This window comes from Streptomyces sp. NPDC007901 (genome assembly GCF_042959465.1).
Lineage (GTDB): Bacteria > Actinomycetota > Actinomycetes > Streptomycetales > Streptomycetaceae > Streptomyces.
The window spans coordinates 223,090-336,341 of record NZ_JBIBKW010000007.1; the positions used below are offsets into that span (position 1 = coordinate 223,090).

General features: G+C 71.5%; 101 protein-coding genes, 5 pseudogenes and 1 riboswitch (1 of these 107 running past the window's edge). Of the genes and pseudogenes, 47 read left to right on the forward strand and 59 right to left on the reverse strand.

Translation table 11 applies throughout. From position 1 onward, the window contains the following. From ACFZDK_RS23900 to pdxH, 4 genes are all read right to left on the reverse strand, one after another. Positions 1-1,009, reverse strand: the 5' portion of a protein-coding gene (locus ACFZDK_RS23900; protein WP_390975377.1) for a PAS domain-containing protein. It extends 407 nt beyond the left edge of the window; only the first 1,009 of its 1,416 coding nucleotides appear in the window; it begins with the start codon at positions 1,007-1,009; its stop codon lies off the left edge, out of view. A 139-nt stretch (positions 1,010-1,148) separates the two neighbouring features. Then, the gene (locus tag ACFZDK_RS23905) at positions 1,149-1,607 is read right to left on the reverse strand and encodes a GNAT family N-acetyltransferase (protein ID WP_390975379.1); all 459 of its coding nucleotides are present in this window, start codon (positions 1,605-1,607) and stop codon (positions 1,149-1,151) included. Further along, positions 1,600-2,001, reverse strand: coding sequence for a Rid family hydrolase (locus ACFZDK_RS23910; RefSeq protein ID WP_390975381.1), 402 nt, complete (start codon positions 1,999-2,001; stop codon positions 1,600-1,602). Before ACFZDK_RS23910 ends, ACFZDK_RS23905 begins: the two co-directional genes overlap by 8 nt. A gap of 306 nt (positions 2,002-2,307) precedes the next feature. Then, the gene (gene pdxH, locus ACFZDK_RS23915) at positions 2,308-3,024 is read right to left on the reverse strand and encodes a pyridoxamine 5'-phosphate oxidase (protein ID WP_390975383.1); all 717 of its coding nucleotides are present in this window, start codon (positions 3,022-3,024) and stop codon (positions 2,308-2,310) included. A 122-nt stretch (positions 3,025-3,146) separates the two neighbouring features. Here pdxH and ACFZDK_RS23920 point away from each other — a divergent pair, with 122 nt between their 5' ends. Then, the gene (locus tag ACFZDK_RS23920; protein ID WP_390975385.1) at positions 3,147-4,247 is read left to right on the forward strand and encodes a citrate synthase; all 1,101 of its coding nucleotides are present in this window, start codon (positions 3,147-3,149) and stop codon (positions 4,245-4,247) included. Positions 4,248-4,371: 124 nt separating this feature from the next. Here the strand turns inward: ACFZDK_RS23920 and ACFZDK_RS23925 are convergent, their stop codons facing one another. The 8 genes from ACFZDK_RS23925 to ACFZDK_RS23960 all read right to left on the reverse strand — a co-directional run bounded on the left by ACFZDK_RS23925 (position 4,372) and on the right by ACFZDK_RS23960 (position 14,551). Then, positions 4,372-4,971 carry a TetR family transcriptional regulator gene (locus ACFZDK_RS23925; RefSeq protein WP_390975386.1) on the reverse strand — a complete coding sequence of 200 codons (600 nt, stop codon included), beginning with the start codon at positions 4,969-4,971 and terminating at the stop codon, positions 4,372-4,374. Then, positions 4,959-5,729 carry an enoyl-CoA hydratase family protein gene (locus tag ACFZDK_RS23930; protein ID WP_390975388.1) on the reverse strand — a complete coding sequence of 257 codons (771 nt, stop codon included), beginning with the start codon at positions 5,727-5,729 and terminating at the stop codon, positions 4,959-4,961. Before ACFZDK_RS23930 ends, ACFZDK_RS23925 begins: the two co-directional genes overlap by 13 nt. After that, on the reverse strand, positions 5,726-7,330 hold the full coding sequence (locus ACFZDK_RS23935) for an AMP-binding protein (protein WP_390975390.1): 1,605 nt from the start codon (positions 7,328-7,330) through the stop codon (positions 5,726-5,728). Before ACFZDK_RS23935 ends, ACFZDK_RS23930 begins: the two co-directional genes overlap by 4 nt. A gap of 26 nt (positions 7,331-7,356) precedes the next feature. Beyond that, on the reverse strand, positions 7,357-8,517 hold the full coding sequence (locus ACFZDK_RS23940) for an acyl-CoA dehydrogenase family protein (protein WP_390975392.1): 1,161 nt from the start codon (positions 8,515-8,517) through the stop codon (positions 7,357-7,359). Positions 8,518-8,599: 82 nt separating this feature from the next. Then, positions 8,600-10,462: a biotin carboxylase N-terminal domain-containing protein gene (locus tag ACFZDK_RS23945; RefSeq protein ID WP_390975394.1), complete on the reverse strand. Its 1,863-nt coding sequence runs from the start codon at positions 10,460-10,462 to the stop codon at positions 8,600-8,602. 8 nt (positions 10,463-10,470) lie between these two features. Further along, the gene (locus ACFZDK_RS23950; RefSeq protein ID WP_390975396.1) at positions 10,471-12,069 is read right to left on the reverse strand and encodes a carboxyl transferase domain-containing protein; all 1,599 of its coding nucleotides are present in this window, start codon (positions 12,067-12,069) and stop codon (positions 10,471-10,473) included. Next, positions 12,066-13,760: an acyclic terpene utilization AtuA family protein gene (locus ACFZDK_RS23955; RefSeq protein ID WP_390975398.1), complete on the reverse strand. Its 1,695-nt coding sequence runs from the start codon at positions 13,758-13,760 to the stop codon at positions 12,066-12,068. Before ACFZDK_RS23955 ends, ACFZDK_RS23950 begins: the two co-directional genes overlap by 4 nt. Continuing rightward, the gene (locus tag ACFZDK_RS23960) at positions 13,757-14,551 is read right to left on the reverse strand and encodes a TIGR03084 family metal-binding protein (RefSeq protein ID WP_390975400.1); all 795 of its coding nucleotides are present in this window, start codon (positions 14,549-14,551) and stop codon (positions 13,757-13,759) included. The genes ACFZDK_RS23955 and ACFZDK_RS23960 overlap by 4 nt, the downstream gene beginning before the upstream one ends. Before the next feature lie 264 nt (positions 14,552-14,815). Here ACFZDK_RS23960 and ACFZDK_RS23965 point away from each other — a divergent pair, with 264 nt between their 5' ends. Further along, positions 14,816-15,796, forward strand: coding sequence for a permease (locus ACFZDK_RS23965; RefSeq protein WP_390975900.1), 981 nt, complete (start codon positions 14,816-14,818; stop codon positions 15,794-15,796). Next, positions 15,793-16,599 (forward strand): TIGR03943 family putative permease subunit, encoded by an 807-nt coding sequence (locus tag ACFZDK_RS23970; protein WP_390975402.1) that lies wholly within the window; start codon positions 15,793-15,795, stop codon positions 16,597-16,599. Before ACFZDK_RS23965 ends, ACFZDK_RS23970 begins: the two co-directional genes overlap by 4 nt. Here the strand turns inward: ACFZDK_RS23970 and ACFZDK_RS23975 are convergent. The 8 genes and pseudogenes from ACFZDK_RS23975 to ACFZDK_RS24010 form a co-directional block, all read right to left on the reverse strand. Beyond that, positions 16,569-17,621 carry an EamA family transporter gene (locus ACFZDK_RS23975; protein WP_390975404.1) on the reverse strand — a complete coding sequence of 351 codons (1,053 nt, stop codon included), beginning with the start codon at positions 17,619-17,621 and terminating at the stop codon, positions 16,569-16,571. The genes ACFZDK_RS23970 and ACFZDK_RS23975 overlap by 31 nt on opposite strands. A 213-nt stretch (positions 17,622-17,834) precedes the next feature. After that, positions 17,835-18,728 (reverse strand): hypothetical protein, encoded by an 894-nt coding sequence (locus tag ACFZDK_RS23980; protein ID WP_390975406.1) that lies wholly within the window; start codon positions 18,726-18,728, stop codon positions 17,835-17,837. A 191-nt stretch (positions 18,729-18,919) separates the two neighbouring features. Then, complete coding sequence (locus tag ACFZDK_RS23985) at positions 18,920-21,037, reverse strand: ABC transporter transmembrane domain-containing protein (protein ID WP_390975408.1); 2,118 nt, start codon at positions 21,035-21,037, stop codon at positions 18,920-18,922. A gap of 94 nt (positions 21,038-21,131) precedes the next feature. Next, the gene (locus ACFZDK_RS23990) at positions 21,132-21,257 is read right to left on the reverse strand and encodes a hypothetical protein (protein WP_355708931.1); all 126 of its coding nucleotides are present in this window, start codon (positions 21,255-21,257) and stop codon (positions 21,132-21,134) included. A gap of 285 nt (positions 21,258-21,542) precedes the next feature. Further along, positions 21,543-22,670: a peptidoglycan bridge formation glycyltransferase FemA/FemB family protein gene (locus tag ACFZDK_RS23995; RefSeq protein WP_390975409.1), complete on the reverse strand. Its 1,128-nt coding sequence runs from the start codon at positions 22,668-22,670 to the stop codon at positions 21,543-21,545. A 125-nt stretch (positions 22,671-22,795) separates the two neighbouring features. Further along, positions 22,796-23,404: a nucleotidyltransferase family protein gene (locus ACFZDK_RS24000; RefSeq protein WP_390975411.1), complete on the reverse strand. Its 609-nt coding sequence runs from the start codon at positions 23,402-23,404 to the stop codon at positions 22,796-22,798. Between the two features lie 75 nt (positions 23,405-23,479). Next, positions 23,480-24,214: pseudogene (locus ACFZDK_RS24005) on the reverse strand (metallophosphoesterase family protein); the annotation flags it as partial. Positions 24,215-24,467: 253 nt separating this feature from the next. Continuing rightward, positions 24,468-27,440, reverse strand: coding sequence for an FAD-linked oxidase C-terminal domain-containing protein (locus tag ACFZDK_RS24010; protein ID WP_390975413.1), 2,973 nt, complete (start codon positions 27,438-27,440; stop codon positions 24,468-24,470). Positions 27,441-27,811: 371 nt separating this feature from the next. On the opposite strand from ACFZDK_RS24010, the gene serC reads away from it, so the two are divergent. Both serC and ACFZDK_RS24020 read left to right on the forward strand, forming a co-directional pair. Continuing rightward, positions 27,812-28,930, forward strand: coding sequence for a phosphoserine transaminase (gene serC / locus ACFZDK_RS24015; RefSeq protein WP_390975414.1), 1,119 nt, complete (start codon positions 27,812-27,814; stop codon positions 28,928-28,930). A 273-nt stretch (positions 28,931-29,203) separates the two neighbouring features. Next, the gene (locus ACFZDK_RS24020) at positions 29,204-30,505 is read left to right on the forward strand and encodes an RNA-guided endonuclease TnpB family protein (protein ID WP_390975416.1); all 1,302 of its coding nucleotides are present in this window, start codon (positions 29,204-29,206) and stop codon (positions 30,503-30,505) included. A 62-nt stretch (positions 30,506-30,567) separates the two neighbouring features. On the opposite strand, the gene ACFZDK_RS24025 is transcribed toward ACFZDK_RS24020, so the two are convergent. Continuing rightward, entirely contained in the window at positions 30,568-31,080 is a 513-nt protein-coding gene (locus tag ACFZDK_RS24025; RefSeq protein WP_390975418.1) for a hypothetical protein, read from the reverse strand. 141 nt (positions 31,081-31,221) lie between these two features. Then, positions 31,222-32,229: a WD40 repeat domain-containing protein gene (locus ACFZDK_RS24030; protein ID WP_390975420.1), complete on the reverse strand. Its 1,008-nt coding sequence runs from the start codon at positions 32,227-32,229 to the stop codon at positions 31,222-31,224. A gap of 111 nt (positions 32,230-32,340) precedes the next feature. Between ACFZDK_RS24030 and ACFZDK_RS24035 the strand changes: the two genes are divergently transcribed. Both ACFZDK_RS24035 and ACFZDK_RS24040 read left to right on the forward strand, forming a co-directional pair. Next, the gene (locus ACFZDK_RS24035; protein WP_390975422.1) at positions 32,341-33,024 is read left to right on the forward strand and encodes a GDSL-type esterase/lipase family protein; all 684 of its coding nucleotides are present in this window, start codon (positions 32,341-32,343) and stop codon (positions 33,022-33,024) included. Between the two features lie 88 nt (positions 33,025-33,112). After that, positions 33,113-33,700 carry a Uma2 family endonuclease gene (locus ACFZDK_RS24040; protein WP_390975424.1) on the forward strand — a complete coding sequence of 196 codons (588 nt, stop codon included), beginning with the start codon at positions 33,113-33,115 and terminating at the stop codon, positions 33,698-33,700. Here ACFZDK_RS24040 and ACFZDK_RS24045 read toward each other — a convergent pair whose 3' ends face one another. Further along, positions 33,701-34,099, reverse strand: coding sequence for a winged helix-turn-helix transcriptional regulator (locus ACFZDK_RS24045; RefSeq protein WP_390975426.1), 399 nt, complete (start codon positions 34,097-34,099; stop codon positions 33,701-33,703). 125 nt (positions 34,100-34,224) lie between these two features. Between ACFZDK_RS24045 and ACFZDK_RS24050 the strand changes: the two genes are divergently transcribed. Both ACFZDK_RS24050 and ACFZDK_RS24055 read left to right on the forward strand, forming a co-directional pair. Beyond that, positions 34,225-35,115, forward strand: coding sequence for a zinc-binding dehydrogenase (locus ACFZDK_RS24050; protein WP_390975429.1), 891 nt, complete (start codon positions 34,225-34,227; stop codon positions 35,113-35,115). A gap of 71 nt (positions 35,116-35,186) precedes the next feature. Continuing rightward, positions 35,187-36,179, forward strand: a complete 993-nt coding sequence (locus ACFZDK_RS24055) for an aldo/keto reductase (RefSeq protein ID WP_390975431.1) — start codon at positions 35,187-35,189, stop codon at positions 36,177-36,179. 220 nt (positions 36,180-36,399) lie between these two features. Here the strand turns inward: ACFZDK_RS24055 and thpR are convergent, their stop codons facing one another. Next, entirely contained in the window at positions 36,400-36,972 is a 573-nt protein-coding gene (gene thpR, locus ACFZDK_RS24060; RefSeq protein ID WP_390975433.1) for an RNA 2',3'-cyclic phosphodiesterase, read from the reverse strand. Between the two features lie 26 nt (positions 36,973-36,998). Between thpR and ACFZDK_RS24065 the strand changes: the two genes are divergently transcribed. Then, the gene (locus ACFZDK_RS24065) at positions 36,999-37,517 is read left to right on the forward strand and encodes a GNAT family N-acetyltransferase (RefSeq protein WP_390975436.1); all 519 of its coding nucleotides are present in this window, start codon (positions 36,999-37,001) and stop codon (positions 37,515-37,517) included. A gap of 20 nt (positions 37,518-37,537) precedes the next feature. Here ACFZDK_RS24065 and ACFZDK_RS24070 read toward each other — a convergent pair whose 3' ends face one another. Both ACFZDK_RS24070 and ACFZDK_RS24075 read right to left on the reverse strand, forming a co-directional pair. Continuing rightward, complete coding sequence (locus ACFZDK_RS24070) at positions 37,538-38,884, reverse strand: MFS transporter (RefSeq protein ID WP_390975438.1); 1,347 nt, start codon at positions 38,882-38,884, stop codon at positions 37,538-37,540. A 28-nt stretch (positions 38,885-38,912) separates the two neighbouring features. Continuing rightward, positions 38,913-39,350 carry a MarR family transcriptional regulator gene (locus ACFZDK_RS24075; RefSeq protein WP_390975439.1) on the reverse strand — a complete coding sequence of 146 codons (438 nt, stop codon included), beginning with the start codon at positions 39,348-39,350 and terminating at the stop codon, positions 38,913-38,915. Between the two features lie 153 nt (positions 39,351-39,503). Between ACFZDK_RS24075 and ACFZDK_RS24080 the strand changes: the two genes are divergently transcribed. Together ACFZDK_RS24080 and ACFZDK_RS24085 are read left to right on the forward strand one after the other, a co-directional pair. Next, positions 39,504-39,686: a ribbon-helix-helix protein, CopG family gene (locus tag ACFZDK_RS24080; RefSeq protein ID WP_355708964.1), complete on the forward strand. Its 183-nt coding sequence runs from the start codon at positions 39,504-39,506 to the stop codon at positions 39,684-39,686. Positions 39,687-39,787: 101 nt separating this feature from the next. After that, positions 39,788-40,846 (forward strand): hypothetical protein, encoded by a 1,059-nt coding sequence (locus tag ACFZDK_RS24085; protein WP_390975441.1) that lies wholly within the window; start codon positions 39,788-39,790, stop codon positions 40,844-40,846. A 51-nt stretch (positions 40,847-40,897) separates the two neighbouring features. Here the strand turns inward: ACFZDK_RS24085 and ACFZDK_RS24090 are convergent, their stop codons facing one another. Then, positions 40,898-42,349 (reverse strand): solute carrier family 23 protein, encoded by a 1,452-nt coding sequence (locus tag ACFZDK_RS24090; RefSeq protein WP_390975443.1) that lies wholly within the window; start codon positions 42,347-42,349, stop codon positions 40,898-40,900. Between the two features lie 111 nt (positions 42,350-42,460). Here ACFZDK_RS24090 and ACFZDK_RS24095 point away from each other — a divergent pair, with 111 nt between their 5' ends. Together ACFZDK_RS24095 and ACFZDK_RS24100 are read left to right on the forward strand one after the other, a co-directional pair. Then, positions 42,461-42,718: a DUF2530 domain-containing protein gene (locus ACFZDK_RS24095; RefSeq protein WP_390975445.1), complete on the forward strand. Its 258-nt coding sequence runs from the start codon at positions 42,461-42,463 to the stop codon at positions 42,716-42,718. Between the two features lie 110 nt (positions 42,719-42,828). Next, complete coding sequence (locus tag ACFZDK_RS24100; RefSeq protein ID WP_390975447.1) at positions 42,829-45,228, forward strand: HAD-IC family P-type ATPase; 2,400 nt, start codon at positions 42,829-42,831, stop codon at positions 45,226-45,228. Between the two features lie 92 nt (positions 45,229-45,320). Here the strand turns inward: ACFZDK_RS24100 and ACFZDK_RS24105 are convergent, their stop codons facing one another. The 5 genes and pseudogenes from ACFZDK_RS24105 to ACFZDK_RS24125 all read right to left on the reverse strand — a co-directional run. Then, on the reverse strand, positions 45,321-46,154 hold the full coding sequence (locus ACFZDK_RS24105) for a hypothetical protein (RefSeq protein WP_390975450.1): 834 nt from the start codon (positions 46,152-46,154) through the stop codon (positions 45,321-45,323). Positions 46,155-46,329: 175 nt separating this feature from the next. Beyond that, on the reverse strand, positions 46,330-47,253 hold the full coding sequence (locus tag ACFZDK_RS24110) for a hypothetical protein (protein WP_390975451.1): 924 nt from the start codon (positions 47,251-47,253) through the stop codon (positions 46,330-46,332). A gap of 108 nt (positions 47,254-47,361) precedes the next feature. Further along, positions 47,362-50,484: a sacsin N-terminal ATP-binding-like domain-containing protein gene (locus tag ACFZDK_RS24115; protein WP_390975453.1), complete on the reverse strand. Its 3,123-nt coding sequence runs from the start codon at positions 50,482-50,484 to the stop codon at positions 47,362-47,364. Between the two features lie 174 nt (positions 50,485-50,658). After that, on the reverse strand, positions 50,659-50,868 hold the full coding sequence (locus tag ACFZDK_RS24120) for a DUF397 domain-containing protein (protein ID WP_390975454.1): 210 nt from the start codon (positions 50,866-50,868) through the stop codon (positions 50,659-50,661). Further along, positions 50,865-51,406, reverse strand: a pseudogene (locus ACFZDK_RS24125) (DUF5753 domain-containing protein); the annotation flags it as partial. The pseudogene ACFZDK_RS24125 and the gene ACFZDK_RS24120, both read right to left, overlap by 4 nt. A 3-nt stretch (positions 51,407-51,409) precedes the next feature. Between ACFZDK_RS24125 and ACFZDK_RS24130 the strand changes: the two are divergent. Together ACFZDK_RS24130 and ACFZDK_RS24135 are read left to right on the forward strand one after the other, a co-directional pair. Beyond that, positions 51,410-51,757: pseudogene (locus ACFZDK_RS24130) on the forward strand (helix-turn-helix domain-containing protein); the annotation flags it as partial. Between the two features lie 49 nt (positions 51,758-51,806). Then, a pseudogene (locus tag ACFZDK_RS24135) lies at positions 51,807-52,316 on the forward strand (Uma2 family endonuclease). Positions 52,317-52,322: 6 nt separating this feature from the next. Here ACFZDK_RS24135 and ACFZDK_RS24140 read toward each other — a convergent pair. Further along, on the reverse strand, positions 52,323-53,249 hold the full coding sequence (locus tag ACFZDK_RS24140; protein WP_390975456.1) for a DUF3027 domain-containing protein: 927 nt from the start codon (positions 53,247-53,249) through the stop codon (positions 52,323-52,325). Positions 53,250-53,562: 313 nt separating this feature from the next. Here ACFZDK_RS24140 and ACFZDK_RS24145 point away from each other — a divergent pair, with 313 nt between their 5' ends. The 4 genes from ACFZDK_RS24145 to ACFZDK_RS24160 all read left to right on the forward strand — a co-directional run bounded on the left by ACFZDK_RS24145 (position 53,563) and on the right by ACFZDK_RS24160 (position 57,089). Further along, on the forward strand, positions 53,563-54,999 hold the full coding sequence (locus ACFZDK_RS24145) for an MFS transporter (RefSeq protein ID WP_390975458.1): 1,437 nt from the start codon (positions 53,563-53,565) through the stop codon (positions 54,997-54,999). A 62-nt stretch (positions 55,000-55,061) separates the two neighbouring features. Next, on the forward strand, positions 55,062-55,535 hold the full coding sequence (locus ACFZDK_RS24150; protein ID WP_355708990.1) for a DUF2771 domain-containing protein: 474 nt from the start codon (positions 55,062-55,064) through the stop codon (positions 55,533-55,535). Beyond that, entirely contained in the window at positions 55,505-56,251 is a 747-nt protein-coding gene (locus ACFZDK_RS24155) for a futalosine hydrolase (RefSeq protein WP_390975460.1), read from the forward strand. The genes ACFZDK_RS24150 and ACFZDK_RS24155 overlap by 31 nt, the downstream gene beginning before the upstream one ends. Next, on the forward strand, positions 56,241-57,089 hold the full coding sequence (locus ACFZDK_RS24160) for an MqnA/MqnD/SBP family protein (protein WP_390975462.1): 849 nt from the start codon (positions 56,241-56,243) through the stop codon (positions 57,087-57,089). The genes ACFZDK_RS24155 and ACFZDK_RS24160 overlap by 11 nt, the downstream gene beginning before the upstream one ends. Before the next feature lie 51 nt (positions 57,090-57,140). On the opposite strand, the gene ACFZDK_RS24165 is transcribed toward ACFZDK_RS24160, so the two are convergent. Continuing rightward, positions 57,141-57,524, reverse strand: a complete 384-nt coding sequence (locus tag ACFZDK_RS24165) for a cold-shock protein (protein ID WP_093501504.1) — start codon at positions 57,522-57,524, stop codon at positions 57,141-57,143. Between the two features lie 188 nt (positions 57,525-57,712). Between ACFZDK_RS24165 and ACFZDK_RS24170 the strand changes: the two genes are divergently transcribed. Beyond that, positions 57,713-57,967, forward strand: a complete 255-nt coding sequence (locus ACFZDK_RS24170) for a hypothetical protein (protein WP_390975465.1) — start codon at positions 57,713-57,715, stop codon at positions 57,965-57,967. Here the strand turns inward: ACFZDK_RS24170 and ACFZDK_RS24175 are convergent. Further along, a complete protein-coding gene (locus ACFZDK_RS24175) occupies positions 57,940-58,569 on the reverse strand; it encodes an HAD family hydrolase (RefSeq protein ID WP_365688403.1) in 630 nt (209 codons plus the stop codon). The two genes, ACFZDK_RS24170 and ACFZDK_RS24175, sit on opposite strands and share 28 nt — an antisense overlap. A 357-nt stretch (positions 58,570-58,926) precedes the next feature. Beyond that, positions 58,927-59,874 (reverse strand): hypothetical protein, encoded by a 948-nt coding sequence (locus ACFZDK_RS24180; RefSeq protein WP_390975467.1) that lies wholly within the window; start codon positions 59,872-59,874, stop codon positions 58,927-58,929. Positions 59,875-60,185: 311 nt separating this feature from the next. Here ACFZDK_RS24180 and ACFZDK_RS24185 point away from each other — a divergent pair, with 311 nt between their 5' ends. The 3 genes from ACFZDK_RS24185 to ACFZDK_RS24195 all read left to right on the forward strand — a co-directional run bounded on the left by ACFZDK_RS24185 (position 60,186) and on the right by ACFZDK_RS24195 (position 64,862). Continuing rightward, entirely contained in the window at positions 60,186-62,774 is a 2,589-nt protein-coding gene (locus ACFZDK_RS24185) for a helicase-associated domain-containing protein (RefSeq protein WP_390975469.1), read from the forward strand. Between the two features lie 117 nt (positions 62,775-62,891). After that, a complete protein-coding gene (locus ACFZDK_RS24190) occupies positions 62,892-64,544 on the forward strand; it encodes a M6 family metalloprotease domain-containing protein (RefSeq protein ID WP_390975471.1) in 1,653 nt (550 codons plus the stop codon). Between the two features lie 9 nt (positions 64,545-64,553). After that, positions 64,554-64,862 (forward strand): hypothetical protein, encoded by a 309-nt coding sequence (locus ACFZDK_RS24195; protein ID WP_390975473.1) that lies wholly within the window; start codon positions 64,554-64,556, stop codon positions 64,860-64,862. Positions 64,863-64,924: 62 nt separating this feature from the next. Here ACFZDK_RS24195 and ACFZDK_RS24200 read toward each other — a convergent pair whose 3' ends face one another. After that, a complete protein-coding gene (locus ACFZDK_RS24200; RefSeq protein ID WP_390975474.1) occupies positions 64,925-65,470 on the reverse strand; it encodes a hypothetical protein in 546 nt (181 codons plus the stop codon). Positions 65,471-65,705: 235 nt separating this feature from the next. On the opposite strand from ACFZDK_RS24200, the gene ACFZDK_RS24205 reads away from it, so the two are divergent. After that, the gene (locus ACFZDK_RS24205) at positions 65,706-67,349 is read left to right on the forward strand and encodes a DNA repair helicase XPB (protein WP_390975476.1); all 1,644 of its coding nucleotides are present in this window, start codon (positions 65,706-65,708) and stop codon (positions 67,347-67,349) included. On the opposite strand, the gene ACFZDK_RS24210 is transcribed toward ACFZDK_RS24205, so the two are convergent. Next, entirely contained in the window at positions 67,307-68,545 is a 1,239-nt protein-coding gene (locus ACFZDK_RS24210; protein ID WP_390975478.1) for a glycosyltransferase 87 family protein, read from the reverse strand. The two genes, ACFZDK_RS24205 and ACFZDK_RS24210, sit on opposite strands and share 43 nt — an antisense overlap. An 18-nt stretch (positions 68,546-68,563) precedes the next feature. Further along, positions 68,564-68,743: a hypothetical protein gene (locus ACFZDK_RS24215; protein ID WP_390975479.1), complete on the reverse strand. Its 180-nt coding sequence runs from the start codon at positions 68,741-68,743 to the stop codon at positions 68,564-68,566. A 410-nt stretch (positions 68,744-69,153) separates the two neighbouring features. Between ACFZDK_RS24215 and ACFZDK_RS24220 the strand changes: the two genes are divergently transcribed. From ACFZDK_RS24220 to ACFZDK_RS24230, 3 genes are all read left to right on the forward strand, one after another. Beyond that, on the forward strand, positions 69,154-71,226 hold the full coding sequence (locus ACFZDK_RS24220; protein ID WP_390975481.1) for a UvrD-helicase domain-containing protein: 2,073 nt from the start codon (positions 69,154-69,156) through the stop codon (positions 71,224-71,226). Positions 71,227-71,386: 160 nt separating this feature from the next. Beyond that, on the forward strand, positions 71,387-71,755 hold the full coding sequence (locus ACFZDK_RS24225; protein ID WP_390975482.1) for a hypothetical protein: 369 nt from the start codon (positions 71,387-71,389) through the stop codon (positions 71,753-71,755). Then, positions 71,752-75,576 (forward strand): hypothetical protein, encoded by a 3,825-nt coding sequence (locus tag ACFZDK_RS24230; protein WP_390975484.1) that lies wholly within the window; start codon positions 71,752-71,754, stop codon positions 75,574-75,576. Before ACFZDK_RS24225 ends, ACFZDK_RS24230 begins: the two co-directional genes overlap by 4 nt. 4 nt (positions 75,577-75,580) lie before the next feature. Here the strand turns inward: ACFZDK_RS24230 and ACFZDK_RS24235 are convergent, their stop codons facing one another. Beyond that, entirely contained in the window at positions 75,581-75,904 is a 324-nt protein-coding gene (locus ACFZDK_RS24235) for an ArsR/SmtB family transcription factor (RefSeq protein ID WP_390975486.1), read from the reverse strand. A 105-nt stretch (positions 75,905-76,009) separates the two neighbouring features. Here ACFZDK_RS24235 and ACFZDK_RS24240 point away from each other — a divergent pair, with 105 nt between their 5' ends. After that, positions 76,010-77,209 carry an MFS transporter gene (locus ACFZDK_RS24240; protein WP_390975489.1) on the forward strand — a complete coding sequence of 400 codons (1,200 nt, stop codon included), beginning with the start codon at positions 76,010-76,012 and terminating at the stop codon, positions 77,207-77,209. Positions 77,210-77,218: 9 nt separating this feature from the next. On the opposite strand, the gene ACFZDK_RS24245 is transcribed toward ACFZDK_RS24240, so the two are convergent. Further along, positions 77,219-77,911 carry a copper homeostasis protein CutC gene (locus ACFZDK_RS24245; protein WP_390975491.1) on the reverse strand — a complete coding sequence of 231 codons (693 nt, stop codon included), beginning with the start codon at positions 77,909-77,911 and terminating at the stop codon, positions 77,219-77,221. Between the two features lie 219 nt (positions 77,912-78,130). On the opposite strand from ACFZDK_RS24245, the gene ACFZDK_RS24250 reads away from it, so the two are divergent. After that, a complete protein-coding gene (locus ACFZDK_RS24250) occupies positions 78,131-78,796 on the forward strand; it encodes a hypothetical protein (protein ID WP_390975493.1) in 666 nt (221 codons plus the stop codon). 10 nt (positions 78,797-78,806) lie between these two features. Beyond that, on the forward strand, positions 78,807-79,877 hold the full coding sequence (locus tag ACFZDK_RS24255) for a GNAT family N-acetyltransferase (protein ID WP_390975495.1): 1,071 nt from the start codon (positions 78,807-78,809) through the stop codon (positions 79,875-79,877). A gap of 33 nt (positions 79,878-79,910) precedes the next feature. On the opposite strand, the gene ACFZDK_RS24260 is transcribed toward ACFZDK_RS24255, so the two are convergent. Next, positions 79,911-80,180, reverse strand: a complete 270-nt coding sequence (locus ACFZDK_RS24260; RefSeq protein ID WP_390975497.1) for a DUF4031 domain-containing protein — start codon at positions 80,178-80,180, stop codon at positions 79,911-79,913. Then, positions 80,177-80,560, reverse strand: a complete 384-nt coding sequence (locus ACFZDK_RS24265) for a hypothetical protein (RefSeq protein WP_390975499.1) — start codon at positions 80,558-80,560, stop codon at positions 80,177-80,179. The genes ACFZDK_RS24260 and ACFZDK_RS24265 overlap by 4 nt, the downstream gene beginning before the upstream one ends. Positions 80,561-80,615: 55 nt before the next feature. Between ACFZDK_RS24265 and ACFZDK_RS24270 the strand changes: the two genes are divergently transcribed. From ACFZDK_RS24270 to ACFZDK_RS24280, 3 genes are all read left to right on the forward strand, one after another. Then, positions 80,616-81,557, forward strand: coding sequence for an SIS domain-containing protein (locus ACFZDK_RS24270; RefSeq protein ID WP_390975501.1), 942 nt, complete (start codon positions 80,616-80,618; stop codon positions 81,555-81,557). 111 nt (positions 81,558-81,668) lie between these two features. Continuing rightward, positions 81,669-82,598: an N-acetylmuramic acid 6-phosphate etherase gene (murQ, locus tag ACFZDK_RS24275; protein WP_390975503.1), complete on the forward strand. Its 930-nt coding sequence runs from the start codon at positions 81,669-81,671 to the stop codon at positions 82,596-82,598. Between the two features lie 16 nt (positions 82,599-82,614). Further along, a complete protein-coding gene (locus ACFZDK_RS24280) occupies positions 82,615-84,129 on the forward strand; it encodes a PTS transporter subunit EIIC (RefSeq protein ID WP_390975505.1) in 1,515 nt (504 codons plus the stop codon). Positions 84,130-84,147: 18 nt separating this feature from the next. Here the strand turns inward: ACFZDK_RS24280 and ACFZDK_RS24285 are convergent, their stop codons facing one another. After that, positions 84,148-84,534: a hypothetical protein gene (locus ACFZDK_RS24285; RefSeq protein WP_390975507.1), complete on the reverse strand. Its 387-nt coding sequence runs from the start codon at positions 84,532-84,534 to the stop codon at positions 84,148-84,150. A 114-nt stretch (positions 84,535-84,648) separates the two neighbouring features. Here ACFZDK_RS24285 and ACFZDK_RS24290 point away from each other — a divergent pair, with 114 nt between their 5' ends. The 6 genes and pseudogenes from ACFZDK_RS24290 (at position 84,649) to ACFZDK_RS24315 (ending at position 89,050) form a co-directional block, all read left to right on the forward strand. After that, a complete protein-coding gene (locus tag ACFZDK_RS24290; RefSeq protein WP_390975508.1) occupies positions 84,649-85,488 on the forward strand; it encodes a Scr1 family TA system antitoxin-like transcriptional regulator in 840 nt (279 codons plus the stop codon). Then, on the forward strand, positions 85,472-85,666 hold the full coding sequence (locus tag ACFZDK_RS24295) for a DUF397 domain-containing protein (RefSeq protein WP_390975510.1): 195 nt from the start codon (positions 85,472-85,474) through the stop codon (positions 85,664-85,666). Before ACFZDK_RS24290 ends, ACFZDK_RS24295 begins: the two co-directional genes overlap by 17 nt. A gap of 274 nt (positions 85,667-85,940) precedes the next feature. Continuing rightward, positions 85,941-86,757: pseudogene (locus tag ACFZDK_RS24300) on the forward strand (hypothetical protein). A 59-nt stretch (positions 86,758-86,816) separates the two neighbouring features. After that, positions 86,817-87,497, forward strand: coding sequence for a Uma2 family endonuclease (locus ACFZDK_RS24305; protein WP_390975512.1), 681 nt, complete (start codon positions 86,817-86,819; stop codon positions 87,495-87,497). Positions 87,498-87,540: 43 nt separating this feature from the next. Beyond that, positions 87,541-88,116, forward strand: a complete 576-nt coding sequence (locus ACFZDK_RS24310; RefSeq protein WP_390975513.1) for a hypothetical protein — start codon at positions 87,541-87,543, stop codon at positions 88,114-88,116. Between the two features lie 49 nt (positions 88,117-88,165). Continuing rightward, on the forward strand, positions 88,166-89,050 hold the full coding sequence (locus tag ACFZDK_RS24315) for a GNAT family N-acetyltransferase (protein ID WP_390975515.1): 885 nt from the start codon (positions 88,166-88,168) through the stop codon (positions 89,048-89,050). Between the two features lie 133 nt (positions 89,051-89,183). Here ACFZDK_RS24315 and ACFZDK_RS24320 read toward each other — a convergent pair whose 3' ends face one another. The 4 genes from ACFZDK_RS24320 to ACFZDK_RS24335 form a co-directional block, all read right to left on the reverse strand. Further along, the gene (locus ACFZDK_RS24320; protein WP_390975517.1) at positions 89,184-90,734 is read right to left on the reverse strand and encodes a carboxylesterase family protein; all 1,551 of its coding nucleotides are present in this window, start codon (positions 90,732-90,734) and stop codon (positions 89,184-89,186) included. A 397-nt stretch (positions 90,735-91,131) separates the two neighbouring features. Beyond that, positions 91,132-92,607, reverse strand: coding sequence for an MFS transporter (locus ACFZDK_RS24325; RefSeq protein WP_390975519.1), 1,476 nt, complete (start codon positions 92,605-92,607; stop codon positions 91,132-91,134). 162 nt (positions 92,608-92,769) lie between these two features. Next, positions 92,770-93,642, reverse strand: coding sequence for a metallophosphoesterase (locus ACFZDK_RS24330; protein WP_390975521.1), 873 nt, complete (start codon positions 93,640-93,642; stop codon positions 92,770-92,772). Between the two features lie 33 nt (positions 93,643-93,675). After that, positions 93,676-94,269, reverse strand: coding sequence for a GNAT family N-acetyltransferase (locus ACFZDK_RS24335; RefSeq protein WP_390975522.1), 594 nt, complete (start codon positions 94,267-94,269; stop codon positions 93,676-93,678). A 263-nt stretch (positions 94,270-94,532) separates the two neighbouring features. Between ACFZDK_RS24335 and ACFZDK_RS24340 the strand changes: the two genes are divergently transcribed. Further along, positions 94,533-94,688: a hypothetical protein gene (locus ACFZDK_RS24340; protein WP_390975524.1), complete on the forward strand. Its 156-nt coding sequence runs from the start codon at positions 94,533-94,535 to the stop codon at positions 94,686-94,688. A gap of 148 nt (positions 94,689-94,836) precedes the next feature. Here the strand turns inward: ACFZDK_RS24340 and ACFZDK_RS24345 are convergent, their stop codons facing one another. The 6 genes from ACFZDK_RS24345 to thrC form a co-directional block, all read right to left on the reverse strand. Next, entirely contained in the window at positions 94,837-95,964 is a 1,128-nt protein-coding gene (locus ACFZDK_RS24345) for an NADH:flavin oxidoreductase (protein ID WP_390975526.1), read from the reverse strand. Positions 95,965-96,144: 180 nt separating this feature from the next. Next, positions 96,145-96,528: a hypothetical protein gene (locus ACFZDK_RS24350; protein WP_390975902.1), complete on the reverse strand. Its 384-nt coding sequence runs from the start codon at positions 96,526-96,528 to the stop codon at positions 96,145-96,147. A gap of 116 nt (positions 96,529-96,644) precedes the next feature. Further along, the gene (gene groL / locus ACFZDK_RS24355; protein ID WP_390975529.1) at positions 96,645-98,267 is read right to left on the reverse strand and encodes a chaperonin GroEL; all 1,623 of its coding nucleotides are present in this window, start codon (positions 98,265-98,267) and stop codon (positions 96,645-96,647) included. A gap of 335 nt (positions 98,268-98,602) precedes the next feature. Next, on the reverse strand, positions 98,603-98,809 hold the full coding sequence (locus ACFZDK_RS24360) for a cold-shock protein (protein ID WP_007493268.1): 207 nt from the start codon (positions 98,807-98,809) through the stop codon (positions 98,603-98,605). Positions 98,810-99,289: 480 nt separating this feature from the next. After that, complete coding sequence (locus ACFZDK_RS24365; RefSeq protein ID WP_390975532.1) at positions 99,290-99,565, reverse strand: MoaD/ThiS family protein; 276 nt, start codon at positions 99,563-99,565, stop codon at positions 99,290-99,292. Positions 99,566-99,609: 44 nt separating this feature from the next. Beyond that, the gene (thrC, locus tag ACFZDK_RS24370) at positions 99,610-100,893 is read right to left on the reverse strand and encodes a threonine synthase (protein WP_390975534.1); all 1,284 of its coding nucleotides are present in this window, start codon (positions 100,891-100,893) and stop codon (positions 99,610-99,612) included. A gap of 18 nt (positions 100,894-100,911) precedes the next feature. Then, positions 100,912-101,055: riboswitch (SAM riboswitch) on the reverse strand. 157 nt (positions 101,056-101,212) lie between these two features. Between thrC and ACFZDK_RS24375 the strand changes: the two genes are divergently transcribed. Further along, positions 101,213-102,157 carry a glucosyl-3-phosphoglycerate synthase gene (locus tag ACFZDK_RS24375; RefSeq protein WP_390975536.1) on the forward strand — a complete coding sequence of 315 codons (945 nt, stop codon included), beginning with the start codon at positions 101,213-101,215 and terminating at the stop codon, positions 102,155-102,157. A gap of 92 nt (positions 102,158-102,249) precedes the next feature. After that, positions 102,250-103,686, forward strand: coding sequence for a trehalose-6-phosphate synthase (locus tag ACFZDK_RS24380; RefSeq protein WP_390975538.1), 1,437 nt, complete (start codon positions 102,250-102,252; stop codon positions 103,684-103,686). Between the two features lie 92 nt (positions 103,687-103,778). Here the strand turns inward: ACFZDK_RS24380 and otsB are convergent, their stop codons facing one another. From otsB to ACFZDK_RS24395, 3 genes are all read right to left on the reverse strand, one after another. Continuing rightward, positions 103,779-104,630: a trehalose-phosphatase gene (otsB, locus tag ACFZDK_RS24385; RefSeq protein ID WP_390975540.1), complete on the reverse strand. Its 852-nt coding sequence runs from the start codon at positions 104,628-104,630 to the stop codon at positions 103,779-103,781. Positions 104,631-104,731: 101 nt separating this feature from the next. Next, the gene (locus tag ACFZDK_RS24390) at positions 104,732-104,965 is read right to left on the reverse strand and encodes a DUF3263 domain-containing protein (protein ID WP_390975541.1); all 234 of its coding nucleotides are present in this window, start codon (positions 104,963-104,965) and stop codon (positions 104,732-104,734) included. Between the two features lie 17 nt (positions 104,966-104,982). Further along, positions 104,983-106,248 (reverse strand): extracellular solute-binding protein, encoded by a 1,266-nt coding sequence (locus tag ACFZDK_RS24395; RefSeq protein ID WP_390975904.1) that lies wholly within the window; start codon positions 106,246-106,248, stop codon positions 104,983-104,985. Between the two features lie 129 nt (positions 106,249-106,377). On the opposite strand from ACFZDK_RS24395, the gene ACFZDK_RS24400 reads away from it, so the two are divergent. The 3 genes from ACFZDK_RS24400 (at position 106,378) to ACFZDK_RS24410 (ending at position 109,607) form a co-directional block, all read left to right on the forward strand. After that, entirely contained in the window at positions 106,378-107,319 is a 942-nt protein-coding gene (locus ACFZDK_RS24400; protein WP_390975542.1) for an ROK family protein, read from the forward strand. After that, positions 107,319-108,572, forward strand: coding sequence for an N-acetylglucosamine-6-phosphate deacetylase (nagA, locus tag ACFZDK_RS24405; protein ID WP_390975543.1), 1,254 nt, complete (start codon positions 107,319-107,321; stop codon positions 108,570-108,572). The genes ACFZDK_RS24400 and nagA overlap by 1 nt, the downstream gene beginning before the upstream one ends. 105 nt (positions 108,573-108,677) lie before the next feature. Then, positions 108,678-109,607, forward strand: coding sequence for a hexose kinase (locus ACFZDK_RS24410; protein ID WP_390975545.1), 930 nt, complete (start codon positions 108,678-108,680; stop codon positions 109,605-109,607). On the opposite strand, the gene ACFZDK_RS24415 is transcribed toward ACFZDK_RS24410, so the two are convergent. After that, a complete protein-coding gene (locus ACFZDK_RS24415; protein WP_390975547.1) occupies positions 109,604-110,560 on the reverse strand; it encodes a carbohydrate-binding protein in 957 nt (318 codons plus the stop codon). The genes ACFZDK_RS24410 and ACFZDK_RS24415 overlap by 4 nt on opposite strands. 118 nt (positions 110,561-110,678) lie before the next feature. Continuing rightward, complete coding sequence (cdgB, locus tag ACFZDK_RS24420) at positions 110,679-112,340, reverse strand: diguanylate cyclase CdgB (protein WP_390975549.1); 1,662 nt, start codon at positions 112,338-112,340, stop codon at positions 110,679-110,681. A gap of 369 nt (positions 112,341-112,709) precedes the next feature. Here cdgB and ACFZDK_RS24425 point away from each other — a divergent pair, with 369 nt between their 5' ends. Next, complete coding sequence (locus ACFZDK_RS24425) at positions 112,710-113,228, forward strand: flavin reductase (RefSeq protein WP_390975906.1); 519 nt, start codon at positions 112,710-112,712, stop codon at positions 113,226-113,228. Positions 113,229-113,252: the final 24 nt, after the last annotated feature.

A 113,252-nucleotide genomic window follows, 5' to 3' on the forward strand; every position in this document is an offset into this window, starting at 1 on the left:
GCGCACCGCCCACCACCCGGTCCACCACCGCATGATCGGCGAACCCGGCCAGCGCGAAGTCCAGGTGGACGGTGGCCGCCTCCGTGGGGTCCTCGCACTCGGCGGCCGCGCGCGCCGCGCGGTGCAGCTGGTTGGCACGGAAGCGCAGCATCGCCGCCTCCTGCTCGCTCTGCTTGGCCTCCGTGACGTCCTGGAACAGCCAGCCGACCCCGAGCGGCACCGGCTCCTCCGCGAGCGGCGACGCCAGCCGCAGGAACCCGGACCGCCAGCAGCGCCGCTGCTCGCCCTCCGCCGTCCGCACACTCACCCACATCTCCGCAGGCGCGGGCGGCGCACCCTCGGCCAGCACATGCGTGAGCGCGCTCTCCAGATCCTCCACACCCAGCGCGAGCAGCTCACCCAGCGGCCGCCCCAGCGCCGACGTACGCCCGATCCCGAGCGCCCGCGCCGCATGGGCGTTCACCACGGCGGGCCGCAGATCGGCATCCACCAGGACGACACCCCACGCCGCGTCCTCGAACAACGCCTCGCTCAGTGCGATCGACCGCTCCAGGTCTATCTGCGCGTGCACCTCGCTGAACGCGCAGTACACACCCGCCGGCTTCCCGTCCGGGCCGCGCACCGCCGCCGACTGCGTCCGTACGAGGACCCGCCCGCCGTCCTTCGTGAGCAGCGCGAACTCGTGCACCTGACGGCCCGGGGCATGCATGGCCGACAGCAGCCGGCCCTCCACCTCGTCGGCGTCCGCCTCACGCACCGCCCACCCGGCGAACCCGTGCCGGCCCACCGCCTCGGCCGCCGTCCAGCCCAGGATCCGCTCGGCCTCACGGTTCCAGTGGGTGACGACACCGTCCGCGTCGAAGGCGCACAGGGCCGCGTCCATGCCGTCGAGGAGCGCGGCGAGCAGGTCGGACCCACCCGAGTCGTCCGGAACGTCCCGCTCCGGTTCCGGCTCGGGCTCGCCGGGCCCCAGCTCGTCCGTGGTCCCACTACGCCGGGAAGCACTCACCTGGACCCCCATCAGGCTGCGTCCGCACGCACGGCGCGTCGGTTCACTCACTGCCCTTCATTCAACTCGAACGTGACGCAGCCCACACTGTGTTCCCGCAAGATTGAAGGAATCGTTGCAAGCCGAGCTCCGCCGACGCTCACAGCACGAGCCGCAGATCCACCCACTCGTCGCTCTCCCCGTCGAGCACATACCGCTCCACCTCGGCGAACCCGTACCGCCGCGCGAACCGCAGCCCGTCCTCGTTGACCCCCAGCACACACGTCTCGACGGCCTCGACACCCGGCACGCACGCGTACCCGACCACATGCTCGTACAAGGCCGCACCGAACCCCCGACCCCGATACCGCGGCAGCACCCGCACGATCACGGTCACCACCCCGTCGACCGCAGGCCGCACCGTGGAACACCCCACCAGCACGTCCCCGTCGTACGCGTTCTCCAGCCGATACCCCCGCGCAAGCCGCTCCCGGGCCTCCTCGAAGGTCATCGCCGCAGGCGGCACGACGACGTTGTGCACATACCGCCACTGCTCCAGCGCCCCGTCCCCGTCCCCATCCCCATCCCCGTCCACGAGGACCACCCGGAGATCACTCACGCCCGTCCCCTCCCGACCGCCGCGCGTACACCTCGATCTCGATCTTCATCCGAGGATCGGACAGCCCGCACACCATCATCGTCGCCGCCGGCCGCACATCCCCGAACACCCGCCGCAGCACCGGCCAGCACGGCTCGAAGTCCTCCCGCACCGGCAGCAGGTACCGCACCCGCACCACATCCTTGAACCCACACCTCGCCTCCGCCAGCGCCGCCCCGATGTTCCGCAGACACTGCTCCGCCTGCTCCACCACGTCCTCGGAGATGGTCATCTCCGCATAGTCGAACCCCGTCGTCCCCGACACATGCACCCACTCCCCGTCCACCACCGCCCGCGCATACCCGATCTCCTCCTCGAACACCGACCCACTGAGAATCACCTGCCGTTTTGTCATGCGCCGAACGCTAACGAAAAAAGAGTTGAGACTGTCCCGGCGGCTTCTTAGTGTGTGGGGCACACGAGAAGGGAGGTGGTTCGGCAGATGTATGAATACCGGACGCGTGAGGTGGCTGCGGGCTAGCGGCCCGTCACCACACCGAGTGCGGTGCCGGACCAGCACGTGACAGACGCGTGCAGCCGGCCCAATCCCAAGCAGTCACCCGACCCGCGAGCTCGCCGGTACGTCCGGCCGGCTTCTCCGTCGTAAGGCGGAGGGACCTGAGCTCGCGGGTCGTCTGCGTCGGCGGGAGCTTTGGGCGGCTCAGGGGCTGAGGCGTTCCACGTGCCAGGTGCCGTCGGGGTCGGCGACGTAGCGGAGGCGGTCGTGGAGGCGGTTCTGGCGGCCCTGCCAGAACTCGACGGTCTGGGGGGCGATGCGGAAGCCGCCCCAGTGCGGGGGGACCGGGACCTGTTCGCCCTCGGGGTAGCGGGCGGTCAGCTCGGCATAGGAGGCGTCGAGTTCGGCGCGGGAGTAGATGACCGAGGACTGGGCGCTGGCCCAGGCGCCGAGCTGGGAGCCGTGCGGGCGGGTGCGGAAGTAGGCGGCGGTCTCGTCGCGGCCGGTGCGGCGGGCGGTGCCGGTGACGACGACCTGGCGGGCGATGGCGTGCCACGGGAAGAGCAGCGAGACGTACGGGTTCGCGGCGAGGTCCTGGGCCTTGCGGGAGTCGTAGTTGGTGTAGAAGACGAAGCCCTGGGTGTCGTACTGCTTCATCAGGACCGTGCGGGAGCTGGGACGGCCCTCGGCGTCGGCGGTGGAGACGACCATCGCGTTGGGTTCGTAGATCATGCCGTCGGCGGCGGCCCGTGCGGCCTGGTGGAACCAGCGGGTGAACTGGTCCATGGGGTGGGCTGCCAGGTCGTGCTCTTCGAAGCCCTCGGCCCGGTAGTGCTTGCGCATCGCGGCGGGGTCGAGGACGGGGTCGTCGGAGGCGGCGGCGTCGCGGTCGGTCACGCGGTCATCTTGCCGTATGCACATATGGGTCCGGGGGACATGTGACGCAGACCTGTGGTGGCACTGAGTGCCGCTGGGCTCCCCAACTCTGGCACTCGGAGTTATGGTGCATGTGCCTCCGCCTACACCTCATGAGGAGCCGCCCCATGTCCGACTTCGTACCCGGGCTCGAAGGAGTCATCGCGTTCGAGACGGAGATCGCCGAACCGGACAAGGAGGGGGGCGCCCTGCGGTACCGGGGCGTCGACATCGAGGATCTGGTCGGGCACGTGTCGTTCGGGAACGTGTGGGGGCTGCTCGTCGACGGGGCCTTCAATCCCGGTCTGCCGCCGGCCGAGCCGTTCCCGATCCCCGTCCATTCGGGTGACATCCGGGTGGATGTGCAGTCGGCGCTCGCCATGCTGGCGCCGGTGTGGGGGCTGAAGCCGCTGCTGGACATCGATGCGGACCAGGCCCGGGAGGACCTGGCGCGGGCCGCGGTCATGGCGCTGTCGTACGTCGCCCAGTCGGCGCGCGGGCAGGGGCTGGCGATGGTGCCGCAGCGGGAGATCGACAAGGCGCACTCGGTGGTCGAGCGGTTCATGATCCGGTGGCGGGGGGAGCCGGATCCGAAGCATGTGGCGGCCGTGGACGCGTACTGGACGTCTGCCGCCGAGCACGGCATGAACGCGTCCACGTTCACCGCGCGTGTCATCGCCTCCACCGGTGCGGATGTCGCCGCCGCGCTGTCCGGTGCCGTGGGTGCCATGTCGGGGCCGCTGCACGGTGGTGCGCCCTCCCGGGTGCTCGGGATGATCGAGGAGATCGAGCGGACCGGGGACGCGGCCGGGTATGTCAGGAAGGCGCTGGACCGGGGTGAGCGGCTGATGGGGTTCGGGCACCGGGTGTACCGGGCCGAGGATCCGCGGGCGCGGGTGCTGCGGCGGACGGCGCGGGAACTGGGGGCGCCGCGGTTCGAGATCGCGGAGGCGTTGGAGAAGGCGGCGCTGGAGGAGCTGCACAACCGGCGGCCGGATCGGGTGCTGGCCACGAACGTGGAGTTCTGGGCCGCGATCATGCTGGACTTCGCGGAGGTGCCGGCGCACATGTTCACGTCGATGTTCACGTGTGCGAGGACCGCGGGGTGGTCGGCGCACATTCTTGAGCAGAAGCGGACGGGAAGGCTGGTGCGTCCTTCTGCGCGGTATGTGGGGCCTGGGGTGCGGAAGCCCCAGGACATCGAGGGGTTTGTGGATATCGCCCACTGAGTTGCCTGGTGAGGTGTGGGGGCGAGTGCGGGTGGGTGGGGGGCTGGTCGCGCCCACGCGGCGGTAGCCGCATGTCGACTCCAGCCCCGCGCCCCTGAGAATCGGGCACTTCGTGCCCTGATTCTCATAGAGCCTCGTCCAGCAACGCCGCCCATTGGGCCACCACCCGCTCGCGTCTCGCCCTGTCGTCCGTGAGCAGGTTGGCCAGGCCCAGGCCCCGGGCCATGTCCAGGAGGCCCTGGACGGTCTCGCGGGTGCCGGGGCGGGTTTCGTCGGCGCCGAGGAGGTCGACGGCGATGCGGTGGGTTTCGCGGCCGACGCGGGCTTCGAGTTCGGTGACGCGGGAGCGGAGCTGGTCCTCGTCGGAGGCGGCCACCCAGAGGTGGAGGGCGGCGCGGAAGAGGGGGCCGGTGAAGAGGTCGACGAGGGCGGAGACGACGGCTCTGCGGTCGCCGGTGGCGCCTTGGGGGAAGAGGGCCCGGATCGCGGTGGAGCGTTCCTCGGCGACGTATTCGACGGCTGCCGTGAAGAGGTCCTCGCGGGTCGGGAAGTGGTGCTGGGCGGCGCCGCGGGAGACGCCGGCGCGTTCGGCGACGACGGCGACCGTGGAGCCGGCCCAGCCGTGTTCGGCGAGGCAGGCCACGGCGGCTTCCAGGAGCCGTTGCCGGGTGGCCCGGCTGCGGTCCTGCTTCGGGGCACGTTCCGTCGTACTCACACCACCCACGCCGCATCCCGTCGTTCGAGGAAGGCCGTCATCCCCTCGCGGGCGTGCTCGGAGGAGAACAGCCGGGCCGAGAGCGCGGTGAGGTGGGCCGCGTCCCGGTCGAATGTCTCCAGCACCCTAGCCGTGAGCAGCTGTTTCGTCTCGGCCAGGGCCTGGGGCGAGGAGCGGCGGAGGCCGTCGAGGACAGGGGCGAGGGCGGTGTCGACGTCGTCGGCGGTGGTGGTGAGCAGGCCCAGGTGGACGGCTTCGGCGGGGGTGAAGCGTTCGCCGGTGAGGTAGTAGCGGGCGAGGGCGCGGGGGTCGGTGCGGGGGACGAGGGGCAGGGAGATGACCGCGGGGGCGACGCCGATTCTGACCTCCGTGAAGGCGAAGGTGGAGTCGGTGGAGGCGACGGCGATGTCGCAGGCGGCGAGCAGGCCGAGGCCGCCCGCGCGGACGTGGCCGGTGACGCGGGCGAGGACCGGCTTGGGCAGTTCGACGATCTGGCGGAGGAGTGCGACGAGGGCGTCGGGGTGATGGGGGTCCCCCCGCTCGAGCGAAGCCGAGAGTGGGGGAGGGTCGCGCAGGTCGGCTCCGGCGCAGAACGTGGTGCCGGTGTGGGTGAGGACGATCGCGCGGACGTCGGGGTCCTTGGCGCAGTCGGTGAGGGCCTCGGCGAGTTCGGTGACGAGGGCGGCGGACAGGGCGTTGCGGGTGGCGGTGGAGTCGAGGCTGAGGGTGGTGACGGCACGCGTGTGCGTCTGTCCGATCAACGTCATGGGCCCTCCTCGGGTTCCCCGGCCTTGGCGAGGGCCCGCAGTTCGCGGCGGAGTATCTTTCCGGAGGCCGCGCGGGGTACCCCGGCGATGAAGGTGACCTTGCGGACGCGCTTGTAGGGCGCGACGCGTTCGGCGACGTAGAGCATGGTCTCGTTCTCGGTGAGCTCGGGGGTGTCGTCGGCGCCGGGCCGGCGGACGACGAAGGCGTGCGGGATCTCGTTGCCGTCCTCGTTGTAGGCGCCGATGACGGCGGCGTCGGCGATTCCCGGGTGGGTGAGCAGGAGGGCCTCGAGTTCGGCGGGGGCCACCTGGAAGCCCTTGTACTTGATGAGTTCCTTGACACGGTCGACGACGTAGAGCCAGCCGTCGGCGTCGACGTGGCCGACGTCGCCGGTGTGCAGCCAGCCGTCGGGGTCGATCATCTCGGCGGTGGCGTCGGGTTTGCCGAGGTAGCCCTTCATGACCTGGGGGCCGCGGATGGCGATCTCGCCGGGTTCGCCGATGCCGACGTCCTTGTGCGGGTCGTCGAGCGACACGATCCGCATCTCGGTGCCGGCGATGAGCTTGCCGACGGTGCCGGGCGGTGCCGTGCCGAGGGCGTCGAGGGGGACGATGTGGGTGCCGGGAGAGAGTTCGGTCATGCCGTATCCCTGGGCGACGGGCGGCAGGCCCAGGCGCTGTCCGCCGGCCGTGGCGAGCTGGGCGTCCAGGGGGGCGGCGGCGCTCATGACGTACTTGAGGGAGGACAGGTCGTACTGCTCGACGAGCGGGTGCTTGGCGAGGGCGAGGACGATCGGCGGGGCGACCCACAGGCCGGTGATGCGGTGGGTCTGGATGGCCTTGAGGAAGGTCTCCAGCTCGAAGCGGGGCAGGACGACGACGGTGGCGCCCTTGCGCAGGGGCGCGTTCATGAGGGCGGTGAGGCCGTAGATGTGGAAGAACGGCAGGACGGCGAGGATGCGGTCGCCGGGGCCGGAGGGGACGCAGACGTCCAGCTGGGCGAGGTTGGTGGCGATCTGCCGGTGGGTGAGCATCACGCCCTTGGGGACGCCGGTGGTGCCGGAGGAGTACGGCAGTGCGGCGACGTCCTCGACGGGGTCGATGTCGACCTGCGGTTCCGGGGCGTCACCGGCCAGCATGTCGATGAGTGAGCGGTGTCCGGGTGCGCTGTCGCAGACGAATATCTCCGCTATGCCGCCGGCGAGTTCGGCGGCCCGGCGGGCGGACTCCAGGAGGGGTGAGACGGTGATGATCCAGCGGGCCGCGGAGTCCCCCAGCTGTTTGGCGAACTCCTCGGGCGTGGCGAGCGGGTGCACGGTGGTGACGGAGGCCCCCGCGCGCGTGGCCGCGTAGAACGCCGTCGGGAAGGCGACCGTGTTCGGGCTGTGCAGGGCGAGGACGTCGCCCTTGCGGACGCCCGCGTCGGCGAGCGCGGCGGCGATCCGCCGGTGGAACCGGTCCAGTTGCGCGTAGGTGAGGGTGGTGCCGTCGGTGCCGTCGATCAGGGCGGGCGTGTCACCGAACTCGGCGGCCCGGCCCAGTACGGCCTCGTGGATGGGGAGTTCTATGGGCGGAACGTCTGCGTACTCGCTGCGGAACACGGTTCCTCCAAGGCGGGCGCGGCTGCCTAGTACGACTTGGGCAGGCCCAGGGTCTGGTGGGAGACGTAGTTGAGAATCATCTCCCTGCTCACCGGAGCAATACGAGCCACGCGCGCGGCCGTTATCAACGAGGCGAGGCCGAATTCCCGGGTGAGGCCGTTGCCGCCGAGGGTGTGCACGGCCTGGTCGACGGCCCTGACGCACGCCTCCCCCGCCGCGTACTTGGCCATGTTGGCGGCCTCACCTGCGCCGACGTCGTCTCCGGCGTCGTACAGGTGTGCTGCCTTCTGCATCATCAGGCGGGCGAGTTCGAGGTCGATGTGCGCCTGGGCGAGGGGGTGTGCGATGGCCTGGTGGGCGCCGATGGGGGTCTTCCAGACGGTGCGGTCGCGTGCGTACTCGATCGCTTTGGACAGGGCGTAGCGGCCCATGCCGATCGCGAACGCGGCCGTCATGATGCGTTCCGGGTTGAGTCCGGCGAACAGTTGCAGCAGGCCGGCGTCCTCGTCGCCGACGAGGGCGTCCGCGGGGAGCCGTACGTCGTCGAGGACCAGCTCGAACTGCTTCTCGGCGGCGTTGAGTTCCATGTCGATCGGGTGCTTGTGGAAGCCCTCCGCGTCCGTGGGGACGATGAACAGGCAGGGCTTGAGGCGTCCGGTGCGGGCGTCCGAGGTGCGGCCGACGATCAGGACGGCGTCGGCCATGTCGACGCCGGAGATGAAGACCTTGCGGCCGGTGAGCAGCCAGTCGGCGCCGTCCTTGCGGGCCGTGGTGGTGATGCGGTGGGAGTTGGAGCCGGCATCGGGTTCGGTGATGCCGAAGGCCATGAGGAGGGAGCCGTCGGCGAGGCCGGGGAGCCAGGTCCGCTTCTGGTCCTCGGTGCCGAAGCGGGAGATCACGGTGCCGCAGATGGCGGGTGAGACGACGAGCATGAGGAGCGGGGAGCCTGCCGCGCCGAGTTCTTCGAGGACGATGGAGAGTTCGGTGATGCCGCCGCCTCCGCCGCCGTGTTCCTCCGGGAGGTTGACGCCGAGGTAGCCGAGTTTTCCGGCCTCTTGCCAGAGTTCGGTCGGGGGGCGGCCTTCGGCGATGGTACGGGTGATGTAGTCGCGGCCGTACTTGGCGCCGAGGGTGGCTACCGCTGCGCGGAGTGCCTTGTGTTCGTCGGTTTCGATTTGGGGGGTCACTGTGGCTCCTTCGGGTGCGGGTTGTGTGTGGCTGGTCGCGCTCACGCGGCGGTAGCCGCACATTCGATGCGGCCCCGCGCCCCTAGAGGGGCGCTTGTACTACCGCCAATAGGGAGCCGGGCGTGACCTGTTGTCCGAGTACCACTCGCAGCTCGCTCAGCGTTCCCGTCACCGGTGCCGTGATCTGGTGCTGCATCTTCATCGCCTCCAGCCAGAGGAGGGGCTGGCCTGCCTCCACGGCCGACCCCACCTCCAGCCCCTCCGCCACCCGTACGACCGTCCCCGGCATCGGTGCGAGCAGCGAACCCGGTGCCAACTGAGCCTTGGCATCGGGGAAGCGGGGCAGGACGGTGAGGGTCGTGTTGTTGACGTGGACCTGGTCGCCGTATCTCGACACCTCGAACTTTCGGCGTACGCCGCCCACTTCGAGTACGACCAGACGCGGGCCCGCGTGCACGACCCGTACGCCGTCTGCCGTGAGGCCTTCGCGGGTGTGGCGGTAGTGGACCTCGTGTTCCTCGCCGGCCATCAGGTAGCGCTTGGTCTGGGGCTGGGAGGGGAGGTTGCGCCAGCCGCCGAAGCGCGAGCGGCCGTGGGCGTCAGCCAGGGCCGCGGCGAGGGGGGCGTGCGGGTCGGGGGCGGGTGCCGTCAACTCGGTGAGGTGGCGGTCGTAGAAGCCCGTGTCCATGCGGGCCGCGGTGAACTCCTCGTGGCGCAGGGAGCGGACGAGGAGGTCGCGGTTGGTGGTGGGGCCGTGCAGGGTGGTGTTCTCGAGCGCGTGCGCCAGCTTGCGCAGCGCTTCGGCGCGGGTGGGGGCGTGCGCGACGACTTTGGCGAGCATCGCGTCGTAGTGGACGCCGATCTCGTCGCCGTCGGTGTAGCCGGTGTCGAGGCGGACGCTCTCCGGTACGGCGAGGCGGTGCAGGGTGCCGGTCTGGGGCGCCCAGTCGCGGGCCGGGTCCTCGGCGTAGAGGCGGGCCTCTATCGCGTGGCCGCGTGCGGGGGGCGGGTCGAGGGGGAGGGCGTGACCCTCGGCGACGCGGATCTGCTCCGCGACCAGGTCGACGCCGGACACGGCCTCGGTGACGGGGTGTTCCACCTGGAGGCGGGTGTTCATCTCCAGGAAGTGGGCCCTGCCGTCGGCGACGAGGAACTCGACGGTGCCCGCGCCGACGTACGCGACGGAGCGCGCGGCGCGCACGGCCAGCGCGTACAGCTCCTTCACCAGGCCTTCGGGGAGTGCGGGTGCCGGTGCTTCCTCGATCACCTTCTGGTGCCTGCGCTGGAGTGAGCAGTCGCGGGTGCCGAGCGGCCAGACCGTGCCGTGGGTGTCGGCGAGGATCTGCACCTCCACATGGCGGCCCTGTTCGATGTAGGGCTCGACGAAGACCTCGCCGTCGCCGAAGGCGCTGGCAGCCTCGGCGCGCGCGCCCTCCAGGGCGGCGCCCAGTTCGTCGAGGCGGCGCACGACGCGCATGCCGCGCCCGCCGCCGCCGGCGGCGGCCTTCACCAGGACCGGCAGGTCGGATTCGGTGACGTCGCCGAGGGGTGCGATGCCCATCAGTTCCTTGGCGCGCGTCTTGGACGCCATCGCCTCGATCGCCTCCGGGGGCGGTCCGATCCAGACCAGGCCGGCGTCGAGGACGGCGCGGGCGAAGTCGGCGTTCTCGGAGAGGAAGCCGTACCCGGGGTGCACGGCATCCGCGCCGGCGCTCACGGCGGCCTTCACCACCAGGTCGCCGCGCAGGTAGGTGTCGGCGGGCGTGGCGCCCGGCAGCCGTACGGCGGTGTCGGCCACGCGCGCGTGGAGGGCGTTCGCGTCGGCGTCGGAGTGCACGGCGACGGTCCTGATGCCGAGGTCGGCGCAGGTGCGGAAGATCCGGCAGGCGATCTCGCCGCGGTTGGCGACGAGCAGGGTCGAAATCGACGTGGTCGACGTGGTCACGTGGTCCCTCACATCCGGAAGACGCCGAAGCCGCCCCGCGCGCCCTCGTAGGGGGCGGTGTGGAGGGCGGACAGGGCAAGGCCGAGGACGGTGCGGGTGTCGCGCGGGTCGATGACGCCGTCGTCGTACAGCCGCCCGGACAGGAACATCGGCAGCGACTCGGACTCGATCTGCTGCTCGACCATGGCGCGCAGGGCCGCGTCGGCGTCGTCGTCGTAGGGCTGGCCCTTGGCGGCGGCCGACTGGCGGGCGACGATCGAGAGGACGCCGGCGAGCTGCTGCGGGCCCATGACGGCCGACTTGGCGCTGGGCCAGGCGAACAGGAAGCGCGGGTCGTAGGCGCGGCCGCACATGCCGTAGTGGCCGGCGCCGTAGGAGGCGCCCATGAGCAGGGAGATGTGCGGGACGCGGCTGTTGCTGACCGCGTTGATCATCATCGCGCCGTGCTTGATGATGCCGCCCTGCTCGTACTCCTTGCCGACCATGTAGCCGGTGGTGTTGTGGAGGAAGAGGAGGGGGATGTCGCGCTGGTTGGCGAGCTGGATGAACTGGGCGGCCTTCTGGGACTCCGCGGAGAACAGGACGCCCTGGGCGTTGGCGAGGATGCCGACCGGGTAGCCGTGCAGGGAGGCCCAGCCGGTGGCGAGACTCGTCCCGTACAACGGCTTGAACTCGTCGAAGTCGGAGGCGTCGACGAGCCGGGCGATCACCTCGCGCGGGTCGAAGGGGATCTTGAGGTCGCCGGGGACGATGCCCAGCAGTTCCTCCGGGTCGTACTTGGGTGGTTCGGCCGGGGCCGGGTCCGCGTACGCCTTGCGGTGGTTGAGGCGGGCGACCACCCGGCGGGCCTGGCGGAGCGCGTCCGGTTCGTCGACGGCGAAGTAGTCGGCGAGACCCGACACACGCGCGTGCATCTCGGCGCCGCCCAGTGACTCGTCGTCGCTCTCCTCGCCGGTGGCCATCTTCACGAGGGGCGGTCCGCCGAGGAAGACCTTGGCGCGTTCCTTGACCATGATCACGTGGTCGGACATGCCGGGGATGTAGGCGCCGCCGGCGGTCGAGTTGCCGAAGACGACGGCGACGGTGGGGATGCCGGCGGCCGACAGGCGGGTGAGGTCGCGGAAGATGGCGCCGCCCGGGATGAAGATCTCCTTCTGGGAGGGCAGGTCGGCGCCGCCGGACTCGACCAGGCTGATGCAGGGCAGCCGGTTGGCGAGGGCGATGTCGTTGGCGCGCAGGGCCTTCTTCAGCGACCAGGGGTTGCTGGCGCCGCCGCGCACGGTCGGGTCGTTGGCGGTGATCAGGCACTCGACGCCCGCGACGGTCCCGATGCCGGTGACGAGCGAGGCGCCGACGGCGTAGTCGCTGCCCCAGGCGGCCAGCGGGGACAGCTCCAGGAAGGGGGTGTCGGGGTCGAGGAGGAGTTCGATGCGCTCGCGGGCGAGGAGCTTGCCGCGCTTGCGGTGCCGTGCCACGTACTTCTCGCCGCCGCCCGCGAGGGCCTTGGCGTGCTCGGCCTCCAGCTCGGTGAGCTTGGCGAGCATGGCGTCGCGGTTCGCCCGGTAGTCGGGGGTGTGGGTGTCGAGCGTGGTCTCGATGACCGTCACAGCAGGGCCTCCGGGATGTCCAGGTGGCGGGAGCGGAGCCATTCGCCGAGGGCCTTGGCCTGGGGGTCGAAGCGGTGTTGGGCGGCCACCCCCTGGCCGAGGATGCCTTCGACGGTGAAGTTGAGGGCGCGCAGGCCGGGGAGGAGGTGGCGGGTGACGGTCAGCTCCCGGCTCTCCGGGAGGAGGGCGCGGAAGGTGTCGACGGTCAGGGTGTGCGCCAGCCAGCGCCAGGCCTCGTCCGAGCGCACCCAGACGCCGACGTTGGCGTTCCCGCCCTTGTCGCCGCTGCGAGCCCCGGCGACGAGCCCCAGGGGTGCCCGTCGTGTGGGGCTCGCGGGGAGCGGCTCGGGCAGGGGTGGTGCGGGCAGGTCCTGGAGTACGAGGGTGTCCTGGGCCGGCGGCACAGGGATCCGTCGCCCGTCATGGAGGACGGCCATATGGGGCACCACCTCCTGGGGGACGTACACATCCTCGAAGACCCCATAGGGCGCGCCCTTTCCCGGTGGGGCGAGCACATGGAAGCCGGGGTAGCTGGCGAGTGCCAGTTCCACGGCGGCTCCGCTGAGCGCCCGGCCGACGGCCTCCTGGTCGCGGTCCCGTACGACGAGCCGGAGCAGCGCGCTGGCCGTCTCCTCGGTGTCGGCGTCGGGGCGGTCGGTGCGGGCGAGGTGCCAGCGGATCTCCGACGGCGCCTGCTTGGCGTGCGCGAGCGCGTCGCCCATCTGTTCCTGTACGAGGGCCGCCTTCGCCTCGATGTCGAGGCCGGTGAGGACGAAGACGACCTCGTTGCGGAAGCCGCCCAGCCGGTTGCGGCCGACCTTGAGGGTCGGGGGCGGGGCCTCGCCCCGCACGCCCTCGATCCGCACCCGGTCGGGGCCGTCCTGGCTCAGCCGCACGGTGTCGAGGCGGGCGGTGACGTCAGGTCCGGCGTAGCGGGCGCCGCCGGTCTCGTAGAGGAGCTGGGCGGTCACCGTGCCGACGTCGACGAGGCCGCCGGTGCCGGGGTGTTTGGTGAGGACGCAGCTGCCGTCCTCATGGAGTTCGGCGAGCGGGAAGCCGGGGCGGCCGAGGTCCCGGCCGGCGGCCCGCGCAGCGGCGAAGAACGCGTAGTTGCCGCCGGTGGCCTGGGTACCGCATTCCAGGACGTGGCCCGCGACGACGGCGCCCGCGAGCCGGTCGTACTCCCCCGGGTGCCAGCCGAAGTGGGCGGCGGCGGGACCGGTGACCAGGGCCGCGTCGGTGACCCGGCCGGTGACCACGATGTCGGCGCCGGCCCGCAGGCACTCGGCGATCCCGAAGCCGCCGAGGTAGGCGTGGGCGGCGAGGCTGCCGGGGTGGGCGGCGGTGAGGTCGTCGCCCTCCACATGGGCGACGCGCACCGGGATGCCCAGCCGGTCGGCCAGCTTCCGTACGGCGTCGGCGAGGCCGGCCGGGTTGAGGCCGCCGGCGTTGGTGACGATCCGCACGCCCCGCTCGTGGGCGAGGCCCAGGCAGTCCTCCAGCTGGCGGAGGAAGGTGCGGGCGTATCCGGCACCGGGGTCCTTGAGGCGGTCCCGGCCCAGGATGAGCATGGTCAGCTCGGCGAGGTAGTCGCCGGTGAGGACGTCGAGTTCGCCGCCGGCGAGCATCTCGCGCAGCGCGTCGAAGCGGTCGCCGTAGAAGCCGGAGGCGTTGCCTATGCGCAGGGTCACGGGGTGCCGCCCTTCGGGGTGCGGCCGGGTCCCGGCGGGCCCGCGAAGGCCTGGGCGATGTCCAGCCAGCGGTCGGCGTCCTGGCCCTGCGCGCGCAGGGCGAGGTCGGCGCGGTGGGCGCGCTGGGTGACCAGGAGGCAGAAGTCCAGGGCGGGGCCGGTGACCCGGTCGTCGGCGTCCTCGGGGCCGTACGTCCACAGCCCGCCGGACGGGGCGGCCAGTTCGACGCGGAACTCCTCGAACGGCACGGGCAGTCCGTGCACGCCGAAGGCGAAGTCGCGGGTGCGGACACCGAGGCGGGCGATGTGCCGGAGCCGGTCGGTGGGGGTGCGGGTCACCCCCAGCGCGTCCGCGATGTCCAGGCCGTGCGCCCACGTCTCCATCAACCGGGCGGTGGCCATGGAGGCGACCGACATAGGGGGGCCGTACCAGGGGAAACGCGCCCGCGCGGGCGCCGCGCGCAGCGCCTCGGCCAGGGCTTCGCGCCCGGCCCGCCAGTCCGCCAGCAGCCGGGCGGGGGGCTTGGCGGCCCCGTCCTCCGCCCCGTTGTCCACGAAGTCCCCGGGAGCGGTCAGCGCCTTCTCGACCTCGCGGGCGAAGGCGTCCTGGTCGGTGACGGCGAGCAGCGAGGAGTGGTCGGTCCAGGCGAGGTGGGCGATCTGGTGAGCGACGGTCCAGCGGGGCGCGGGGGTGTCGAGAGCCCACTGCTCGGCTCCCAACTCGGCCACCAGCCGGTCGAGTTCCGCGCTCTCCTCACGCAGGTCGTCGATGACGGGCGTCGGATCGGACATGGGGAGGAGCATGGCAGCGGCACCAGAAACAATCAAGCACGCTTGCATGAATTTGCCGTACGCAGCCCGAAGCAGGGACTTCCCCTGGGACTACCCGGCGCCCCGCAGGTGTGCGGATGCCCTATGTTCGATGCGAACATTCGGCGACGGAGTGATGTGTGAGGCGTGCGGGACGTGCGGAGCGCAGATGAACTCGCCGCGGGGGCGGAGGCGACGCTCGTCGTAGACCCCGCGTCGGCCGGTCACCCGGCGGCCGGTCATCCGGTGGCCGAGGACGCGCCGGTGCGTGAACTCCCCCGCTTCTGGCCGCTGCTCCTCGTGGCCGCCGCCGTCGTCCCGGGCACCGCGCTCTTCCTGCTCGGCCAGGGCGTGAGCAAGGCCGCGCTGCAGGCCTGGCAGACGGTGTGTCTCGCCGTGATCGTGCAGGCGACGCCGTTCCTGCTGCTGGGTACGGCACTGTCCGGGGCGATCAACGCGTTCGTGCCGGAGCGGGTGTTCACGCGGATGCTGCCCAGGCGGCCCGCGCTGGCGGTGCCGGTCGCGGGGATGGCCGGGGTGGTGCTGCCGGGCTGCGAGTGCGCGTCGGTGCCGGTGGCGAACAGCCTGATCGGGCGTGGGGTCACCCCGGCCGCCGCGTTCGCGTTCCTGCTCTCGGCGCCCGCCATCAACCCCGTCGTGCTGACCGCCACCGCCATCGCCTTCCCCGGCACGCCCCTCATGGTGCTGGCCCGGCTGCTCGCCTCGCTGGTCACCGCCGCCGTGATGGGCTGGCTGTGGCTCTGGCTGGGCCGGGAGGAGTGGCTGCGGCCGGCGGTGCGGCACACCGGGCACCAGCCCGGGCACGACCGCTGGACGGAGTTCCGGCGCGCCTTCCAGCACGACTTCCTCCAGGCGGGCGGGTTCCTGGTGGTCGGCGCCATGGCCGCGGCCACCTTCAATGTGGCGGTACCGCGTTCGGTGCTGGACACCTTCGCCGGTTCCCCCTGGCTGTCGGTGCTGTTCCTGGCGGCGCTCGCGATCATCCTGGCGGTGTGTTCGGAGGCGGACGCGTTCGTGGCGTCCTCGCTGACCGGTTTCTCGCCCACCGCCCGGCTGGCGTTCATGGTGGTCGGACCCATGGTCGACCTCAAGCTGATCGCGTTGCAGGCGGGCACGTTCGGCCGGGCCTTCGCGGCCCGCTTCTCGGCCGCCACCACGGTCGTCGCGGTCCTGTGCAGTGTGCTGGTCGGAGGAGTGCTGCTGTGAGACGTCCGCTCCAGGTGACCCTGCTGGTCCTCTGCGGTCTGGGCCTGCTGCACGCCTCGCTCTTCACCGACCTGTGCCTGCGCTACGTCAAGCCCGGGATGCGCCCGCTGCTGATCGTGTCCGGGCTGGTGCTGCTGGTGCTGGGCATCGCGGAGGCGGCGACACGGGAGGGGAGTAAGGGGCACGGGAGGCATGGGGGCCAGGCACATGGTGGCCACGCACATGGTGCCGGACCACACACCGAAACCGGGCAGCACCATGGGCCGGACGCACATGCCGGCCATGACCACTCCGCCGTCCCCCGCGTCGCCTGGCTGCTGCTGCTCCCGGCGCTGAGCCTGCTCTTCTACGCCCCGCCGGCGCTCGGCGCGTACACCGCCTCCCGGCAGCCCGCCAAGGTGGTGGCGGAGCAGGACGACTTCGATCCGCTGCCGAAGACCTCGCCGCTGCCCATCACGCTCACGGACTTCACCACCCGGGTGCAGCAGGACCGCACGCTCGCCATCAAGGGGCGCACGGTGCAGATGAGCGGTCTGGTCACGCCGGTCGCCGGGGGCGGCAGCTGGGACCTGACGCGGATCATCATCTCCTGCTGCGCGGCCGACGCGCAGTCCGTGAAGGTCCGGATCTACAGCGACAGCATCCCGCCCGCCAACACCTGGGTGTCCGTCACCGGGAACTGGCATCCGGGCGGGAAGCTGGGCACGAAGTCCGCGCCAATCGCCCTGGACGCCCGGACCACGAAGAAGATCCAGCGGCCGTCCAACGGCTATCAGGACGCGCTGCCGTTCCCCTCCGGCTGAGCGCTCGCCATCGGCTCCGGCCGCGCCCCGGCCACCTGCTCCGGCTGGGCGCCCCTCACCGGTACCGGCTCCGCCTGCGGGCCGCCCGCAGGCGTCCGTCCGCGGCCCACCTGGGTGCGGACCGCGCCGATGCTCGCCGCGATGACGAGGGCGATGGCGGCCGCCTCGGTGGCGGTCAGGGCCTGGTCGAGGATGAGGAAGCCGGCGGTGGCGGCGATGGCCGGTTCCAGGCTCATCAGGACGGCGAAGGTGTGGGCGGGCAGCCGCCGCAGGGCGAGCAGTTCGAGGGTGTAGGGCAGCACGGAGGAGAGGACCGCGACCGAGGAGCCGAGGGCGAGGGTGGTCGGGTCCAGCAACTTGGTGCCGGCCTCGGCGATACCCAGCGGCAGGAAGAGCAGTGCCGCGACCGCCATGGCCAGTGCGAGACCGTCGGCCTGCGGGAAGCGGCGGCCCGTACGGGCGCTGAAGATGATGTAGGTGGCCCACATGGCGCCGGCCCCCAGGGCGAGGACGACACCTATGGGGTCGAGGTCGCCGAACCCTCCGCCGCCGAGGAGGAAGACACCGGCCAGTGCCAGTCCCGCCCAGAGCAGGTTGATGACGCGCCGGGAGGCCACCACGGAGAGGGCCAGCGGGCCGAGGACCTCGAGGGTGACGGCGGTGCCCAGCGGGATGCGGTCGACGGCCTCGTAGAAGAGGCCGTTCATCGCGCCCATGGTGATGCCGAAGACGACGACCGTGCCCCAGTCGGTGCGGGAGTGGGCGCGCAGCCGGGGCCGGCAGACGACGAGCAGCACCGCGGCGGCGGCGAACAGCCGCAGGGTCACCACGCCGAGGGCACCGGCCCTGGGCATCAGGGTCACCGCGAGGGCGGCACCGAACTGCACGGAGATCCCGCCGGCCAGCACCAGGCCGACGGGACCGAACGAGCCGAACCGTCCCGGGGCGCCCGCGGCGGCGGGCCCGGACACGGCGGCGGGCGTGGACGTGGGCGTCGGCTGTGAGGTGCTGGGGGCGGTCACGGGCGGTCCAGGGATTCGTCGTTCATTGCGGTGCACTGTTCAGTCCAGGGTAATGGACTTCGTCAGGCGCGTGAACCCCTTATGGAACTGTCCTGCAATCGCCCCGGAACCACGTTGGCCGCCACCCGCCCCTGCCGCCTTGTTTCCGCAGGTCACGGTGGCGTGGAGCCCGGCGATGAACCGTTTCGCCGCCGGGCCCGGCGCCGCGGAGGGCTACTTGACGTCGACGTAGTCGCCGGTCGCCGTGGCGGCGCCGGTGGTCGCGTTGGTCGCGAAGGAGAAGCGGTAGTAGCCGTCGGCCGTGGCCTTGGTGGTGGTCTTGAGGGCGCCACCGGTGCCCGTGGTGATGGTCTTGAGGGTGGTGTAGGTGCTGCTGCCCTTCTTGCGGTACTGCAGCTGCACCTTCTGGCCCGAGTAGCCGGCGTACGTGCCGGTGTTCCAGTTGGCGCGCGTCAGCTTGCCGGTGACGGTGATGGTCTTGCCCTTCTTCACCGGCTCCGGGGTGGCGTTGACCGTCAGCTTGGACGCCTTCTTGATCTTGCCGGTGCTGACGTTGTCGTCGAAGCTGGCGTTCGCGGAGAGGTCGTAGCCGCCGAGGGCGAGCTTCCAGGTGCCGGCGGCGCCGTTGTTCGGCATGTCGACGGCCGCGTCGATGTTGAAGACGGCCTTGCAGCTGTAGACGCCGGTCTGGGTGGTGGACTCGGTGCAGACCGGGTCGTCGTCGGTACCCAGGGCTCCGGTGATGGTGTCCGTGCTGGAGGGGTCGGTGCCCTGCCAGAGGAAGGCCTCCGTGACCACGACGCCGTTGTCGCTGGTGGCGGTGTAGGTGGCGGTGACGGACTTCTTGGTGGTGGTGCCGAGGACGATGTCCTTGCCGCCGTTGACGACACCCTTGGAGAAGCTGATGTTCCCCAGCGCGTCCTTCGGGCGGACGGTCTTCGCGGAGACGGAGCCGGAGTGGGCGCCGGTGGCGGAGGCGGAACGGGCGAAGGCGCCGAGCTCCGTCGCCGCACCCGGACGCTCCGCCGCCTGAGCGGCCACCGGAACGGCGAGCGCGGCCAGCACGACGGCGCCGGAAAGAACGGTGGTCGCAACGCGTATACGCATGTGAGTCCCCCCAGGGATCGCGAGAGGCCCGCCGGGATCACTACTCTCGGCCGGGCCTGTTGACCTACGCAGCCTACGAACCAAGTGGAGAATCCTTGAAGATTCATTGTGCAATAGGTGTGTAACAAGGTTCATGTGACGGGCACTCACCACAGTGGCGGCCCGTCCGCGTGGGACGTCCGGGCCCGCGCTCAGATGCCGGGCCAGGACTCCTCGTCGCGGAACAGGGGGCGGCCGTCGGGGAGTGTGGTGGGCACATCGGCCCCGTAAGCGGCCTGTATGTGGGCCTCGTACACGGGCTGCGGCCATAGCCCCGCGGCCGCGTACACGTTGTAGTCGTACATGTTCCCGTACGGCTGCTGGTAGGCGTACCCGTCGCCCTGGGGCGCCCCCACTCCCACCCCCACGGCCTCTGCCGCAGGTGCCGGTGCCGGGCCGCCCTGTTGCACGAACAGCGGCAGCCGCAGTTCGCCGGTGTCCATGATCGCGCTGTTCTGGGAGCGGTGCAGCCGGGAGTAGGCGCCGCCAAGGGCGAGGAGTTCGTCGTGGCGGCCGTTCTCGACGATACGGCCGCCGTCGACGACGAGGATGCGGTCGGCGTCCGGGGCGAGGTTGAGGTCGTGGGTGATCATGATGGTCGTCCGGCCGGTCATCAGGCGGCGCAGCGGTTTGACGACCCTGCGTGCGGCCATCGCGTCCAGGCCGGTGGTCGGTTCGTCGAGGACGAGGACGGGGGCGTCCCGCAGGATCGCGCGGGCGATGGCCAGGCGCTGGAGCTGACCGCCGGACAGCCGGGCCGAGTTGGGGTCGACCTTGGTGTCGTAGCCGCCGGGGAGCTTCATGATGAAGTCGTGCGCGTCGGCGGCCTTGGCCGCGTCCTCGATGGCCTGGTCGCTGGCGCCGGGGCGGCCGCAGGCGATGTTGGCGCGGACGGTGTCGTACAGGACGAGCGTCTCCTGGGGCAGCAGGGTGATGTACTCGCGCAGGCGGGCCAGCGGGAAGTCGCGGAGGGGGACGCCGTCGAGGAGGACCTCGCCGCTGTCGGGGTCGTAGAAGCGGAGCAGCATCTTGGAGACGGTGGACTTGCCGGCGCCGCTGGGGCCGGTGATGATCACGAGTTCGCCGGGGCTGACGGCGAAGGAGAGGCCCTCCAGGGCGGTCTTGTCGGCGCCGGGGTAGCGGAAGCCGACCTCGCGGACCTCGATGGCGCCGTCGGGGCGGCCGGAGTCGGTGCCGCGACGGGGGTCGGTGACCGAGGGCCGCACGTCGAGGATCTCGATCAGCCGCTCCGCGCCCGCCGTGGCGGCGGTGATGGTGAGGCCGAGCTGGGCGAGGCCGCGCACCGGCGGGTAGAGGTAGCCGAGGAAGGCGGAGAAGGCGAGGAGCTGGCCGAGGGTCATGCGGCCGGTGGAGATCTCCCAGGCGCCGATGCCGATCACCGCGAGGACGCAGACGGTCTCGATGACCGCGACGAGCTGTTCGTAGGCCTCGTTGAGGCGGGTGGAGCGGACGGAGGCGCGGAACCAGGCGCTCGCCTCCTCGTTCAGCCGGCGGCGTTCGGCGTCGCGGCGGTCGTACGCCTGGGTGAGCACGATGTTGCCGAGGGACTCCTCGACGACGGAGGTGATCGCGCCGTCGGCGACCCGGCCCTCCCTGGACACGTCCTTGATGGAGCCGGAGAAGCGGCGGGCGGCCAGCCAGAACAGGGGGGCGAGGACGAAGGTGGCGGCGGCCAGGTCCCAGCGCAGCCAGAAGGCGGCGGCCGCGTAGAAGATCGCGCTGAACAGGGCGGACGCGGCCCCGACGAGTCCGGAGACGACCATGGTCTCGATGGCGTCGACATCGCTGGTGAGGCGGGAGAGCAGGTCGCCCTGGCGGTGGCGCTGGAAGAAGTGCGGGGGCAGCTGCTGGACGTGGTCGAAGACGTGTTCGCGCAGCCGCATGACGAAGCGTTCGGTGGTCCAGGCGGCGAGCGAGTTGCCGGCGTACGCGACGATCGCGCCGACGATCGCGATCGCCAGCCATTTCCCGGCCGGGCTCCAGAAGGCGCTCAGCGAGCCCTTCTGCAGGGCGTGGTCGGTGAGGTCGCTGAAGAGCAGGATGGCCTCGGTCTCGGCGAGCGCGGCGATCACCGTGCACACCCAGACGATCGCCAGCCAGCCGCGCAGGCCCCGGGTCAGCGGCCAGAAACGGCGGAACGCGACACGGGCCGGGATGGTGGGCGTGTACTCGTCGTCGTCCTCGTCCTCGTATTCCGAGTCGTCGACTTCGTACTCGTATTCTGCGCCCTCACTCTCCTTCACGCGCATTTCACACCACCTCCACTGTCCGACGCCGAAATTAATTGAATTCCAGGAGTGAAAAAGGACCGACGGCGAACCGTCGGTCCTTTTTACACCTGACTCAGTTGTCCTGGCCGGGGATCGGCTTCGGAGCCGGCTTCGGAGCCTTCTTCTTGGGCTTCGGCGGCGGCGGGGGCAGCTGCTTCTTGGGCTTGGGGGGCAGCGGGGCGAGCTTCTTGAGGCTCATTCCGACTCCTTGAGAGTTCGAAGTGCAAGTGGTGCGGGATGGTACGAGAATTCTCTTGGGCAACGTACGGGGATTTCGGATCGTCATCCTCGGCAATCCCCGCCGCCCGACACGGATGAACTTACACGGCCCGAATCCCAAGGGACGGCAAAGTCGGCTTGTGAACGGCAAACAGGTGCTGTGAGTACCTAGGTAACAGCTGTATAACGACCCCGAAGCTGAGAGTTCTCTTATGAACCTGAGAGCCAGCTTGTGAAGCGGGGCGGCCGAAGCCCCGGACGGGCGTCAGCGGCGGGCCATGTACACGTCGAACGCCTTGTGGAGCAGCTTGTTGAGCGGGAAGTCCCACTCGCCGAGGTACTCCACGGCCTCCCCGCCGGCGCCCACCTTGAAGCGGAGCAGACCCAGCAGGTGGTTGGACTCCTCCAGGGTGTCGGTGATGCCCCGGAAGTCGTAGACGGCGGCGCCGAGTTCGTGGGCGTCGCACATCATCCGCCACTGCATGGCGTTGTTGGGCTGGACCTCGCGGCTGCGGACGGTGGAGGCGCCGTAGGAGTACCAGACGTGCTCGCCGACGGTGAGCATGGTCGCGGCGGCGAGGACCTCGCCCTCGTGGTGGGCGAGGTAGAGGCGCATCCGGTCGGGGTGTTCGGCGGTCAGCGCGGTCCACATGCGCTGGAAGTAGGAGAGGGGGCGCGCGATGAAGCGGTCGCGCTCGGCGGTCTCGGTGTACAGCGCGTAGAACGCGGGCAGGTCCTCGTACCCGCCCCGCACCACCTTCACCCCCGCCTTCTCGGCCTTCTTCACATTGCGCCGCCACTGCTGATTGAGCCCGCGCTGGATCGCGTCCAGCGACCGCCCGGCGAACGGCACCTGGAACACATAGCGGGGCTGTCCGGCCGCGAACCCCTCCTCCCCGCCCGGCTCCGCCTGCCGCCACCCCATCCGGCGCAGCCGGTCCGCGAGCTCCAGGGCACGGGGCTCCTGCGAGGTGGGCTCGGCGTCCCGCAGCCTCCGGGCGGCGGGATCGGCGATCGCCGCCTTCACCGCCTCCGCGCTCCATCGTCGTACGACGACCGGCGGCCCCATCTTCACGGCGAACGCCCCCCGCCCCTTCAGATACGCCAGCAGCGGATCGAGCCACCGCTCCAGCTCCGCGTCCCCCCAGTCGATGACGGGCCCCTCCGGCAGATACGCCAGATACCGCCGCACCCTGGGCAGCGCCCGCAACAGCACCAGCCCGGCCCCGACCATCCGCCCCTCCCCGTCGAACCACCCCAGGCTCTCCGCCGTCCAGTCGGGCTTCACCTCGCCCCAGGACGGCAGCTGCATATGGCTGGCGGAGGGACGGGACCCGACGAAGGCGAGGTGCTCGGCGCGGGAGACGGGCTGGAGGCGGAGAGTTGCTGTCATCAGAGGGAACTCCTGGACAGGTCGGCGATCGGTCTGTACTCGCATCAAGCACAACAGACGCGAACCCCGTCGGATTCGTTTCCGCGCAGGTGGGCGAGGGCGTGTCGGAACCGGTCCGGGAGGAGCTAGGCGGAGTCGCCGTCGGGCCACGCCAGCACGGTCAGCTCGGGCCACCGCGTGCGCCAGCGGGCCGCCTTGGTCTCGTAGACGGAGCGCGGGGCGAGCACCGGGTTGGGCCGCAGGACGAGGTTGAACACGTCGGACAACCCGTGCGGCGCGTACACCCGCCACCGGCCGCCCTCCTCCAGCCGCACGCCGAGGCAGCAGGTGGTCGCCGCGAAGCTGTCGATCGCGGCCTCGGTCGACGCGTACGGCGGGCAGGGCACCCCGAACTTCTCCTCGTACCAGAGGTGCACCCGGGCCTCGTTCCGCACCTCGACCTCGGCCGCCACCCCGGCGAACGCCTCCCGGGCCCGCCGGATCGCCCGGTCCTCCGCCTCCCACGACAGGTCGTCGCCGTCGAAGTAGAAGAGGTCGTAGTCCTTGATCCCGGCGCCGGCCGGTCTGCCGGTCACCACGTTCCACACCGTCTGGAACAGGCATCCCGCCGTCACGTACCACCCGGGCAGCCCGAGCGCCGCACCCCGCTCCAGCACCTCCACGAGGACGTCGTTACGGCACAACACCTCGCGCAGCACGCCGAGTTGCTCATCGAGTGGCAGCCGACCGGTCATCTTCCCTCCCTACCACGACGACTCGCCGGCCGCGCGGGACTCGTTCGTGGCCGATGCCCGGGAGCCGCTCGGGCGCTACCGCGCGCTGAAGAGGGACAGGGCCTCGGAGTCCGAGGCGCGGGCCCGGAGGAAGTAGTCGGCCCACTCCTCGATGCCGGGGTAGGAGCACGCGGCCACCAGACGGGCGGTGGCCGTGGGGATGTCGTACGGCGTGACGCGCAGGTCGGTGCCGGGGCCGAGCAGGCACCAGTGGGCGCCGGGGCGGCCGTAGGGCATGCCCACGCTGCCGGGGTTGACGACGAGGCGGCCGTGGGCGAGACGGGTGTAGGGCATGTGGGTGTGGCCGCAGACGACCGTGCCGATCCCGGGGTCGACCTCGGCGAAGACCTCGGCCCAGCGGTCCGGGGGCGAGTCGACCAGGACGATCTCCTCGTCGTCACGGGGAGTGGCGTGGCAGAACAGGACCCGGCCGAGGCCCCGGATCGTGAGGGTCGCGGTCTTCGGGAGCCCGGCCAGGAAGTCGACCTGGTCCGCCCTGAGGGCGTTCGCCGCGAACGGGCCGATCGGGTCCGGGATGTCGGTGCGCTCGCCCCTGCGGTACTCGACCAGTTCCCGGTCCGCGTTCCCCGACAGCCACAGCACCCGGTCGCCCAGCGCGCGCAACGCGTCGACCACCTCGGCCGGTTGCGGGCCCGCGGTGATGTCGCCGGTGAGGACGACACGGTCGGCACGGGACACGTCCGGTTCCGCCAACACCGCCTCCAGCGCCGGCAGCACGCCGTGGATGTCGGAGAGGACCGCGACCCGGCCGACTTCGGCTTCGGCTTCGACTTCGACTTCGGCTCCCGCTTCGGCTCCGGCTCTGGCTCCGGCTTCCGCTTCGGCTCCCGCTCCGGCTCCCGCTTCGGCTCCGGCTCCCGCTTCGGCTCCGGCTCCCGCTTCGGCTCCCGCTCCGGCTCCGGCTTCCGCTTCGGCTCCCGCTCCGGCTCCGGCTTCCGCTTCGGCTCCCGCTCCGGCTCCGGCTCCGGCTCCGGCTCCGGCTCCGGCTCCGGCTCGGCCACGCTCACTCGGCTTCCCCTTCCAGCCCCTCTTCCAGTGCCTCCGCCAGCACCTCCGCCAGGTGTCTCGCCCGCACCCCGGCCAGCTGCTCCAGCTGGGTCCGGCAGGAGAAGCCGTCCGCCAGGATCAGCGTGCCCGGCTCCGCGTCCCGCACCGCCGGGAGGAGCTGTTCCTCCGCGCACGCCTTCGACACCCCGAAGTGGCCTTTCTCGAAGCCGAAGTTGCCGGCCAGGCCGCAGCAGCCGCCGGTCAGGTCGCCGGTGAGGCCCGCGGCCTCGCGGAGGCGGCGGTCGGGGGCGTCGCCCAGGACCGCGTGCTGGTGGCAGTGGGTCTGGCCGGTCACCGGGCGGTCCAGACGGGGCGGCCGCCAGTCGGGGGCCAGCCGTTCCAGGGCCTCCGCGAACGTGACCACCAGGCCCGCCAGGCGAGCGGCACGGGGATCGTCCGGGAGGAGCTCCGGCAGGTCCGTACGGAGGGCGGCGGCACAGCTGGGTTCCAGGACCACGAACAGGGGGGCGACGGGGTCGGTGCGGTCATCCGGGTCGTCCAGGTCGTCCGGGCCCGGCTCCAGCAAGAACGGCACCAGCAGGTCGAGCGTGTCGCGCAGCACCGCGCGGGCGCGGTCCAGTTGGCCCGTGGAGAGGTATGTCAGTCCGCAGCAGGCACGGGTCCGGCGGGAGCGCCGGGGGTTCATGCCGACGCCCCGCAGCTCGCCCTCCTCCGAGAGGTGCACCTGCCACCGTCGGTCGGGCAACTCGGCGACGCTCACCCCGGCCGCCTCCAGCACCCGGACCGCCGCCCGGCCCACGGACGGCGACAGGTACTCGGTGAAGGTGTCCGGCCAGAGGAAGACCCGCTGGGCCGGGACGTCCGGCCGGCGTCCGGCCCGCATGTCGGCCATCCACCCCCGCACCCGCTCGTGCTGCCGTCGCCGCTGCCACCGGCCGAACGTCTCCGTCGCCAGCCGGGGGATCGTCCGCTCCGGCGCGATCCCGCCCAGGCGTCGGGCGAGCGCCGCCAACGGCCGTACCGAGGCGAGGGCGTTGACCAGCCGCGCCGTGCGGGTGCGCTCGACCAGGCGCAGCCAGACCGGCAGCCGGCCCATGCTGTAGTGGGCGGCGGGGCGGCGGCGGTCCGCGTAGTGGTGGTGCAGGAACTCCGCCTTGTACGTCGCCATGTCCACCCCGACCGGGCAGTCCGAGCGGCAGCCCTTGCAGGACAGGCAGAGGTCGAGGGCGTCTTTGACCTCCGTCGAGCGCCAGCCGTCCGTCACCAGGTCGCCCGCCAGCATCTCGTGCAGCAGCCGGGCCCGGCCGCGGGTCGAGTGCTCCTCCTCGCCGGTCGCCCGGAACGACGGGCACATGACGGACGGGCCGGAGACCGACGTCGTACGGCATTTGGCGACGCCCACGCAGCGCCGTACGGCCGCGGCGAAGTCGCCGCCGTCGGACGGGTAGCCGAAGGCCACGTCGACCGGTCCGCGGGGAAGGACGGCGAAGCGGAGGTTCGCGTCGAGGGGGGCGGGCCTGACCAGCATCCCCGGGTTGAGGAGGTCGTCGGGGTCCCATACGCCCTTCGCCCGCTCGAACAGCGCCACCGTCTCCGCGCCGTACATCGCCGGGAGCAGTTCCGCCCGCGCCTGGCCGTCGCCGTGCTCCCCGGAGAGCGAACCGCCGTGGGCGACGACCAGGTCGGCCAGTTCCTCCGAGAAGCGGCGGAAGCGGGCCACGCCCGCCTCGGTGAGCAGGTCGAAGTCGATCCGGACGTGGATGCAGCCGTCGCCGAAGTGGCCGTACGGGGTGCCGCGCAGGCCGTGCGCCGACAGCAGGCCTCGGAAGTCCCGCAGATACGCGCCCAGTCGGGCCGGCGGCACCGCGCAGTCCTCCCAGCCGGGCCAGGCCTCGCTGCCGTCCGGCATCCGGGTCGCCGTACCGGAGGCGTCCTCGCGGATGCGCCAGAGCGCGCGCTGCCCGGCCGGGTCGGTCACGACCAGCGCGTCGACGGTGTCGGCCGCCGCGACGATCGCCTCCGCACGCGCGCGTGCCTCCGCCGCCGTCTCCCCGCCCGTCTCGACGAACAGCCACGCGCCGCCCCGCGGCAGCCCGGCCGAGGACGGCACCAGGTCGGCGGCCATGCCCTCCACCGTCAGCGGGCCGAAGGGCAGCAGCCCCGCCGCGGCCTCGGCCGCCGCACCCTCGTCGCCGTATCCCAGCACCGCCAGCGCACGCGCGCGGGGGGACTCGACGAGACGGACCACCGCCTCCGTGAGGATCCCCAGGGTGCCCTCGCTGCCGCAGAAGGAGCGGGCCACGTCGGCGCCCTTCTCGGGCAGCAGGGCGTCCAGCGCGTAGCCGGAGATACGGCGGGGCAGGTCGGGGAAGCCCGTGCGCAGCCGCGCCAAGTCGCCTTCCACCAGGGCCCGCAGGCCCTCCGGGGCCCCCGCCCAGCCCTGCCCGAGCCGCAGCCGCTGCCCGCGCGCGGTGAGCACGGAGAGCTCGCGCACGCTGTCCGCCGTCGTACCCCAGGCCACGCTGTGCGAGCCGCAGGAGTTGTTGCCGATCATCCCGCCGAGCGTGCAGCGGCTGTGGGTGGCGGGGTCGGGGCCGAAGCGCAGACCGTGCGGGGCGGCGGCCTCCTGGAGGCGGTCCAGGACCAGGCCCGGCTGGACGACGGCCGTACGGGTGGCCGCGTCGAGGTCGAGCACACGGTTCATGTGGCGGGTGAAGTCCAGCACCACGCCGGTGCCCGTGGCCTGCCCGGCAATCGACGTGCCGCCACCGCGCGCCACCACCGGCACGCCGTGCGCCCGGCAGACCTCGAGTACGGCCGCCACGTCGTCCGCGTCCCGGGGGGCCACCACCCCGACCGGAACCCGCCGGTAGTTGGACGCGTCCATCGTGACCAGCGCCCGCGACGTGACGTCGAACCCCACCTCGCCCCGGACGGCCCCGCGCAGCTCCGCCTCTACATCCACCATGCCTCCCAGTCTGCCCGCCACCACTGACAGTGACGAGGGGGCGGCCCCGAACCGCCGCCGACGCGGCCCTCCTCCGCATGACGGGCCGCATGGCGACCGCATGACGACCGCATAACGGCGCACGACACCCGACGCGCGCCGGTGACAGCCGGAGACAGCTGGGCGCAGCCGGGGACAGCTCCCTTCGGGGGATTCCCGCTGGTCGCCGTCGGCCACCCACCGGCCCGGCACCGGCGCCCGGGGCAGCCCGGGGCACGGCGGCACCACCCCGTCCCACACGGGCCACCGCCCCGTCTCACACCGGCCCCGCGCCCGTCTCACCCGACGGACTACATTTCGACCACGTTTCCCCCACCGGCTACGCTCCCCCCGTGGCTGACATCGAGATCCCCGCTGACATCAAGCCCGCCGACGGACGCTTCGGCGCTGGCCCCTCCAAGGTGCGTACCGAGGCGCTGGACGCGCTCGCCGCGACCGGAACGTCTCTGATGGGCACCTCCCACCGCCAGGCCCCGGTCAAGAACCTGGTCGGCCAGGTCCGCGAGGGCATCAGCTCCCTGTTCTCCCTCCCGGACGGCTACGAGGTCATCCTCGGCAACGGCGGCTCCACCGCCTTCTGGGACGTCGCCACCCACGGTCTGATCGACGGCAAGTCGCAGCACCTGAACTTCGGTGAGTTCTCGTCCAAGTTCGCCAAGGCCGCCAAGCTCGCCCCCTGGCTGGCCGAGCCCACCGTCATCGCCTCCGACCCGGGCACCCACCCGGAGCCGCAGGCCGAGGCCGGCGTGGACGTCTACGCGTTCACCCACAACGAGACCTCGACCGGTGTCGCCATGCCGATCAAGCGGGTCGCGGGCGCCGACGAGGGCGCGCTCGTCCTCGTGGACGCCACCTCCGGCGCCGGCGGTCTCCCGGTCGACATCGCCGAGACCGACGTCTACTACTTCGCCCCGCAGAAGTCCTTCGCCTCCGACGGCGGCCTGTGGATCGGCGTCTTCTCCCCGGCCGCCATCGAGCGCGCGGAGCGCGTCCACGCGTCCGGCCGCCACATCCCGGAGTTCTTCTCGCTCCCCACGGCGATCGACAACTCCCGCAAGAACCAGACGTACAACACCCCGGCCCTCGCCACCCTCTTCCTGCTCAACCAGCAGCTGGAGTGGCTCAACGGCCAGGGCGGCCTCGCCTTCTCCACCGGCCGCACCAAGGACTCCTCGACCCGCCTGTACACCTGGGCGGAGGAGTCGAAGTACGCCACCCCGTTCGTCTCGGACCCGGCCAAGCGCTCGCAGGTCATCGGCACGATCGACTTCGCCGACGAGATCGACGCGGCCGCCGTCGCCAAGGTGCTGCGCGCCAACGGCATCGTCGACACCGAGCCCTACCGCAAGCTCGGCCGCAACCAGCTCCGGGTCGCCATGTTCCCGGCGATCGACCCGGCGGACGTCGAGGCGCTGACGAAGTGCATCGACTACGTGATCGAGAAGCTGTAACGCATACGACGACACAGGGGCGCCCGGTGCACGAACAGGCACCGGGCGCCCTTCTTTTCGCGTCACCTCACATCGCCGTACAGTTCACGCCCGGCAAACCACCACCCCAGGCGCCGCCGAACTCGGAGCTCGCCCACCCCCACCGGTATCTTCCCGTTGAGCGCAGCGTTCATCCGGGTCACCGTCTGAAGGCGACGGCGGCCAGGTCACCCACTCGGGTGAGTTTGATCGATTGCGTGCGCGGGCGGGGAACGTGGTGGCTAGGTTCGCGGCATGTCACGCTTCCGGATGTACCCGACGCCCGCGCAGGCGGAGCAGATGCTCCTGCACTGTGCGCACGCCCGGTACGTCTGGAATCTGGCTGTCGAGCAGCACGCGTACTGGAAGCCAGGCCGCAAGTCCGCGCCCGGTTTTGCGGAGCAGTGCCGCCAACTCACCGAAGCCCGACAGGAAAACGAGTGGCTGGCCGCCGGGAACGCGGACGTGCAGCAGCAGGCTCTGAAGGACTTCGCCAAGGCCAAGAACGCCCGCTTCACCTCAGGCTTTGGTGAGCCGACCTGGCGCAGAAAGCACGTGCACGAAGGATTTCGGGTCATCGGCACCGACCGCGTACCCGAGTACGAGCCGGACGGCAGCCCGAAGCTGAACCAGAAGACCGGTAAGCAGGTCATGGGCCGCTCGGTGGTCGTGCGGAAGCTCAACCGGCGGTGGGCGCAGGTCAAGGTGCCCGGCTGCGGCTGGGTCCGCTTCCGTCTCAGCGCCAAGGGCAAGGGCGCGCAGCTTCCCGCCGCGAAGACATTCCGGGTCACCTACCGCAACGGTCAGTGGCACGCGGCCTTCGCGGTCATCCCCGAGCCAACGCCCGCGCCCGGCACGGGCGAAGTCATCGGTATCGACCGGGGCGTGACCATCACGGCGGCCCTGTCGGACGGACGAAAGCTGAACTGCCCGCAGCTCACGGTCAAGGAGCGGGCACAGATCCGCAAGCACGAGCGCCGTGCAGCCCGGGCCCCGAAGGACAGCCCACTCAAGGTCGCCGCATACGCCAGGGTCGCCGGACTCAAGGCCCGCGAGGCGAACCGGCGCAAGGACTGGTGCGAGAAGACCAGCACCATGCTCGCCCGGGCCTACGAGGTGATCCGGTTCGAGAAGCTGAACATCAAGAACATGACCCGCTCGGCGAAGGGAACCATCGAGCAGCCGGGCAGGAACGTCCGGCAGAAGGCCGGGCTCAACCGGAGCATCCTCGCTCAGGGCTGGGGCCTGCTGAGGCGGCGCACGGAACAGAAAGCTCCGGGCCGGGTCGAGGACGTTCCCGCGCCGTACACGAGTCTGCGGTGCAGTGCCTGCGGGTGGATCGAGAAGAAGTCGCGCAAGAGCCAAGCCGACTTCGTCTGCGTGTCCTGCGGGTTCACCTGTAACGCGGATGAGAACGCAAGCATCAACGTCGCGGCAGGACAGGGCGGGATCCCCCGCCCCCGGCGGACAGCCGGTGCCGGAGGGGCGACAGCGGTCACCAGCCGCTTGAGCGCCCGTGAACCTCAACCCACCTGGGTTGGAATCCCCCTCTTCTAAAAAGAAAGAGGGGGAGGATGTCAAATGTTCGTGACCTGCTACGTCGTCGTCGCGGCGGCGGGTCAGCCGACCGCGGCGGTGATGCTGTTGATCACGCCGGTGGAGGTGACGACGACGGTGACCGTGATGGGCTGGACCCGGCTGGGCACCCCGGTGGGCGGGACCAGCACGAAGGTCGGCTTGACGTTGAGCGTCGTGGTCGCCGCCGCCGAGAAGGGGACGTTGTTCCGCTGGGCACCGACGAGGTAGTAGGTCGCGTGGCTCGTGACGCCGGTGCCGGTGGTGTCGTCCAGGCTGCTGATGATCTGGGCGGTGCCGCCGCCGGCCGCGTTGGGCAGGGTGATGACGGAGATGTCGAGGGTGCCCTTGACGTGGACCGTCTCGGTCGGGCCGGCGATGTCGCCTTCGAACGGCCGGCGGACCGAGCTGAAGTGCGGGAGGGCGGCGGCCGCGGTCCGGACCGTCCGGGTGGGTTCGGCCGCGGCGGCGGTGCCGGCGGTCGCGGGGACGGTCAGGCCCAGGGCGGCCGTGAGCAGGCCGGCCTTTCTGGCCAGGCGGAGGGCGGTGTGGGGCATGGGCGCTCCCATTCCGTGAGGCGGGACCCGGTTCTGTTGCCGCCCCCGTCCCGCGGGACGCTTCCCAGCCTGCGCGCACCGCCGTGCCACCGCCCCGCCGGTGAGCCGGACGGGTGACGCCCGGCCCCGGCTCGGTACCGCTCAGTGCCGGCGGGCGGACGGGCGGCGCAGCCGCCGCAGCCCGAGGAAGGCGAGCACGACGGCGCCCACGGCGATGGCGCCGCCGACCTTGACCTGACCGGTCGCCGTACCGCCGCCGTCGCCGCCCGCGGCCGAGCTCCCGCTGCCCGACGGCGACTTGGCGGAGCCGCCCCCCGGCACGTCCTCGGCCTGCACCGGGCTGTCGGAGCCCTCGCTGCCGTACATCAACTTGGTCCCGTCGGCGGAGTAGCTGACCGACTCGCCCTGCTTCTGCAGCGGCACGTCGAGCCGCCCCTCACGCTTGATGTCGCCGCCGTTCCAGTCGTAGTAGATCCCGCCGAAGTAGCCGCGTACGGCGAGCTGCTTGCCGTCGGGCGAGAAGGCGGCGTCGGTGGCCCAGAGGTCGACCGTGGCGACCGGCTTGAAGATGTTCGTACCCGACGAGGAGAGCGTGGCCGGGCCCTCGTACAGATGCCCGCCGTCCTCCTTCTTGTCGATGATGTACACGCGCCCGGTCTTGGGGTGCACGATCAGCGACTCGGCGTTGCGGGCGCCGTTGGAGTACTTGACGACGTACTGCGTGGCCCGGACGGTCTGGTCGACGAGTTTCTTCGGCTCGGGCAGCTGGTAGATCCACACGTACGGCCAGCTGCCGTCGAGGTTGTCGCCGATGTCGCCGACGTAGATCTGGTTGTCGGGGCCGATGGAGATGGCCTCGACGTCCCGGGGCTTTCCGATCCCGCTGAGGGTGACGGTGGCCACCGTCTTCCCGGTCGCGCTGTCGATGGCGTAGATGTACGGCCCGTCGTCGCTGTCGTTGTGCGTCCAGTAGATGCCGGGGTGCAGATGGGAGGCGGCGAGACCGCTGGACTCGGTGATGCGCGGGTCCGTGATCGTGAACCCCTGGTCGCCGGTGCCGTCCGCCGCGGAGGCGGAGGCGGCGGGTGCGAGGGCGAGGGCACCCGTGAGCAGGAGCCCGGCGAGAAGGGCGGGCGGTCGTCGGCGCATGGGTCCAAGCCTGCCATCCCGCCCCGTGTTCCACGGCGGGGGCCGCGGCGGACGGGGTACGTGGTGGGCCTCACATCGCACCGCTCCCCTCTGATCGTCCATCATGAGCGGATGCTCAGGTTCATGCCCGTCGGGGACTCGATGACGATCGGCAGCACGGGCGAGCACACATGGCGGTACCGCATGTGGCAGCACCTGTGCGCGACGTACGGCGGCCCGTTCACGCTGGTCGGCCCGCGCGAGACGCTCTACGACAAACTCGCCGAGGCCCCCGTCTCGTACGCCTACGCCGATCCCGACTTCCCCCGCGCCCACCTGGCCGGCTGGGGCGAGGGCTGGCTGCACATGGCACCGCTGATCGCAGAGGCGGTGCGGTCCAGCCGGGCCGACGTGCTGCTGGTCTCGCTCGGCCTGATCGACCTGGGCTTCTACACGAACGCGGAGCAGACGGCGGAGAACGTACGGTCCTTCGTCGCGGCGGCACGGGAGGCCAAGCCCCGCATCCGCATGGTGCTGCTGCCGGTGATCCCGAACGTCCGGGCCCTGACGGACGCGCCGTTCGCGCAGCAGGTGGCCCTCTTCAACCAGTTGCTGGCGAAGGCGGTGGCCGACCTGGACGAGCCCCGCTCACCGCTCCTGCTGGCCTCGCCTCCGGAGTCGTACGACATCGACACGGACACCTACGACGGCACGCACCCCAACGCGAGCGGGGAGCACCGGATCGCGGAGGCGTTCGCGGAGGCGATGTGGCAGGGGTGGGACGTCGGGCAACCGTACGAGACGGGAACGGACTGACCGAAAACCGCCGTTGCCCGGTCACCGTGCGTATCGTTGAACCGCGCGGCCGTACTCGTGCGGAGGGCGGCCGGGGAGGAGCGCCAGGATGACCGCCCTCGAAGACAGGATCGCGATGGCCGAGAGCGACGACGAGATCACGCTCGACGAGATGTTCGAGCGGATCGAGAAGATGCCCGCCCCCGAGGGATACAAGGTCGAGATCGTCGAGGGGACCGTCTTCATGTCGCCACAGCGGGACACCCACTGGGAGATCATCGCGGACATCTACGAGCAGTTGCGGACCAAGTATCCGCGGAAGCGGGTCAAGTCCGACGTCCGTATCGACTACCCGGGACACCTCAACGGGTTCGCGACGGACGTGACGTTGGTGGCCGAAGGCGCCGCCAAGACCGAGAAGGGGCTCTGGCTCCACCAGGACGTCGAGTTCGTCGCCGAGGTCATCTCCAAGGGCACCGCGGCCAACGACTACGGCCCGAAGAAGACCGCGTACGCCAAGGCCGAGGTCCCCGTGTACCTGATCGCCGACCCCTACCAGCGCCGCTGCCACGTCTTCACCCACCCCAAGGGCGACGACTACACGACCGAGACCCGGGTCGGCTTCGGCACCGACGTGGACCTGACCGGCACGGTCGTCGACCTCGTCCTGAAGACCGACGAGTTCCCGACCGACTAGTCAGTCCTGGGCGTCGTAGCGGTCGCGGGCCTCGTGGACCTCTTCGATGTGGGTCTCCGCCCAGTGCTTCACCGAGGCCATCAGCTCGGACAGGCTGCGGCCGAGAGCGGTGAGTTCGTAGTCGACGCGGACCGGCACGGACGGGGTCACCGTGCGGCTGACCAGGCCGTCGCGCTCCAGTGAACGCAGCGTCTGCGTCAGCATCTTGGGGCTCACGCCCGCCATGGTGCGCGAGATGTCGCTGTAGCGGCGAGGTCCCGGCACGAGGGCGGCCAGGGTCAGGCAGGCCCACTTCTCGCTGATACGGCCGACCAGTTGGTGGGTGGGGCAGGCCTTGATGAACGCGTCGTACTCGACACGAGCCTGTTCGCGCCGCTGGGCCGCGGTCGTGGTCGCCATGGCTCACCTCCTGGGTAGGTACGCACCTACGGGTAACTACTTCCCGATGGATAGTAGCTCTTCCTAGGGTTGTCGGCAGCTGAGGAGATACCTGAGCAGAAGCCGATATCCAGGAGTTTTCTGACATGCGTGCTGCAGTGGTGAGGTCGTTCGGCGGGCCCGAGGCCGTGGAGGTCGTGGAGACCGGGGTGCCCGAGCCGGGTGAGCGGCAGGTACGGATCAAGGTGGCGGCGGCCGCGCTGAACCCGGTGGACGCCGGGGTGCGGTCCGGGGTGTTCGGAGCGGAGGGACAGCAGGCCGGGCTCGGCTGGGACGTCGCCGGGACGGTGGACGCGGTGGGCGCCGGCGGCGACTGGGCCGTCGGCGACGAGGTGGTCGCCCTGGCGGCCGGTTTCGGCGGGCCGCTGGGCACGCACGCCGAGTACGTCGTCGTGGACGCGGACGCGGTGGCGGCGGCCCCGAAGTCCGTCGACGCGGTGGCCGCCGCGACCCTCCCCCTCAACGCCCTGACCGCCGCCCAGGCCCTGGACCTGCTGGAGCTGAAGCCCGGCCAGTCACTGCTGGTCACCGGCGCGGCCGGGGCGGTCGGCGGATACGCCGTGCAGCTTGCCGCCCGGCAGGGGATCACCGTGACCGGGCTGGCCCGGGCGGAGGACGAGGACCTCGTACGGTCCCTGGGGGCCGCCTCCTTCAGCAGCGGTGCCGTCGTGGCCGGGAGCGTCGACGGGGTGCTGGACGCGGCGCTGCTGGGCGCGGCGGCCCTGGACTGGCTGCGGGACGGGGGCGCCTTCGTCAGCGCGATCCCGGGCGCGGCACCGGAGCCGGTGCGCGGGGTACGCACGGTGTCCGTGTCGGTGAGCGCCGACGGGGCACGCCTCGCGGAGCTGTCCGGCCTGGTGGACGAGGGTGTCCTGACCCTCCGGGTCGCCGGGACGTTCCCCCTGGCGGAGGCCGCGAAGGCACACGCCCGGCTCGCGGAGGGCGGGGTGCGGGGACGGCTGGTGCTGGTGCCGTAGCGCCCGCCCCTGCCACCCGACCGGCACAGGTCCTTGCCTAGAGCGCACTCCACGCCGTTGGCTGGGTGACCATGAAGTACACGCAGCTCGGACGTACCGGACTCAAGGTCAGCCGACTCGTCCTCGGCACCATGAACTTCGGCCCCCAGACCGACGAGGCCGACAGCCACGCGATCATGGACGCGGCGCTGGACGCCGGCATCAACTTCTTCGACACCGCCAACGTCTACGGCTGGGGCGAGAACAAGGGCCGTACCGAAAGCATCATCGGCACCTGGTTCGCCAAGTCCCCCGCCCACCGCGACAGGGTCGTGCTCGCCACCAAGGTGTACGGCAACATGGCCGGCGACGGCGAGGCCTGGCCCAACCACGACAAGCTGTCGGCCCTCAACATCCGGCGGGCGGTGGACGCCAGCCTGAAGCGGCTGCAGACCGACTACATCGACGTCTACCAGTTCCACCACATCGACCGGCGGACTCCCTTCGAGGAGATCTGGCAGGCGATCGACGTGCTCGTGCAGCAGGGGAAGATCCTCTACGTCGGATCCTCGAACTTCCCCGGTTACAAGATCGCCCAGGCCAACGAGATCGCCGCCCGCCGGGGCGGGACCATCGGCCTGGTCAGCGAGCAGTGCCTCTACAACCTCGCCGAGCGGCGCGCCGAGATGGAGGTCATCCCGGCCGCCCAGGAGTACGGCCTCGGGGTCATCCCCTGGTCGCCTCTGCACGGCGGGCTGCTGGGCGGTGTGATCAAGAAGGAGGTGGACGGCGGGCGCCGGGCCGGTGGCCGGGCCGCCGACGCCCTCGCCAACACCACCATCCGGGCCCAGATCCAGGCCTACGAGGACCTGCTCGACAAGCACGGCGTGGAACCCGGCGAGGCCGCCCTGGCCTGGCTGCTCACCCGCCCCGGCGTCACCGGCCCGATCGTCGGCCCGCGCACCGCCGAACAGCTGGACTCGGCCCTGCGAGCGGTCGAACTCGACCTCGGCGAGGAGCTCCTGGCCGGCCTCGACGAGATCTTCCCCGGCCCGGGCCCCTCCCCGGAGGCCTTCGCCTGGTAGCCGACGTCGGGGGCAGCGCCCCGTAAGGGGCGCGGGGCTGTATCGAGGTGCGGCTCCGCCGCGTGGGCGCGACCAGCCACCCGCGGCGGAGCCGGCACCCGACCGCAGTTTCTCCCCGCCGCCCTCACCTCATCGCGGAGGCCACCGCGACCACCACGAACAACAACACCAGCGCACCGGCCATGATCCGGTTCCGAGTCTTCGGGTCCACGCAACGAGCCTAACCGGCCGCCCCGAGCCCCCAGCGGCCGACCACCTCGTACCGCGGCTGCTCCCCCGGCACCCCCGACGTCGGCAGATTGCTCCGCACCAGCGCCAGCTCCCCCACCGTCCAGGTCCGGCTCGCGAACTCCGCGAGCAGCGCGGTGTACGGCCGTACGTCCACCGCGTCCCGGCTGCGGGCCACCGTCAGGTGGGCCTTGTAGCGGCGGTGCTCCCCCATCGGCAGGCCCGCCTTCCGGGCCGCCGCCTCCGCGCGGTCGGCCAGCAGCCGCAGGGTCTCCAGGTCGCCGTGGGCGCCCGCCCACAGGGCCCCGCCGTGCCCGAACTGTCCGCCGCCCGCGACGGCCAGCGGGAAGGGCGCGGTGCGGTGGGCGGCGCGGGCCAGCCGCTCCGAGAGGTCCGGTACGACGTCGTCCTCGACCTCGCCGTAGAACGCGAGCGTGAAGTGCCAGCCGGGGCGGCCGGTCCAGCGCAGCACGTCCGCGCCCGGCAGCCTCCTCAACTCGGCCACGCGCTCGGCGAGTTCGGCGGCCACATCCGCGGGGGGCAGCACGGCGGCGAAGATTCTCATGCGGGCCACCCTGCCATCATGGGGAGATGCGGATCACCATCAGAGAAGGCGGGCCCGACGACATACCCGTGATGCTCGGCATGCTCGACAGCTGCGTGGAGTGGCTGGTGGGGCAGGGGCGGACCGAGCAGTGGGGGACGACACCCCTGTCGGCGAACGAGAAGACCGCGGAGTCGGTCGCCCGGTACATGGACGAGGGCGTGGCCTACATCGCCGAGGCGGACGGGGTGCCGGCCGCCACGCTGACCCTCACCGACGCCCCCGGCGCCTATCTGGCCCATCTGCCGCCGCCCGGTGAGCCCGAGCGGTACATCCACTGGCTGGCCTCCGACCGCCGCTTCAAGGGCCACGGCGTCGGCAGCGCCCTGCTGGCGCACGCGGCCGAGGAGACCCGGCGGGCCGGGGTGGCGCTGCTGCGGGTGGACTGCTACGCGGGCGCCGACGGAAAGCTCGTCCGCTACTACGAGAGCAACGGCTTCACCCGTACCGACACCTACACCGCCCTCGGCGACTGGCCGGGGCAGGTGCTGGCCCGGAGGCTCTAGGCCTCCGGGCCTGCCCGGTCTCAGGCCGCCGGGGCGAGCTGTTCCTGGGTCTCTCTCGGGACGAAGCGGACCTGCGGGTGGCCGCGGTGCCAGCCGACCGACAGCCGCAGGTTGCCGACGCGGGCCAGGACCAGGCCGATGCCGATCGCGGCGACCGCGGCGATCGCGCCGCCGACGGCGAGGCCCGCCCGGACGCCGTACGCGTCCGTGATCCAGCCGGCGATGGGCGCGCCGATCGGCGAGCCGCCCATGAACACCATCATGTAGAGGGACATCACCCGGCCGCGCATGGCCGGGTCGGTGCCCATCTGGACGGTGGTGTTGCCGGTGACGTTGACGGTCATGCCGAACATGCCGATCGGCACCATGAGCAGGGCGAACAGCCAGAGGGACGGCGCGGTGGCGGCCACCACCTCCAGGGCGCCGAAGGCGACGGCCGCCGCGATCATCACCCGCATCCTCGCCGTGCCGCGTCTGGCCGCGAGCAGGGCGCCGACCAGGGAGCCGACGGCCATCAGCGTGTTGAAGGCGCTGTAGGAGCCGGCGCCCGCGTGGAAGACGTCGTCGGCGAAGGCCGAGAGGTAGACGGGGAAGTTGAAGCCGAAGGTGCCGACGAACCCGATCAGGACGATGGTCCAGATGAGGTCGGGGCGGCCGGAGACATAGCGCAGGCCCTCCCGCAGCTGGCCCTTGCCTCGCGGGGCGCGCTCGACGACGTGCAGGTCGCGCGGGCGCATCAGCAGCAGGCCGACGATGGGGGCGACGAAGGACAGGCCGTTGAAGAGGAACGCCCAGCCGGTGCCGACACCGGTGATCATCAGGCCGGCGACGGCGGGGCCGACCAGGCGGGCGGACTGGAAGTTCGCGGAGTTCAGGCTGACCGCGTTCTGCAGCTGGTCCGGGCCGACCATCTCGGAGACGAAGGACTGCCGGGCCGGGTTGTCGACGACCGTGGCGAGGCCGACGGCGAAGGCGGCCAGGTAGACGTGCCAGACCTGGACGTGACCGGAGACGGTCAGCAGGGCGAGCGCGATGCCGGTGAGGGCCATCGCGGTCTGGGTGACCAGGAGGGCGCGGCGCTTGTTCAGCCGGTCGACGAGGACACCGCCGTAGAGACCGAAGAGCAGCATCGGCAGGAACTGCAGGGCGGTGGTGACACCGACGGCGGTCGCGGAGCCGGTGAGGCTGAGGACGAGCCAGTCCTGGGCGATGCGCTGCATCCAGGTGCCGATGTTCGAGACGACCTGGCCCGCGAAGAACAGGCGGTAGTTCCTGACCTTCAGCGAGCTGAACATCGACGACTTGCGGGCGGGGATAGTAGGGGCGGTCGGTGCGGGGGCGGAAGGTGCTCCGGGTCCCGTACTCAAAGTGGGTTCGCCTCCTCGGTAGAACGGCTTACAGATGTGCGAGCTTCTCCAGCACGGGGGCGGCGGTGCGGAGTTTCGCCCACTCGTCCTCGTCGAGACCGTCGACCAGGCCGGCCAGGAACGCGTTGCGCTTGCGGCGGCTCTCCTCGAGCATCGCCTCGGCCTGCTCGGTCTTGGTGACGACCTTCTGGCGCCGGTCCTCGGGGTGCGGCTCCAGCCGGACCAGTCCCTTGGCCTCCAGCAGCGCCACGATGCGGGTCATGGAGGGCGGCTGGACGTGCTCCTTGCGGGCCAGCTCACCGGGGGTGGCCTGGCCGCAGCGGGAAAGGGTGCCCAGTACCGACATCTCGGTGGGGCTCAGTGACTCGTCGACCCGCTGGTGCTTGAGCCGTCGCGAGAGTCGCATCACGGCGGAGCGGAGGTCGTTCACGGCGGCTGCGTCGTCGCCATGGGTAAGGTCCGGCATGTTCTTTAGAGTAACTCATTACCCTACCTAAAGACCACCCGGAGGGCGCCGTATGCCCGTGACCTCGGCCACTGAACCTCATCCTCACTCGTACGAGTGAGTCAATTCCGGAAAGTGACGCACGGGGCGGGCGGATGTGGCGCCCTCGTATGCATGGGGACCAGTGTGCTCAGCCTGCGGATAGACAAAGAGCTGCTCGACCGGCTCCGGCACCACGCGGCGAAAAGGGGAATGAGCGTCCAGGACTACGTGGTCGGCACGCTCGTCCGCACCGACTTCGACGAGCGGTTCTCGGCCGCCGTCGAGGAGACGGAGAGGTTCTACGGCGTCACCTGACAGGCGTTCGACAAACACAGATACGATGTCAACTCCCGTTCCACTAGCGTCAACCCCTCGTGCCGGGCGCCCGCCCGGCAACAACAGGGGGGCTACCACCCATGGACGACCGAACGTCCGTCGGGCAGCAGGGGAACCCGAGCCGCCGCCGGCTACTCCGCACGGGCGCCGGGCTCGCCGGCGCGGTCGCGCTCGGCACGGCGGCACCGCTGGTGGCGGCGGGCGCCGCCCAGGCCACCGTCGCGACCTCGAAGCACTTCGTCCTGTCCGCTGACGGCGGCAACCCGGTCTGGCGCGCCACTCTCCACCAGCCCTACTGGGCGATGCAGTCCTTCGCCTACGACAACGTCAACGGCCGCATCTACTTCGCCCAGCACCGCATCGGCGACAGCGCCGGGCACAACGGCGACCTGTGGATCTCCCAGACCGATCTCTCGGGCAACGTCCTGGGCACGATGGCCGTCCAGGGGTTCGGCCACGGCTCCTCGATGGGCGTGGAACCGACGGGTTCGGGCTCGACGCCGTACCTGTGGATCGAGGGCAGCGACTCCGACGACAACGGAGCCGGCGAGAAGCTGTCCCGCTTCCGGTTCGTGGACGGTCTGACGCTCGTGTACACCGACCCCGTCATCGAGATCTACGACCGCACCCCGACCATCTCCAGCTTCGTCAAGCTGCCCCGGCCGGCGATCGACCCCTACACCAACCGGCTGCTGATCCGGTACGCGACCAGCGACTCCGCCTCCCGGGTGTGGCGCCTGGCCGTCTTCGACATGGCGGACGCCGTCGCCGGCCGCCTCAGCGACGGTTACCGGCTCGTGGAGCGGGCCATCCCCAACAACGACGAGCTCGGTCTCACCGCGGACGACCAGTTCCAGGGCATCACCCTGTGCGGCCAGTACGCCTATCTCTCGTACGGCGGCCCCGGCGGCCCCTCCTACCTGTTCACGCTGGACCTGAACGACACCGGCGGCTCGTACTACGACAAGTTCCAGACGACCGCCGGAGCCTCCCTGCCGGGGCGTGAGCCCCAGGGCACGGCGATCTGGATGGTGTCCGGGGCGCCGAGACTGGCGTTCGGCTTCTCGTCGAAGACCACGACCACCGATCCCGACACCCTGGACGCGAGCATCTTCTACACGAGCGACTTCGTCTCCTGAGCGGGGGCCGCCGGCCTCACTGACCGTGCACCGGCGCGCACCCCGCGCGGGTCACGTGAGGCCCAGGGCCGGCATCAGGTAGTAGAAGGCGAACACGGCCGAGACGACGTACATCGCGACCGGGATCTCCTTCGCCCGGCCCGCGGCCAGCCTCAGCACCACGAAGGTGAGGAAGCCCATGCCGATGCCGTTCGTGATCGAGTAGGTGAACGGCATCATCACCATGGTCACGAAGGCGGGGATCGCGAGGGTGTAGTCGGCCCAGTCGATCTCCTTGATCGAACCGGCCAGGATCAGGAAGCCGACCGCGAGCAGCGCGGGGGTGGCCGCCTGGGACGGGACCATCGTGGCGACCGGGGTGAGGAACAGCGCGACGGCGAAGAGCGCACCGGTGACGACGTTGGCGAAACCGGTGCGCGCGCCCTCGCCGACACCGGCCGTCGACTCCACGAAGCAGGTGGTGGCCGAGGAGGAGCTGGCACCGCCGGCGGCGACCGCGACACCGTCGATGAACAGGACCTTGTTGATGCCCGGCATGTAGCCCTGGGCGTCGGTCAGCTTGGCCTCGTCGCTGACGCCCATGATCGTGCCCATGGCGTCGAAGAAGCAGGACAGCAGGACGGTGAAGACGAAGAGGATGCCGGTCAGCAGGCCGACCTTGTCGAAGCCGCCGAAGAGGCTGACCTTGCCGAGCAGGCCGAAGTCCGGGGTGGCGACCGGGTTGCCGGGCCACTTCGGGACGGTCAGGCCCCAGGTCGTCACGTGCGCGACGGCGTTGATGATCAGCGCGAGGACGGTCATCGCGACGATCGAGATCAGGATCGCGCCGGAGACCTTGCGGACGATCAGCGCCAGCGTCAGCAGCGAGCCGAGCACGAAGACCAGGACCGGCCAGCCGTTGAGGTGACCGTCGGCGCCCAGCTGGAGCGGGACGGTGGTCTGGGCGGCGTCCGGGATCCGGGTCACGAAGCCCGAGTCCACGAGACCGATCAGCATGATGAACAGGCCGATACCGATCGAGATCGCCTTGCGCAGGCTGTAGGGCACCGCGTTCATCACGCGCTCGCGCAGCCCGCTGGCGACCAGCAGCATCACGATGAAGCCGGCCAGCACCACCATGCCCATGGCGTCCGGCCACGACATCCGGGGCGCCAGCTGGAGCGCGACGACGGAGTTCACGCCGAGACCGGCGGCGAGCGCGATCGGGACGTTGCCGATGACACCCATGAGCAGGGTCGTGAACGCGGCGGTGATGACCGTGGCCGTGACCAGCTGGCCGTGGTCGAGCTGGTGGCCGTACATGTCCTTCGCGCTGCCGAGGATGATCGGGTTCAGCACGATGATGTACGCCATCGCGAAGAAGGTGGCGAAGCCGCCGCGCACCTCGCGGGCCAGGGTGCTGCCCCGCTCGGAGATCTTGAAGTAACGGTCGAGCGCGCCGTACGCGGGGGTCGCACCCGGCTGTTCGGGAGCGGGCGCCTGAGTGGAAGCCGGGGTCGACATTGGAGGTTCCTACGAGCAGAAGTGGCCAGACATAAACGGTTTCAGTATGAACGTATGATGACCGGATCGCTATCTCCGCGCGTAGAACGACCGGGTGCGTAAGCTGAGCCCATGGCGAAGTGGACCCCCAAGCACGAGGCACCGGAACCCCTGGAGGGCCCCGTCGTGCCGACCATCATCGGCGGCACGATCGTCTGGTTCGTCCTCTTCCTGGTCCAGCTGCCCTTCTACGGCTGGTACGCCGACCACGGCCACACCTGGTGGGTATGGACCTGCCTGGCCGGCGGGGGTCTGGGTCTGATCGGGGTCTGGTACGTGAAGAAGCGGGACGCGGCGATCAAAAGGGCGGCCACGGCAAGCGCTCCGTAGGGGCGCGGCGCCGCACCCGTACAACTACCGCACGACTTCGGTCCTCCCCAGGTCGGATCTTTGACGCACTCCGCATGTGAACGCTCAAATCCGCACGTACCGTCGAAGACATGCAGCACATCGACGCGGGTGCCGAGCTCGACCCTGTGCATCCCGTACCCCTGCCGGCGCCGGTCAGGGCGACCGGCCTGACCACGGCCGAGGTCGCGCAGCGGGTCACGCGCGGCCAGGTCAACGACGTACCGGTGCGCAGCAGCCGCTCGTTCGGCGAGATCGTGCGCGCGAACGTCTTCACCCGGTTCAACGCGATCATCGGTGTGCTGTGGCTGATCATGCTGTTCGTGGCGCCGATCCAGGACAGCCTGTTCGGCTTCGTGATCCTCGCCAACACGGGCATCGGCATCGTGCAGGAGTGGCGGGCCAAGAAGACCCTGGACTCGCTCGCGGTGATCGGCGAGGCGCGGCCGACCGTGCGCCGGGACGGGGCCGCCGTCGAAGTGAGCACGAACGAGATCGTGCTCGACGACCTGATAGAGATCGGCCCCGGCGACAAAATCGTCGTGGACGGGGTGTGCGCCGAGGCCGACGGCCTGGAGATCGACGAGTCGCTGCTCACCGGTGAGGCCGACCCGGTCGTCAAACGCCCCGGCGACCAGGTGATGTCCGGCTCCTTCGTGGTGGCCGGCGGCGGCGCGTTCGCGGCGACGAAGGTCGGCCGGGAGGCCTACGCGGCGCAGCTGGCCGAAGAGGCCTCCCGTTTCACGCTCGTCCACTCCGAGCTGCGCACCGGTATCTCGACGATCCTCAAGTACGTGACGTGGATGATGGTCCCGGCCGCGATCGGCCTGGTCGTCACCCAGCTGGTCGTCAAGAACAACGGCATCAAGGACGCCGTCGCCCGCACGGTCGGCGGCATCGTCCCCATGGTCCCCGAGGGCCTGGTCCTCCTCACCTCCGTCGCCTTCGCGATCGGCGTGATCCGGCTCGGCCGCCTACGGGTGCTGGTCCAGGAACTCCCCGCGATCGAGGGCCTCGCCCGCGTCGACACCGTCTGCCTCGACAAGACCGGCACGCTCACCGAGGGCGGCATGGACGTCATGGAGCTGCGGGCGCTGAACGGGGTCGACGAGACCTACCTACGCAAGGTGCTCGGCTCGCTCGGCGAGTCCGACCCGCGCCCCAACGCCTCCCTCCAGGCGATCATCGACGCCTACCCCGACAGCGAGGACTGGCGGTGCGTGGAGTCGCTGCCCTTCTCCTCCGCCCGCAAGTACAGCGGGGCGACCTTCAGCGAGGGCGACGGGGAGCTGAGCACCTGGCTGCTGGGCGCGCCGGACGTGCTCCTCGGCGCCGACGACCCCGCGTTGGCCGAAACCGTACGCCTCAACGAGGAGGGACTGCGGGTGCTGCTGCTCGCCCGCGCCGCCCGCGACCTCGACCACGGGAAGGTGGCCGAGGGCGCCCGCCCCACCGCCCTGGTGGTCCTGGAGCAGCGCCTGCGCCCCGACGCGGCCGACACCCTCGGCTACTTCGCCGACCAGGACGTCCGGGCGAAGGTCATCTCCGGCGACAACGCGGTGTCGGTCGGCGCCGTGGCGGCCAAGCTGGGCCTGAGCGGTACGACGGTGGACGCGCGCCGGCTGCCCGCCGAACCGGACGAGCTGGCCGCGGCCCTCGACGAGGGCACCGTCTTCGGACGGGTCACCCCGCAGCAGAAGCGGGACATGGTGGGCGCTTTGCAGTCGCGCGGGCACACGGTCGCGATGACCGGGGACGGCGTGAACGACGTACTCGCTCTCAAGGACGCCGACATCGGCGTCTCGATGGGCTCGGGCTCGGAGGCGACCCGGGCGGTGGCCCAGATCGTGCTGCTCAACAACAGCTTCGCGACGCTGCCCTCGGTGGTGGCCGAGGGGCGGCGGGTGATCGGGAACATCACCCGGGTGGCGACGCTGTTCCTGGTCAAGACCGTCTACTCGGTGCTGCTGGCGGTGCTGGTGGTCTGCTGGCAGGTGGAGTACCCGTTCCTGCCCCGGCACCTGACCCTGCTGTCCACCCTGACGATCGGCATCCCGGCCTTCTTCCTGGCCCTGGCCCCGAACAAGGAACGGGCCCGACCGCACTTCGTACGGCGGGTGATGCGGTACTCGATCCCGGGCGGGGTGGTGGCGGGGGTCGCGACCTTCGTGATGTACCTGATCGCCCGCCACTACTACACGGGCACCGGTTCCCTGGACGCCGAGACGAGCGCGGCGACGCTGACCCTGTTCCTGATCTCGATGTGGGTACTGGCGATCATCGCGCGACCGTACACGTGGTGGCGGGTGGCCCTCGTGGCCTCGATGGGTGTCGCGTTCGTGTTCGTACTCGTCGTGCCCGCGCTGCAGAGCTTCTTCGCGTTGAAGCTGGTGGGGGTGGTGATGCCGTGGACGGCGGTGGGGGTGGCCGTGGTGGCGTCGGTGGTGCTGGAGCTTTTGTGGAAATGGGTGGCGCGGAGATTTCCGGATTGATGCGGTACTGGGAACTGCGCGGGCCCGGTGGGGGCTGGTCGCGCAGTTCCCCGCGCCCCTTACGGGGCGCTGCCCCTAAGGGCGCTTCCTACCTACTGCACGTCGACGTAGTCGCCCGTGGCGTTGACCGCCGGGGTGGTCGAGGTGCCGGCGAAGGAGTAGCGGTAGTAACCGTCCACGGTCGCCGTGGTCGTCGTCTTCAGGGCGCCCGTGGAGGACGACTTGATGGTCTTCAGCGTGGTGTAGGTGCTGGAGCCCTTCTTGCGGAACTGCAGCTTCACCGACTGGCTGCCGTAGCCCGCGTACTTGTTGGTGTCCCAGTTGGCGCGGGTCAGCGAGCCGGTGACCGTGATGGTCTTGCCCTTCTTGACCGGTTCGGGGGTGGCGTTGGCCGTCAGCTTGGACAGGCGCTGGACCAGGGTGGTGGCGAGACCGCTCTGGTCCTTGTAGCCGACCTTGCTCAGGTCTGGGTCGGACGTGCTCTGGCCGTTGAAGGCGACGGCCTCGGCGGCCACGTTCCAGCTGCCGGCCCAGGCGCTCTTCAGGTCGCCGTCGGCCGGGTAGATGTCGACGTAGCCGGTGCAGTCGGCGGTGGTCGAGGATGTGGCGGTGCAGGTCGCCGAGTCGGCGTCGCCGTACAGCTCGGGGGCCGAGTCGCTGTAGGAGCCCTTGTAGAGGAAGGCGTCCGTGTAGAAGTCCTTCGCGGTGATGTCCACGTCGGCGCTGTGGGTCAGCTTGTAGGTGTACTTGGCGCTGACGTGGGCGGTGGTGCCGACCTTGATCGCCTTGGCGATCGACAGGTTCGAGAAGCTGACGTTCAACGTGTACGGGGTGCCCGAGTCGCCGACGGCCTGTGCGGACGGGACTGCGAGGGCGGAGAGGGCCAGGGCGCCGGAGACGGCGGCCACGGTGGCACGAATACGCATGGATTCCCCAGGTGGAGAACAGTGGGCGCGGGGCCCAAGTGATCTAGGGAGTCTGTTGACTCGCGCGATCAGATCCACGGGTCATAGGAATGGTTGTACGAGGAAGACGCAATCCGGCCAGATTTTACGAGTTTTGCGACCGGATTACGTCTCCTTGGGATTACTCCCGGTGCTGCTACTTCACGTCGACGTAGTCACCCGTCGCGTTGACCGCCGGGGTCGTCGCGGTGCCGACGAAGGAGAAGCGGTAGTAACCGTCCACCGTCGCCTTGGTCGTCGTCTTCAGGGTGCCGGTCGAGGACGTCTTGATGCCCTTGACGTTCGTGTACGTGGTGCTGCCCTTCTTGCGGAACTGCAGCCGCACGGACTGGCCGGTGTAGCCGTGGTACTTGCCGTCCTCCCAGTTGGCGCGGGACAGCTTGCCGGTGACGGTGATGGTCTTGCCCTTCTTCACCGGCTCCGGGGCGGCGTTCACCGTCAGCTTCGACAGGCGCTGGACCTGGGTGCTGCCGAGGGCGCCCTGGTCGGCGTACCCGACCTTGGTGATGTCGAAGTCGGCGCTGGCCGGGTCCTGGCCGTTGTACGCGATGGCCAGGGCACCGGCGTGCCAGAGGCCGGCGTCGGAGTTGTACAGCTCGCCGTCACCGGGGTAGACGTCGATGTCTCCCTTGCAGCTGGCGGTGGTCGCCGAGGTGGCCGTGCACTTCGCCGGGTCGTCGCCGATCAGGAAGTTGGCCGGGTCGTCGTAGGAGCCCTTGTAGATGTAGGCACCCGAGAAGAAGTCCGCGGCGGTGATGTCGACATCGGCGCCGTGGGTCAGCGTGTAGGTCACCGACGTGGCGACGTGCGCGGTCGTACCGACCTTGACCGCCTTGGCGATCTTCACGTCGGAGAAGGTGACGTCCATGGCGTACGGAGCGTCGTCGTCCGCGGTGGTGGCACTGAACGCGGTCTTGCCGGACGTCGAGTGAGCGGCCGCGAAGAGCTTCGCCGCATCCACTCCGAAGGACGAGCCGCCTGCCGCCTGCGCGGCGGGCATGGCGAAAGCGGAGAGAGCGAGGGCGCCGGAGACGGCGGCCACGGTGGCACGAATGCGCATGCATTCCCCCATGGAAATGATCGAGGAGTCAGTTGACTCGCCCGATCAGATCCATGGGCAGGCAGAAAGGTTGTGCAAGATTCGAAAACTGTGTCGACCCTGTGAAGCTCAGTCGAACCAGCGGTCCCGCGCCAGCTCCTCCGTCCGGGACGGGTCCTCCAGGAGGGCCGCCACCTCGAAGCGGCGCGGCCACTGGCCGGCCGCCCAGGCGAGGCCGGCGGCGACGCCCTCCAGGGTCGCGGCGTGCAGGACGCCGTCGCCCGTGAGGCGCCAGTCGATCTCGATCCCGTCGACCACCAGTTCCTCGTGCTCGACGTACGTCTCGGGGGTGCGCGGGCCGAGCAGCACCCGCACCGGCTCGGGGACGTCGTGCTCCGTGCCCTCCGAGTCGACCGAGCCGGTCACCGACTCGCTGAGCCGCCGCACCTGGAACAGCTCGGCCAGCTCGGCCGCGCGGGCCGGCCGTACCGGCAGCAGCGGCACACCGGAGGTGAAGGGCAGCAGGTCGGGCGAGTCGACGACGACCGCGTCCGCCGCGTCCACCACCTCGACCCGGCCGTCGATCACCGCCCGCACCTCGTCCGGCAGGGTCACCTGCTCGGGGTCCAGGTCCGCCAGCGCCCCGTAGAGGGCGTGCAGTTGGGCGCCGGTGACCGGGCGGTCCGGGTCGGCGAGGCGGTCGAGGAGCTCGGCGCCGCCGCCGGGCTCCTCGAGGAGCGCGGCGACCGAGGTCCGTACGCCGAGCGCCCGCAGCACCTGCTCGTCCTCGAAGCCGGTCGCGTCGGCCTCCTCGTAGAGGCCGCGCAGCAGCGGGTCGCCGCCGGAGGCCAGCAGCCCGGCCGGGCGGCGGCCGTCGAGCACGGGGTGGCCGCGCAGCCACCAGGCCGTGTACGGCCGTACGACCTCGTGGGTGCCGTCGGGAAGGAGGATCCGGACCGGCTGGGTGAGGGCGTCGCGGAGCGGGGGCTGGGCGAGCAGGGCGAGGGCCTCGGGCCAGCGGTCCTCGTCGACGAGGTCGAGGTCGCGGACGGCGATCAGCTCGGTGGCGACCGGCGGGACGGGGGTGTCCGGGAAGCGGTCGAGGATGTCCTCGCACCAGACGTCCACGGCGTCAAGCAGACCCGCGTCGTCCGGTTCGGCGAAGTCACCCTCGCGGGGCTCCAGTTCGTCCGGGTCGAGGACGACGTCCGTGGCGCGGACGAGGGCGAAGTTCGCCAGCACCCCGCAGGCGGCCAGGGGCTGTTCGCCCCACTTGCGCGCCAGCTCGGCGTCCACGGCGGCCAGTTCGTCCTCCCGGATCACCCGGGCGAACGCGCTGCCGGGGAAGACGAGTTCACCGGCCGGGGCGGGCTCGCCGTCCTCGTCGGGCAGGGCCAGCGCGCCCAGCCACGGCTCGTCACCGGGCTCCAGAGAGGCGTCCCGGACCAGCGCCAGCACGGTGTCCGCCAGCTCCTCGGCGTCCGGGGCGTCCTCCTCCCAGTTCAGACTGCCCTCGTCGTCGAGCGACGCCGCCACGGCGGCCCGCACCTGCGGGGTGGTCAGGACCGCGCGCGGGCTCGCGGGCAGCGCGCCGAGCTTCTCCAGAAGGGGGTGGGCGGCGTCCTGGTGGGCCACCTTGAGGCCGAGTCGGGCGAGGACCTCGGGGTCGATGGCGGCCGAGTCGGGGGTGGGGAGCAGCACCTGCCGGGGCCCGATGGTGGTCCGGCCGTCGGCGAGCGGCACCGGCAGACCGGACAGCCGCTCCGGGTCGACGCCCGCGAGACTGTCGTAGAGCCGCCACCACCAGTCCGGGTCCTTCTCCAGGCCGGCGAGACGGTCGACGGCGTCGGCGAGCGGGAGCCGGGCGACGCCCAGCGTGCGCAGCTCGACACGGCGCTCCAGACCGGCGGGCAGGAGGGTCGGGAGCACCTCGGCGAGGACGCGGACCGTGTCCGCGCCCGCCCCCTCCACGATCTCGGCATCCCGCGGCCGCAGCGCCTCGGGAAGATCGGAGTCGTCTGATGTGTCTACGGCGGGCGGCAGGAAGGCGGTGCGGGGCAGCCGCTCCAGGATCGCCTGGCGCAGCGCCCCGTCCAGCTCGCCCTTGCCGAGCGGACCGGGCACCAGATGGATGATCCCCTCCCCCACCGGCCGCCAGTCGGCTAGGAGTTCGGCGTACGCGTCGGCCGCGCGCCGCACCAGGAAGTCGGTGAGCGGGCCGGGGGCGGTGTGCCGGCGGGTGGTGTCGAGGGGGAAGGAGGCGATGAGCAGGGCGGGCACGCCGAGGGGCTCGTCGCTGGGCGTGGGGGCGTGCACGACGGCGGCGGTGCGCGGGCGGTCCGGGGCACCCTCGGCGTCCGTGGGCACGGCCCAGGTCAGCGACCAGTGCGGACGCAGCCGCTCCTCGACCGGACGGTCGGCGAGCAGGTCCGCGGTGAGCGGCCCGTGCGCGGAGACGGTACGCCAGCGGGTCGTGCCCTGCTGCGAGTCCTCTACTACGGTGAGGGCGCCGTCGGCGCGGCGGCGCAGGGTGCGGGTGGCGTCGGCCGTCTCGATCACGACCTCCTCCAGCCCCGGCAGGGCGAGCAGGAGCGCGTCGTCGACGGCGCCCAGGAGACGCTCGGCGAGATCGGTGGCGGCGGTGTCCCGCAGCGGCAGGATCACGACCGTGTCGTACGGGTCCGGGGCGGTGCCCTCGGCGGCGAACGGGAGCCGGAGCAGCGGCACATGGCCGTCCCGGCGGCGGATCTCGTCGCCGAGCCCCGAGCTGCTCAGGGCGGTCTCCTCGGCCAGCTCCCGGGCCTCGGCGAGCGACCAGCGGACACCGCCGTGCCGTCCCACGACGGCCGGCTCGTCGGTCACCGCGAGCACGGCGGCGAAGCCGACGCCGAACCGCCCGACGGAGCCGGTGTCGCCCTCCTCCCGCTTCGCTGAGGCGCGCAGGGTGGAGAGGGACTCGACGCCGATCGCGTCCAGCGGGGCACCGGTGTTGGCGGCGAACAGGACGCCGTCGCGGAGAGTGAGCCGGAGCCGTCCGGGCACCCCGGCCCGTGCCGCCGCGTCCGCCGCGTTCTGCGCGAGCTCCACGACGAGCCGGTCCCGGTACCCGCCGAGGACCAGGTCCTCCTCGGCGTTGGCGTCCTCACGGAAACGAGCGGGGCTGGTGGCCCAGGCGTCGAGGACACCGCGCCGCAGACGGGCGGTCCCGAACGGGTCGGCACCCTCGGCGGCGGGCCGCACGAACTTGCTCACGTTGTCTCTCCTCGTCGACGTGAGCACGAAGGTACCGCGCGCCGGGGGTCCACCCGCCCGCCCACCCGGCTCAGCGGCCGGGAAGCGACCGCCCGGCCCCCGGACACCCCACCGACCGGCCCAGCCGCGAGGCCGAGGGCTGCCTGCTGGTGGCCCTCGGGGCGGCGGCCGGCGTCAGTGCCCTGAGGCGAACGTGACGAAGGCGGACCAGGTGGCGGGGCCGAGGGTGAGCAGGGGACCGCCGGTGACCTTGGAGTCGCGGATGTGGACGGTGGCGGGGGTGGTGGCTACCTCCACGCAGGAGTCGCCCTCGCTGCCACTGCTGTAGCCGCTCTTGAACCACGCCAGGTCGGAAGTGCCCCCGGCCGTGGTGGTGCGGATCATGTGTCCCCCAGCAGTTGTTCGAGGAAGGCCATGGACTCACGCGGGGTGAGCGCCTGGGCGCGGATGATGCCATACCGCAGTTCCAGGATACGGAGCTGCCTCGGTTCGGAGACCGGCCGGCCGTTGGCCACCACCGGCGAACGGCCCACCGCCGAGCCGTCCTCGAACTTGAGCACCTCGATTCCGCCGTCCACACCGGCGTGTTCCTCCCGGTCCATCGGCATCACCTGAAGCTCGACGTTCCGCAACTGCGCGGCCTCAAGCAGGTGTTCGAGCTGGCGGCGCAGTACGGGCTTTCCGCCGAGTGGGCGTCGTAGCGTCCACTCCTCCAGGACGAACTGACCTCGGGAGCCGGGTCCCGCTCGAAGACCCCCTTACGGGCCACCCGTGCGGCGATGAACCGCTCGATCTCGTCCTGGGTGTAGGCAGGACGCCTCATCAGCAGCAGTCCGCGTGCGTACTCCGGCGTCTGCAACAGCCCATGGACATTGAGCGAATCGTAGAGCTGGAGCTCCACCGCCCTGGCCTCCATCTTGGCCACCTGCTCGCGGGGCTGCGACTGCACGACTCCCGACTGCTGCTGTCCGCCTGCGACACCGCCCATCTGGCGCCGGGGGTCGCGGCCTGGCTGGAACGGGACGTGAGCCCCACCGCCGTACGGCACGCCCTGACCAGCGACCTGCCGCCGGAGGGACCGCGCCGCCCCGCCGCCCTGCCGGCCCACCGGCTGGCGGCACAGCTGCCGCCACCACCGCCGTTCCGGGCGCCGGCGCAGCCTCACCCCGCCCCGGCCAGACTCCACAACTGCGACGGCTGCGACCGCGGCTTCCGCTCCCCCGCCCCCGGACTCTGCCGCGACTGCCGAACCGATCTCCTGGCGGCCACCTAGCATGAAAGCGACGATCCTTGCCCCTGGGCACAGACGAGGAGCGAGCGCCATGACCACCGCAGCGGACGACGCACGGCAGGGCACTTCTCACCTGTACCGGGCCATGCGCGACTTCGTGGAGTCCACAGACGGCACCCTCCCCGGGAAGTTCGAGATCACCAAGGAAGGGATCGTCCTCGACATGACGTCGCCTGTGCGGCCGCACGAACTCACCGCACTCCGGCTCAGGAAACGTTGGAGCCGGAAGGCATCATGCGCCGCCCCGACATCATGGTCATCGCCGAGGCCGACATGGAGGGAGAGGGGTCCTTCGACCCTCGTACACTCATCGCCGCCGTCGAGATCGTCTCCCGCTCCAACCCGGACAACGACTGGGTCACCAAACTGCACCGGCACCGGCGCCGTCCTCACCGACATCCACCCCACCCCCGACGGCCCGTGCTACGCGACCCGCAAGGACTTCGTCTACGGCGAGGACGTCACCCTCGGCGACTGGACCATCACTACGGACAACCTGCCGCTCTACACGGACCAGAGCGGCACGCCGTCCGAAGCCTGAGGCCCGCTAGGAGTGCCCCAGCTCCGCCGTCTCCTCGTCCGAGACCGCCGGGACCGAGCCGGAGTCCGGGGCCGGGCGGAGGGGGAAGGGGTCGACCCTGGTCTCGTCGACGACCGGCGGGGCCGGCTGCGGGGGCTTCGGCATGACCGCGGCCTCCGAGTGGCCGCCGCAGCCGTAGGAGAGCGAGACGACCCGGCCGTCGGCCGGTGAGAACTCGTTGGCGCAGACGCCGAAGGCCTGGCCGAGGGAGCCGCCGATGGGGCTCAGGAAGCCGCAGCTGACGCAGGTCGCGGGAGCCGCCTGGGCCATCGGGGTCTTGGCGCCGAAGGACTCCTCCCAGCGGTCGGCCGCGGTGTGCAGGCCGTAGCGGGACAGGACCCGGGCCCGGCGCATGCCGAGTTCCTCGGCGACCGAGGCGATCGTGCCCCGGGACGGGACGGTCGGCAGATGCGCGGGCGTGCCCGCGGTGACCTCGGCGTCCTCCGCCTCCGCCAGCTCCTCCATCTCCGCCGAGACCGGGGAGTTCGGCTCCGGCTCGTCCTCACCGCTGTAGCCGGGCTCCAGCCGGAGGTCCTCGGCCTCGGTGGGGAGCAGGTCGCCCGGGCCCATGTCGCCGGGGCGCAGCCGCTCGCTCCACGGCACCCACTCGGGGGCGAGGAGGGCGTCGGGGCCGGGGAGGAGGACCACCTCGTCCAGGGTGACGACCTTGGCGCGGGAGGCGCGGGCCACGGTCACCCCCCAGCGCCAGCCTCGGTAGCCGAGTTCCTTGCACTCGAAGAAGTGCGTGACGACGCGATCGCCCTCCGCGACCGCTCCGGTGTGCTCCCCGACCACGCCGGGCGCGGCTGCCTCCTCGGCGGCGGCACGGGCGAGGTCGACCGCCTCGGCGCACAGACGGTCGGGGGTGCGGCTTCGCGTTGTCGCTGCGCTCACAGGTATCGCTTCTCTCCTACGCCGTCTCACGAGTGCGGCTGCCTCCGGCGGTGGGGCGGACGGAGCGGACCTGTGGGCCGCATCGACGTCCGCGTCCGATCGCACTCGGGCGCACCTCTGCCATCCATTGTGCGTTATGGCTGAGATACGCACGCTACCCCGTCGCCGGTGGTGGGGGACAGTCCGGCGCGGTGCCTGGGCGGCGCCCGGTGCCGAAGACGGTACGGGGGGCCCCGCGCCCCTGCGGGGCGCTTCGGACTCGCTTGGCCACAAAGTGCACTAGGGACTGCCCTCTCAGGGCACTATGAACGACGTGGCAACCGCGAGTTCCCCCCAACGCACCGTCGGGGTCGGTAGCGGTGCGGGCCGGGTGCGCGGTGCCGTCCGCTCGGTCGGGCGTGCCCTGCACTTCCCGGTGACGGGTACCGCCCGGGGTATCAGGAAGGCGACGCACGCGCACGGCGCCGGTGAGTCCGGGCTCGGGAAGCTGATCGAACTGCACGCGGTGAACGGCGCGGGTGATGTCATGATCACCGTCGCGCTCGCCTCCACCGTGTTCTTCTCCGTGCCCACCGACGAGGCCCGTGGCCGGGTCGCGCTCTACCTCGCCATCACCATGGCGCCCTTCACCGTGCTCGCGCCCGTCATCGGCCCCCTCCTCGACCGTCTCCCGCACGGCCGCCGGGCCGCGATGGCGGGTTCGATGCTCGCGCGGGCGCTGCTCGCGCTGGTGATCTCGGGGGCGGTGGCCAGTGGGAGTCTGGAGCTGTATCCGGCCGCCCTCGGGGTGCTGGTCGCGTCGAAGGCGTACGGGGTGGTGCGCAGTGCGGTCGTGCCCCGGCTGCTGCCGCCCCGGTTCTCGCTCGTGAAGGCCAATTCCCGGATCACCCTCGCCGGACTGCTCGCCACCGGCGTGGCCGCCCCGGTGGGGGCCGGGCTGCACGCCATCGGGGGTCCGTGGCCGCTCTACGGCGCCTTCGTGATCTTCGTCGCGGGAACCTTTCTCTCCTTCACGCTCCCCCCGAAGGTCGACTCGGCCAAGGGCGAGGACGTGGCGCTGCTCGCCGCCGACGAGGAGCATCTGCACGGCCCGCTGCGGAAGGACCGGAAAGGGGCGGGAGAGGCGAAAGAGGCGAAGGACGCCAGGCGGCCGGGGCTGCGGACCGTGGGACCCGCCGTCACGCACGCCCTCGGCGCCAACGCGGCCCTGCGCTGCCTCTCCGGGTTCCTGATCTTCTTCCTGGCGTTCCTGCTCCGCGAGCACCCGCTGACCGGCGAGAGCGCGGCGGTGTCGCTGGGGATCGTGGGGGCCGCGGCGGGCGTGGGCAACGCGCTCGGTACGGCGGTGGGGGCCTGGCTGCACTCCCGGGCCCCGGAGATCATCATCGTGGCGGCGGTGGCCCTGGTGCTGGGCACGGCGGTCGTCGCGGCCCTGTTCTTCGGCGCCCTCCTGGTGGCCGTGCTGGCCGCGGTGGCCGGTTTCGGGCAGGCACTGGCCAAGCTGTCCCTGGACGCGCTGATCCAGCGGGACGTGCCGGAGCTGGTGCGCACCTCGGCGTTCGCGCGCTCGGAGACGCTGCTCCAGGTGGCCTGGGTGTTCGGCGGCGCGGTGGGCATCGTCATGCCGCTGAACGGCACCCTGGGCCTGGTGGTGGCCGCCGTGATCGTGGCGGCCGGCTGGCTGAGCACCCTGCGCGGCCTGCTGAACTCGGCCCGGCACGGCACCCACCCCCGACCGCGAGTGGCGTAACGAACCGGGCACGCCGTACCCCACATGGGGAGACGGCCGGGACCTCCCGATAGCCTTCGGCCATGACCACGCTGCACTCCCGCTCGCGACGCCGCCGCGTCGTCGCCGCCGCCGGCGCCGTTTCCGCCGGACTGCTCGTCCTGTCGGCCTGTGACAAGCCCTCCCCGATCGCCACGATCACCGTCGGTACGAACTCGGTCAACTCCGAGGCCACCTGCTACAACGACGGCAAGGCCCTGGACACGGCCTCCCTCACCAAGTGCCTCAAGGACACCGGGATCAAGTCCATCAAGGTGGACCCGGACGACACCGTCCGGTTCGGCGTCGACCCGAAGATCGCGGACAACGGCTGGACGATCCTGATGAACGGTCAGGCGCTCACCGACTCCAGCACCAAGACCTACCGCACCATCCCGGGCAGCGTGTTCTTCAACGCCCAGTACGGCGCCTCCGGCAACTCGACCCTCGTCTCCATCAAGGAGGGCGACAAGTCGGTGCTGGGCCTGTGGTCCTTCAAGCTCAAGAAGGACGCCTGACCACGTCCGCCGTACGCGTCCTCGTAGCCACTGCGGTCCCGGCCGAACGGGACGCGGTGGCGCGGGCGTTCGGCAGCGCGGCGGAGGTGTCCCTGCCGGCGGCGACCCTGCTGCGCACCCCCGGGGGCCACGACGTCCTCGCCGCCGGGGTCGGCCCGGCCCTCGCCGCGGCCGGCACCGCGACCGCGCTCACGGCCGCCGCCCTCGACGGCCGCCCCTACACGCTGGTCGTCTCCGCGGGGATCGCCGGCGGTTTCGCGCCGCAGGCGCCCGTGGGCTCGCTGGTCGTCGCCGACGAGATCACCGCCGCCGATCTGGGCGCCGAGACGGCCGACGGTTTCGTTCCGGTCACCGAGCTCGGCTTCGGGACCGTCAGCCACCGTCCACCGAATTCGCTCGTACGGGCGATCGCCCAAGCCGTCGGTGCTCACCCCGGAGGGGTACTCACCGTCTCCACGGTGACGGGCACCGCCGCCCGCGCGGCCGAACTGCGCGCCCGGCACCCGCATGCCCTCGCCGAGGCCATGGAGGGCTTCGGGGTCGCCGAGGCGGCCGCCGCGCACGGCGTGCCCGCCGTGGAGATCCGCGCGGTCTCCAACCCCGTCGGCCCCCGTGACCGTGCCGCCTGGCGCATCGGCGACGCGCTGACCGCCCTGACCGAGGCCTTCGGGAAGCTCGCGCCCGTCCTGGAGAGTTGGAACCCACATGACCAGTGACCCGCTGCGCATCGCGTACTCGCCCTGCCCCAACGACACCTTCGTCTTCGACGCCCTCGCCCACGGCCGCGTCCCGGGCGGGCCCGTGCTCGACGTGACCTTCGCGGACATCGACATCACCAACGGCATGGCCGAGCGCGGCGAGTCGGACGCGCTGAAGGTGTCGTACGCCGTGCTGCCGTACGTCCTCGACGAGTACGCCCTGCTGCCCTGCGGGGGGGCGCTGGGCCGGGGCTGCGGGCCGCTGGTGCTGACGCGGGAGGCGGGGGCGAACCTGACCGGCCGTACGGTCGCGGTACCGAGCGAGAAGTCCACGGCGTACCTGCTGTTCCGCCTCTGGGCCGCGGACACCCTTCCCGGTGGTGTGGGCGAGATCGTGGTCATGCCCTTCCACGAGATCATGCCCGCCGTGCGGGACGGGAAGGTCGACGCGGGGCTGGTCATCCACGAGGCGCGCTTCACGTACCAGAACTACGGCCTGCACAAGCTCGCCGACATGGGCGAGCACTGGGAGAACACGACGGGCCTGCCCATCCCGCTCGGCGCGATCATCGCGAAGCGCTCGCTCGGGGCCGAGACCCTGACCCGGCTCGCCGACTCGATCCGCGCCTCCGTCCACGCGGCCTGGGACGACCCCGAGGTGTCCCGCCCCTACGTCATGGCGCACGCCCAGGAGATGGATCCGGCCGTCGCCGACCAGCACATCGGGCTCTACGTCAACGAGTTCACCTCGGAACTCGGCGAGGACGGATACGCGGCGGTGCGCGGACTGCTCACGCGCGCGGCGGCCGAGGGACTCGTCCCGCCCCTCGGCCCGCACGCACTCGATTTCCCGTAAAAGGGGTTACGGGACTTACCCGCTTACGAGACGTGTATGTCTCTTACGCGGCTACACGTCCAGCTGGTCCGCGACCGCGCGCAGCAGCCCGGCGATCTTCGCGCCGGCGGCCTTGTCCGGGTAACGGCCGCGCTCCAGCATCGGCGTGATGTTTTCGAGCAGGGTCGTCAGGTCCTGCACGATGGAGGCCAGCTCGTCGGGCTTCTTGCGCTGGGCGGCGGCGACCGACGGAGTGGGGTCGAGAAGGACCACCGACAGGGCCTGGTCACCGCGTTGACCGGCGACGACGCCGAACTCCACGCGCTGGCCCGGCTTGAGTGCGTCGACCCCGTCGGGGAGAACCGAGGAATGGACGAAGACGTCACCGCCGTCGTCGCGGGAGAGAAAGCCGAAGCCCTTCTCACTGTTGAACCACTTGACCTTGCCGGTAGGCACGTCTGTCCTCGTCCTCGTATCTCGTCGGAAACTGCTCGGGAAACTTCTGAATGCAACAGCTCTGGAACGGCCCTTGATAGCACTCGGGCGGGTCGACCATGACCCGCCGGTACCAAGGCTAATGGTCTTCGGGCGCGTGACAAGACGTCGCCCGGTTGTTCCTTCGGGCAGGGAACTACCCTGGTCGAGTGCGTGACAAAACCCAAGCGAATTCCGCCGGGCCCGGTGACCGACTGATCCGCGCCGGTGCCGTGGTCTTCTTCATCGGTACGGTGGCCACACTCGTCACCGTGATACCGCTGTTCCTCGGTGCGAAGCCTTTTCCGACCTACATGTACCTGCTGAGCATGCTCATGGGCGTCGGCTTCCTGATCGCGGCCGCCGGAGTGCTCCAGTCCGTGGCCGCGGGGCGCCGTCAGGCGCGGGAGGTGTCCTCGCGGTAGCGGGTGAGCCAGGCGGGCAGCTCGGTGAGGTCACCGAGCACCACGTCGGCACCGGCGGCGCGCAGCTCCTCCGCGGCACACGGCCCGGTGGCCACGGCCACCGACAGGGCCCCCGCCTTGCGTGCCCCGCGCACGTCGCCGACGTGGTCGCCGACGTACACCCCCGCGCCGTGCTCGCGCAGCGCCTCGGCCTTCTGCTCGGCCCACAGGTTCCCGACCACCGCGTCCGGGACGATGCCGAGGTGGCTGAGGTGCAGCTTCGCGTTGGGCTCGTACTTCGCCGTGACGACCACGGTCTTCCCGCCCGCCTCCCGCACGGCGGCGATCGCCTCCCGCGCCCCCGCCATCGCGGGCGTCGCCGTGATCGCGATCTCCGGATACATGGCCCGATACAGATCGCTCACCTCCGCGATCCGCTCCGCCGGGAACCAGTGCACCAACTCCTCGGCGAGCGGCGGCCCCAGCCGCGTCACCGCCAGATCCGCGTCGATAAACGTCCCGGTCCGCTCGGCGAGCGCCCGGTACGTGGCATGGATACCCGGCCGGGAATCGATGAGCGTCATGTCGAGATCAAAACCGACGGCGAAGGCGCGAGGACTCATATGGCCCATTGTGCCGGTCCCCGCGGGGCCTCGACCGGGGTGGGGGGCGCCTACACCAAGCGCTCACCAACACCACTGGGGTACGCACAGCGCCCCGTCAGGGGCGCGGGGCCTCGTCGATATGCGGCTCCGCCACGTGGACGCGACCAGCCACCGCGCACCCGCGGCCGCCGGACAGCCGAGCGTCCCGCCCCCTACCGCGCCCTCTGCAACTGCCAGACCAAACAAAGCGCCGAGGCGGCCGCCCGGGCAGCGCCCCGTCAGAGGCGCTGGGCCGCGTCGATATGCGGCTCCGCCACGTGGGCGTGCCCAGCCGCGAACCACCCGCGGCCGCCCGCCGACCGACCGCCCCTCCCCCTACCGCGTCCTCTGTGACCGCCACACCAGGAACAGGGCCGAGGCCACCGCAGCCCCGCGCACCACCCACGGCCAGGTCTCCGCCACCGCGCCGCTCATGTGGCCCTCGGCGATCGGGGCGCCCCAGCGCCCGGCGCTGCGGCCCCACAGCCAGACCAGCCCGGCCGTCACGGACAGCCCCGGTACCCACATCACCGCGAGCTTGGTCTCCGCCGGGGTCAGTCGGCGCGAGCCGTAGGCGATCAGCCAGCCGAGGAGCAGAGCGAACCAGTTGCCGAGCACCGCGCCCACGACCAGCGCGGCGGCGGCGAGCAGCAGGAGCGGGTTGCTCCAGCCCGCGGCGGGACGGGGCAGGAAGCGGAGCCGACGGCGCTGCCCCCCGGTGCCGGCCTCGGCCTCCGGCGCCTTCGCGTCCGGTTCCTCCGGCGCCCCGTCGGCGCCCGCCTCCGGCTCCTCCTTGCGCAGCCGCGGCTTCCTGAGCATCTCGGGGATCTCGACACCCCCCACGAACCCCGGCACCCCGTCGCCGTCCCCGAACGGGCTGCTGTCCACCCGCCACCAGTCGGGCTGCCCGGGGCCGTCGTCCGCCCCGGTGGGCCGGGGGCGCGGTACGACGCGGCGCAGATCCTCCGCCGAATCGGCCGACTCGGCCCGCCCGTCCGGTGCCGCTTCCCGCTGGACGGGGACCGCGGCCGCCGGCGGCGAGGCGGCGGCCTCCGCCGTACCCCCCGCGGCCTCCACGACCTCGTCGGGCGTGCCCAGCCGGTCCAGGATGCGCCGTACCGCGGCGGGACTGTCGACGGTCGTCTTCGCCCGGTGCCGGTCGATCTCGTTGCGCAGCCCGGAGACAAGGCGCATCCGGTCGCCGGAGGACAACTGGCGCTGGTGCGCGATGTCCCCGACCCGGCTCAGATACTCGTAGACGACCTGATCGCTCTCGATACCCACGAAGTCCCCTCCGGGGCGGGTGCGTTGCGTTGGCGTTGGATACCCCGTCGTGACGACGGTAGCGCAGGCCACGGCGTTGGAGTCGGCGGGAGGTTCGCCGTAGGTCTTGAGTGAGTGACCACTCCCGCCTACCGGCCGACCGCCAGCCAGCCAGCCACCAGACCTCAACTCCCCGTCACCACCCCCTGTACGCGAAGCAAGGTGAGGACACCTACGAAACGTCCCGTTCGCCCGGTGGCCGTCCTCTCCACAGATCCGGTCCGGGGACCGGTGATCCCGGTCCCCGCCCCGCACCCGCTACCGTGGGTCGGATGAGCAACCCGGCCACCCCGCCGCGTTCCCTCGCGGAGGCGCTTCGCGCCAGGGACGACGCCTCCCTGGCCGTACTGCTGCGCGCCCGCCCCGACCTCATCACCCCCGTCCCCACCGACCTCACCCAGCTGGCCACCCGGGCCGGCACCCGGGCCTCGGTGCTGCGCGCCCTGGAGCGCCTGGACCGGTTCGCCCTGCAGGCGGCGGAGGCGCTGGCGGTGGCCGGCGACCCGGCGTCGTACCAGGAACTGCTGGGGCTGATGGCCGGCGACGACGGGGACCCGGCGGTCGCCGCGGCCCTGCCGCGCGCGCTGGGCGCGCTCCGGAACCAGGCGCTGGTGTGGGGGGACGACGACCGGCTGCGGCTGGTGCGGACCGCGCGGGAGGTGCTCGCGCCGTCCCCGCAGTACCCGTCGCCGACCGGTCTTGGCCCGACCGTGCGGGAGGCGACCTCGGGCATGTCGCCGGGCCGGATCCAGGAGATCGTCGCCGACGCCGGGCTGCCCTCGACGCATGACTCGGTGTCCGCCGTGGACGCGCTCACCAAGCTGTTCGGGCACCGGAAGAAGATGGCCAAACTGCTCGCCGCCGCGCCCGCCGAGTCCCGCGAGGTCCTGGGCCGGCTGGTCTGGGGGCCGCCCTACGGCCAGGTCACCCCGGAACCGGCCGCCCATCTGCGCTGGCTCCTGGACCGCGGCCTGCTGCTGCCCACCGTGCCCGGCACGGTCGTGCTCCCCCGTGAGGTCGCCCTGCATCTGCGCGGGGGCCGCGCCCACCGTGAGCCGGAGCCGGTGCCGCCCGCCGTCGAGCCGACGGCCACCCACCGTCCACAGGTTGTGGACGCGACGGCGGCCGGGCAGGCGTACACCGCGCTGGCGACCGTCGAGGAGCTGCTGAAGGACTGGGACGAAGGCGGTCCGGCCGTGCTCCGGGCCGGCGGGCTCAGCGTCCGGGACCTGAAGCGGACCGCCGTCGCGCTGGACGTGCCCGAGCCGATCGCCGCCTTCTGGGTGGAGCTGGCCTACGCGGCCGGGCTGCTCGCCTCCGACGGCGAGGCCGACGAACGCTACGCGGCCACCCCCGCCTACGACGAGTGGCTGGACCGCCCGCCGGGCGAGCGCTGGGCCCAGCTGGCGGCGGCCTGGCTCACCGCGACCCGCACCTCCGGCCTGGTCGGCGGCCGGGACGCCAAGGACCGCGCCCTGTCGGCACTCGGCCCGGGCCTGGACCGTTCGGCCGCGCCGGAGGTACGACACCGGGTGCTGACCCTCCTCGCCACACTCCCGGAGGGCACCGCCCCGGCCGCCGAGTCGGTGCTGGCCCGGCTGCGCTGGGAACGCCCGCTGCGCGGCCCGCAGGTGGGGGTCCCCCCGCGCGAGCGAAGCCGAGCGTGGGGGAGCCAGGACGACCTGCGCAGCCGACTGGCCCGCTGGACGCTGACGGAGGCCGAGCTGCTGGGCGTGACGGGCCGCGGGTCGCTGTCGGCGCACGGCCGCACCCTGCTCGGCGCACCCCCGGCGGAAAAGGCGCAGGAGAAGGGGAAGGGGCAGGGTCAGGAGCCCTCCGGTCCCGGTCCCGGGGACAAGCTGCCCGTGCACCATCACCATCCGGCCCTCGCCCTCGAACCCCTCTCCCCGCCCGAACAGGCCGTCGCCGCCGCGGCCGCCGGCCGGCTGCTCGCCCCACTCCTCCCCGAGCCCCTCGACCACGTGCTGCTCCAGGCCGACCTGACGGCGGTCGCCCCGGGCCCGCTGCGCCGTCCGCTCGCCGACGCGCTGGGCGTCCTGGCCGACGTCGAGTCGAAGGGCGGCGCCACGGTCTACCGCTTCACGCCCGCCTCGGTCCGCCGCGCCCTGGACGCCGGCCGTACCGCCACCGACCTGCACGCCTTCCTCACCACTCACTCCCGCACGCCGGTCCCGCAGCCGCTCGCCTACCTGATCGACGACGTGGCCCGCAGGCACGGCCATCTGCGGGTGGGCGCGGCCTCGGCGTACGTCCGCTGCGACGACGACACGGTCCTCAACGAGATCATGGCCGACAAGCGCGCCGCCGCCCTCCGCCTGCGCCGTCTGGCCCCGACGGTGCTGGCCACCCAGGCCGACCCGGCCACCCTCCTGGAGGGCCTGCGCGCGATGGGCTACGCCCCCGCCGCCGAGTCCGCCGAGGGCGACGTCCTGATCGCCCGCGCCCACGCCCACCGCACCCCGCCGCGCACCGCACCCGAGCCGGTCCCGGACGGCCCGCCGGCCCCGGACGCCACTCTCCTGGCGGCAGCGATCCGCGCGATCCGCGCCGGCGACCTGGCCGCCACCACCCCGCGCAAGCCGGTCGGCACCGCCGCCCGGGGCGGCGAACTCCCCCGCACCACCGCCGCCGAGACCCTCGCCACCATGCAGGCCGCCGTCCTCACCGGCGACACCCTCTGGATCGGCTACGTCAACGCCGAAGGCACCGCCAGCCAGCGCGTCATCGCCCCCATCCGCGTCGAGGGCGGCTTCGTCACGGCCTACGACCACACCGCGGACGAGGTACGCACCTACCCCCTGCACCGGGTGACAGGGGTGGCGGAGCTCGCGGAGGACTAGAGGCTGTCCGACGGATCCAGCGCCCGGGGCAACCAGTTGATCATGTTGCAGGGCTCGCACACGCGTGCGTCACTGGCCTAGAAACAGCCAATACATCCCTTTTTGGGAGGACTTGGAATGGTTGACCTTTCCACTTCACGGGATTCCACGGTCGCCGTCTGGTCGGAGTTCTGCGCCATCGCACCCAGCCCGGAACTGCGCGGCAGGATGCTCCAGGAACTGGAGCGGCTGCGCGGCGAATCGGACGTGGCGAGCCTGCTCCGGCCCGGCGGGACCCCCCGGAGGTTCGGCTACGGCGACGGCACCATCATCCCGGCCGGCGAATACCCCCCGGGCACACCGCACGAGGTGATCCGCACCGCGGCCGCCCACCGCGCCCCGCTGACCGGCGCGATACGGGTCGTCGTCGTCCTCGCGGACTTCGCGGACAAACCGATGACCGAGAGCAACGAGCACTTCGAGAAGCTGTTCTTCTCCGTCGGCGAACTCCCCAACGGCAGCGTGCGCGACTACTACCGCGAGGTGACGCACGGCCTGGTCGACATCGTCGGCGAGGTCATCGGCCCGGTCCGGATGCCGCAGAAGCTGTCCTGGTACGCCAACAACAACTTCGGCATCGGCAGCCCCTCGGGCGAGGCCCGCGCGCAGATCCTGGCCCGGGACGCCGCCGTCGGCGCCGACCCGCTCGTCAACTACGCGCCATACGACAACGACGGCAACGGCTTCGTCGACGCCTTCATCGTCGTGCACTCCGGCCCGGGCGGCGAGGCCACCGGCCACCGCGGGGACCTCTGGTCCCACAAGTGGGTCCTGCCGAGCGCGTACAACGCCGACGGCGCCCGGATCTACGGCTACCTCACCATCCCCGAGGACGCCAAGATCGGCGTCTGCGCCCACGAGTTGGGCCATCTGCTGTTCGGCTTCCCCGACCTGTACGACGTCGACGGGTCGTCCGAGGGCGTCGGCAACTGGTGCCTGATGGGCGCCGGTTCGTGGGGCGGCGGCGGTGACGTCCCGACGCACCCCTCCGCGTGGTGCAAGGTCCAGCAGGGCTGGGCCAAGGCCGTCAACGTCACCAGCAACGGGATGCTCTCCGTCCCCGACGTCAAGAACGGCTTCGAGGCGTTCCGGATGTGGACCGACGGCCTGCCCGGGAAGGAGTACTTCCTGGTGGAGAACCGCCAGCAGACCGGGTACGACCGCTCGCTGCCCGCCCCCGGCCTGCTGATCTGGCACATCGACGAGGCCCGGCCGGACAACACGGACGAGAACCACTACATGGTGGGCCTGGTCCAGGCGGACGACCAGCGCGACCTGGAGTCGGCGGCCAACCGCGGCGACGGCGGCGACACCTACCCCGGGAGCACGGGCAACAGCTCGTTCACCGCGGCGAGCAAGCCCGCTTCGCACTCGTACGCCGGCGCGCCGACCGGGATCTCCGTCACCGACATCTCGGCGCCCTCCGCCACGATGACCGCCATGGTGTCGGTCTCGACGGCCGGTGCCGTACGCGCGCCCGCCCCCACCATGGCCCGTCGGGACACCGAGGACGTGCCCGGACTGGTCCAGACGATCCACGACCTCCAGGACCGGCTGGCCACCCTGGAACAGGCCGTGGTGCCCTGGGCCGGCGCCGAGGCCTATCTGGAGCAGGCCGCTCTGCGGCCCGAGCTCCGGGGCGCGACGGGCGACCCGGACCCGCTCATCAAGGCCGGCAACGGGCACGGCGGCCACGGCGGGCACCGGCACGAGGGCCCGCACCACCGGTGACCGCCGGCCATGGTGCAGGTCGTCGAGAACCGCACTGACCTGACCGCACGGCTGGTCAGCAGCGCACCCCATCCGCGGCTGGCGGACTGGGACCGCGCGGAGGTGGACGTGCTGGCCGCGGAGCCGGTGGCCGGCTACGCCGACCTGCTGTCGGGCGAGGTCGGGCAGCGGCTGCCGCTCGCCGTGCCCAGCCCGCTCCTGGCGGACGTGGCACCCGGATCCACCCTCCACGTCCGGGCCCGGCTGGCCGCCCCCGGCGAGGCGATGGCCGAGAAGAGCCCCACTCCGGGCACCTTCACCGTCGAACCGCCGGGGTGACCCGCCCCACCTCCGGGGGACCGGCCGACCTCGGCCGGTCCCCTCCAGCCGTCTCGTAACCTCTAGCAGTCGCGTACCGGTGCGTTCGCCGGCAGGCCGAAGTGGGCGCGGGCCGCGGTCCGCAGGTCGGCGGACTCCATCGGCCGGTCGATACGGGACTCGGCGTAGGGACTGAAGTGGGCCTCGTTCCATTCGGCGTAGCCCGCGCCGTCCGGTGCCTCCGCCTCGGAGACGACGCGGAAGCCGCCGTTCGCCGTGTCCCGCCGTAGCTGCACCACCTGGGCTGTCTGCGCGCCGCCGCACTCCACCAGGGCACCGCCCCGCACCCCGTACTCCAGGCACAGGGTGTCGACGCCGGCGTGCACCTGCCCCCCGCTCTCCAGCAGGTCCAGGGCCTCCGCCCGGCAGAACCAGCGCGACCTGAGCGCGGGCATGGTCTCCCCGTACCCGGTCCCGGCGGCCTGGGTCACGAGCCGGGCCTCGATCGCGGGACGCACCTCGGCCCAGAGACCGGCGTCCACGGCACTCGACCCGCGCGCCCAGGCCCCGGCCGCCACCAGCACCGCCAACGCCCCGGCGCCGGTCACCCAGATGCGTACGGACGTCACCGCACCCCTCCTCACCAGACCACGCGCACTGCGCGGCCTCCCCCGGACATGACACCCGAAACGGGCTCAGGGTTGCACCGAACGATCAGGAGGCTGTCGAAGCCGGTCACCGGCGGTGCACGTTCCGTCGAGCACCGCCGGTGATCGCTCGCACATGAGGCACACTGGAACTTTGGCCCGTGACGATGGCCGCCACGGCGATGGCCGCACGGGCCGAAGGGAAAGGGTGCCGCGCGTGAATGGTCCTCTGATCGTCCAGTCCGACAAGACCCTGCTCCTGGAAGTCGACCACGAGCGGGCCGACGAGTGCCGTCGGGCGATCGCGCCCTTCGCCGAGTTGGAGCGGGCGCCGGAGCACATCCACACCTACCGGGTGACCCCACTGGGCCTGTGGAACGCGCGGGCGGCCGGACACGACGCCGAGCAGGTCGTGGACGCGCTGGTGGAGTACAGCCGCTATCCGGTGCCGCACGCGCTGCTGGTCGACATCGCCGAGACGATGGACCGCTACGGCCGACTGACGCTCAGCAAGCACCCGGCGCACGGGCTGGTGCTGACCACCACCGACCGTCCGGTGCTGGAGGAGATCCTGCGCTCCAAGCGGATCATCCCGCTGGTCGGCGCCCGGATCGACCCCGACACCGTCGCCGTGCACCCCTCCGAGCGCGGGCAGATCAAGCAGACGCTGCTGAAGCTGGGCTGGCCCGCCGAGGACCTCGCCGGGTACGTGGACGGCGAGGCGCACCCGATCGAGCTCGCCGAGGACGGCTGGGCGCTGCGGCCGTACCAGAAGCAGGCCGTGGAGAACTTCTGGCACGGCGGGAGCGGTGTCGTGGTCCTGCCCTGCGGGGCCGGGAAGACCCTGGTCGGGGCCGGGTCCATGGCGCAGGCCAAGTCGACCACCCTGATCCTCGTCACCAACACCGTCTCCGCGCGGCAGTGGAAGCACGAGCTGGTGAAGCGGACCAGCCTCACCGAGGACGAGATCGGCGAGTACAGCGGGACCCGGAAGGAGATCCGGCCCGTCACCATCGCCACCTACCAGGTGCTCACCACCAGGCGGAAGGGCGTCTACCCGCATCTCGAACTCTTCGACTCCCGGGACTGGGGTCTGATCGTCTACGACGAGGTGCATCTGCTGCCGGCTCCTGTCTTCAAGTTCACCGCCGATCTGCAGGCGCGCCGGCGGCTGGGGCTGACGGCCACCCTCGTGCGCGAGGACGGCCGGGAATCGGACGTGTTCTCCCTCATCGGGCCCAAGCGCTTCGACGCTCCCTGGAAGGAGATCGAGGCGCAGGGGTACATCGCGCCCGCCGACTGTGTCGAGGTGCGGGTGAACCTCACGGACTCCGAGCGGCTGGCGTACGCCACCGCCGAGACCGAGGAGAAGTACCGCTTCTGCGCGACCACCGCGACCAAGCGGAAGGTCACGGAGGCGCTCGTGAAGCGCTTCGCGGGCCAGCAGATCCTCGTCATCGGCCAGTACATCGACCAGCTCGACGAGTTGGGCGAGCACCTGAACGCCCCCGTCATCAAGGGCGAGACCTCCAACGCCCAGCGCGAGAGGCTCTTCGACGCCTTCCGCGAGGGCGAGATCAGCGTGCTGGTCGTATCGAAGGTCGCCAACTTCTCCATCGACCTGCCGGAGGCGACGGTCGCCATCCAGGTCTCCGGCACCTTCGGCTCCCGCCAGGAGGAGGCACAGCGGCTGGGCCGCGTCCTGCGCCCGAAGGCCGACGGCCACCAGGCCCACTTCTACTCCGTCGTCGCCCGCGACACGATCGACCAGGACTTCGCCGCCCACCGCCAGCGCTTCCTGGCGGAACAGGGCTACGCCTACCGGATCATGGACGCCGACGAGATCCTCGCGGAGGGCTGAGCACCGCCGCCGCGCAGGGTGCGGCCGTGCCGTCGTAGGGCGAGGGCCGCACTCGCCAGCAGCGCCAGCCCGAGGAGCGGGTACGGCGACGCGAGCGGCTGCTGCCACCACGGGAGGTGGAGGTCCCGGTCGCCCGCGTGGGGCAGCAGCCACATCGTGCGGGCGCTGAAGAGGGCCGCGGTGGTGAGGGCGAGGTACGGCCGGCCGGCCGCCAGGAGTACGGCGAGCAGGGGCACGCACCACACCCAGTGGTGGGACCAGCTGATCGGGCAGACCAGCAGGGCCGTGAACGCGGTGAGCGGGATGCCCCAGCGGTCCCCGTACATGCGGTCCCCGTGCGCCCGGCCGGCGCGGGTCGCCAGCCACAGGCCCGCCGCCGCCAGACCGGCCGCCGGGAGCACCCAGGCCGGTCCCGGTGTCTCCGTGCCCGACGCCCTGGCGATCAGGCCCTGGAGCGACTGGTTGTCGACGATCCACGCCTTGCCGACCCGGCCCGTCTCGAACAGGCGCCGGGTCCAGAAGTCCGCGGTGGCCGAGGGGAGGAGAAGGGCACCGAGCAGGACCGTGCCCAGGAAGGACGCCGTCGCAACGCCTGCCTCCTTTCTGCGTGCCGTGAGGAACAGATAGGCGATGAAGATCGCCGGGGTGAGTTTGACGCCCGCCGCGATGCCCAGGGCCAGGCCTTTGGCGCGGGCGCCGGGCGGGCGGGTGAGGTCCCAGAGGACCAGGCAGGCGATCGCCAGGTTGATCTGGCCGAAGAGGAGTGTCTGGAAGACGGGCTCCAGCCAGAGCGCGAGGGCCGTCGCCGCGCACAGCGCCGGGAGGGGCAGCGGGCGCCCGGCCAGGCGGGCGGAGAGGGCGACGAGCCAGGCGAGCAGGAGCGCGTCGCCCGCGAGGAACGCCACCTTCAGGGCCGGGACGGGGATCCAGGTCGTCGGGACGAACAGGACCGCCGCGAAGGGCGGATACGTCGCCGGCAGCCGCCACTCGGTGACCGTGAAGCCGTACAGATCACCGCCGTGCACCACGGCCTCGCCCTCGGCCCGGTAGACCAGCAGGTCGGCCATCGGCGCGTGCAGCAGGAGGCAGAGGGCGGCGAAGGAGCAGAGAGAGACCGCCAGGAGGGAGAGGGACAGCGGGAGGGGGATGGAGGGTAAGAGGTGGGATGGGGATGACGCCACCGTCCGCTTCGGCACGGAGGTGACCCTATGCCGTTACTTGCGGTGTATGCCCGCTTCCTCGCCGTACTCGCCGAGGAGGACGACGCTGACCGCCGCGCCTACGAAGACCTTGACGGCACGCAGGGCGTCGCCCAGGCGGTGGTGGGGGACTCCGTCCACGGCTGTGGCGCCGGGGGGACGACTGGGGGCTGGTGTGATGGTTGCTGCGCTCATGCCTCAATAGTGGAACTTCGGGCATACCGACGGCATCGGTCCACGGGTCCAATTTCCGGCATCCGCCCGTCCACCCTCGGATGGACCCCCGCCCCTACCTCCGACCGGCCTCCAGGGTGACGCTCCCCCTAGGGGACTGCGGACGGACTCCTGGAGCGACGGGGCGCGGCGGACGCGGCGGCCGGACGGAGGAAAATCCATTGGCCTCCCCCACCCCCGCCTCACTAGAATCTCCGCTCTTGCCCGCCTCCGTCCCCGGAGTGCTGCCCACCCGTCTCCCACCACCACCCTCAACCGAGGCCCTTCGGGCCGCCCCTATCTTTCCCGGACGGAAACCGGTCGGCTGATCGCCACCCGTGCGCCATCCACACCAGAGCGCCGTCCACCCGCAGGCCTTCGGAGGCACCCCCTTGTCCACGCCCGCCCACGACCAGCCGACGGACGTACCCGCACCCGCCGACCCCCTCTCCCGCGAGCGCACCCACCTGGCGTCCTCCCGGGCCGCCCTGCGCGCCATGCGCGAGGACGTCGAGTCGCTGGACATCCGCGACGTCACCGCGAACTGGGTCAACGCCGAGGTGCTGGCCCGCCAGATCGACGAGCGCATCAAGGCGCTGGCCGACCTGAGCGACACGCCCCTCTTCTTCGGCCGCCTCGACTACCTGCACGCCCCCGGCGCCGACCAGGCCGAGGGCGCGTACGGCGAGCGTTTCTACATCGGGCGCCGGCACGTCCACGACCACGACGGCGATCCGATGGTCATCGACTGGCGGGCGCCGGTCTCGCAGCCGTTCTACCGGGCGTCCAAGAAGGACCCGATGGACATCGCGCTGCGCCGCCGCTTCGGGTACACCCGCGGCGACATCACGGCGTACGAGGACGAGCACCTGTCCGACCCGGAGGAAGTGGCCCGCACCAGCAAGCTGCTCCAGCAGGAGATCGAGCGGCCGCGCGTCGGCCCGATGCGCGACATCGTCGCGACCATCCAGCCCGAGCAGGACGAGATCGTGCGCAGCGGGCTGGGCGGCACCGTCTGCGTCCAGGGTGGCCCGGGGACCGGGAAGACGGCCGTCGGCCTGCACCGGGTGGCCTACCTCCTCTACGCCCACCGGGAGCGGCTGGCCCGCACCGGCACCCTCGTCATCGGCCCGAACCGGTCCTTCCTGCACTACATCGAGCAGGTGCTCCCGGCCCTGGGCGAGCTGACCGTGCAGCAGGCGACGGTGGACGACCTGGTGTCGCACGGCGTGGACATCCGCGGTACCGACGACGCGCCCGCCGCGGTCATCAAGGGCGACGCGCGGATGGCGGAGGTGCTGCACCGGGCCGTCCACGCGCACGTCACCCTGCCCACCGAGCCGGTCGTGGTGGTCCGCGGCTCCCGGCGCTGGCGGGTCCCGGCGTACGAACTGCAGGACATCGTCCGCGAGTTGCTGGACCGGGGCATCCGGTACGGCGCCGCGCGCGAGGCCCTGCCGCAGCGCATCGCGCACGCCGTGCTGGTCCAGATGGAACGGTCGGGAGAGGCCCCCGACGACCGGGTGCAGGACTCGGTGGCGCGCAACGCGGCGGTGAAGGCGGCCGTGAAGCAGGTCTGGCCGCCGGTCGACCCGGCGAAGCTCGTGCTGCGGCTGCTCACGGACGCGGACTTCCTCGCGGAGCACGCCGCCGGGATCCTCGACGAGGAGGAGCAGAAGACGATCGTCTGGGCGAAGCCGGTGCGGTCGGTGAAGGCGGCCAGGTGGTCGGCGGCGGACGCCGTGCTGATCGACGAGACGACGGACCTCGTCCAGCGCACCCACTCCCTCGGCCATGTGGTCCTGGACGAGGCGCAGGACCTGTCCCCCATGCAGTACCGCGCGGTCGGCCGCCGCTGCACCACCGGCTCGGCGACCGTCCTCGGCGACCTGGCGCAGGGCACCACGCCCTGGGCGACCAGGAGTTGGGACGAGGCCCTGTCCCACCTCGGCAAGTCGGACGGCGTGATCGAGGAACTGACGGCCGGTTTCCGCGTCCCGACCGACGTCATCACCTACGCCTCCCGCCTCCTCCCGCACATCGCGCCCGGCCTCACCCCGGTCGCCTCGGTCCGTGAGAACCCCGGCTTCTTCGAGGTCCGCACCGCCGCGTCCACCGCCGAAGTGGTCGCCGCCTGCGAGGAGTTGCTGCGCAACGAGGGCTCGACGGGCCTGATCGCGGCGGACGCCCGCGTCCCCGCGCTCACCGGGGCACTCACCGCGGCCGGCATCGGTTTCCTCGCCCCCGGCGAGGAGACCACGGCCGACACCCGCCTCACCCTGGTCCCGGCCTCCCTGGCCAAGGGCCTCGAGTACGACTACGTGGTCCTCGACGAACCCCAGGCCGTCGTCGACGGCGAACCGGACGAACGCACCGGCCTGCGCCGCCTGTACGTGGCCCTCACCCGAGCGGTGTCCGGCCTGATCGTCACCCACGCGGCCCCGCTGCCGCCGCAGCTGACGTAGGACCCATCCTTCACCGTTCAACCAAAGCGCCCCGGCCGCCACGGCGTTGACGCGACACCGTACCCCAAAGTGGGTAGATTATCCCTATATAGGGGAATTCATGGGGTTGATGGCGATGGATCCGATCGTAGTATCGGCGGCCACGACTTTGGTGGGGGCGATGACCACCGACGCCTGGGAGCACGTGCACAAGGCCCTCGTCGACTGGTGGCGTCACATCCACCCGCAGCAGGCCGACCGCGTGGACACGGACCTGGAGGAGTCCCGGAACCGCGCCCTGGCGGCGCGGGAACAGGGCCCGGACACGGACGCGACGGCGGAGCTGGTCGCGCTCTGGGAGAACCGGCTGGCCGACCTGCTGGGGGAGAACCATGAGCTGATGGCCGAACTGGACCGGCTGATGGAACAGGACGTGCGCCCCCACGTGCACAACGACTCCGGCGACCGCCACGGGAACCAGGAGGTCCACGCCTCCGACAACGCCCGGGTCTACTTCTCCGGGCACGATCTGCACGTCCACGAGTCATGACCCCCGCCGGCCCGCCCTCCTCCCCCGGTCTCGGCGGACCGCCGGTCCGGAGCGAGGAGGGCGGACAGCAGGCGTACGCCTCCGGATGGTCGCGGATCTACCAGTCCCGCCGGGACATCTACGTCGCCGAACGGGACATGCATCTGCACTTCGAGGACGGGGTGCGCGAGCGGCGCCGGACGGTCGCCGCCTCGGCCTCCGAGGAGTGCCCCTACCCGGGCCTGACGGCGTTCGGGACCGACCAGGCCCGGTGGTTCTTCGGCCGGGACGCGCTGGTGGCCAAGCTGCTCGTCCGGCTCGACACCTGCCTCGCGGTGGGCGGCGCACTGGTGGTCGTCGCGCCCTCCGGCGCCGGGAAGTCCTCGCTGCTCAGGGCAGGTCTCCTGCCCGAGCTGGCCGGGGGCGCCCTGCCGGGTTCGAAGAGCTGGCCGCAGGTGTGGCTGAGCCCGACGTCCCGGCCGATGGACGCCCTCAGCGACCATCTGTGGGAGGTCATGGGCAGCGGTTCGGACGACTCCCCCGTCCTGCGGCCGGAGCGACTGCGCCGAGCGCTCGCGAAGGGCTCCGGGGAGCGCCGGATGATCCTGGTCGTCGACCAGCTGGAGGAACTGTTCACGCTGTGCCCCGACAGACTGGAGCGACGGGAGTTCCTCGACGCGGTCCTGGGCATCGCGGAACTCGGCCCGGGCGGCGAACCCCCACCCGGTCTGGTCGTGTTCGGTCTGCGCTCGGACTTCTACTCCCAGTGCGCGGCGCACCCCGGTCTCCTCGACGCGGTGGAACGCAACCAGGTGATGGTGGGACCGCTGTCGAGAAACGGCGTCCGGGAGGCGATCCTGTATCCCGCCCGCGCGGTCGGGCTGGACGTCGAGCCCGGACTGGTGCAGGTCCTGCTGCGCGACCTGGGCGCGGCGGAGGGCGGCTCGGACGACGCCGGCGCCTACGAGATCGGCCGCCTGCCCCTGCTCGCCCACGCCCTGCGGGCCACCTGGATGCGCCGCGCGGGCCATGTCCTCACCGTGGAGGGTTACGAGGCGACCGGCGGCATCGCCAACAGCGTGACCGCCGAGGCGGACAGCTGGTACGACCGGCTGGAACCCTCCGCCCGGCAGACCGCGCAGTCCGTGTTCCTCCGCCTGGTCAGGTTCGGCGGCAGCGGCACCAAGGACACCCGCCGACCGGTGCCGTACGACGAACTCGTGAGCCACTGCGCACGCCCCGGGGAAGCGGCCCAGGTCATCGAGAAGTTCACCAAGGGCCGCCTGCTGACCCGGGAGCAGGACACGGTCACCATCACCCACGAGGTACTGCTCCGTGCCTGGCCCCGGCTACGCGAGTGGATCCGCGACCACCGCGTCCAGTACCTGGCCCGGCAGCGCCTGGAGGAGGCGGCCACCGCCTGGCAGGAGGCCGGCCGCGATCCCGGGATGCTCTACCGGGGCGGCCGCCTGGAAGAAGCCCGCACTCTGGCCGGCCAGGATGACGAGGGCAGGGAACGACTCGGCCCGGCCGCCTCCGAGTTCCTGACGGCTTCGGTACGGCATCGGCAGCGGGCCCGGCGCGTGTGGCAGGGGGTCATCGCCTGCCTGAGTGTGTTGGGTCTGCTCGTCGCGGTGGCGTGGGTCGTCGCCGTCCAGTCGGCCAGGGAGGCGCGGCAGGAACGGAATACCGCGATCGCCGGGGAGATCAGGGCCGAGGCCGATCAGGTCCGCGCGACGGACGCCTCTCTGGCCGCCCAGCTGGACCTGGTGGCGCAACGGATGAAGCCGACCGAGTCCACCGAGGTCAGCCTGCTCGGTGACGAGGACACCCCGCTGTCCGCCCTGCTGAGCGGACACCGGGGCGAGGTGAACACCGTGGACTTCAGCCCGGACGATCGCGTGCTGGCCAGCGGGGACGACAAGGGCGAGATCCGGCTGTGGAACACCGCCGGCGCGGGTCCCCCGAGCGCGCTCGGCGAACCGCTGCGGGGTTTCCACAAGCCGGTGTGGGGAGTGCACTTCAGCCCGGTCGGGCACTTCCTCGCCGCCGCCGACGAGGACGGCACCTTCCGCCTGTGGGACGTCCGCGACCCCCGGCACCCCACCGGCCTGGGCGACCCGGTCGAGGTGGGTGCCGGATGGCTGGAAGCCCTCGCGATCAGCCCTGACGGACGCTTGCTGACGGCAGCGGGCGAGGACGGACTGGTCCGCCTGTGGGACATCTCCGACCCCCGCTACCCGAAGTCCCTCGGGAATCCGCTCACCGGGGCCGGGGCCGACGGCTCGGTGTACAGCGTCGCCTTCAGTCCGGACGGCACGATGCTGGCGTCCGGCGGAAGTGACGCGACCGTACGGCTGTGGCACGTGACGGACCCGTCGCATCCACAGGCCGCCGGCAAGCTGATCACCCCGGACGCGGCGGCCGACGTCAGCGTCCAGGCGGTCGCTTTCAGCCACGACAACCGGACACTCGCCGCGACGGAAAGCACCGGGACGGTCCAATTGTGGAACATCACAGATCCGGCCAAGCCGGCCGCTATCGAGTCCCCTTCCTCCCAAACCAGCGTCAATGCGGTGGCGTTCTCCCCCCGCGGCAACCTCATGGCCCTCGGAGGCAACGACAACGCCATCGGGCTCTACAACATGGCGTCCCCGAAGACCCTCCGGAGTCTCGCATCGCTGGCGGGCCACACCGGCCATGTCTGGGGACTGGCCTTCGACTCGAAGGGCACCAAACTGGCAAGCGTCGGCAACGACCACAAGATCAGGGTCTGGACGATACCCCGCACGATCCTCACCGGACATACCGACGCGGTACAGGCAACGGCCCTGAGCAGTGAGGGGCATCTGCTGGCCTCGGGGTCGGTGGACGGGACCGTGCGTCTCTGGGATGTCAGCAGCACGGGCGACCCCCACCTGCTCAGCAGGTCGATACGGCTCGACGCACCGTCCTCTCCCTACGCGGTCGCCTTCCGCCCCGGGGGAAAGGTGCTGGCCGTCTCCGCCGGACCGCAGGTGCAGCTGTGGGACGTCACCGATGCTGCCAGGCCAAGGTTCCTGGGGAGCCCGCCCGGGCATGCCGACGACAACTTCCAGAGTGCCGCCTTCACGCCCGACGGGAACACTCTGGCCAGCGGTAATTTCGACGGAACAGTGGCCCTCTGGAACGTCTCCGACCCGTCTCGTCCACGACCTCTGGGCCGGCCGCTGGCCTCGGGATCAGCGGACCGGATCAACAGTGTGGCCATCAGTCCTGACGGACGTACACTCGCCGCCGCGAGCGGCGGCAGACTGCGACTCTGGGACGTCGTCGACCCTGCGCGTCCCAGGCCCTTGCTCCGACACCTGACGGTCAGTGAGGACCCGGTCAACTCGGTTGTCTTCAGCCCGAACAGCCGCGCACTCGCGATCTCCGGCGAGGACGGCGCACTCCGCTTGTGGGACGTTCACGACCCCGCCCACCCCAGGCAGCTGGGTGAGGACCTGACAGGTCACCGCGGCACCGTCATCGCCCTCGCCTTCAGTCCGGACGGCCACGCAGTGGTCAGCGGCGGTTCCGACCAGAAACTCCGACTGTGGGACATCCACGACCCGAAACACGCGCGGCCCTTCGGAATGCCCGTCGACATGCCCAACTACATCAACACGATCACGTTCTCCCACGACGGCCGCAACCTCTTCATCGGCGACGGCTCGTCCGCTGTTCGCATCCTCCCCATGGCCACCCGATCCGCCGTCGCCTACATCTGCCGCTCCACCGGCAACGTCCTCACTCCGGAGCTATGGCGCGAGTACGTCCCTCATCACGCGTACACCCCCCCTTGCCGATCCGGCACCTAGACACCTACAACGCCCCCAGCACCGAATCCAGCAACCCCGGAAACCGGGCGTCCAGGTCGGTGCGGCGGAGGCGGACGTAGCGGTTGCGGCCGACTGCGCGGGTGGAGGTGATCCCGGCCTCGCGCATGATCTTCATGTGGTGCGAGACGGTCGACTTGTGGAGGTGGCCGACGCCCAGCGCGTCGGGCGCGCAGCTGAACTGCTCGCCGCTCGCGTACTTCTTCAGCAGCATCAGCCGCACCGGGTCGCCGAACGCGTGCAGGACCCCGACCAGCTCGATCTCCGCCGTGTCCGGCTGCGGCAGCCACTCGCCGTCCTCGTCGCCCACGACCACACCTCCTCCATACCGTTTGACAATCATCCAACAGTCCCTATTGTTTGACCAACGTCAAACCGTCATGCGCGCTCTCGTACCGACGCACCTGGGGGACTCGTGCGCCTACGCCTGCTCCTGCTCGCTCTCGGAACCTTCGCCGTCGGCACCGACGGCATGGTGACGGCCGGCATCCTGCCGCTCGTCGCCCGCGATCTGAACGTGTCCATCTCGGTCGCCGGACAGATGGTGACCGTCTTCGCCCTCGCCTACGGCGTCCTCGCCCCCGTCCTGGCCACGGCCACCGCCCGCTGGCCCCGCCGGAACGCCCTGCTGGCCGGGCTGGCCGTCTTCACGGTCGCCAACGCCCTCACGGCGCTGGCCCCTTCGTACGGCGTCCTGCTCGGCACGCGCGTGCTGGCCGCCGTGGGGGCCGCCCTCTACACCCCCACCGCCAGCGCGGTCGCGACCTCGCTGGTGCCGCCGGAGCGGCGCGGGCGGGCGATCGCGACGGTGATGGGCGGGCTGACGGTCGCCACGGCGCTCGGGGTGCCGCTGGGCACCTGGATCGGCCGCACCGACTGGCGGCTGACGATGTGGCTGGTGACCGGGCTGGGCGCGGCGGCCTTCGCCGGACTGGCCGCGCTGTTGCGGGAACTCCCGCAGCCCGCCGCCGCGCTGACCCTGCCGGAGCGGCTCGCACCGCTGGCCGACCGCCGGGTGCTGGGCGCGGCGACCACCACTTTCCTGATCTTCGTGGCCTTCCAGACGACGTACATCTACTACACGGTGGCCACCTACCCCGCGACCGGCGGCTCCCAGGACAGGCTGACCCTGCTGCTCCTGGTCAGCGGCATCGCGGCGGTGCTCGGCTCGCAGCTGGGCGGGCGGCTGGTGGACGCGTGGGGGCCGCGCGTGGTGGTGCTGTCGGCGCTCGCGGCCTATGTGACGGTGGCGGCGGCCGCCCCGTGGATGCTGCGCACGATGCCGACGGCGCTCGCGGCCGCCGTGGTGACGCCGGTGATCGGGTGGGCGCTGGCGGTCGCCCAGATCACCCGGATCACGTCGATCGCCCCGGCCGACGCACCCGTCCTCGTCTCGCTCAGCAGCAGTGCCACCTATCTGGGCATGGCGGCGGCCGGGGGTACGGGGAGTCTCGCGCTGGAGTTGTTCGGGGACCGGTGGTTCCTGCTGGCGGGGGCGGGGATCGCGGTGCTGGCGCTGGGGGTGGCGGCGGTGACTACGGCTGGTGGGCCGGTCGACGATCGTCGCCGGGTGGGGGTGAGCGGGGGTCGCGCGCGCAGTTCCCCGCAGACCTAGGGGGCCCGCTCACGGTCGGTCCAGGGCTTGGCGCCACTCCCGTACCGCCGTCTCCGACACCGGCCCGTCCCAGCCGCCCGGCCTCGCCGCGCCGCCAATGTGGAACGCGTCGATCTCCGCCGACAGGAGCTGCGGCACATGATCGAGGCGGAGCCCTCCCCCGACCAGAACCGTCTGCTCGTAACCTGGCTCGCCACCCCGCCGCGCCTCCGAGAGCAGCGTGGGCAGCCCCTCGTCCACGCCCTCCGCGGCGCCCGCCGTGAGGTAGGTGTCCAGGCCCGGCAGGTCGGCGAGCTCCTTGCGCAGCGCGTCCCGGTCGGCGGCCCGGTCGATCGCCCGGTGGAAGGTCCAGCGGCAGCCGTCCAGCGCGGCCACCACGCGCTCCACGGCGTCCAGGTCCACCCCGCCCCCCGCGTCGAGGAACCCGAGCACGAACTGGTCGGCACCCGCGCCCCGGAGCTCCCCGGCCACCCCCACCAGCCGGTCGACGTCGCCCGCCGCGAACCCGTCGGCCAGTCGCAGCATCACGCGCAGGTCGATGTCGACGGCGGCCCGGATCGCGGTGAAGGTCCGGGGCGACGGGGTCAGCCCGTCGGCCGCCATGTCGGTGACCAGTTCGAGGCGGTCCGCGCCTCCGGCCTGGGCGGCGACCGCGTCCCCGGCGTCGAGGGCGATCACCTCCAGGACTGCACGCGTGCTCATAGGGCCCCTTCCATGGTGTTCCCCGTGTACCCCGGGCACGGCAGGCCGATGCCCACCCGACCTCAGGAGGTCTAGTCCAATCCAGGGTACGCGGGAACCACCGACCCCCGCGAGACCGCCCCGGCCCCACGACCGCCCCTACCCGCACGGTTCCAGCCGCCCCGCCCGCACCTTCGCCCGGATCGGCCCCTACCTCACCGCGCGCGGGACAATGACCCCATGGCCGACCTCGACGCCCTGCACTCCCGCTGGCTGACCGCCTTCCTGATGTCCCGGGAGGACGACTCCTGTGCGATCTCCCCGTACCGGTACGCCGACGAGCTGCTCCGCCGCTGGCAGGAGCCCCAGCGCCGGTATCACACGGTGGCCCACCTCACGGCGGTCCTCGACCACATCGACGTACTGGAGGAGTACGCGGACGACCCGGCCCTGGTCCGGCTGGCCGCGTGGTTCCACGACGCGGTGTACCTGCCGGACCGGTCGACGAACGAGGAGCGCTCGGCCCGCCTCGCCGAACGCGCCCTCGCCGACACCGGGATCTCCGCGGCGAACATCGCCGAGGTCGCGCGCCTGGTGCGGCTCACCGTCACCCACGACCCGGCCCCCGGCGACCGCAACGGCGAGGTGCTGTGCGACGCCGACCTCGCGATCCTCGCCGCCCCGCCCTCCGCGTACGCCGCCTACACCGCCGCCGTCCGCGAGGAGTACCACTTCGTCCCGAACGACGCCTTCCGCGAGGGCCGTGCCGCGATCCTGCGCCAACTGCTCGACCTGCCCCGGCTGTTCAGGACGCCCCACGGCCGTACCGAGTGGGAACCGACCGCCCGCTACAACCTCGCGGCGGAGCTGGAAATGCTGTCGACCGCGGAGGATCCGGCGTCCTAGGGTGCCGCCCATGGGTGACATGGGCGGGGACCAGGTGGAAGAGGCCGTCGCGGGCTGCACGGCGGCCCTGCGGACGGCGGTGGACCGGAACTGGGCAGAGGTGCGGGCGGGGCGGCTGGACTGGAACTGCCACGAGACGGCGGTCCACGTCGCCGACGACCTCGTCGCGTACGCCGCCAATCTGGCCGGACGCGCCCAGGACGCGTACGTGCCCTTCGAGCTCAGGCTCGACGACGGCACCGACAACTCCGGCCTGCTGCACGTCATCGAGACCACCGGCGCCCTGCTCGCGGCCACCGTCCGCACCACTCCCCGCCAGGTCCGCGCCTTCCACCCGTACCCCTTCCGCAGCGCCGACCGGGTGGGCTTCGCCGCGATGGGGATCGCCGAAGTGCTGCTCCACACCCACGACATGGCCACCGGCCTGGGCATCCCCTACCGGCCCGCCGAGCAGCTCGCCGAGTCCGTCCTGGGCTGGCTGTTCCCGCACGTCCAGCCGGGCCCCGCCGCCTGGCCGACCCTGCTGTGGGCCACCGGCCGCGGCGAGCTGCCCGGCCGCGCCCCGGTCACCGACTGGCGCTGGTACAACAACCTCGTCCTGCCCGCCGAACGCCTCGACCTCGTCGGCATCCGTCCCGCCGCCGCCCGCGACCTGCGCCTCGGCGGCGACGGCGGCTTCGAGTGGATCGAGGGCGGCCCCTACGAGGGCACCCGGGACGCCGCCGGCTTCCTGCTGAAGGCGTACGAAGGGGGCGTGCACCGGCCGGAGTTCGGCGTCTTCGCCCTGGTCCGCCGGGAGGACGGCCGGGCGATCGGCGGCCTCGGCTTCCACTCCGCCCCGGACGGGGAGGGCCGCGTGGAGATCGGCTACGACCTGACCGAGGCCGCCCGCGGCCACGGCTACGCCACGGAGGCGCTCCGCACCCTCGCCGACTGGGCCCTGGCCCGCGACGACGTCCACTCCCTCTTCGCCACCGTCGACACCACCAACACCCCCTCCCAGGCGGTCGTCACCCGCGCCGGCTTCGCCAAGGTGAGCGAGGACGAGGCAGGGCTGGCCTTCGAACTGCGGGCTGGGTAGCCGCCGTCACCGGGGCACCCGGGGCACCCGCCGTCACCGGGGCGGGTCGCTCTTGCGCCGACGCAGCCCGGCACCGTGCAGCAGCCGCACCACCTCGCGGCTGCTGACCTCCACCGCCCCGGCCGCGACCGCGTCCCCGTAACGGTGGGACGGGATGTCGTAGTGGTCGCGTTCGAAGGCCCGGCGCGGAACGGCCAGTGCCTCGGCGAAGCCGTGCAGTTCGGCGTACGACACGTCGCTGACCAGGTGGGACCACATCCGGCCGTGGCCCGGCCAGTTCGGTGGGTCGATGTACACCGTCACGAGGAGGACATCCCGCCGGTCGCCCCGCTCAGGGAGCCGACGGAGGCGACCTTCACGCCCGCCTTGTGGCACACCCAGTGCGGGTCGGGGCCGAGCTCCGGTTCGACGTCCAGCGCGTGCGGGTCGCCGGAGCCGCACACCGGGCACAGCGGCCAGCGGCCGTACCGCTCCAGCAGCGCGTCCTGCACGTCCTGGGCCACCAGCCCCGCCACGTACTCCGCGCCCTCCGGCCACTGCTCGATCCACCAGCGCCGCTGTACGACGGCGTCCTCGACCAGTGAGACCACGTCCGCCTCGGCGACCTCGCCCGCGACCAGATCGGCGAGCACGAGGGCGCGGGCTGCGTGCAACGCCTGTTCCAAGGGGCTTACGGGGTGCATGCTCCCATTGTGCGCGGTCTTGACCGGCCGACCGAAACGAAAATATCTTTCAAGGGTGACCGAGGACGTGAAGGAAATTTTCGGAACCCGCGGCAGCGGTGGTGGCAGCGGTGGTGCTCCGCCGGCTCCCGCCGCCCTCGCGGCGAAGGTGCGCACCCTCGCCCCCTCCATGACCCGCTCCATGCAGCGCGTCGCCGAGGCCGTCGCGGGCGACCCGGCCGGCTGCGCCGCCCTCACGGTCACCGGCCTCGCGGAGCTCACCGGCACCAGCGAGGCGACCGTCGTCCGCACCGCCCGGCTGCTCGGTTACCCCGGCTACCGCGACCTGCGGCTCGCCCTCGCCGGGCTCGCCGCGCAGCAGCAGTCGGGGCGGGCGCCCGCGATCACCACCGACATCGCCGTCGACGACCCGATCGCCGACGTCGTCGCGAAACTCGCCTACGACGAGCAGCAGACCCTCGCGGACACCGCCGCCGGCCTCGACACGGCGCAGCTGGGGGCCGCGGTGGGGGCGCTCGCCGGGGCGCGGCGCACGGACGTGTACGGCATCGGGGCGTCCGGGCTGGTCGCCCAGGACCTCACGCAGAAGCTGCTGCGGATAGGGCTGATCGCGCACGCGCACAGCGATCCGCATCTCGCGGTGACGAACGCGGTGCAGTTGCGGGCCGGGGACGTGGCGATAGCCATCACGCACTCCGGGTCGACCGGGGATGTCATAGAGCCGTTGCGGGTGGCCTTCGAGCGGGGGGCCACGACCGTCGCGATCACCGGGCGGCCGAATTCGTCGGTGACGCAGTACGCGGATCATGTGCTGACGACGTCCACGGCGCGGGAGAGCGAGCTGCGGCCCGCCGCGATGTCCTCGCGGACCAGTCAGTTGCTGGTGGTGGACTGTCTGTTCGTGGGGGTGGCGCAGCGGACGTACGAGGCGGCGGCTCCTGCGTTGGCGGCCTCTTATGAGGCGTTGGCTCATCGGCACCGGAGTTCGCCCCGATAGACCGTAGGGGGGTGCGTTGCGTGGCGGCTGCGGGTGTGTTGTGGCTGGTCGCGCAGTTCCCCGCGCCCCTGAGTTAGTGCACTCGTCCGCGTTGGAAAGAGCCGTCTGCCCATGACCACCGAACCTCACGCCCTCCGTACCCAGTTGGAGACGCTCACCACCGAAGCGTTCCGCCCCGAACTCGCCGAGATCGACACGCTCCCCACCCTCGACATCGCCCGTCTGATGAACGGTGAGGACGCCGGAGTGGCCGCCGCGGTCGCGCTCCGCCTTCCCGAGATCTCCGCCGCCATCGATGACATCGCCGCCCGGATGGCCCAGGGCGGCCGGCTGGTCTATGCCGGGGCGGGCACCGCAGGGCGGCTCGGGGTGCTGGACGCCTCCGAGTGTCCGCCCACGTTCAACACGGGGCCTGGTCAGGTCGTCGGGGTGATCGCGGGCGGGCCGGAGGCGATGGTCACGTCGGTGGAAGGGGCCGAGGACTCCGCGGAACTGGCCCGGGAGGACCTCGACGCGCTCGGCATCGGACCGGCCGACTCGGTGGTCGGCATCTCGGCGTCCGGCCGCACCCCCTATGCCATCGGCGCCGTGGAGCACGCCAGGGCCCTCGGTGCCCTGACGATCGGCCTGTCCTGCAACGAGGGCAGCGCGCTCGCGGCGGCCGCCGAGCACGGCATCGAGGTGGTCGTCGGCCCCGAGCTGCTCACCGGCTCCACCCGGCTCAAGGCCGGCACCGCCCAGAAGCTCGTCCTCAACATGCTGTCGACGATCACGATGATCCGGCTCGGCAAGACGTACGGAAACCTGATGGTCGACGTCCGTGCCTCGAACGACAAGCTGCGGGCCCGTTCCCGGCGGATCGTCGCCCTCGCCACGGGCGCCTCGGACGAGGAGGTCGAGGAGGCCCTCGGCGCCACCGGCGGCGAGGTGAAGAACGCCATCCTGGTGATCCTCGCCGGTGTCGACGGGCCCTTGGCCGCCCGCCTTCTGGAGGAGTCCGGCGGCCAGCTGCGCGCGGCGCTCACCACGGCGGGCGGCTGACCCGCACGCTCGGGGGGTGCAGAGATCGCCGTACGACACCGCCACCGCGCTGCTGCCGCTCGTCGGCGGGCCCGCGAACGTCACCTCCGTCGCCCACTGCATGACCCGGCTGCGGCTGGGCATCGCCGACCGGGAGCGGGTCGACGCGGAGGCGGTGCGGGCGGTGCCCGGGGTACTGGGGCTGGTGGCCGACGGGGACACGCTCCAGGTGGTGATCGGGCCGGGTGCGGTGGTGGCGGTGACCGCCGAGTTCGAAACGCTGCTCGGCGCCGCCGGGACGGCCCATCGCGCGCCGGGCGACGACCGGCCGGGCGGCTCCGGGCCGGGCGGCCCCGTGCCAGGCGACTCCGAGCGGGGCGACCCCGCCCCGGCCGGTCTCCGCTCTGCCGACGGCGCGGACCTCGCCGCCCGTGGCGCCGAACTGAAGGCGGCCCGTGCCCGGCGCAACGCGACGCCCCTGAAGACCGCTCTCCGCCGTATCGCCGACGTCTTCGTCCCGCTCATCCCGGCCCTGATCGGCTGCGGGGTGCTCGCCGGGTTCAACGGGCTCCTGGTCAACGCCGGCTGGCTGCCCTGGCTCACCCCGGCCCTCGCCGCCATCGCCTCCGGCTTCATGGCTCTGATCAGCGTCTTCGTCGGGTACAACACGGCGAAGGTGTTCGGCGGGACACCGGTGCTGGGCGGTGCGGTCGCGGCGATCGTCGTCTATCCGGGCGTGGCGAAGGTGACGGCTTTCGGGGTCGCCCTCTCCCCCGGCCAGGGCGGGGTGCTGGGCGCGCTGGCGGCGGCGCTGCTCGCCGTCGGCGTCGAACGGTGGTGCCGCGGCCGGGTTCCGGACGCCCTCGACGTCCTCCTCACTCCCACCGTCACCGTCCTGGTCGCCGGACTGGCCACCCTCTACGGCCTCATGTACGCGGCCGGGGTCGTCTCCACCGCCATCGGCACCGCCGCGAACTGGCTCCTCGCCACCACCGGCCCGCTCGCCGGCCTGGTCCTCGGCGGCCTCTTCCTCCCCCTGGTCATGCTGGGCCTGCACCAGGCCCTGATCCCCATCCACACCACCCTCATCCAGCAGCAGGGCTACACCGTGCTGCTCCCCCTCCTCGCCATGGCGGGCGCGGGCCAGGTCGGCGCCGCCCTCGCCGTCTACGCCCGCCTCCGCCACGACACGTCGATCCGTACGACGATCAGGTCGGCGCTCCCCGCGGGCCTGCTGGGCGTCGGCGAGCCGCTCATCTACGGCGTCTCGCTCCCGCTCGGCCGCCCCTTCTTCACCGCCTGTGCGGGCGGCGCGGCCGGCGGGGCCTTCGTCGGGTTCTTCGCGGTGCTCGGCGACCGGGTGGGCGCCACCGCGATCGGCCCCTCGGGCTGGGCCCTGTTCCCGCTCCTCACGGGGAACAGGGGCCCGGCCCTCGCGGCGGCGGTCTACGCGGGCGGTCTGCTGACCGGCTACGCCGTCGGCTTCCTGGCCACGTACCTCAGCTTCGACGGCGGTGCGCCGAGCGACCCGTCACCTCGCCGATCCAGGTGACGGAACTCCGCGAGATCGTCATCTCCTACTGACGCCATTGGCCCGCCGCACCTGCGCGCGCAGCACCTCGTCCGGGGACGCCGGTTCCAGCGACTGCGGCGGACAGTCCCACTCCCGCCCACCGTCCACGGGCCGCACCTGCACACTGCCGCCGACATGCCCCCTCACCTCCCCGATCCGCCCGTCCCGTCGGTCCGTCACATACGTCCCGAGCGGCGGCCGTTCCCCACGGATCACCGAGGCCAGCCGCTCCGCGACCCGGACATTGCACCGCCCCAGCTCCACCAGGGCGAAGGGCTCGTCGCTCGCCCCGGTCACCGGATCGACGCCGAGCGACGGCAGTACGACACCAGCACCCCTCAGAGCCGTCCGCAACGACTCCACGACTTCTTCGGTCGGCCGCACCCGCTCCCACCTCCACGCTGAGTTTTCGCTTCGCAACACAGCGTGTCCGCAACGCTTCTAACCTGGCTAGATACGGCATCCCAACAACACCGTCTGTTGGACAGGGGCGTGTACATGGCAGGACCGAGGGATCTGGACCCGTCGTCGTCTCCACGCGCGCTGCTGGGGGCTGAGTTACGGCATGCGCGGGAGCGGAAGGGGCTGAGCCAGGCGGAGTTGGGCCAGCGGGTGTTCGTGAGCGGGTCGTTCATCGGACAGCTGGAGGCGGGGACGCGGCGGATGCAGCCGGACATCTCGCGACTACTCGACGACGTCCTGCAGACAGGGGGCTTCTTCGCGCGGAACTTTATGGCGGCGGCCAAGTCGAAGTACGAGGCGCACTTCGCGGACGTGGCGGAGGCGGAAGCTCAGGCCACGGCGATCAGGGAGTACACACCGCTTCTCATCCCCGGGCTGCTCCAGACGGCCGAGTACGCACGGGCCGTGAACCGTGAATACAGCCCGACGACGCCCAAGGAGATCATCGAGGAGTGGGTGGAAGGCCGAATGGAGCGGACCCGCCTACTCGACCATCCAACAAGGCCGTTGTTGTGGGCGGTGCTTGACGAGGCCGCGTTGCGTCGGGAGATCGGCGGCCGGGCCGTCATGGCGGAGGCTCTGCGCCACGTCGCCGACCTCGCCCACCGGGGTCGGATCATCATGCAGGTGCTCCCGTTCAGCGGAGGAGGCCACGCGGCACTGCAGGGCGCCTTGAAGTTGATGGAGTTCACGGACGCACCGCCGCTGGTGTACTTCGAAGGCGTGCGCAACAGGCGACTGGAGGACGACCCGACCACGGTCTCCGAGGTGAGGTTCGTGTTTGACCTCCTTGCGGCTTCCGCTCTCCCGCAACGGAAGTCACTGGCTCTTGTCGAGGCATTGGCCGAGGATTACAGCCATGAGGAGCATCCCTGAACACGCAGTGAGCTGGCGCAAGTCGACATACAGCGCTGGCGGCGACAACTGCCTCGAAGTTGCCGTCGACCACCCCACCCTCATCCCCGTCCGCGACTCCAAGACGGCCCCCCATGGCCCGAAGCTCACGTTCCGGCCGGAGGCCTGGTCGGCCTTCGTGCGGGGCATCAAGGACTGACGCCCGAGGCTCAAGCCCCCAGCCCCGAGCCCTCTTTTCAAGGAATGGTCGAAGGGCCTCAACCCACCCTCCCACCCCGCGAGTTGACGCCACGCGTTCGGTTTGCCACGCACAGTCACGATCGTCTAGCGTGCCCGCATAACGAACAGAACAGCCCCCGTCAGGCGCTAGCAACACCTGCGGGGGCTTGACCAACGAGATCGGAAACAGCGATCCCATGGCTGACAGCCAGCTTAGTGCTGCCCTCCCGTCCACGCACGTCACCCCGCACCCCATGGCCAACCCCGGCTACGGAAAGCGCTCCGCGTCGGACCAACCCCGCCGCACCACACACGACTTCGCCCACCTCCCGCCCCGCGAAGCCGCCATCGCCGCGTACGTCGACCGCCTCCCCGACGGCGCCGACATCTCCGTGAAAACGCTGGCCAAGCACCTCCCGTACGGGCAGTGCGCCCTCCGCACCGCCCTCAACCGGCTTCAGGAGGCAGGCCACTTGAGGCGGGGCCGGGAACATCTCGCCGGGACGGGCAGCCCACGCTGGATCACCCGTTCGTGGTGGTCCCGCAGCGCACGCGACGATGACTGGTGGGCGGCGTTCACGCGAGGCGACGTACCGGAACCGGAGCAGCCACCGCGCCCGACCCGCTCCCGCGCCCACATCCTGCTGGCCGCCCTCGGCCGTACCGCCCCGGCTCTCTCCCTCTCCCAGGCCGACTGCGCGGCCCTCGCCCCGCTGCTGGCGGAGTGGTTCGCACGGGGGGGCGAGCGACGAGTACGTGCTCCACGCGCTGACCAGCGGTCTCCCGTCTCCCGTCCACCACCCGGCCGCCCTCCTCCGCAAACGCCTCACCGACAAACTCCCGCCGGAGCCGGTACGACCGCCCGCCCGGCCTCCGCTGCGGATCCTGGAGTGCGCGAAGTGCGGCGCCCCGGGCCGCCCGGAAGCCCTGCCGGGCGGCCTCTGCGGCGCGTGCCGGGGCGAGCGCGCCCCCAGCAGCCACAACACGCCCCTGTCAGCTCCCGAGGTCCGGTCCCGCGTCGCGGAGATCCGTGGCGCGATGAACGAACGACGAGAGAGGACACCCGCATGACGGCTCCTACGTTCCGACGACGCCACCCCAAGGCACGATGGAGGGGAGGAGGCGACGCCATGACCCCTGAGACCGGAGAACGCCCGCAGATGTCCGTCGAGGACTTCGAGGAACTCGTCCGCAGGGCTCCGAAGGAGCTGCGGAACCGGCTGGAGTTCCTCGGCGGCCGCCTGTGCGTGCGACACGGCCCGCTCGACGTCGAGGAGTTCGAGGAACTGGCCGCCGCCGCCCCCGAGACGGTCCGGCTTGAGTACGTCGATGGAAAGGTAGTCGTCAAAGCCATGCCGGACGGCAATCACCGGGAGATCTTCATCTGGTTGCAGGAGCAGTGCATGCAGCATCGTCCTGACCTCCGCGTCTATGGCGAGTCCGGCGTCAAGGCCGAGGCGTACCGGAAGGGTCGCGCCCGCACGGACGGAGCCGTCGCCCGCAAGGGCCACTTCAAGGGGCACGGCGAGTGGTCGGCGTCGGAGGGCATCCTCATGGCCGTGGAGATCACCTCTCACGACCGCGACACCGACCGACGGGACCGCATCGACAAGCCCGTCGGCTACGCGGCCGTCGACATCCCCGTGTACCTGCTCATCGACCGCGACAACGACACCGTCGTCGTCCACAGCGAGCCCAAGGACGGCCGCTACCAGCAGATCGCCTCCCACCCCTGGGGAACTCCGGTCGAACTTCCCGACCCCCTCGCCTTCACCCTGGACACCGAAGAGCTCAAGGACTACGCCGACTGAGCTCACCGCCGCGTTGTCAGCGCCGCGTGCGACCCTGGTCGGCATGAACCACTCCCAGCTGACCGCCCTGGGCCGTGCCCTTCGTCTGCTCGGCGAGCACGGGGAGGCCCTGTCGGCGACGACACCCGACGCCAAGCTGCACGAGGTGAAGGACGACCTGCGGCGCGCCCTGGACCTGCTGGAGGAGAGCGTCAGCGCGGCCGCGCCCACCACCCGGTGCGCCGAGCACCCGCAGGGCCCCGTGGACGAGAGCGCCCCTGACCTGTGCCTGCTCTGCGAGACGCGGCGGCGGGCGGCACGGCGGTCGGAGTTCGGGAGCGGGCCGCGGCCGGTGCGGGAGGAGGCTGCCGGGCCCGCCATGTCCCGGTACGGGGTGCGGGCCGACCGGCCGCAGCCCCAGCAGCGGTGGCTGCCGGAAGCGTGGAACGGGCGGGATTGGGAGCTGTGCGGCACCCCTCGCCGCGACCGGCGCGAGGCCGAGCTGTACATCGCGGCCCAGCGGCGCGGATCCCGGCCGGCGATGGCCTACCGGCTGGTGCACGAGTTCACCGACTACGAGGTGCTCCGGGTCTGGGGCACCCCCGTGCAGGTGGACATCGAGCCCCTCGGCAACCTCTAGCGGCCGGCCTCCCCTTACCCGATCAGCATTCTCTGACTAGAGTCAGAGAATGGATGCTACAGAGATCGAGCAGGTGCGACGGTTCAACCGCACCGTCACCGAGCGCGTGGGCGTGCTCCACGACCGCTATCTGGGCCGCGACCGGCCGATCGGCGAGGCCCGGCTGCTCTGGGAGATCGGTGGGCAGGGTCAGGACGTACGGCGGCTGCGGGAGCGGCTCGGACTCGATTCCGGGTACGTCAGCCGGCTGCTGCGTTCCCTGGAGAGCGCGGGTCTGGTGACCGTGGAGCCGCAGCCCCAGGACCGGCGGGTCCGCACCGTGCGGCTCACGGAGAAGGGGCTGGCGGAGCGCGAGCTGCTCGATAAGAGCAGCGACGAGCTGGCCGCCTCCCTCCTCGAACCGCTCAACGCCGCCCAGCGCGCCCGGCTGGTCGCGGCCATGGCCGAGGTCGACCGGCTGCTGACCGCCGGGACGGTCGCCCTGGACGTCGTCGACCCCGACCACCCCGACGCCCGGCACTGCCTCCTCGCCTACTTCGCCGAGCTGCAGGAGCGCTTCGACACCGGCTTCGATCCCGCGCGCAGCCTGCTGCCCGACGCGGGCGAACTCCGCCCGCCGCACGGCCTGTTCCTGGTCGCCCGGCTGCACGGCGAACCCATCGGCTGTGCCGGTGTGAAGCTGCCGGCCGGGGCTCCCGCCGAGATCAAGCGCATGTGGGTGGCCCCCCGGGCCCGCCGCCTCGGCCTCGCCCGCCGCTTCCTGACCGAGCTGGAGGCGCAGGCCGCCCGGCACGGCTACGACACCCTGCGCCTGGACACCAACAAGACCCTCAGCAGCGCGATCACCCTCTACCACTCCTTCGGCTTCCAGGAGGTCCCCGCCTTCAACGACGAGCCCTACGCCCACCACTGGTTCGAGAAACGGATCAGCTGAGCGACGGCGGCCGCGACGGGGACGGGGTGACGTCCGGCCCGGCCCCCCGCCCTCACCCGCCCGTCGGCCGGCGCTCCGGGTCCCTCCCCAGCAGGCGCAGTGCCTCCGCCAAACGCCCTCCGGACCCGGTCGGTCAGCCGAGCAACGGCGACGGCGTGAAGTCGTACCCCTCCCAGAGCTGCCGGGTCCTCTCCTCCGGGTACGCCGTCACGGTCGGGTGCGTGTCCAGGACCTGGGTGGAGCGGGCCTCGGGGTCATACGCCGGCCAGCCCGGGTCGCCGGTGGTCGCGAAGGAGGTCCAGGCCGTGCGGAAGCGGCTGGACAGGGCCTCGGCCTCGGGGGTGACACCGGCGCCCGCCCAGAGGAGGTTGGCGAGGTCCGCCTCGAACGTGCCGAAGAGCAGCGGGATGTCCAGGCCGTGGCAGGCGCCCAGGATGCCGCCGTTGCCGGGGGCGCCCCAGGTCAGTTCGTAGAGGTGGGCCCGGCCGCCGCCTGCGGTCTGCGTCTCCGCCAGGCGCAGGGACGGCATGGCGAACAGCCAGTCGGTCTGCACCCGTTCGTACAGCTCGGTCGGCGACGCCTCGGGGAAGGCCGCGCGGTAGGCCCGCTCCCCCGCCTCGCCACCCGGTGCGAACAGGCGCAGTGCGCCGGTCGCCTGCTCCTCCGTGACCTTGCCGTACATCCCGCCCATGACCAGGAAGAGGCGGTACTCGTCGCGGTTGTGGCCCACGAGGAGGTCCACGTCCCGGGCGGAGCCGGAGGCCAGCGCCTGCCAGGGGGTGGTGGGCAGGACGTCCCCGTCGACCACCGGGGAGAACGGGGTGACCGTGGGCGCGATCCGGCCCCAGCGGTCCAGGTGCTGGAGCATCTTGGCGCTGAGCGCCTGCCCGGCGTCCGGCAACCGGCGCGGGTCGACCGTCGCCAGGTCGGCCACCGTGGGGCGCAGGCCGGCCTCGGCGGCGAGGGCCCTGCCGATGTCCTCGGCCAGGTCGAGGGAGAAGAACGTGCCGGGGACGCTCTGGGCGATCGCCCGCCGGAACAGGCCCCGCGCCCTCGGCATCGCCAGCAGGGAGGCGACCGAACCGGCGCCCGCGGACTCGCCGAAGACCGTGACCTGATCGGGGTCGCCGCCGAACGCCGTGATGTTCTCCCGCACCCACTCCAGCGCCGCGACCTGGTCCAGGAGGCCGCGGTTGGCGGGCGCCCCCTCGATCTGGGCGAAACCCTCCATGCCGACGCGGTAGTTGAGGGAGACCACCACCACGTCGCCGTCCCGCGCGATGTGCTGGGCGTCGTAGCCGGGGCTGCCGGAGTGGCCCAGTTTGTAGGCGCCGCCGTAGATCCACACCATCACCGGGCGGCGGGCAGCCGGGTCCGGGTCGGGGGTCCACACGTTCACCGTCAGCCAGTCGTCGCCCTCCGGGGCCTCCGGGCTCGCGCCCGTGGCCGTCATGCCCGGCTCCTGCGGGGGCGGCGGCCCGAAGGCGTACGCGTCCCGCGTGCCGTCCCATGAGCGTGCCGGGCGTGGGGCGGCGAACCTCAGCTCGCCCACCGGGGGCTCGGCGAACGGTATGCCCCGGAAGACCGCGAGGCCGTCTTCCCGGCGGCCGCGGACGGTACCGGTGGTCGTCCGGGCGACCGGGCGGTCGGAGTGAGCCGACTCAGGGGGGTTGGTCGTCGTCATCGTCGCTCGCTTTATTGGGGCGGGTGGTGTGTGGGGGGTGAGCTGAGGTGGTTCCTTCGACCGCGGGTCGTGTGGGGTTGCTCGCGCAGTTCCCCGCGCCCCTTTCAGGGCGCTTCAGGCGGGGCGGTTTGGATGGTTGGCGGTTCGGCTGGTTGGCGGTTCGGCTGGTTGGCGGTTCGGCTGGTGTGGGTCGTCGACTACGGGTCGTGGCTGGTTGCTCGCGCCCACGCGGCGGAGCCGCATATCGGACACAGCCCCGCGCCCCCTTCGGGGCGCTCCAGCTGGGGGAGATCGATCGGTTGCCGGTTACTCGTGAAACGGGTGGGGGTGGACGGAAGTGCCGGGCGGCCCTCACCCGATGGGGTGAAAGCCGCCCGGCGGATCGCCAACTGCCCGGTTACGCCTCCGCGCCGACCGACTCGACCTCGCGGTCGCCGTCCGTCGCGGCCACCGCGGCCGCCTTCTGGCGTGGGATGAACGTGGCGACGAGGAAGGCGAGCAGTGCGGCTCCGGCGCCGATGGCCATGACGACCTTGAAGCCGTTCTCCGAGGCCAGGGCGTGGCCGCCGAAGTCCGTGGTCATCTGGGACAGGATGACGCCGGCGATGGCGCTGGCGAAGCTGGTGCCGAGGGAACGCATCAGGGTGTTGAGGCTGTTGGCCGCGGCCGTCTCCGACGGGTCCACGGCGCCCATGATCAGGGCGGGCAGGGCGCCGTAGGTGAAGCCGACGCCGGCGCCGATGATGCAGGAGACCAGGATGAGGTGCCAGACCTCGGACATCAGGACGATGTTCAGGGCGTAGCCAGAGGCCACGATCAGGGCGCCGATCATCAGGGTGACCTTGGGGCCCTTGGCCTGGGTGAGCTTGGCGGAGGCGGCGGACATGACCATCATCACCAGGCCCTGCGGGGCGAGCACCAGGCCGACGGTGAGCATGGACTTGCCGAGGCCGTAGCCGGTCTGCTCGGGCAGCTGGAGCAGCTGCGGCAGGACCAGGGACATCGCGAACATCGAGAAGCCGAGGGCGACCGAGGCGAGGTTGGTGAAGAGGACCTGCGGCTTGGCGGTCGTACGGAGGTCGACCAGCGGCTGCCGGGAGCGCAGCTCCCAGAAGCCCCAGGCGAGCAGGATCACGACGGCGGCGGTGCCCAGGCCGAGGGTGGTGCCGGAGGTCCAGCCCCAGGTGGCGCCCTTGGAGACGGCGAGCAGCAGCGCGACCAGACCGGCGGACAGGCCGAGCGCTCCGGCGAGGTCGAAGCGGCCGCCGGTGCGGACCTTGGACTCGGGCACGATCAGCAGCACCAGCGCGAAGGCGACGGCGCCCAGGGCGGCCGAGGTCCAGAACAGGATGTGCCAGTCCCACTTGTCGGCGATGAACGCGGCGGCGGGCAGGCCCAGCGCGCCGCCGACCCCGAGCGAGGCGCTCATCAGGGCGGTGGAGCCGGCCAGCCGGTCGGCGGGCAGCGCGTCCCGCATGATGCTGATGCCGAGCGGGACGACGGCGGCCGCGAGGCCCTGCAGCGTACGGCCGATGATCATCGGGACCAGGGAGTCGGCGAGGGCGCAGACGACCGAACCGGAGACCAGGAGCACGATGCTGGTCAGGAGCATGCGCCGCTTGCCGATCATGTCGCCGAGGCGGCCGACGACCGGGGTGGCCACCGCGGCGGCCAGAAGGGTGGCGGTGACGGCCCAGACGGTGTCCGAGGCCGAGGCGTGCAGCAGGGTGGGCAGCTCCGGGACGATCGGGATGACCAGGGTCTGCATCAGCGAGACGACGATCCCGGCCAGGGCCAGCACCGCCACCACGGCGTTCGGCCGCGGCGGGGCGGATGTTCCCGCCGCGGCGGGTCGGGTGAGGGCGTCGGACATGGGGGCTGGCCTCCATCGGACGGGCTCGATGAGCGGAGTCTTTGACTGCTTGACTTAAGCAAGCTTAAGTCGATTGATTGAGTTAAGCAAGTTAATTCCAGGAGAATCGCGCTGACCTGCGACAAAACGACTGCTCGGGAGTGGAGGAGCGGCTACGACCCCTCAGCCGTGCTCGGCGACGAACGCCCGGGCCCGCTCCTCGTCGATCTCGTACACCGTCTCGTGGGCCTGCGGATCCCGCGCGTGGAAGGTGTGGAACATCGGGCTCGCCGGGCCGTCCAGCTCCACCAGCGAGGCAGACGCCCCGCGCACCGCCCGCTCGCCCCCGGCCGCCACGGTCAGGTCGATCCGGTTGACGACCCCCGGCGTCACCCACACCGGCACCGACTCCAGCAGACCGAAGAGCTGGAGGTGGTAGTGGCCGGTGAGGATCACCCGTACGTCACTCCCCCGGATCACCGCCGCCAGGTCGCCGGGGTCACGGAGCCCGAAGGCCTGCTGGGTCGCCGAGAGGCCGAGGGCGAACGGCGGATGGTGGAAGGCGAGCACCGTGCCCCGCAAGGCCGGGGTGCGCAGCACCTCGCGCAGCCACTCCAACTGGGCCTGGCCCAGGCGGCCGTGGACCTTCCCCGGTACGAGCGAGTCCAGGGTGACGAAGCGCCGGCCGCCGACCGTGCTGACGGCGGCCCGCTCCGGCGCGTCGAAGGACGACTCCGCACGGTCGGTACCGTCGGCCGCCAGATGCCCGCTGCCCAGCACCTTCGCGAACGCCTCGCGCTCGTCGTGGTTGCCGGTGGTGTAGAGGACGGGGATGTTCCGGACTTGCGCGTACGCGCCGATCAGGGTGCGCAGGGTCGTGTACGCCTCCACCGCGCCGTCGTCGGCGAGGTCACCGGTGACGACGACCGCGTCGAGGCCCTGGAGATGCCGGAGTTCGTCGAGCATCAGGCGCAGGGACGCGGTGGCGTTGACGCCGCGTCTGTTGGGGGCGTCGGTGCGGTCCAGGTGGGTGTCGGAGAGATGCAGGATCCTCATCTCCCGGAGACTAGACGCCGGACAGGGCGGCGGTCAGCGAGCCGGGCGCCACATCGTGGTCACGGTCCGGCCGCCCGGCGTGACGATCTCGCCCCGCGGGACGAAGCCCACGCTCTCGTAACGGCGGTCGTTGGCGGGGTTCGTGGACTCCAGATACGCGTTCGCGCCGATGGCGTCGAGCCGGGCCAGCGTGTCGGACAGCAGCGCCATGCCGAGCCCCTTGCCCCGGTGGTCGGTGCGGGTGCCGAGGATGGTCAGATGGTAGAAGGGCTCCTCCGGATGGGCGGCCCCGAAGCTCGCTTCCGTCTCCTCGACGGCCCGCGCCACCTCGGCCCCGGCGACCTTCTCCATCGCCTCGCCCCGCTCACGCTCCTCCTCCTCGGTCAGCTCGACACCGCCCGGCGGAATCCAGACGGCCACCGCCTCCACGCCCGGCGTCACGAACGTCCACGGATACCGCAGCGCGGCACGGGCGTACACCCGCCACAACTCCCCCATCTGCCCGGCCCGCCGCACCTCGTCGGGGAAGACCGGACCCCACACCGGGTCCTGGAGGAAGGCACTGGTCAGGGTGGACACGACGGCATCGAGATCGGCGGGGGTGGCCGGGCGGGAGGGGTGGCTCATGGGGACGACGGTAATGGCGGGGGCAGCGGGCCGGCACAGCTTCGCACCGGATGACGGGGCCCGCCGTCGCCCTTCGCGGCCATGGGCGCCGCCAGCCACCTGCTCCAGGGAGATTCCGCAGTGCTTCTGCCGCACACGAACACGGGGATCATCGGATCCACGCTGCTGATGTCGTCCGTGTTGCCCGTGGCCGTCTGGGCGTTCGCGGGGCGGATGAGAGGCTCCCTCATACGGATCGCAGAGGCCTGACGCTGGTGACAGGCGTGGCGAAGCAGTCGGTCAGCGGCGGCACGAGGGCCGGCGCCACACACCTAGATAGCGAGACGCGCAACGGTACGGCGTGGAACACCGCGCTGCTGTTCGGGATTCCGTCCGTGCCGGTGCAGGCGGTGGGTTCGGTGGTCCTGGTGGTGGGATGAACAAGCGCATGTCCGAGGACACCGGTGCCATGGGGGCCGTCCTGCCAGGGAAGTGCCCCACCCCGCGCTCCTGCTTCTCGTGCCGTACGCGTTCGCCCTCGGTTCCGCCGGCTGGTCGCCGGCGGAACCGAGGGCGGACGGACCCGGGTCAGCTCAGGGTCTTGAGCGCCGCCGCGTCGTACGACGCCAGCTCGTCCGTGCGGCCCGCGAGGACCTTCGACGCCCACTCGGGGTCCTGGAGGAGGGCGCGGCCGACGGCGACCAAGTCGTACTCGTCGCGCTCCAGGCTGTCGAGGAGGTCGTCGATGCCCTTGACCGGGGAGCCCTCGCCCTGGAAGCCCTTGATGAAGTCGCCGTCGAGGCCGACCGAGCCGACGGTGATGGTGGGCTTTCCGGTGAGCTTCTTGGTCCAGCCGGCCAGGTTGAGGTCGGAGCCCTCGAACTCGGGGAGCCAGTAGCGGCGGGTGGAGGCGTGGAAGACGTCGACGCCGGCGGCGGCCAGCGGGGTCAGGATCGCCTCCAGCTCCTCGGGGGTCTCGGCGAGACGGGCGTCGTAGTTGTCGGACTTCCACTGCGAGTAGCGGAAGATGACGGGGAAGTCGGCGGAGACGGAGTCCCGTACGGCCGCCACGATCTCGGCCGCGAACTTCGTGCGGGCGACCGGGTCGCCGCCGTACGCGTCGGTGCGGCGGTTGGTGCCCGCCCACAGGAACTGGTCGAGCAGGTAGCCGTGGGCGCCGTGCAGCTCGACGCCGTCGAAGCCGATGCGCTCGGCGTCGGCCGCGGCCTCGGCGAACGCGCGGATGACGTCGTCCAGGTCCTGCGAGGTCATCGCCTTGCCCTCACCCTCGGTGCCGTCCAGGCGGATGCCGGAGGGGCCGACGGCGGGGGCGTCCGCGAACGGCGGCTGGCCCTGCTTGCGGACCATGCCGATGTGCCACAGCTGCGGGACGATCGTGCCGCCGGCCGCGTGCACCCCCTCGGCGACCTTCGCCCAGCCCGCCAGCTGCTCCTCGCCGTGGAACCGCGGGATACGGCTGCTCTGCCCGGCCGAGTCGTGACCGACGTACGTCCCCTCGGTGACGATCAGACCGACACCGGCGGCGGCCCGGCGGGAGTAGTACGAGACCACGTCCTCACCGGGGACACCGCCGGGGCTGAACTGGCGGGTCATCGGCGCCATCACGATCCGGTTGGGGACCGTGAGCCCGTTGAGGGCGATGGGACGGGAGAGGATCTCGGCCGCGCGGGAGGCGGGGGGCATGGTGACGGTCACGTGGAGGGCTCCTCGGGAGTGGGTCGTATACCTTGGCCGTATACCAGTCGGTATGTGCACACGCATCGAGTGCACCTCCGTGCACAACGACCTGCCCGGACGTACGCATTCCCGGCAACCACCCGAACGCGGTGTGACCCGGGACACGGGCCCCGGGCGAGCCGGCGGGCGACCTGCGCCTCAGCTCCTGTTGTCCTCGACGTGGACGACGTTCGGTGCGGTGGCGTCCGCGTGGCGTTTGGTCCGTCCGTGCAGACCGACGGCGAGCTGCGACGGGTCGCGGGGTTCGGCGGGGCCGACGTAGGTGAGGACGTCGCCGTGATGCCCGGTGACGACCCACCCCTCGACGTCCTTGGGGTCGATCACCCCGAAGTCCCCCGCCGGGGATCCGGCGTGCACCGGGCCGAACTCCCGCAGGATCCCGGTGGCTTGTGCGGCGAGGTCTCCGTCGGGAGCGGTCAGCACGACACAGGTGCCGTGCTCGAACAGCTCCCAGGACGTGTGCGGGTCGGCGAGGAGCCGCCGCCATACGTCTACCAGTATCTCGGTGTCCACCGCGGTCATCATGCCGCAGCGCCCCGGCGCGAACCCGGCGCGGGAACGCCGAAGGGCGGCACCCCCCGCCGTGTGGCAAGGGGTGCCGCCCTCGGTGCTGCGTCGGAGCTGCCGAGCCGTCAGGCTCAGAAGTCCATGTCACCGCCCGGCATGCCGCCCGGGGCGGCCGCGGCGGCCTTCTCCGGCTTGTCGGCGATGACGGCCTCGGTGGTGAGGAACAGCGCGGCGATGGAGGCGGCGTTCTGCAGGGCAGAGCGGGTCACCTTCGCCGGGTCGATGATGCCCTCGGCGATCATGTCGACGTACTCGCCGGTCGCGGCGTTCAGGCCGTGGCCGACCTGGAGGTTGCGGACCTTCTCGACGACGACGCCACCCTCGAGACCACCGTTGACGGCGATCTGCTTGAGCGGGGCCTCCAGGGCGAGCTTCACGGCGTTGGCGCCGGTCGCCTCGTCACCTTCGAGGTCCAGCTTCTCGAAGACGGAGGAGGCCTGGATGAGCGCCACGCCACCACCGGCGACGATGCCCTCCTCGACGGCCGCCTTCGCGTTGCGGACGGCGTCCTCGATGCGGTGCTTGCGCTCCTTGAGCTCGACCTCGGTCGCGGCACCGGCCTTGATGACGGCGACGCCACCGGCGAGCTTGGCCAGGCGCTCCTGGAGCTTCTCGCGGTCGTAGTCCGAGTCGGACTGCTCGATCTCGGCGCGGATCTGGTTGACCCGGCCCTGCACCTGCTCGGAGGAGCCGGCGCCGTCGACGATGGTGGTCTCGTCCTTGGTGATGACCACCTTGCGGGCCTTGCCCAGCAGGTCGAGGGTCGTGTTCTCGAGCTTGAGACCGACCTCCTCGGAGATGACCTCGCCGCCGGTGAGGATGGCGATGTCGTTCAGCATCGCCTTGCGGCGGTCGCCGAAGCCCGGGGCCTTGACGGCGACGGACTTGAAGGTGCCGCGGATCTTGTTGACGACCAGGGTCGACAGGGCCTCGCCCTCGACGTCCTCGGCGATGATCAGCAGCGGCTTGCCCGACTGCATGACCTTCTCCAGGAGCGGGAGCAGGTCCTTGACGGAGCCGATCTTCGAGTTGGCGATCAGGATGTACGGGTCGTCGAGGGACGCCTCCATACGCTCCATGTCGGTGGCGAAGTACGCCGAGATGTAGCCCTTGTCGAAGCGCATACCCTCGGTGAGCTCCAGCTCCAGACCGAAGGTCTGGGACTCCTCGACGGTGATGACGCCTTCCTTGCCGACCTTGTCCATGGCCTCGGCGATGAGCTCGCCGATCTGGGTGTCGGCGGCGGAGATGGAGGCCGTCGAAGCGATCTGCTCCTTGGTCTCGACATCCTTCGCCTGCTCGAGCAGGGCACCGGAGACGGCCTCGACGGCCTTCTCGATACCGCGCTTGAGGGCCATCGGGTTGGCGCCGGCGGCTACGTTGCGCAGGCCTTCCTTGACCAGGGCCTGGGCGAGCACGGTCGCGGTGGTCGTACCGTCACCGGCGACGTCGTCCGTCTTCTTGGCGACTTCCTTGACCAGCTCGGCGCCGATCTTCTCGTACGGGTCCTCGAGCTCGATCTCCTTGGCGATGGAGACACCATCGTTGGTGATCGTGGGGGCGCCCCACTTCTTCTCGAGGACGACGTTGCGGCCCTTGGGGCCGAGCGTCACCTTGACGGCGTCCGCGAGCTGGTTCATGCCGCGCTCGAGGCCGCGCCGCGCCTCCTCGTCGAACGCGATGATCTTGGCCATGTGAAGTGGTCCCTCCAGGACTGGGGGTGAGTCTTCAGGACCGCGCCCGCGCCCGCGACGGACGGCTCGCCGACCCGTGGGTTCCTTGCCCCACCCGGCCCGCGGGCCTCACCGACCCGGTCCTTCTTTGTCACTCTCACCTTCAGAGTGCTAACGCCAATGATTAGCACTCGGGGTAGGCGAGTGCAAGCGCCTCCCGGGGACTGGAGGGAGGAACCCGGGCGGGCACGGGCGGGGCGCGGACGGGCCCGGGGCATGCCGAAGGGCCCGTACCCCGGGAGGCACGAGCCCTTCGAAGATGTACAGAAGAACGTCGCTGTCAGTCGGCGCGTGCTTCAGCCGGTCGCCAGCCGGACCATGTCCGCCTGCGGCCCCTTCTGGCCCTGCGAGATCTCGAAATCGACTCGCTGACCCTCTTCCAGGGTGCGGTACCCGTCCATCTGGATCGCGCTGTAGTGGACGAAAACATCCGCACCACCGTCGACCGCGATGAAGCCGTACCCCTTCTCCGCGTTGAACCACTTGACGGTGCCCTGAGCCATGCCTAACTCCCCTATTACTGGCCCTTGCACAGATCCACACTTCGCGGATCCGGGTCAGACCTCACCCCCCAATGGTTGGGGGCGTGCGCCGGAACGCGTCGACCGCGGCTGAATGTATCTGTCCAACTGCCGTCTGCAACAGGTCAATCGGACGAGAATTCTGGACGGGAAGGGTCCGGAATGTAGCAAGAATTCGGCCGAATTCAGGGCAAGTCGGGCCCCAGATAAGCCGCAAAAGCCGCAAAGAACCCGCACACTTTGGCCACTTCTTGTCGGGCTCGCGGTATCGAATACGGGGCTCCCGACCTGGAGATCGGGACCGCGTTCCCCAACTCTACCGCGCTCAACCACACAGAATTGCCCCCTCCGCTTCTCTCACGGAGGGGGCAATCAGATGAACACTCGGTGATGGGTATTACCGAAGGTAATGTTCGGTCATACGGCCATCAGGTCAGCAGGTCAGCGGGGCAGCGGAATCGGTCAGCCGCCCGCGACGGCCGGGATGATGGAGACGCCGACCCCGTCCGGGGTGGCGGTCTCCAGTCCCTGCTCGAAGCGCACGTCGTCGTCATTGACGTACACATTGACGAACCGGCGCAGCTTGCCCTGGTCGTCGAGAACGCGGGCGGCGATTCCCGTGTGGTTCTTCTCCAGGTCGGTGAGGACCTCGCCGAGGGTGGCACCTTCGGCACTGACTTCGGCCTGGCCACCGGTGTAGGTGCGCAGGATGGTGGGGATGCGAACAGTGACGCTCACGGCTTTAAACCTCCGGTCAGGGCAGCGCCCTATTTCTCGGGGACTCAGGCGAGCCCGGCCTCGTGGAAAGACTCGAGATTCGGGCGAATGGTCGCGGTAAGACCCGTACCCGCCACCGCGTCCAGCGTCTTCAGCCCATCACCGGTGTTGAGTACAACGACCGACTTCGAGGGATCGATGAGCCCATTCTCAATGAGCTTCTTGGTGACTCCAACCGTCACTCCGCCGGCGGTCTCCGCGAAGATCCCCTCGGTCCGCGCGAGCAGCTTGATCGCGTCGACGACCTGCTCGTCGGTGACGTCCTCCACCGCACCACCCGTACGACGGGCGATGTCGAGGACGTAGGGACCGTCGGCCGGGTTGCCGATGGCGAGGGACTTGGCGATGGTGTTCGGCTTCTGCGGCCGCACCACGTCGTGGCCGCCCTTGAAGGCCACCGACACCGGCGAGCAGCCCTCGGCCTGCGCACCGAAGATCTTGTACGGCTTGTCCTCGACGAGCCCGAGCTTGATCAGCTCCTGCAGCCCCTTGTCGACCTTGGTGAGCTGCGAGCCGGAGGCGATCGGGATGACCAGCTGGTCCGGGAGCTGCCAGCCGAGCTGCTCGCAGATCTCGTACGCCAGGGTCTTCGAGCCCTCCGCGTAGTACGGCCGCAGGTTGACGTTGACGAAGCCCCAGCCCTCGCCGGCCGGGTCGCCGATCAGCTCGGAGCAGAAGCGGTTCACGTCGTCGTAGTTGCCCTCGATGCCGACGAGCTCGCCGCCGTAGATCGCGGCCATGACGACCTTGCCCTGCTCCAGGTCGTGCGGGATGAACACGCAGGAGCGGAAGCCGGCCCGGGCGGCGGCGGCGCCGACCGCGCCGGCCAGGTTGCCGGTGGAGGAGCAGGAGAGGGTGGTGTAGCCGAAGGCGCGGGCGGCCTCGACGGCCTGGGCGACGACGCGGTCCTTGAAGGAGTGCGTCGGGTTGCCGGAGTCGTCCTTCACGTACAGGCCGCCGGTGACACCCAGCTCCTTGGCCAGGTTGTCGGCCTGGACGAGCTTGGTCCAGCCGGGGTTGATGTTGGGCTTGGTCGCCACGTCGGCCGGGACCGGCAGCAGCGGGGCGTAACGCCAGATGTTCGCGGGTCCCGCCTCGATCTGCTTCCGCAGCTCCTCGGTGTCGTAGGCCGAGTAGTCGTACGCGATCTCGAGCGGGCCGAAACACTCCTCGCAGGCGAACACCGGGCCGAGCGGCACCCGGTGGCCGCACTCGCGGCAGGACAGTGCCGTGGCGGGGCCCAGGTCGACGGTCTTCGGGGAATCGGTTGCAACAGTCTGCGCAGCCATGTGAGGCGAGGCCCTTTCTCCTCATCTTCCTCACGACGCATCTCGCCGTGAGACGGATTTGGCACCTTCCCTAGCCGGGAGCCACGCCATGGAAGACGAGTACCGACTGGAGGGTTGCCGGGGCTTCATCGGGCCGTATCCCTCTGCCCCTCTGGATGAGCTGTATTCGGTTGTCGACGCACGGTGACCGTACGACATGCGATGGTCATCGGCGTTGTTCAAGACTGTAACCGAAGGCCAGGACAGTTGAGATAGTCGTCCGAACCGCGAGATGGATCACACCGCGCGGTGTGATCGTGACAGTGAGGAGCCGCTGACTGTGCTGGAAGAAGTCGAGCGCTGGCTGGCCACCCGCTCCTGGTCCCTGAACGACCGCCCCCTGCACCGGATACTCGGCGCCAAGCAGCGGACGGGTCAGTCGGTCTCCGTCGTGCTGCCCGCGCTCAACGAGGAGGAGACCGTCGGTGACATCGTCGCGATCATCCGCCACGACCTGATGCAGCAGGCGCCGCTCGTCGACGAGATCGTGGTCGTCGACTCCGGCTCCACCGACCGCACGGCGGCGGTGGCCGCGGCAGCGGGCGCCCGGGTCGTCCACCGCGACACGATCCTCCCCCGCATCCCCGCCGTCCCCGGCAAGGGCGAGGTCCTCTGGCGCTCCCTGCTGGTCACCACCGGGGACATCGTCTGCTTCATCGACGCGGACCTGAGGGACTTCTCCTCCGACTTCGTCTCCGGGATCGTCGGCCCGCTGCTGACCGACCCCGGGGTGGACCTGGTCAAGGCGATGTACGACCGCCCGCTCGCCGGCGCGGCCGGGCAGGGCGGCCGGGTGACCGAGCTGATGGCCCGCCCGCTGCTGAACATGCACTGGCCGCAGCTGGCCGGGTTCGTGCAGCCGCTGGGCGGCGAGTACGCGGCCCGCCGCTCGCTCCTGGAACAGCTCCCCTTCCCGGTCGGCTACGGCGTGGAGCTGGGCATGCTGGTCGACGCCCTGCACCTGGTCGGCCTGGACGCCCTCGCCCAGGTGGACGTGGGGGTCCGCAAACACCGCCACCAGGACGGCCAGGCCCTCGGCCGGATGTCCGCCGCGATCTACCGCACCGCCCAGCTGCGGCTGGCCCGCGGCCATCTGATCCGCCCGTCCCTGACCCAGTTCGAACGGAGCGAGGACGGCTTCGAGCCGCGCACGTACTCCGTGGACACGGAGGAACGGCCGCCGATGTCGGAGATCGCGGAGTACGCCGAACGCAAAGTGGCGTGACTTCGACGGGTTCGACGCGCGTTCCGTATACGGCCACCGGTCGGGTGTAGCCGTACGTTTGAGCGTTTACGGGCCGGGCTAGGTTGAGGCGTATGGCTTCCACCGGCGGTGCTGAGGTGCTGGTCGCGTCCAACCGCGGCCCGGTTTCGTACGAGATGCGCGAAGGCAGCGCGCTGCACGCCAAGCGGGGCGGCGGCGGGCTGGTCTCCGGCCTGTCGGCGATCGGCCCGGACGCGAACGCGGTGTGGGTGTGCGCGGCGCTGAGCGACGGGGACCGCGAGGCGGTGCGCCGAACCGCCGGCGGCCGGCTGCCGGTGGCGGACACCGGGGGCCAGCGGGTCCGGATGCTCGACATCGACGCGGAGGTGTTCTCCGGCGCGTACAACGGCATCGCGAACTCGGTGCTGTGGTTCGTCCACCACATGCTCTACCAGACCCCGCTGGAGCCGGTCTTCGACGCGGAGTTCCGGCGCCAGTGGGCGTCGTACCAGGCCTACAACCGGGCGTTCGCCGAGGCGCTGGCCCAGGAGGCGGGCGAGGGCGCCGCGGTCGTCATCCAGGACTACCACCTGGCGCTGGCCCCGCGGATGCTGCGCCGCCTGCGCCCGGACCTGCGAATCGGCCATTTCTCCCACACCCCCTGGGCGCCGCCGGACTACTTCCGGCTCCTCCCCGACGACATCGCCGCCGAGCTGCTGAGCGGGATCCTGGGCGCCGACCACGCGGCGTTCCTCACCCGGCGGTGGGCGGACGCGTTCGTCGACTGCTGCCACGCCGTGCTGGGCCCCGGGATCCCGGCGGCGGACCCCTCCTCGGGCGGCACCCGGATCGGGGTGCACGGGCTGGGCGCCGACGCGGACTTCCTGCGGAAGCGGTCGCACGAGCCGGACGTCGAGGAGCGGATGGCCGCCCTGCGGGAGGAGATCGGCGACGGCCGCAGGACCATTGTCCGGGTCGACCGGACCGAGCTGTCGAAGAACATCGTGCGCGGACTGCTGGCCTACCGGCAGCTGCTCGACGACCACCCCGAGTGGCGGGAGCGGGTGGTGCACGTCGCGTTCGCGTACCCGTCCCGGCAGGACCTCGCCGTGTACCGCGACTACACGGCCGAGGTGCAGCGGGTCGCCGACGACATCAACTCGGTGTACGGGACGCCGGGTTGGACGCCGGTCGTGCTGCATGTCAAGGACGACTTCGCCCGCTCCCTGGCGGCGTACCGGCTGGCCGACGTCGCCCTGGTGAACCCGATCCGGGACGGCATGAACCTGGTGGCGAAAGAGATCCCGGTGGTGTCGGACGAGGGGTGCGTGCTGGTGCTCTCGCGGGAGGCGGGGGCGTACGAGGAGCTGGGCGAGGACGCGGTGGTCGTGAACCCGTACGACATCGGGGGGACGGCCGCCGCGTTGGCGCTGGCGCTGGCCATGCCGGTGGAGGAGCGGGCGGAGCGCTGCAAGAGATTGGCGGAGGCGGCGACGGGGTTGCCGCCGGCGGCTTGGTTTCTGGAGCAGTTGGAGGCGTTGGGCGGGTGAGTTCGTAGTTCGTCGGCTGCGGGCCGGTGGGGGCGGGTCGCGCCCACGCGGCGGAGCCGCACATCGATACAGCCCCGCCCCCCTTACCGGGCTTACGGGGCGCTGTAGGCGACCGTCTGGCCCAGTAGCCGTACTACTCCCTCCGGGCCGTCCACGACCACGTCCGCCCGGTCCGCCAGCTCGGTGACCTCCTCGCTGCCGCTGCACACGAGTACGCCGGGGACGCCCTGCTCGCGGAGTTTCTCGACGGCGGCGAAGGCGGGGATGTCGCCGAGGTCGTCGCCGACATAGAGGACCGATTCCGCGCCGATCTCCCTCGCGTACTCGCGCAGGGCCACGCCCTTGTCCATGCCCGGGGGACGGAGCTCCAGGACCAGGCGGCCCGGTTCGACGATCAGGGCGTGGCGGGTGGCCAGGTCGGTCAGGGGGGCGCGGAGGAGGTCGAAGGTGGCCTGGGGGTCGTCGGCGCGGCGGGTGTGGACCGCGACGGCGAAGCCCTTCTCCTCGATCCAGGTGCCGTGCGCGGCGCCGGCCCGGTCCAGGAGGGCGGGGAGTTCGGCGCGGGCGGCGGCGATGCCGGGGTGGGGCGGCGGGGCGGTGATCTCGCCGGTGGCCGCTTCCCAGCGTTCGGCGCCGTAGTGGCCGAGGACGACGAGGTGCTCCAGACCGGGCACGCCCGCGAAGCCGCCGTAACGGACGGCCACCTCGGCCGGCCGGCCGGTGATCACGGCGACCGCGGCCACCTTCGGCGCGAGCGCGGCCAGCACCGGCACGGCGTCCGGGTGGGCCCGCGCCTGCTCGGGGTCGGCGACGATCGGGGCCAGGGTTCCGTCGAAGTCGAGGCCGATCAGCGCAGTGCGCGGCTGCGCCAGGAGGGCGGCGAGGCCTTCACGGCCGGCCGGGGTGCGAGGCGTCGGAAGGGGTTCCGTGATGTGGGTTCCCATGCACCCGACAGTATCCAAGCGCCCCTCCAGGGGCGCGGGGCTGCGTCCATATGCGGCTCCGCCGCGTGGGCGCGACCAGCCCCCACCGGCCCGCAGATCACTCACCGCTCCCCTCGCCGAGCCTCCCGCACCCTCCGCAGTCGGTTCACCGTCACGGGGTCGAGGGCCAGTGCGCGCTCGTCGTCGAGGAGGGTGTTGAGGAGCTGGTAGTAGCGGACGGGAGCCAGGTCGAGTTCCTCGCGTATCGCCCGCTCCTTCGCGCCGGGGCTGGGGAAGCCCCGGCGTTCCAGGGCGAGGATGGCCTGCTCGCGCGGGTCCAGTTCTTGCCGGTCCATGCCGAGAACGGTAGCGCTCAGCCCGTGCGCGTACGGCTGTCGGCCAGCGCCGCCTCCGCCTGGAGCCGGGTGAGGACGGTCGTCGGGTTGCCCGTCGAGGTGACCGCGGTGCCTATCTGCTTCTTGATGTCGGCGCTGATGGCGGCCCAGGACGTCTTGCCCGCCGGGTACAGCTCGGAGGTCGGGAGCTGTTCGAGGAAGGGGCGCAGCTGCTTGTCCTGCGGCTGCGTGGAGTCGGTCATCGCCTGGGACGCGGAGGTGGTGACGGGCAGCAGGCCGTACTCGCGGGAGAAGGAGAGGACGTTCTTCTCGCTGTAGACGTAGTCGAGGAAGTCACCGACCTGGTCCGCGTGGCCGTTCTGCTTGAAGGCCGCCATCCAGTCGGCGACGCCCATGGAGGCGGTGCTGGTGGACTGCCCGGCCCGGGCGGGCATCGCGACGGTGCCGAACTTCACGCCCTTCTTCTCGGCCTGCTGGATGAGCGTGGGGTGGCCGTTGACCATGCCGACCTGACCGTCGGCGAAGGCGGCGAACGCCGTCGCGCGGTTCAGCCGGCCGGGCGCCGTCGGACCGGTCAGGCCCTTGCCGACCAGTTCGTCCTTGAGCCAGGTGAGGGTGTCGACGTTCTGCGAGGAGTTGATCGTGTAGGTGCCGGTGTCGTCGGTGTAGCCGCTGCCGCCGCTGAGCAGCCACTGCATGGTCTCCGCCTGGGCCTCCTCGGGGCCGAGCGGCAGCGCGTACGGGTACTTCACACCGTTCGCCTTGAGCGCCTTCGCGTCGGCCGCGAGCTCGGTCCAGGTGGTGGGCGGGGTGGTGATGCCGGCCTCGGAGAAGAGCGTCTTGTTGTAGAAGAGGACGCGCGTGGAGGCGGCGAAGGGGATGCCGTACTGGGCGTGGTTCCACTGGCCCGCCTCGGCCAGCTGGGACGGGAAGTCGGCCTGGACCGGGATGGAGAGCAGGTCACCGGCCTCGTACAGCTTGCCGGCGGCCGCGTAGTCGGCGTACGAGCCGATCTGCGCCAGGTCGGGGGCCTTGCCGGCGGCGACCATGTCCTTGACCTTGCGGTCGACGTCGTTCCACGAGTAGACGGTGACGTCGATCTTCACGCCGGAGTGCTGGGCCTCGTACGCCCTGGCCAGCTTGTCCCAGTACTTCTGGGAGCTGTTGGCGGCGGAGTCGCCGTAGTCGGCCGCGACGAGTCTGAGGGTGACGTCCGAGGAACCCGTCGCCCCACAGCCACCGAGAACCACCGTCATGCCCAAGGTGGACACCACCGCGATCATTCCTGCCCTACGCCGCCGCACCCGCACTACCTCGACCCAACTGTCTCGCCGTTCAATATATGGACCCATAAGGTCTACACCACGTAAGTGGACTAGACCTCTTGCGGGTCGGCGGGCCACACTGTTCCCGTGAGACATGTCATCGCCCTGGACGTGGGCGGCACCGGAATGAAGGCCGCGCTGGTCGGCCCGGACGGCGAGCTGCTCCACCAGAACCGCCGGGCGACCGGCCGCGAACGCGGCCCGGACGCCGTCGTCGCCGCCATCCTCGACTTCGCCGCCGAGCTGCGGTCCTACGGCGAACAGCACCTCGGCGAGCCACCCGCCGCCGCAGGAGTCGCGGTACCGGGCATCGTCGACGAGCGGGCAGGCATCGCCGTCTACGCCGCCAACCTCGGCTGGCGCGACGTCCCGCTGCGCGCCCTCCTCGCCGACCGCCTCGGCATCCCCGTCGCCCTCGGCCACGACGTGCGCACCGGCGGCCTGGCCGAGGGGCGGCTCGGCGCGGGCCGGGGAGCGGACCGCTTCTTCTTCGTCGCCCTCGGCACCGGCATCGCGGGCGGCTTCGGCCTGGACGGCCGGGTGGAGTCGGGCGCGCACGGCTTCGCGGGCGAGATCGGCCACATCGTCGTACGACCACGGGGCGCGCCCTGTCCCTGCGGTCAGCGCGGCTGCCTGGAGCGGTACGCGTCGGCCGCCGCGGTGAGCGAGGCGTGGGCGAAGGCCTGCGGAGACCCCGACGCGGACGCGGCGGACTGCGCAAAGGCCGTCACGTCCGGCGACCCGAACGCCGTCCGGGTGTGGGGGGAGGCCGTGGACGCCCTGGCCGACGGCCTGGTGACGGCCCTCACCCTCCTCGACCCCCGCGTCCTCATCATCGGCGGCGGCCTGGCGGAGGCGGGGGACGTGCTGTTCGAGCCGGTCCGGGACGCGGTGCGCGCCCGGGTCACGTTCCAGAAACTCCCGGCCATCGTCCCGGCCGAACTGGGAGACACGGCCGGCTGTCTGGGGGCGGGCCTGCTCGCCCAGGACTTGTCGACTACGACCACTACTGCGGAGGTAACGCCCTGATGGCTGCGAAAGAGCCCGACCACAGCGCCCCTTCAGGGGCGCGGGGAACTGCGCGACCAGCCACGGCGCACCCGCAGCCCGGAACGTACGGTCTGGTCCTCGACGGAGCCCGAACAGTCCTCCCGACCGGAGTGGTCGACAAGGGTCGAGTGGTCGTCGGCGGCACGAAAATCACCGCCGACGCCCCCAAGAACGCCCAGGTCATCGACGCCACCGGCCACTGGCTCCTGCCCGGCTTCGTGGACATCCACAACCACGGCGGCGGCGGAGCCTCCTTCAGCTCGGGCACCGCGGAGCAGATCCTCACCGGCGTCCACACCCACCGCCTGCACGGCACCACCACCCTCGTCGCCTCCACCGTCACCGACGACATGGACGTCCTCGCCCGCCAGGCCGGCCTCCTCTCCGAGCTCGCCGAGCAGGGCGAGATCGCCGGTGTCCACTTCGAGGGCCCGTTCATCTCCCCGTGCCGCAAGGGCGCCCACTCCGAGGCGCTGCTGCGCGACCCGGACCCGGCGGAGGTCCGCAAGCTGATCGACGCGGCGCGCGGCCACGCGAAGATGGTCACGCTGGCCACCGAACTCCCGGGCGGCATCGAGTCGGTACGACTCCTCGCCGAGCACGGTGTGATCGCCGCCGTCGGCCACACGGACGCGACGTACGAGCAGACGGTGGAGGCGATCGACGCGGGCGCCACGGTCGCCACGCACCTCTTCAACGCGATGCCGCAGATCGGCCACCGCGCTCCCGGCCCGATCGCCGCGCTCCTGGAGGACGAGCGGGTGACGGTCGAGCTGATCGACGACGGCACGCATCTCCACCCGGCCGCGCTGCAATTGGCGTTCCATCACGCGGGCCCCGGCCGCGTCGCGTTCATCACGGACGCGATGGACGCGGCCGGTTTCGGCGACGGCCGTTATCTGCTGGGCCCGCTGGAGGTGGAGGTCACCGACGGGGTCGCCCGGCTCGTGGACAGCGGTGCCATCGCCGGCTCCACGCTGACGCTGGACCGCGCGCTGCGGCGGGCGGTGACCGTCGACCGGCTCCCTGTCGAGCACGCCGTCGCCGCGCTGTCCGCCAACCCGGCCCGGCTGCTGGGCCTGTACGACCGCGTCGGCTCCCTGGAGCCCGGCAAGGACGCCGACCTGCTGCTCCTGGACGCGGACTTCACGCTGAAGGGCGTGATGCGCAAGGGCGCGTGGGTGGTCGTACCGGAACTGCCCGAGCTGACCGAACTGCCTGAACTTCCCTGATGTGCGCTCCCCTTGAGAGACGGCGACCCTAGGCCGGTCGCCGTCTCTTTGGCATGATCGAGCCCCCCAGTGGATGGCACGGGCATATGCGAGGGAGGTCGCCCGGTGATCCTCACCGTCACGCTGAACACCGCTCTGGACATCACGTACCGGGTCGGCGCCCTGCGCCCGCACGCCTCGCACCGCGTCTCGGCGGTGGCCGAACGGCCGGGCGGCAAGGGCGTGAACGTGGCCCGGGTGCTGGCCGCGCTCGGGCACCAGGCGACGGTGACCGGGTTCGCGGGCGGGGCCACGGGACGGGCGGTGCGGGAGCTGCTGGCCGGGACGGCGGGGGTGGTGGACGCGCTGCTGCCGGTGGCCGGGGCGACCCGTCGCACGATCGCCGTCGTGGACGAACGGACGGGTGACACGACCCAGTTGAACGAGCCGGGTCCGCAGATAGCGCCCGCCGAGTGGGGTGCCTTCCTCGACCACTACGAGGAACTGCTGCCCGACGCCTCGGCGGTGGCGCTGTGCGGGAGCCTGCCGCCTGGGGTGCCGGTGGGGGCGTACGCCGGGCTGATAAAGGCCGCCCGGTCCGCCGGGGTTCCGGTCCTCCTCGACACCAGCGGGGAGCCGCTGCGGCGCGGGGTGGCGGCCCGCCCGGACCTGGTCAAGCCGAACACCGACGAACTCGCCGAGCTCACCGGCTCCCACGACCCGTCCCGCGCCACCCAGGACGCCCGCCGACGCGGGGCGAGGACGGTCGTCGCCTCGCTCGGCCCGCAGGGCCTGCTGGCGCTCACCCCGGAGGGCCGCTGGCACGCGGTCCCGCCCGGCCGCGAACACGGCAACCCCACCGGCGCGGGAGATTCAGCAGTCGCCGGCCTGCTCTCCGGCCTCGTGGAACAACTCCCCTGGCCGGACCGCCTGACCCGCTCGGTGGCCCTGTCGGCGGCGACCGTACGGGCCCCGGCAGCGGGCGAGTTCGACCGCGCGGCCTACGAGAAGCTGCTGGGCCAGGTCGCGGTGACGGGCGGGACGACGGCCGCCTAGCTCTTGTTCGTGTGCTTGCCCTGCTTCACCCACAGCTGGTCCAGCAGGATGTCGCAACTGTCGCCGCTCTCGCAGGACAGGGAGATCGTGTTGGTGCCCTTGGTGAGGGTGGGGTAGGTGTAGCTGGTCGTCCAGGCCTTGGCCGGGTCGCTCTGGTGCGTGTAGTTGTCCAGCGGGAACTTGCTGCCGAACTCCTTGCCGTTGATCTTCAGCGTCATCGTGCTGTCCGTGACCGCGCTGTAGTGCGCGAACACGGTGTAGAGGCCGTCCGACGGGATGCCGTTGACCGTCCAGGTGACGCCGGCGCCGGTCTGGTTGAGGTTGGTGACGTAGATGCCACCGTCGGCCTGGGCGCCCTGGACGTCCGAGGCGAGGGTGGCGCCGCCGTCCAGGCGGAGGGCCTTGGCGTCGACCGGCGCGATGTCACCCGACGAGGACGCCGAGCTGGTGCTGGGCGGGCTCGGGGAGGCGCTCGCCGACTGGGTCGGGGACGTGGAGACGTCGCTGCCGGCCTTGTTGTCGTCGCCGTTGCCGTTCATCATGGCGACGCTGATGCCGATGACGACGGCGGCGACGACGGCGATGGCGCCGATGAGGAGGCCCTTGGTGTTGGGGCCCCGGCCGCGGCCGGGGTTCGGGGGGGCCTGGCGGGTGGTGGGGGCGCCGCCCGGGAAGGTCTCCGGGGCCTGGTAGGCCGCGGACGGCGGCTGGCCGTAGCCGGCGCCGGGCTGCTGCTGGGGGATGGTCTGGCCGTTGTACTGCGCCTGCGGTGCCTGCTGCTGGCCGCCGTACGTGCGCTCGCCGACCGGGCGCACTCTGCTGACGGCGTTCGGGTAGCCGTAACCACCGGAGCCGGACGGCGGCTGGGCCCCTCGGGCCTGACCGTCGGCGTACAGGTAGCCGAACGGGTCGTCGTCCTCGGGCGTGCTCGCGCCGTTGTCGCCGGGCGTCATCCCTTGGTACTCCTCAACAGGTGCGGGCGGATGCGGTACAGGTATTGAATGTCGAGCCTACCCGGTCCGGCTGAGCCAAACGGGTGACTCGGACCGCATCAGCGCGATGACCTGCGGGTCATCCGGCGCGGCGGTGCGCTTTGGGACGAGATCGTTTCTCTACGTACATCCGCTCGTCGGCGGACTTGAGGACTTCGTCCGCCGTCATGCCGCAGTGCGCCCACCCGATGCCGAAGCTGGCGCCCACCCGGACCGCCCGGCCCTCGGCGCGGATCGGCTGGATGATCTCGTTGCGCAGGCGTACGGCGAGGTCCTGGGCGTCCGCCTTGCCGAGCCCGTCGGCGAGGATGACGAACTCGTCGCCGCCGAGCCGGGCGACCGTGTCGCCGTCCCGGACCCCCCGGGTCAGCCGGCGTGCGACCTCGATGAGGACCGCGTCGCCCGCGTTGTGCCCGAACCGGTCGTTGATCGACTTGAAGCCGTCGAGGTCGCAGAAGAGCACCGCGAGCCCCTTGGCGCCGTCGTCGCGGCCCTCCTCGGGGGCGACGGTGTGCACATGGTGGTCGTAGCCGTCGTAGGACGACGAGCCGCCCGCCGAGCCGGCGAAGTCGAAGCCGTGACCGTTGACGTCGTAGGCGGGGTGGCCGTAGGCCGCGTCCAGGGACTCCACGGCGCCGGCGTCGGCACGTCGGCAGAGCCGGGAGGAGAGGCGGGAGCGGAGCTCGGCGGAGTTCGGCAGGCCGGTGAGGGAGTCGTGGGAGGCGCGGTGGGCGAGCTGGAGCTCGCGGCGCTTGCGTTCCTCTATGTCCTCGACGTGGGTGAGGAGGAAGCGGGGGCCGTCGGCGGCGTCCGCGACCACGCTGTTGCGGAGCGAGACCCAGACGTAGGTGCCGTCGCGGCGGCCGAGGCGGAGTTCCGCGCGCCCGCCCTCCGCCGAGGTGCGGAGCAGCGTGCCGATGTCCTCGGGGTGGACCAGGTCGGAGAAGGAGTAGCGGCGCATCGCGGAGGCGGGGCGGCCCAGCAGGCGGCACAGGGCGTCGTTGGTGCGCAGTATTCGTCCGTGCTGGTCGCCGCCCATCTCGGCTATCGCCATGCCGGAGGGGGCGTACTCGAAGGCCTGCCGGAAGGACTCCTCGCTGGCGCGCAGGGCCTGCTGCTCGCGCTCCAGCCTGACCAGTGCCCGCTGCATATTCGCACGTAGACGCGCGTTGCTGATCGCGATCGCGGCCTGGAAGGCGTACATCTGCAGGGCCTCGCGGCCCCAGGCACCGGGGTGCCGGCCGTTGCGCGGGCGGTCGACGGAGATCACGCCGAGCAGTTCGCCGCAGGAGCTGCCGGATATACCCGGCGTGTACATCGGGGCGAAGAGCCGGTCGGAGGGGTGCCACTCGTCCTCGAAGCGCGGCGCCGGGCCGTCCGTGTACCACTGCGGGACGTCGTCGTCGTCGAGGACCCAGCCCTCGGTGTGCGGTATGAAGACGAGGTCGCCCCACCGCTCGCCCATGTTCAGCCGCCGCTCCCAGGACTCGCGGGAGCCCACCCGGCCGGTGATCAGGGCCTCGGCGGCGGAGTTCCCGGCGAAGGCGGCGACCACGAGGTCGCCCTCGGCGGGGCGTACGAGGTTGATGCAGGCCATCTCGTAGTTGAGGGCGGTGATGACGCCGTCGGCGACGGTCTGCAGTGTGTCCGCCAGGCTGCGGGCCGTGTTCATGTCGGCCATGACCTGGTGCAGCTGTCGCAGGGACGCAAGACGGACGTAGGGCTCCGACTCGGTCTCCATGCTCGCCCTCCCCCCGAGACCTCGCAGTGAATCAAGGGTCTGCTTCGGCGCTACTTTTCCCCGCCACTGAATCACAGCGCGCTGCCCACTCGGTACACAGGGTCAACAATTAATGGCCCTTGTGACTCAAGTCACAGGAGAACGTGAACAATTGAGTGGAGTTTCTGCGTTTTCCCTGTGTGTTTACTGAACGCAGCCTTTGGCCGCGTGCACACATGATGCACGTTAGGACCCTTCACCCGCCCTTGGTCCTAGGACCCGGCTCGGGCCGATGGCCGATGCGGTCGCGCCGGGTACGAGATTAGCGTTTCGGGCGTGCTGAAGACTCCCTCCCCCGCCACCGCCGAACCCACCGGGCATGCTGTGGGGGTGAGCAACGATGCGTTCAAGGCCGCCATGTCCCGGCTGGCCGCGGGCGTGGTCCTGGTGACCGCGCAGGAGCCGCCGCTCGACCCGGACGACCCGCTGGCGCCGACCGGCGAGGACGTCGGCATGACGGCCACCGCGTTCCTCTCGGTGTCGCTCGACCCGCCGTTGGTGCTGGTCAGCCTGCGGACGGGGGCCCGTATGGACGATCTCCTGGACGAACAGCCGCTGTGGGCGGTCTCCGTGCTCACCGAGAGCCAGCGGCACATCGCCGGCCGCTTCTCGATGAAGGGCCGCATCAGCGACCGCCTGCTCTTCGAGGACATCCCGTACGTCCGCGGCGAGGTCACCGGCGCCCCGCTGGTCGGCGGCGCCCTCGCGACCCTGGAGTGCCGTACCGAACAACGGGTCACGGCCGGCGACCACACCCTCGTCATCGGACGCGTCCTCACCGCCGAACTCCCGAGCACGGAAGGCGGTCCGCTGATGTATTTCCGGGGGCGCTACCGGCAGTTGGGCTGAGCCGAGAAGACCGCGCGGTCGGTT

Coding starts and splice junctions, on each gene's coding strand:
- ACFZDK_RS23910 (WP_390975381.1), bottom strand. CDS start 2,001: ATGACAAAACGGCAGGTGATTCTCAGTGGGTCGGTGTTCGAGGAGGAG.
- pdxH (WP_390975383.1), bottom strand. CDS start 3,024: ATGTGCATACGGCAAGATGACCGCGTGACCGACCGCGACGCCGCCGCC.
- ACFZDK_RS23920 (WP_390975385.1), top strand. CDS start 3,147: ATGTCCGACTTCGTACCCGGGCTCGAAGGAGTCATCGCGTTCGAGACG.
- ACFZDK_RS23930 (WP_390975388.1), bottom strand. CDS start 5,729: ATGACGTTGATCGGACAGACGCACACGCGTGCCGTCACCACCCTCAGC.
- ACFZDK_RS23960 (WP_390975400.1), bottom strand. CDS start 14,551: ATGTCCGATCCGACGCCCGTCATCGACGACCTGCGTGAGGAGAGCGCG.
- ACFZDK_RS23980 (WP_390975406.1), bottom strand. CDS start 18,728: ATGCGTATACGCGTTGCGACCACCGTTCTTTCCGGCGCCGTCGTGCTG.
- ACFZDK_RS23985 (WP_390975408.1), bottom strand. CDS start 21,037: ATGCGCGTGAAGGAGAGTGAGGGCGCAGAATACGAGTACGAAGTCGAC.
- ACFZDK_RS23990 (WP_355708931.1), bottom strand. CDS start 21,257: ATGAGCCTCAAGAAGCTCGCCCCGCTGCCCCCCAAGCCCAAGAAGCAG.
- ACFZDK_RS23995 (WP_390975409.1), bottom strand. CDS start 22,670: ATGACAGCAACTCTCCGCCTCCAGCCCGTCTCCCGCGCCGAGCACCTC.
- ACFZDK_RS24000 (WP_390975411.1), bottom strand. CDS start 23,404: ATGACCGGTCGGCTGCCACTCGATGAGCAACTCGGCGTGCTGCGCGAG.
- ACFZDK_RS24010 (WP_390975413.1), bottom strand. CDS start 27,440: ATGGTGGATGTAGAGGCGGAGCTGCGCGGGGCCGTCCGGGGCGAGGTG.
- ACFZDK_RS24020 (WP_390975416.1), top strand. CDS start 29,204: ATGTCACGCTTCCGGATGTACCCGACGCCCGCGCAGGCGGAGCAGATG.
- ACFZDK_RS24025 (WP_390975418.1), bottom strand. CDS start 31,080: ATGCCCCACACCGCCCTCCGCCTGGCCAGAAAGGCCGGCCTGCTCACG.
- ACFZDK_RS24030 (WP_390975420.1), bottom strand. CDS start 32,229: ATGCGCCGACGACCGCCCGCCCTTCTCGCCGGGCTCCTGCTCACGGGT.
- ACFZDK_RS24035 (WP_390975422.1), top strand. CDS start 32,341: ATGCTCAGGTTCATGCCCGTCGGGGACTCGATGACGATCGGCAGCACG.
- ACFZDK_RS24040 (WP_390975424.1), top strand. CDS start 33,113: ATGACCGCCCTCGAAGACAGGATCGCGATGGCCGAGAGCGACGACGAG.
- ACFZDK_RS24045 (WP_390975426.1), bottom strand. CDS start 34,099: ATGGCGACCACGACCGCGGCCCAGCGGCGCGAACAGGCTCGTGTCGAG.
- ACFZDK_RS24050 (WP_390975429.1), top strand. CDS start 34,225: ATGCGTGCTGCAGTGGTGAGGTCGTTCGGCGGGCCCGAGGCCGTGGAG.
- ACFZDK_RS24055 (WP_390975431.1), top strand. CDS start 35,187: ATGAAGTACACGCAGCTCGGACGTACCGGACTCAAGGTCAGCCGACTC.
- thpR (WP_390975433.1), bottom strand. CDS start 36,972: ATGAGAATCTTCGCCGCCGTGCTGCCCCCCGCGGATGTGGCCGCCGAA.
- ACFZDK_RS24065 (WP_390975436.1), top strand. CDS start 36,999: ATGCGGATCACCATCAGAGAAGGCGGGCCCGACGACATACCCGTGATG.
- ACFZDK_RS24075 (WP_390975439.1), bottom strand. CDS start 39,350: ATGCCGGACCTTACCCATGGCGACGACGCAGCCGCCGTGAACGACCTC.
- ACFZDK_RS24080 (WP_355708964.1), top strand. CDS start 39,504: ATGGGGACCAGTGTGCTCAGCCTGCGGATAGACAAAGAGCTGCTCGAC.
- ACFZDK_RS24085 (WP_390975441.1), top strand. CDS start 39,788: ATGGACGACCGAACGTCCGTCGGGCAGCAGGGGAACCCGAGCCGCCGC.
- ACFZDK_RS24090 (WP_390975443.1), bottom strand. CDS start 42,349: ATGTCGACCCCGGCTTCCACTCAGGCGCCCGCTCCCGAACAGCCGGGT.
- ACFZDK_RS24095 (WP_390975445.1), top strand. CDS start 42,461: ATGGCGAAGTGGACCCCCAAGCACGAGGCACCGGAACCCCTGGAGGGC.
- ACFZDK_RS24100 (WP_390975447.1), top strand. CDS start 42,829: ATGCAGCACATCGACGCGGGTGCCGAGCTCGACCCTGTGCATCCCGTA.
- ACFZDK_RS24105 (WP_390975450.1), bottom strand. CDS start 46,154: ATGCGTATTCGTGCCACCGTGGCCGCCGTCTCCGGCGCCCTGGCCCTC.
- ACFZDK_RS24110 (WP_390975451.1), bottom strand. CDS start 47,253: ATGCGCATTCGTGCCACCGTGGCCGCCGTCTCCGGCGCCCTCGCTCTC.
- ACFZDK_RS24120 (WP_390975454.1), bottom strand. CDS start 50,868: ATGATCCGCACCACCACGGCCGGGGGCACTTCCGACCTGGCGTGGTTC.
- ACFZDK_RS24150 (WP_355708990.1), top strand. CDS start 55,062: ATGACCACGCTGCACTCCCGCTCGCGACGCCGCCGCGTCGTCGCCGCC.
- ACFZDK_RS24160 (WP_390975462.1), top strand. CDS start 56,241: ATGACCAGTGACCCGCTGCGCATCGCGTACTCGCCCTGCCCCAACGAC.
- ACFZDK_RS24175 (WP_365688403.1), bottom strand. CDS start 58,569: ATGAGTCCTCGCGCCTTCGCCGTCGGTTTTGATCTCGACATGACGCTC.
- ACFZDK_RS24185 (WP_390975469.1), top strand. CDS start 60,186: ATGAGCAACCCGGCCACCCCGCCGCGTTCCCTCGCGGAGGCGCTTCGC.
- ACFZDK_RS24190 (WP_390975471.1), top strand. CDS start 62,892: ATGGTTGACCTTTCCACTTCACGGGATTCCACGGTCGCCGTCTGGTCG.
- ACFZDK_RS24195 (WP_390975473.1), top strand. CDS start 64,554: ATGGTGCAGGTCGTCGAGAACCGCACTGACCTGACCGCACGGCTGGTC.
- ACFZDK_RS24215 (WP_390975479.1), bottom strand. CDS start 68,743: ATGAGCGCAGCAACCATCACACCAGCCCCCAGTCGTCCCCCCGGCGCC.
- ACFZDK_RS24225 (WP_390975482.1), top strand. CDS start 71,387: ATGACCACCGACGCCTGGGAGCACGTGCACAAGGCCCTCGTCGACTGG.
- ACFZDK_RS24230 (WP_390975484.1), top strand. CDS start 71,752: ATGACCCCCGCCGGCCCGCCCTCCTCCCCCGGTCTCGGCGGACCGCCG.
- ACFZDK_RS24245 (WP_390975491.1), bottom strand. CDS start 77,911: ATGAGCACGCGTGCAGTCCTGGAGGTGATCGCCCTCGACGCCGGGGAC.
- ACFZDK_RS24250 (WP_390975493.1), top strand. CDS start 78,131: ATGGCCGACCTCGACGCCCTGCACTCCCGCTGGCTGACCGCCTTCCTG.
- ACFZDK_RS24255 (WP_390975495.1), top strand. CDS start 78,807: ATGGGTGACATGGGCGGGGACCAGGTGGAAGAGGCCGTCGCGGGCTGC.
- ACFZDK_RS24265 (WP_390975499.1), bottom strand. CDS start 80,560: ATGCACCCCGTAAGCCCCTTGGAACAGGCGTTGCACGCAGCCCGCGCC.
- murQ (WP_390975503.1), top strand. CDS start 81,669: ATGACCACCGAACCTCACGCCCTCCGTACCCAGTTGGAGACGCTCACC.
- ACFZDK_RS24290 (WP_390975508.1), top strand. CDS start 84,649: ATGGCAGGACCGAGGGATCTGGACCCGTCGTCGTCTCCACGCGCGCTG.
- ACFZDK_RS24295 (WP_390975510.1), top strand. CDS start 85,472: ATGAGGAGCATCCCTGAACACGCAGTGAGCTGGCGCAAGTCGACATAC.
- ACFZDK_RS24305 (WP_390975512.1), top strand. CDS start 86,817: ATGACCCCTGAGACCGGAGAACGCCCGCAGATGTCCGTCGAGGACTTC.
- ACFZDK_RS24310 (WP_390975513.1), top strand. CDS start 87,541: ATGAACCACTCCCAGCTGACCGCCCTGGGCCGTGCCCTTCGTCTGCTC.
- ACFZDK_RS24315 (WP_390975515.1), top strand. CDS start 88,166: ATGGATGCTACAGAGATCGAGCAGGTGCGACGGTTCAACCGCACCGTC.
- ACFZDK_RS24320 (WP_390975517.1), bottom strand. CDS start 90,734: ATGACGACGACCAACCCCCCTGAGTCGGCTCACTCCGACCGCCCGGTC.
- ACFZDK_RS24325 (WP_390975519.1), bottom strand. CDS start 92,607: ATGTCCGACGCCCTCACCCGACCCGCCGCGGCGGGAACATCCGCCCCG.
- ACFZDK_RS24330 (WP_390975521.1), bottom strand. CDS start 93,642: ATGAGGATCCTGCATCTCTCCGACACCCACCTGGACCGCACCGACGCC.
- ACFZDK_RS24335 (WP_390975522.1), bottom strand. CDS start 94,269: ATGAGCCACCCCTCCCGCCCGGCCACCCCCGCCGATCTCGATGCCGTC.
- ACFZDK_RS24350 (WP_390975902.1), bottom strand. CDS start 96,528: ATGACCGCGGTGGACACCGAGATACTGGTAGACGTATGGCGGCGGCTC.
- groL (WP_390975529.1), bottom strand. CDS start 98,267: ATGGCCAAGATCATCGCGTTCGACGAGGAGGCGCGGCGCGGCCTCGAG.
- ACFZDK_RS24360 (WP_007493268.1), bottom strand. CDS start 98,809: ATGGCTCAGGGCACCGTCAAGTGGTTCAACGCGGAGAAGGGGTACGGC.
- thrC (WP_390975534.1), bottom strand. CDS start 100,893: ATGGCTGCGCAGACTGTTGCAACCGATTCCCCGAAGACCGTCGACCTG.
- ACFZDK_RS24380 (WP_390975538.1), top strand. CDS start 102,250: ATGGCTTCCACCGGCGGTGCTGAGGTGCTGGTCGCGTCCAACCGCGGC.
- otsB (WP_390975540.1), bottom strand. CDS start 104,630: ATGGGAACCCACATCACGGAACCCCTTCCGACGCCTCGCACCCCGGCC.
- ACFZDK_RS24390 (WP_390975541.1), bottom strand. CDS start 104,965: ATGGACCGGCAAGAACTGGACCCGCGCGAGCAGGCCATCCTCGCCCTG.
- ACFZDK_RS24395 (WP_390975904.1), bottom strand. CDS start 106,248: ATGATCGCGGTGGTGTCCACCTTGGGCATGACGGTGGTTCTCGGTGGC.
- nagA (WP_390975543.1), top strand. CDS start 107,319: ATGGCTGCGAAAGAGCCCGACCACAGCGCCCCTTCAGGGGCGCGGGGA.
- ACFZDK_RS24415 (WP_390975547.1), bottom strand. CDS start 110,560: ATGACGCCCGGCGACAACGGCGCGAGCACGCCCGAGGACGACGACCCG.
- cdgB (WP_390975549.1), bottom strand. CDS start 112,340: ATGGAGACCGAGTCGGAGCCCTACGTCCGTCTTGCGTCCCTGCGACAG.